Annotated in this window: 123 protein-coding genes, 5 pseudogenes and 1 other annotated feature (2 of these 129 running past the window's edge); of the genes and pseudogenes, 109 read left to right on the plus strand and 19 right to left on the minus strand. The window is 39.0% G+C overall.

Going from position 1 to position 115,343, the window contains the following annotated elements; translation table 11 throughout:
- Positions 1–496, minus strand: partial view of a glutamine--fructose-6-phosphate transaminase (isomerizing) gene (glmS, locus tag RBL01_RS05165; protein ID WP_072538612.1) — the beginning only. It extends 1,310 nt beyond the left edge of the window; the window shows 496 of its 1,806 coding nt (coding positions 1–496); it begins with the start codon at positions 494–496; its stop codon lies beyond the left edge, outside the window.
- Positions 497–904: 408 nt separating this feature from the next.
- On the opposite strand from glmS, the gene RBL01_RS05170 reads away from it, so the two are divergent.
- The 8 genes from RBL01_RS05170 (at position 905) to RBL01_RS05205 (ending at position 9,023) form a co-directional block, all read left to right on the plus strand.
- Positions 905–1,195 (plus strand): hypothetical protein, encoded by a 291-nt coding sequence (locus tag RBL01_RS05170; RefSeq protein ID WP_002297551.1) that lies wholly within the window; start codon positions 905–907, stop codon positions 1,193–1,195.
- A gap of 12 nt (positions 1,196–1,207) precedes the next feature.
- The gene (gene sppA, locus RBL01_RS05175; RefSeq protein ID WP_307781021.1) at positions 1,208–2,233 is read left to right on the plus strand and encodes a signal peptide peptidase SppA; all 1,026 of its coding nucleotides are present in this window, start codon (positions 1,208–1,210) and stop codon (positions 2,231–2,233) included.
- Between the two features lie 2 nt (positions 2,234–2,235).
- Complete coding sequence (locus RBL01_RS05180; protein WP_002292072.1) at positions 2,236–2,895, plus strand: RDD family protein; 660 nt, start codon at positions 2,236–2,238, stop codon at positions 2,893–2,895.
- Between the two features lie 153 nt (positions 2,896–3,048).
- Positions 3,049–3,981, plus strand: a complete 933-nt coding sequence (locus RBL01_RS05185; protein WP_002319581.1) for a hypothetical protein — start codon at positions 3,049–3,051, stop codon at positions 3,979–3,981.
- A 153-nt stretch (positions 3,982–4,134) separates the two neighbouring features.
- The gene (tig, locus tag RBL01_RS05190; RefSeq protein WP_002297547.1) at positions 4,135–5,424 is read left to right on the plus strand and encodes a trigger factor; all 1,290 of its coding nucleotides are present in this window, start codon (positions 4,135–4,137) and stop codon (positions 5,422–5,424) included.
- 215 nt (positions 5,425–5,639) lie between these two features.
- Positions 5,640–6,890, plus strand: a complete 1,251-nt coding sequence (gene clpX, locus RBL01_RS05195) for an ATP-dependent Clp protease ATP-binding subunit ClpX (RefSeq protein WP_002292068.1) — start codon at positions 5,640–5,642, stop codon at positions 6,888–6,890.
- A gap of 82 nt (positions 6,891–6,972) precedes the next feature.
- A complete protein-coding gene (yihA, locus tag RBL01_RS05200) occupies positions 6,973–7,560 on the plus strand; it encodes a ribosome biogenesis GTP-binding protein YihA/YsxC (RefSeq protein ID WP_002297545.1) in 588 nt (195 codons plus the stop codon).
- A 170-nt stretch (positions 7,561–7,730) separates the two neighbouring features.
- On the plus strand, positions 7,731–9,023 hold the full coding sequence (locus RBL01_RS05205; protein ID WP_000122610.1) for an ISL3-like element IS1251 family transposase: 1,293 nt from the start codon (positions 7,731–7,733) through the stop codon (positions 9,021–9,023).
- 120 nt (positions 9,024–9,143) lie between these two features.
- On the opposite strand, the gene RBL01_RS05210 is transcribed toward RBL01_RS05205, so the two are convergent.
- Positions 9,144–9,299: an SPJ_0845 family protein gene (locus RBL01_RS05210; protein WP_002288488.1), complete on the minus strand. Its 156-nt coding sequence runs from the start codon at positions 9,297–9,299 to the stop codon at positions 9,144–9,146.
- 136 nt (positions 9,300–9,435) lie between these two features.
- Between RBL01_RS05210 and RBL01_RS05215 the strand changes: the two genes are divergently transcribed.
- The 5 genes from RBL01_RS05215 (at position 9,436) to RBL01_RS05235 (ending at position 14,756) form a co-directional block, all read left to right on the plus strand.
- Entirely contained in the window at positions 9,436–10,764 is a 1,329-nt protein-coding gene (locus RBL01_RS05215; RefSeq protein ID WP_307781026.1) for a hypothetical protein, read from the plus strand.
- A gap of 10 nt (positions 10,765–10,774) precedes the next feature.
- Positions 10,775–10,984: a hypothetical protein gene (locus RBL01_RS05220; protein ID WP_058128396.1), complete on the plus strand. Its 210-nt coding sequence runs from the start codon at positions 10,775–10,777 to the stop codon at positions 10,982–10,984.
- 159 nt (positions 10,985–11,143) lie between these two features.
- A complete protein-coding gene (locus RBL01_RS05225) occupies positions 11,144–11,896 on the plus strand; it encodes a DeoR/GlpR family DNA-binding transcription regulator (RefSeq protein ID WP_002297539.1) in 753 nt (250 codons plus the stop codon).
- Positions 11,893–12,807: a 1-phosphofructokinase gene (gene pfkB, locus RBL01_RS05230; RefSeq protein WP_002297537.1), complete on the plus strand. Its 915-nt coding sequence runs from the start codon at positions 11,893–11,895 to the stop codon at positions 12,805–12,807. Before RBL01_RS05225 ends, pfkB begins: the two co-directional genes overlap by 4 nt.
- A 17-nt stretch (positions 12,808–12,824) precedes the next feature.
- A complete protein-coding gene (locus RBL01_RS05235; RefSeq protein ID WP_058128397.1) occupies positions 12,825–14,756 on the plus strand; it encodes a fructose-specific PTS transporter subunit EIIC in 1,932 nt (643 codons plus the stop codon).
- A 131-nt stretch (positions 14,757–14,887) separates the two neighbouring features.
- On the opposite strand, the gene RBL01_RS05240 is transcribed toward RBL01_RS05235, so the two are convergent.
- Complete coding sequence (locus tag RBL01_RS05240; RefSeq protein WP_002327836.1) at positions 14,888–16,447, minus strand: ClC family H(+)/Cl(-) exchange transporter; 1,560 nt, start codon at positions 16,445–16,447, stop codon at positions 14,888–14,890.
- 154 nt (positions 16,448–16,601) lie between these two features.
- On the opposite strand from RBL01_RS05240, the gene pcrA reads away from it, so the two are divergent.
- From pcrA to RBL01_RS05285, 9 genes are all read left to right on the plus strand, one after another.
- Positions 16,602–18,836: a DNA helicase PcrA gene (gene pcrA, locus RBL01_RS05245; protein WP_307781027.1), complete on the plus strand. Its 2,235-nt coding sequence runs from the start codon at positions 16,602–16,604 to the stop codon at positions 18,834–18,836.
- 16 nt (positions 18,837–18,852) lie between these two features.
- Positions 18,853–20,889 carry an NAD-dependent DNA ligase LigA gene (gene ligA / locus RBL01_RS05250; protein WP_307781028.1) on the plus strand — a complete coding sequence of 679 codons (2,037 nt, stop codon included), beginning with the start codon at positions 18,853–18,855 and terminating at the stop codon, positions 20,887–20,889.
- A 105-nt stretch (positions 20,890–20,994) separates the two neighbouring features.
- Positions 20,995–21,300, plus strand: coding sequence for an Asp-tRNA(Asn)/Glu-tRNA(Gln) amidotransferase subunit GatC (gene gatC / locus RBL01_RS05255; RefSeq protein WP_002288477.1), 306 nt, complete (start codon positions 20,995–20,997; stop codon positions 21,298–21,300).
- Positions 21,300–22,772, plus strand: a complete 1,473-nt coding sequence (gene gatA, locus RBL01_RS05260) for an Asp-tRNA(Asn)/Glu-tRNA(Gln) amidotransferase subunit GatA (protein WP_002377307.1) — start codon at positions 21,300–21,302, stop codon at positions 22,770–22,772. The genes gatC and gatA overlap by 1 nt, the downstream gene beginning before the upstream one ends.
- Entirely contained in the window at positions 22,769–24,199 is a 1,431-nt protein-coding gene (gene gatB, locus RBL01_RS05265) for an Asp-tRNA(Asn)/Glu-tRNA(Gln) amidotransferase subunit GatB (RefSeq protein WP_002297526.1), read from the plus strand. The genes gatA and gatB overlap by 4 nt, the downstream gene beginning before the upstream one ends.
- A gap of 9 nt (positions 24,200–24,208) precedes the next feature.
- The gene (locus RBL01_RS05270) at positions 24,209–25,264 is read left to right on the plus strand and encodes a diacylglycerol kinase (protein WP_002292050.1); all 1,056 of its coding nucleotides are present in this window, start codon (positions 24,209–24,211) and stop codon (positions 25,262–25,264) included.
- 110 nt (positions 25,265–25,374) lie between these two features.
- Positions 25,375–26,748, plus strand: coding sequence for a 23S rRNA (uracil(1939)-C(5))-methyltransferase RlmD (rlmD, locus tag RBL01_RS05275; protein ID WP_002327839.1), 1,374 nt, complete (start codon positions 25,375–25,377; stop codon positions 26,746–26,748).
- Between the two features lie 2 nt (positions 26,749–26,750).
- Positions 26,751–26,879: a 30S ribosomal protein S9 gene (locus RBL01_RS05280; protein ID WP_002295229.1), complete on the plus strand. Its 129-nt coding sequence runs from the start codon at positions 26,751–26,753 to the stop codon at positions 26,877–26,879.
- Between the two features lie 351 nt (positions 26,880–27,230).
- A complete protein-coding gene (locus tag RBL01_RS05285; RefSeq protein ID WP_307781029.1) occupies positions 27,231–27,416 on the plus strand; it encodes a hypothetical protein in 186 nt (61 codons plus the stop codon).
- Here the strand turns inward: RBL01_RS05285 and RBL01_RS05290 are convergent.
- Positions 27,366–29,150, minus strand: a complete 1,785-nt coding sequence (locus RBL01_RS05290) for an ABC transporter ATP-binding protein (protein WP_410779645.1) — start codon at positions 29,148–29,150, stop codon at positions 27,366–27,368. The two genes, RBL01_RS05285 and RBL01_RS05290, sit on opposite strands and share 51 nt — an antisense overlap.
- Before the next feature lie 14 nt (positions 29,151–29,164).
- Positions 29,165–30,886, minus strand: a pseudogene (locus RBL01_RS05295) (ABC transporter ATP-binding protein).
- A gap of 98 nt (positions 30,887–30,984) precedes the next feature.
- Here RBL01_RS05295 and RBL01_RS05300 point away from each other — a divergent pair.
- The 3 genes from RBL01_RS05300 (at position 30,985) to RBL01_RS05310 (ending at position 34,419) form a co-directional block, all read left to right on the plus strand.
- The gene (locus RBL01_RS05300; protein WP_307780824.1) at positions 30,985–31,746 is read left to right on the plus strand and encodes a MerR family transcriptional regulator; all 762 of its coding nucleotides are present in this window, start codon (positions 30,985–30,987) and stop codon (positions 31,744–31,746) included.
- Between the two features lie 124 nt (positions 31,747–31,870).
- Positions 31,871–32,102 (plus strand) — a binding site (T-box leader).
- 92 nt (positions 32,103–32,194) lie between these two features.
- A complete protein-coding gene (locus RBL01_RS05305) occupies positions 32,195–33,331 on the plus strand; it encodes a 5-methyltetrahydropteroyltriglutamate--homocysteine S-methyltransferase (RefSeq protein WP_058128776.1) in 1,137 nt (378 codons plus the stop codon).
- 77 nt (positions 33,332–33,408) lie between these two features.
- Positions 33,409–34,419: an alpha/beta hydrolase gene (locus RBL01_RS05310; RefSeq protein ID WP_307780823.1), complete on the plus strand. Its 1,011-nt coding sequence runs from the start codon at positions 33,409–33,411 to the stop codon at positions 34,417–34,419.
- Between the two features lie 66 nt (positions 34,420–34,485).
- Here RBL01_RS05310 and RBL01_RS05315 read toward each other — a convergent pair whose 3' ends face one another.
- Complete coding sequence (locus tag RBL01_RS05315; protein ID WP_058128778.1) at positions 34,486–35,520, minus strand: LacI family DNA-binding transcriptional regulator; 1,035 nt, start codon at positions 35,518–35,520, stop codon at positions 34,486–34,488.
- 113 nt (positions 35,521–35,633) lie between these two features.
- On the opposite strand from RBL01_RS05315, the gene RBL01_RS05320 reads away from it, so the two are divergent.
- The 10 genes from RBL01_RS05320 (at position 35,634) to pheA (ending at position 48,400) form a co-directional block, all read left to right on the plus strand.
- Positions 35,634–37,859, plus strand: coding sequence for an alpha-galactosidase (locus tag RBL01_RS05320; protein WP_058128779.1), 2,226 nt, complete (start codon positions 35,634–35,636; stop codon positions 37,857–37,859).
- A 17-nt stretch (positions 37,860–37,876) separates the two neighbouring features.
- The gene (locus tag RBL01_RS05325; RefSeq protein WP_002319102.1) at positions 37,877–39,760 is read left to right on the plus strand and encodes a glycoside hydrolase family 2; all 1,884 of its coding nucleotides are present in this window, start codon (positions 37,877–37,879) and stop codon (positions 39,758–39,760) included.
- Positions 39,741–40,715 carry a beta-galactosidase small subunit gene (locus RBL01_RS05330; RefSeq protein WP_058128780.1) on the plus strand — a complete coding sequence of 325 codons (975 nt, stop codon included), beginning with the start codon at positions 39,741–39,743 and terminating at the stop codon, positions 40,713–40,715. Before RBL01_RS05325 ends, RBL01_RS05330 begins: the two co-directional genes overlap by 20 nt.
- Positions 40,716–41,373: 658 nt before the next feature.
- Positions 41,374–42,396, plus strand: a complete 1,023-nt coding sequence (gene aroF / locus RBL01_RS05335; RefSeq protein WP_058128781.1) for a 3-deoxy-7-phosphoheptulonate synthase — start codon at positions 41,374–41,376, stop codon at positions 42,394–42,396.
- A 32-nt stretch (positions 42,397–42,428) separates the two neighbouring features.
- Entirely contained in the window at positions 42,429–43,493 is a 1,065-nt protein-coding gene (gene aroB / locus RBL01_RS05340; protein WP_002319104.1) for a 3-dehydroquinate synthase, read from the plus strand.
- Position 43,494: 1 nt separating this feature from the next.
- Positions 43,495–44,661: a chorismate synthase gene (gene aroC / locus RBL01_RS05345; protein WP_002319105.1), complete on the plus strand. Its 1,167-nt coding sequence runs from the start codon at positions 43,495–43,497 to the stop codon at positions 44,659–44,661.
- A gap of 16 nt (positions 44,662–44,677) precedes the next feature.
- Positions 44,678–45,769, plus strand: coding sequence for a prephenate dehydrogenase (locus RBL01_RS05350; RefSeq protein WP_073460663.1), 1,092 nt, complete (start codon positions 44,678–44,680; stop codon positions 45,767–45,769).
- A 12-nt stretch (positions 45,770–45,781) separates the two neighbouring features.
- Positions 45,782–47,077, plus strand: a complete 1,296-nt coding sequence (gene aroA, locus RBL01_RS05355) for a 3-phosphoshikimate 1-carboxyvinyltransferase (RefSeq protein WP_002319107.1) — start codon at positions 45,782–45,784, stop codon at positions 47,075–47,077.
- Positions 47,070–47,579: a shikimate kinase gene (locus RBL01_RS05360; protein WP_002329282.1), complete on the plus strand. Its 510-nt coding sequence runs from the start codon at positions 47,070–47,072 to the stop codon at positions 47,577–47,579. The genes aroA and RBL01_RS05360 overlap by 8 nt, the downstream gene beginning before the upstream one ends.
- On the plus strand, positions 47,576–48,400 hold the full coding sequence (gene pheA, locus RBL01_RS05365) for a prephenate dehydratase (protein ID WP_002319109.1): 825 nt from the start codon (positions 47,576–47,578) through the stop codon (positions 48,398–48,400). The genes RBL01_RS05360 and pheA overlap by 4 nt, the downstream gene beginning before the upstream one ends.
- A gap of 81 nt (positions 48,401–48,481) precedes the next feature.
- On the opposite strand, the gene RBL01_RS05370 is transcribed toward pheA, so the two are convergent.
- Complete coding sequence (locus tag RBL01_RS05370) at positions 48,482–49,906, minus strand: sensor histidine kinase (RefSeq protein WP_058128782.1); 1,425 nt, start codon at positions 49,904–49,906, stop codon at positions 48,482–48,484.
- Here RBL01_RS05370 and RBL01_RS05375 point away from each other — a divergent pair.
- The 34 genes and pseudogenes from RBL01_RS05375 to RBL01_RS05540 all read left to right on the plus strand — a co-directional run.
- Positions 49,866–50,672: pseudogene (locus RBL01_RS05375) on the plus strand (carbohydrate ABC transporter permease); the annotation flags it as partial. The gene RBL01_RS05370 and the pseudogene RBL01_RS05375 sit on opposite strands and share 41 nt — an antisense overlap.
- Positions 50,669–51,556 carry a carbohydrate ABC transporter permease gene (locus RBL01_RS05380; RefSeq protein WP_307780822.1) on the plus strand — a complete coding sequence of 296 codons (888 nt, stop codon included), beginning with the start codon at positions 50,669–50,671 and terminating at the stop codon, positions 51,554–51,556. The pseudogene RBL01_RS05375 and the gene RBL01_RS05380, both read left to right, overlap by 4 nt.
- 167 nt (positions 51,557–51,723) lie before the next feature.
- Positions 51,724–52,407, plus strand: coding sequence for a DUF1538 domain-containing protein (locus RBL01_RS05385; protein WP_307780821.1), 684 nt, complete (start codon positions 51,724–51,726; stop codon positions 52,405–52,407).
- A complete protein-coding gene (locus tag RBL01_RS05390; RefSeq protein ID WP_058128783.1) occupies positions 52,404–53,177 on the plus strand; it encodes a DUF1538 domain-containing protein in 774 nt (257 codons plus the stop codon). The genes RBL01_RS05385 and RBL01_RS05390 overlap by 4 nt, the downstream gene beginning before the upstream one ends.
- Positions 53,174–53,572 carry a P-II family nitrogen regulator gene (locus tag RBL01_RS05395; RefSeq protein WP_002292005.1) on the plus strand — a complete coding sequence of 133 codons (399 nt, stop codon included), beginning with the start codon at positions 53,174–53,176 and terminating at the stop codon, positions 53,570–53,572. Before RBL01_RS05390 ends, RBL01_RS05395 begins: the two co-directional genes overlap by 4 nt.
- Positions 53,573–53,756: 184 nt before the next feature.
- Positions 53,757–54,428: a hypothetical protein gene (locus RBL01_RS05400; RefSeq protein WP_002327855.1), complete on the plus strand. Its 672-nt coding sequence runs from the start codon at positions 53,757–53,759 to the stop codon at positions 54,426–54,428.
- Between the two features lie 61 nt (positions 54,429–54,489).
- Complete coding sequence (locus tag RBL01_RS05405; protein ID WP_002319123.1) at positions 54,490–54,927, plus strand: hypothetical protein; 438 nt, start codon at positions 54,490–54,492, stop codon at positions 54,925–54,927.
- An 11-nt stretch (positions 54,928–54,938) separates the two neighbouring features.
- On the plus strand, positions 54,939–55,607 hold the full coding sequence (locus tag RBL01_RS05410; protein ID WP_058128784.1) for a 2,3-bisphosphoglycerate-dependent phosphoglycerate mutase: 669 nt from the start codon (positions 54,939–54,941) through the stop codon (positions 55,605–55,607).
- Between the two features lie 62 nt (positions 55,608–55,669).
- A complete protein-coding gene (locus tag RBL01_RS05415; protein WP_002319125.1) occupies positions 55,670–56,293 on the plus strand; it encodes an HAD-IA family hydrolase in 624 nt (207 codons plus the stop codon).
- A gap of 55 nt (positions 56,294–56,348) precedes the next feature.
- Entirely contained in the window at positions 56,349–56,735 is a 387-nt protein-coding gene (locus tag RBL01_RS05420; RefSeq protein ID WP_058128785.1) for a DUF1149 family protein, read from the plus strand.
- A gap of 211 nt (positions 56,736–56,946) precedes the next feature.
- Entirely contained in the window at positions 56,947–58,338 is a 1,392-nt protein-coding gene (locus RBL01_RS05425) for an L-cystine transporter (RefSeq protein ID WP_058128786.1), read from the plus strand.
- Positions 58,339–58,607: 269 nt separating this feature from the next.
- On the plus strand, positions 58,608–58,976 hold the full coding sequence (locus tag RBL01_RS05430; RefSeq protein WP_002319126.1) for a VOC family protein: 369 nt from the start codon (positions 58,608–58,610) through the stop codon (positions 58,974–58,976).
- A gap of 176 nt (positions 58,977–59,152) precedes the next feature.
- Positions 59,153–60,094 (plus strand): rhodanese-related sulfurtransferase, encoded by a 942-nt coding sequence (locus RBL01_RS05435; protein WP_002327859.1) that lies wholly within the window; start codon positions 59,153–59,155, stop codon positions 60,092–60,094.
- A 68-nt stretch (positions 60,095–60,162) separates the two neighbouring features.
- Positions 60,163–60,894: a metallophosphoesterase gene (locus RBL01_RS05440; protein WP_307780820.1), complete on the plus strand. Its 732-nt coding sequence runs from the start codon at positions 60,163–60,165 to the stop codon at positions 60,892–60,894.
- Between the two features lie 143 nt (positions 60,895–61,037).
- Positions 61,038–63,218, plus strand: a complete 2,181-nt coding sequence (locus tag RBL01_RS05445) for a Tex family protein (protein WP_307780819.1) — start codon at positions 61,038–61,040, stop codon at positions 63,216–63,218.
- A 19-nt stretch (positions 63,219–63,237) separates the two neighbouring features.
- Complete coding sequence (locus RBL01_RS05450; RefSeq protein ID WP_002291983.1) at positions 63,238–63,708, plus strand: SprT family protein; 471 nt, start codon at positions 63,238–63,240, stop codon at positions 63,706–63,708.
- 27 nt (positions 63,709–63,735) lie between these two features.
- A complete protein-coding gene (locus tag RBL01_RS05455; protein ID WP_002319130.1) occupies positions 63,736–64,497 on the plus strand; it encodes a YdcF family protein in 762 nt (253 codons plus the stop codon).
- 130 nt (positions 64,498–64,627) lie between these two features.
- Positions 64,628–65,962 carry a UDP-N-acetylmuramate--L-alanine ligase gene (murC, locus tag RBL01_RS05460; protein WP_002319131.1) on the plus strand — a complete coding sequence of 445 codons (1,335 nt, stop codon included), beginning with the start codon at positions 64,628–64,630 and terminating at the stop codon, positions 65,960–65,962.
- A gap of 306 nt (positions 65,963–66,268) precedes the next feature.
- Complete coding sequence (locus tag RBL01_RS05465; RefSeq protein WP_002291977.1) at positions 66,269–66,754, plus strand: MaoC/PaaZ C-terminal domain-containing protein; 486 nt, start codon at positions 66,269–66,271, stop codon at positions 66,752–66,754.
- The gene (locus tag RBL01_RS05470; RefSeq protein ID WP_002319132.1) at positions 66,747–67,430 is read left to right on the plus strand and encodes a Bax inhibitor-1/YccA family protein; all 684 of its coding nucleotides are present in this window, start codon (positions 66,747–66,749) and stop codon (positions 67,428–67,430) included. The genes RBL01_RS05465 and RBL01_RS05470 overlap by 8 nt, the downstream gene beginning before the upstream one ends.
- 125 nt (positions 67,431–67,555) lie before the next feature.
- Positions 67,556–70,201 (plus strand): DNA polymerase I, encoded by a 2,646-nt coding sequence (polA, locus tag RBL01_RS05475; protein WP_058128788.1) that lies wholly within the window; start codon positions 67,556–67,558, stop codon positions 70,199–70,201.
- 44 nt (positions 70,202–70,245) lie between these two features.
- Entirely contained in the window at positions 70,246–71,082 is an 837-nt protein-coding gene (gene mutM, locus RBL01_RS05480; RefSeq protein WP_002325743.1) for a DNA-formamidopyrimidine glycosylase, read from the plus strand.
- Positions 71,046–71,675, plus strand: coding sequence for a dephospho-CoA kinase (coaE, locus tag RBL01_RS05485; protein WP_002319135.1), 630 nt, complete (start codon positions 71,046–71,048; stop codon positions 71,673–71,675). Before mutM ends, coaE begins: the two co-directional genes overlap by 37 nt.
- 49 nt (positions 71,676–71,724) lie before the next feature.
- Positions 71,725–72,057, plus strand: a complete 333-nt coding sequence (locus RBL01_RS05490; RefSeq protein WP_073460668.1) for a CsbD family protein — start codon at positions 71,725–71,727, stop codon at positions 72,055–72,057.
- 312 nt (positions 72,058–72,369) lie between these two features.
- Positions 72,370–72,885 (plus strand): transcriptional regulator NrdR, encoded by a 516-nt coding sequence (gene nrdR, locus RBL01_RS05495; RefSeq protein WP_002324940.1) that lies wholly within the window; start codon positions 72,370–72,372, stop codon positions 72,883–72,885.
- Between the two features lie 22 nt (positions 72,886–72,907).
- Positions 72,908–74,281, plus strand: coding sequence for a replication initiation and membrane attachment family protein (locus RBL01_RS05500; RefSeq protein WP_058128790.1), 1,374 nt, complete (start codon positions 72,908–72,910; stop codon positions 74,279–74,281).
- Positions 74,281–75,207 carry a primosomal protein DnaI gene (gene dnaI / locus RBL01_RS05505; RefSeq protein WP_002288331.1) on the plus strand — a complete coding sequence of 309 codons (927 nt, stop codon included), beginning with the start codon at positions 74,281–74,283 and terminating at the stop codon, positions 75,205–75,207. The genes RBL01_RS05500 and dnaI overlap by 1 nt, the downstream gene beginning before the upstream one ends.
- A 128-nt stretch (positions 75,208–75,335) precedes the next feature.
- On the plus strand, positions 75,336–75,776 hold the full coding sequence (locus RBL01_RS05510) for a hypothetical protein (protein WP_002319138.1): 441 nt from the start codon (positions 75,336–75,338) through the stop codon (positions 75,774–75,776).
- Between the two features lie 143 nt (positions 75,777–75,919).
- A complete protein-coding gene (locus tag RBL01_RS05515; protein ID WP_002319139.1) occupies positions 75,920–76,621 on the plus strand; it encodes a tRNA (adenine(22)-N(1))-methyltransferase in 702 nt (233 codons plus the stop codon).
- On the plus strand, positions 76,618–77,739 hold the full coding sequence (locus tag RBL01_RS05520; RefSeq protein WP_002288338.1) for a Nif3-like dinuclear metal center hexameric protein: 1,122 nt from the start codon (positions 76,618–76,620) through the stop codon (positions 77,737–77,739). The genes RBL01_RS05515 and RBL01_RS05520 overlap by 4 nt, the downstream gene beginning before the upstream one ends.
- 14 nt (positions 77,740–77,753) lie before the next feature.
- Positions 77,754–78,986 (plus strand): peptidase T, encoded by a 1,233-nt coding sequence (gene pepT, locus RBL01_RS05525; RefSeq protein ID WP_002288340.1) that lies wholly within the window; start codon positions 77,754–77,756, stop codon positions 78,984–78,986.
- A 131-nt stretch (positions 78,987–79,117) separates the two neighbouring features.
- A complete protein-coding gene (locus tag RBL01_RS05530) occupies positions 79,118–80,026 on the plus strand; it encodes a diacylglycerol/lipid kinase family protein (protein ID WP_002319141.1) in 909 nt (302 codons plus the stop codon).
- Positions 80,027–80,060: 34 nt separating this feature from the next.
- The gene (locus RBL01_RS05535; RefSeq protein ID WP_002288344.1) at positions 80,061–80,333 is read left to right on the plus strand and encodes a DUF1294 domain-containing protein; all 273 of its coding nucleotides are present in this window, start codon (positions 80,061–80,063) and stop codon (positions 80,331–80,333) included.
- Positions 80,334–80,343: 10 nt separating this feature from the next.
- A complete protein-coding gene (locus RBL01_RS05540) occupies positions 80,344–81,390 on the plus strand; it encodes a YbhN family protein (protein WP_002319142.1) in 1,047 nt (348 codons plus the stop codon).
- A gap of 262 nt (positions 81,391–81,652) precedes the next feature.
- Here the strand turns inward: RBL01_RS05540 and RBL01_RS05545 are convergent, their stop codons facing one another.
- Together RBL01_RS05545 and RBL01_RS05550 are read right to left on the minus strand one after the other, a co-directional pair.
- The gene (locus RBL01_RS05545) at positions 81,653–82,024 is read right to left on the minus strand and encodes an MFS transporter (RefSeq protein WP_353516258.1); all 372 of its coding nucleotides are present in this window, start codon (positions 82,022–82,024) and stop codon (positions 81,653–81,655) included.
- Positions 82,025–82,107: 83 nt separating this feature from the next.
- Positions 82,108–82,872, minus strand: coding sequence for an MFS transporter (locus RBL01_RS05550; RefSeq protein WP_244829769.1), 765 nt, complete (start codon positions 82,870–82,872; stop codon positions 82,108–82,110).
- 99 nt (positions 82,873–82,971) lie between these two features.
- On the opposite strand from RBL01_RS05550, the gene RBL01_RS05555 reads away from it, so the two are divergent.
- From RBL01_RS05555 to clpB, 4 genes are all read left to right on the plus strand, one after another.
- Positions 82,972–83,391 carry a MarR family winged helix-turn-helix transcriptional regulator gene (locus tag RBL01_RS05555; RefSeq protein WP_002319145.1) on the plus strand — a complete coding sequence of 140 codons (420 nt, stop codon included), beginning with the start codon at positions 82,972–82,974 and terminating at the stop codon, positions 83,389–83,391.
- 13 nt (positions 83,392–83,404) lie between these two features.
- Positions 83,405–83,977, plus strand: coding sequence for a YcdB/YcdC domain-containing protein (locus tag RBL01_RS05560; RefSeq protein ID WP_002325739.1), 573 nt, complete (start codon positions 83,405–83,407; stop codon positions 83,975–83,977).
- A gap of 15 nt (positions 83,978–83,992) precedes the next feature.
- Positions 83,993–84,208, plus strand: coding sequence for a hypothetical protein (locus RBL01_RS05565; protein ID WP_002319148.1), 216 nt, complete (start codon positions 83,993–83,995; stop codon positions 84,206–84,208).
- Between the two features lie 314 nt (positions 84,209–84,522).
- The gene (gene clpB, locus RBL01_RS05570) at positions 84,523–87,132 is read left to right on the plus strand and encodes an ATP-dependent chaperone ClpB (protein WP_002319149.1); all 2,610 of its coding nucleotides are present in this window, start codon (positions 84,523–84,525) and stop codon (positions 87,130–87,132) included.
- A gap of 106 nt (positions 87,133–87,238) precedes the next feature.
- Here the strand turns inward: clpB and RBL01_RS05575 are convergent.
- From RBL01_RS05575 to eis, 4 genes and pseudogenes are all read right to left on the minus strand, one after another.
- Positions 87,239–88,529: pseudogene (locus tag RBL01_RS05575) on the minus strand (ISL3 family transposase).
- A gap of 254 nt (positions 88,530–88,783) precedes the next feature.
- Positions 88,784–89,470, minus strand: a complete 687-nt coding sequence (locus RBL01_RS05580) for a hypothetical protein (protein ID WP_307780978.1) — start codon at positions 89,468–89,470, stop codon at positions 88,784–88,786.
- Positions 89,448–89,942 (minus strand): nucleoside 2-deoxyribosyltransferase, encoded by a 495-nt coding sequence (locus tag RBL01_RS05585; protein WP_038809436.1) that lies wholly within the window; start codon positions 89,940–89,942, stop codon positions 89,448–89,450. The genes RBL01_RS05580 and RBL01_RS05585 overlap by 23 nt, the downstream gene beginning before the upstream one ends.
- Positions 89,943–89,961: 19 nt before the next feature.
- The gene (gene eis / locus RBL01_RS05590) at positions 89,962–91,182 is read right to left on the minus strand and encodes an enhanced intracellular survival protein Eis (protein WP_002319152.1); all 1,221 of its coding nucleotides are present in this window, start codon (positions 91,180–91,182) and stop codon (positions 89,962–89,964) included.
- A 146-nt stretch (positions 91,183–91,328) separates the two neighbouring features.
- Here eis and lepA point away from each other — a divergent pair, with 146 nt between their 5' ends.
- On the plus strand, positions 91,329–93,164 hold the full coding sequence (lepA, locus tag RBL01_RS05595) for a translation elongation factor 4 (protein ID WP_010778082.1): 1,836 nt from the start codon (positions 91,329–91,331) through the stop codon (positions 93,162–93,164).
- Between the two features lie 92 nt (positions 93,165–93,256).
- Here lepA and RBL01_RS05600 read toward each other — a convergent pair whose 3' ends face one another.
- The 4 genes from RBL01_RS05600 to RBL01_RS05615 all read right to left on the minus strand — a co-directional run bounded on the left by RBL01_RS05600 (position 93,257) and on the right by RBL01_RS05615 (position 96,104).
- Positions 93,257–94,393 carry a site-specific integrase gene (locus RBL01_RS05600; protein WP_307780979.1) on the minus strand — a complete coding sequence of 379 codons (1,137 nt, stop codon included), beginning with the start codon at positions 94,391–94,393 and terminating at the stop codon, positions 93,257–93,259.
- Positions 94,394–94,557: 164 nt separating this feature from the next.
- The gene (locus RBL01_RS05605) at positions 94,558–95,175 is read right to left on the minus strand and encodes a DUF4352 domain-containing protein (RefSeq protein ID WP_002319155.1); all 618 of its coding nucleotides are present in this window, start codon (positions 95,173–95,175) and stop codon (positions 94,558–94,560) included.
- Between the two features lie 122 nt (positions 95,176–95,297).
- The gene (locus tag RBL01_RS05610) at positions 95,298–95,726 is read right to left on the minus strand and encodes an ImmA/IrrE family metallo-endopeptidase (RefSeq protein ID WP_064376066.1); all 429 of its coding nucleotides are present in this window, start codon (positions 95,724–95,726) and stop codon (positions 95,298–95,300) included.
- A 6-nt stretch (positions 95,727–95,732) separates the two neighbouring features.
- On the minus strand, positions 95,733–96,104 hold the full coding sequence (locus RBL01_RS05615; protein ID WP_002301565.1) for a helix-turn-helix transcriptional regulator: 372 nt from the start codon (positions 96,102–96,104) through the stop codon (positions 95,733–95,735).
- A gap of 154 nt (positions 96,105–96,258) precedes the next feature.
- Here RBL01_RS05615 and RBL01_RS05620 point away from each other — a divergent pair, with 154 nt between their 5' ends.
- From RBL01_RS05620 to RBL01_RS05720, 21 genes and pseudogenes are all read left to right on the plus strand, one after another.
- Complete coding sequence (locus RBL01_RS05620; RefSeq protein WP_072538599.1) at positions 96,259–96,492, plus strand: helix-turn-helix transcriptional regulator; 234 nt, start codon at positions 96,259–96,261, stop codon at positions 96,490–96,492.
- Between the two features lie 189 nt (positions 96,493–96,681).
- The gene (locus RBL01_RS05625) at positions 96,682–96,834 is read left to right on the plus strand and encodes a hypothetical protein (RefSeq protein WP_002301569.1); all 153 of its coding nucleotides are present in this window, start codon (positions 96,682–96,684) and stop codon (positions 96,832–96,834) included.
- Between the two features lie 63 nt (positions 96,835–96,897).
- Positions 96,898–97,443 carry a hypothetical protein gene (locus RBL01_RS05630; protein WP_002319161.1) on the plus strand — a complete coding sequence of 182 codons (546 nt, stop codon included), beginning with the start codon at positions 96,898–96,900 and terminating at the stop codon, positions 97,441–97,443.
- Positions 97,440–97,727 (plus strand): hypothetical protein, encoded by a 288-nt coding sequence (locus RBL01_RS05635; protein ID WP_016627808.1) that lies wholly within the window; start codon positions 97,440–97,442, stop codon positions 97,725–97,727. The genes RBL01_RS05630 and RBL01_RS05635 overlap by 4 nt, the downstream gene beginning before the upstream one ends.
- Positions 97,724–97,909, plus strand: coding sequence for a hypothetical protein (locus RBL01_RS05640; protein ID WP_307780980.1), 186 nt, complete (start codon positions 97,724–97,726; stop codon positions 97,907–97,909). The genes RBL01_RS05635 and RBL01_RS05640 overlap by 4 nt, the downstream gene beginning before the upstream one ends.
- A 136-nt stretch (positions 97,910–98,045) precedes the next feature.
- Positions 98,046–98,987 (plus strand): lambda-exonuclease family protein, encoded by a 942-nt coding sequence (locus RBL01_RS05645; RefSeq protein ID WP_307780981.1) that lies wholly within the window; start codon positions 98,046–98,048, stop codon positions 98,985–98,987.
- 1 nt (position 98,988) lies between these two features.
- Positions 98,989–99,879, plus strand: a complete 891-nt coding sequence (locus tag RBL01_RS05650; RefSeq protein WP_105459713.1) for a recombinase RecT — start codon at positions 98,989–98,991, stop codon at positions 99,877–99,879.
- Positions 99,880–99,927: 48 nt separating this feature from the next.
- Positions 99,928–100,818 (plus strand): DnaD domain protein, encoded by an 891-nt coding sequence (locus tag RBL01_RS05655; protein WP_010728699.1) that lies wholly within the window; start codon positions 99,928–99,930, stop codon positions 100,816–100,818.
- Positions 100,811–101,170, plus strand: a complete 360-nt coding sequence (locus RBL01_RS05660) for a DUF1064 domain-containing protein (protein WP_010829626.1) — start codon at positions 100,811–100,813, stop codon at positions 101,168–101,170. The genes RBL01_RS05655 and RBL01_RS05660 overlap by 8 nt, the downstream gene beginning before the upstream one ends.
- Before the next feature lie 14 nt (positions 101,171–101,184).
- Positions 101,185–101,346 (plus strand): antitoxin, encoded by a 162-nt coding sequence (locus tag RBL01_RS05665; RefSeq protein WP_307780982.1) that lies wholly within the window; start codon positions 101,185–101,187, stop codon positions 101,344–101,346.
- Between the two features lie 2 nt (positions 101,347–101,348).
- Positions 101,349–101,651: a hypothetical protein gene (locus tag RBL01_RS05670; protein WP_064376077.1), complete on the plus strand. Its 303-nt coding sequence runs from the start codon at positions 101,349–101,351 to the stop codon at positions 101,649–101,651.
- A pseudogene (locus RBL01_RS05675) lies at positions 101,648–101,956 on the plus strand (MazG-like family protein); the annotation flags it as partial. The gene RBL01_RS05670 and the pseudogene RBL01_RS05675, both read left to right, overlap by 4 nt.
- 30 nt (positions 101,957–101,986) lie before the next feature.
- On the plus strand, positions 101,987–102,394 hold the full coding sequence (locus RBL01_RS05680) for a hypothetical protein (protein ID WP_346772966.1): 408 nt from the start codon (positions 101,987–101,989) through the stop codon (positions 102,392–102,394).
- Positions 102,391–102,567, plus strand: a complete 177-nt coding sequence (locus RBL01_RS05685) for a hypothetical protein (protein ID WP_157846117.1) — start codon at positions 102,391–102,393, stop codon at positions 102,565–102,567. Before RBL01_RS05680 ends, RBL01_RS05685 begins: the two co-directional genes overlap by 4 nt.
- Positions 102,564–102,767: a toxin PIN gene (locus tag RBL01_RS05690; RefSeq protein WP_249459437.1), complete on the plus strand. Its 204-nt coding sequence runs from the start codon at positions 102,564–102,566 to the stop codon at positions 102,765–102,767. Before RBL01_RS05685 ends, RBL01_RS05690 begins: the two co-directional genes overlap by 4 nt.
- The gene (locus RBL01_RS05695; RefSeq protein WP_249459434.1) at positions 102,764–102,970 is read left to right on the plus strand and encodes a hypothetical protein; all 207 of its coding nucleotides are present in this window, start codon (positions 102,764–102,766) and stop codon (positions 102,968–102,970) included. Before RBL01_RS05690 ends, RBL01_RS05695 begins: the two co-directional genes overlap by 4 nt.
- A complete protein-coding gene (locus RBL01_RS05700; RefSeq protein ID WP_307780983.1) occupies positions 102,970–103,269 on the plus strand; it encodes a hypothetical protein in 300 nt (99 codons plus the stop codon). Before RBL01_RS05695 ends, RBL01_RS05700 begins: the two co-directional genes overlap by 1 nt.
- A gap of 21 nt (positions 103,270–103,290) precedes the next feature.
- Positions 103,291–103,518 (plus strand): helix-turn-helix transcriptional regulator, encoded by a 228-nt coding sequence (locus RBL01_RS05705; protein WP_002314901.1) that lies wholly within the window; start codon positions 103,291–103,293, stop codon positions 103,516–103,518.
- Between the two features lie 146 nt (positions 103,519–103,664).
- Positions 103,665–103,844: an XtrA/YqaO family protein gene (locus tag RBL01_RS05710; RefSeq protein ID WP_024636637.1), complete on the plus strand. Its 180-nt coding sequence runs from the start codon at positions 103,665–103,667 to the stop codon at positions 103,842–103,844.
- A gap of 102 nt (positions 103,845–103,946) precedes the next feature.
- Positions 103,947–104,534, plus strand: coding sequence for a positive control factor (locus tag RBL01_RS05715; protein ID WP_098189004.1), 588 nt, complete (start codon positions 103,947–103,949; stop codon positions 104,532–104,534).
- 262 nt (positions 104,535–104,796) lie between these two features.
- On the plus strand, positions 104,797–104,949 hold the full coding sequence (locus RBL01_RS05720; RefSeq protein WP_002296602.1) for a hypothetical protein: 153 nt from the start codon (positions 104,797–104,799) through the stop codon (positions 104,947–104,949).
- On the opposite strand, the gene RBL01_RS05725 is transcribed toward RBL01_RS05720, so the two are convergent.
- Positions 104,946–105,221: a hypothetical protein gene (locus RBL01_RS05725; protein WP_073357692.1), complete on the minus strand. Its 276-nt coding sequence runs from the start codon at positions 105,219–105,221 to the stop codon at positions 104,946–104,948. The two genes, RBL01_RS05720 and RBL01_RS05725, sit on opposite strands and share 4 nt — an antisense overlap.
- Positions 105,222–105,511: 290 nt before the next feature.
- Here RBL01_RS05725 and RBL01_RS05730 point away from each other — a divergent pair, with 290 nt between their 5' ends.
- Entirely contained in the window at positions 105,512–105,727 is a 216-nt protein-coding gene (locus tag RBL01_RS05730; RefSeq protein ID WP_307780984.1) for a hypothetical protein, read from the plus strand.
- A gap of 4 nt (positions 105,728–105,731) precedes the next feature.
- On the opposite strand, the gene RBL01_RS05735 is transcribed toward RBL01_RS05730, so the two are convergent.
- Positions 105,732–106,013 (minus strand): hypothetical protein, encoded by a 282-nt coding sequence (locus RBL01_RS05735; protein WP_010726212.1) that lies wholly within the window; start codon positions 106,011–106,013, stop codon positions 105,732–105,734.
- Positions 106,014–106,186: 173 nt separating this feature from the next.
- Between RBL01_RS05735 and RBL01_RS05740 the strand changes: the two genes are divergently transcribed.
- The 13 genes and pseudogenes from RBL01_RS05740 to RBL01_RS05800 all read left to right on the plus strand — a co-directional run.
- Positions 106,187–106,363: a hypothetical protein gene (locus RBL01_RS05740; protein WP_194177892.1), complete on the plus strand. Its 177-nt coding sequence runs from the start codon at positions 106,187–106,189 to the stop codon at positions 106,361–106,363.
- A 495-nt stretch (positions 106,364–106,858) separates the two neighbouring features.
- Positions 106,859–107,083: a hypothetical protein gene (locus RBL01_RS05745; protein ID WP_307780985.1), complete on the plus strand. Its 225-nt coding sequence runs from the start codon at positions 106,859–106,861 to the stop codon at positions 107,081–107,083.
- Positions 107,084–107,125: 42 nt separating this feature from the next.
- A complete protein-coding gene (gene terS, locus RBL01_RS05750) occupies positions 107,126–107,836 on the plus strand; it encodes a phage terminase small subunit (protein WP_002341821.1) in 711 nt (236 codons plus the stop codon).
- The gene (locus tag RBL01_RS05755; protein WP_307780986.1) at positions 107,802–109,127 is read left to right on the plus strand and encodes a PBSX family phage terminase large subunit; all 1,326 of its coding nucleotides are present in this window, start codon (positions 107,802–107,804) and stop codon (positions 109,125–109,127) included. Before terS ends, RBL01_RS05755 begins: the two co-directional genes overlap by 35 nt.
- Positions 109,121–110,662: pseudogene (locus tag RBL01_RS05760) on the plus strand (phage portal protein); the annotation flags it as partial. The gene RBL01_RS05755 and the pseudogene RBL01_RS05760, both read left to right, overlap by 7 nt.
- 269 nt (positions 110,663–110,931) lie before the next feature.
- The gene (locus RBL01_RS05765) at positions 110,932–112,068 is read left to right on the plus strand and encodes a phage minor capsid protein (RefSeq protein WP_307780988.1); all 1,137 of its coding nucleotides are present in this window, start codon (positions 110,932–110,934) and stop codon (positions 112,066–112,068) included.
- A gap of 110 nt (positions 112,069–112,178) precedes the next feature.
- Positions 112,179–112,754: a phage scaffolding protein gene (locus RBL01_RS05770; protein ID WP_251842839.1), complete on the plus strand. Its 576-nt coding sequence runs from the start codon at positions 112,179–112,181 to the stop codon at positions 112,752–112,754.
- A gap of 17 nt (positions 112,755–112,771) precedes the next feature.
- Entirely contained in the window at positions 112,772–113,644 is an 873-nt protein-coding gene (locus tag RBL01_RS05775) for a hypothetical protein (protein ID WP_058128593.1), read from the plus strand.
- 17 nt (positions 113,645–113,661) lie between these two features.
- Positions 113,662–113,907, plus strand: a complete 246-nt coding sequence (locus RBL01_RS05780; RefSeq protein ID WP_058128594.1) for an Ig domain-containing protein — start codon at positions 113,662–113,664, stop codon at positions 113,905–113,907.
- A 37-nt stretch (positions 113,908–113,944) separates the two neighbouring features.
- Positions 113,945–114,340, plus strand: coding sequence for a hypothetical protein (locus RBL01_RS05785; RefSeq protein WP_002300152.1), 396 nt, complete (start codon positions 113,945–113,947; stop codon positions 114,338–114,340).
- The gene (locus RBL01_RS05790) at positions 114,337–114,684 is read left to right on the plus strand and encodes a putative minor capsid protein (RefSeq protein ID WP_002300153.1); all 348 of its coding nucleotides are present in this window, start codon (positions 114,337–114,339) and stop codon (positions 114,682–114,684) included. The genes RBL01_RS05785 and RBL01_RS05790 overlap by 4 nt, the downstream gene beginning before the upstream one ends.
- Positions 114,684–115,019, plus strand: coding sequence for a minor capsid protein (locus tag RBL01_RS05795; protein WP_307780989.1), 336 nt, complete (start codon positions 114,684–114,686; stop codon positions 115,017–115,019). Before RBL01_RS05790 ends, RBL01_RS05795 begins: the two co-directional genes overlap by 1 nt.
- Positions 115,019–115,343, plus strand: partial view of a minor capsid protein gene (locus tag RBL01_RS05800; protein ID WP_125028458.1) — the 5' portion only. Its footprint extends 68 nt past the window's final position; 325 of the gene's 393 nt are visible here — the first part of the coding sequence; it begins with the start codon at positions 115,019–115,021; the stop codon falls past the right edge of the window. Before RBL01_RS05795 ends, RBL01_RS05800 begins: the two co-directional genes overlap by 1 nt.

Here is a 115,343-nt window from a genome sequence, read left to right on the forward strand (position 1 = left end):
CAGGTGCTGTACGATCAATCAAAGCGAAAGCGTAAGAACCTTTGATGACCCGCAAAGCTTTTAAAAACGCCTCTTGCGTTGTAGTATCTTTCGCAAAAGTTTCAATTAGATGAGCGATAATCTCAGTATCGGTCTCACCAATAAAGTGGTCATTTGCTAAATAAGCAATTTTAAGTTCTTCAAAGTTTTCGATTACGCCATTGTGAACGAGCACGAAGCGTCCACTTTGGGAAGTATGTGGATGGGCGTTTTCTTCAGAAGGTTGCCCGTGAGTTGCCCAACGTGTATGACCAATACCTATATTTCCTGTAGTATCAATATTTATTTTGTTTTTCAAATTTTGAATTCTGCCTTGTGCTTTGACCAGATAATCAGTTGTGCCATCTGAGACAAAGATACCAGCTGAATCATATCCACGGTATTCTAATTTTTCTAGCCCGCCAATCAATCCTGGTGTTACATTTTTTAATCCAATCATTCCAACAATTCCGCACATAAAAAACATCCTACTTTCTATAATAAATTCGTATGAATGCTTCCAGCTGCAGGAAAATCCTTTTGTTTTATCTTTGCAGATACTTTTTGTGGATCTTCTGTAGAGTGCAGTCCCTAGGGTCATCCGCCGAACCTTTCGATAAACCCTCTCCTCGTCATCTGTTTGCACAGACCAGGCGCTATCCTAAAAGGTATAACTATCCTCCTTTTTTATTTTTTTATCTGGAAACATTTAAAATCATACCCTTTTGCGAATGTTTTTGTCAACAAAAAAAGAATAAAAATAAATTGGTATATATCGAATTTCCTTTTGGGGGTGCGTTTTGTGTCAAAAAATAATCGGTTTTTATCTATCATCTTTTTCAGGAGTTCGGTACAATAGAAAGTAATAGGATGAAGGAGGAGAAAAATGGATTCAAAAATCGAAATCATGACACTTGGAATGTTAAAAAAACAATTGTCCGAATTTGAAGCATCAGCTGGTGTATCAGATGATACAAAAATATTTTTAGATACTGGTTGGGATAGCATCCAGGAAATCGCACCTGATGCCTTGGAAGTTGTCCAAGCGCGAGAGTTTACGGTAGAAGATGAATGGACAAAAGAATCATTTTCCGGGTATGCGCGTGAAGAAAAAGCAGAGCGGTTCGACGCTTCCGAGCAGTCAGAAACTGTGATCGTCATAAAAAACTTGTATTAGAAAGGAGAAAGAATGAATAAAAAACGTTGGGCAGCAGTTCTGATTGCTGCGGGATTATTTGTGGTTTCGTTAGTTTCGGCGAGTTTGACTAAGCCTCAGGAAAATAATCAAGTCGAAGGGTTGAACAGTTGGTTATACGGGGATGAAGAGTTAGTACCAAATGTGTTGGAAGAGGGAGACAGTACGCAAAAAATCGTAAAACTAACAGTAGATGGAACGATTACTGCGGGAGGATCTTCTGGTTTATTTGCTTCTGAAGGTTATAACCATGAAAATTTCATGGAACAACTGAAAGCTGTGGAAGAAGATCCAACAGTCAAAGGAATCTTTTTAGAAGTAAACTCTCCTGGCGGCGGTGTCTATGAAAGTGCGGAAATCGCTAAGAAATTAGATACGATCCGTAAAGAACATGATATCCCGATGTATGTCAGTATGAAAAACATGGCAGCTAGCGGTGGTTACTATATTTCTGCTCAAGCAGATAAAATCTTTGCAACCGAAGAAACAGTGACCGGTTCAATTGGTGTGATCATGTCAGGATTGAATTATTCAGGCCTTTTAGAAAAACTGGGTGTGGAAGACACAACAGTGAAAAGTGGCGCATTGAAAGATATGGGTTCAGGAACACGCCCAGAGACAAAAGAAGAGGAAGCAGTGCTTCAAGCGTATATTGACAGTGCGTATCAACGATTTGTAAGAATCGTTAGCGAGGGACGGAATAAATCTGAAGAAGCAGTCAAAAAAATAGCAGATGGAAGGATTTATGATGGTGTCCAAGCAAAAGAAGTAGGTTTAGTCGATGAATTGGGATTCCCTGAAGACGCCTTACAAGCTATGCGAAGGGAACAAAAGCTTGAAGATGCTGAATTAGTAGAATATTCCTCCGCATCATCTGGATTTGCCAGCACATGGTTAGGGAGCAAACTGGCAGAGTTCCAAGGATTGAAATCTTCTGAAACTAGTCAGATCTTATCAATACTTGAGAATCTCGGAACTGCAGAATCACCAAAAGCAATGTATTATTACGGAGGTGAGTAAGCATGACGGAACTTCCAAACGAAAATAAGGAACAAGGAAGAGAGAGGCAACAGCAGCCTGCTGTGGGACCTGATCCAAGCTTTTCCCAAAAGGTGCTGAGCTCTTTTGAAAGAGAACCGATGACGTCAGAAGAAATCAAAAAGAAACAACGGAAATGGAAAAAGTATACTGACACAAAAAATGAACCACCAAAAGCAAATGATTTTCCTCATTATTTCTATGCAGGTTTTTTGATCCGAATGTTTGCCTTCTTGATCGATCTTTTGTGTATCGGAGCTATTACACGTTTAACACTTGGTATTGCCAAAAATCTAGGTTGGCTGAATTTTTCAGATTCGTATTTGAGTCTCTATGGATTCACAGCATTACTCATTTATTTAGCGTATTTTGTTTTATTGACGAAACTCAATCATGGCCAAACGATTGGGAAAATGATCTTCGGTATTCGAGTCATTAGCTTTGATGAAGAAGAACTTAGCTGGTCAACTGTTTTAGTTAGAGAAGGTGCTTGCCGGTTCATTCTAAAGTTTCCTTTGCTGATGTTAGGGTATCTTCCAGCAATCTTTAATCAGAAAAAGCAGCATCTGGGTGATTTTTTCACTAATACAAGTGTCGTTACGATTAATCTGATCAAAGCATTCAACCAAGAAGTTAACAGCTGATGATCCATAAAAAACAGTAGTTTGAAGCATCTTCTAAAAGTCAGATCAAAAATCTAGCTTTTAGAGGATGCTTCGATTATTTTTAATTGTCATGCTTTTTTTGTTTTGCTACTATTGAACATGAGCTGAACATAAGCAAGAGGAGGACACTGCGTGAAGCCGATTGATTTTCCAGAAAAATATGAGAATTTAATGCGAGTGGCCCAACAAGCACTAGCAAACCAGCAATATCAGCAGGCAAAAGAACTATTTCAACGTGCTTACGAGTTGAAAGAAAGCTTTGAGGCTAATAGCCTGCTTGTTTTTTGTCTTTATGAGTTAGACGAGAAAAAAGAAGCGTTGAAACAAGCACTCTTACATGAAAAACAGTATCTTCAAAACGAGGAGTTTGCTGAATTTTATTTTGACTTGTTAATCAGCGCACAAGATTTTTTATATGCTAGAAAATTGATAGCAAGTACAGATTTTTATGAATCTTTTGAGCAGCGTATCATTGAAAAAATCCAATTTGCAGAAGAATTGTCCGGACAAATGGAGAGGCAAAAAGTCAAGGCACTCCATAAAAAATCGGAGGAACTTCCTTCATTGGAACCAGCACGTCAGCTGTCGTCTATCGAGGAGATCGAACAGCTTCCTTACCATGAGTTTATCCAAACAGCGAGTAAACTGATTGTATTACCAGAGGTCCATATTTTAGCGAGGGCAAAATTGCTGGAGACACTCAGGCAATTGAATGAATGCAACCCTGTTTTCTATTTGACGATTGAAGAAAAACTAGTCAAAGTCATACCCAAAGATTTGCCTAAGCCACAGCAACAGTCAAGTTATCGACAATTGTGTGTGTTTTCAGATCATTACGGGAATGAAGATGCGCTACTTAGTTCGGTGTTGAAAGAAGAATTTACGTTGCAATCTGCAATCGTTTATCCTGTCTATGATACATACATTGAAGACCCGAGGCGTTGGTTTCAACTGACTGTAGAGGCATATACAGGAAAAACGATGTATGATGGTACGGAAGATGAAAAACAAGATTTTTTTAAAAAACGAGAGAAAATTTTGCAGCAAATGATCTTCTTCCATTAGATTTTATCAGTGAAAAAGAAAAAAATGTTATGAAAAACAAGGATTCTACCCATTCAATATGTTTACAATTTGAAAGGGTTAGTGTACTATTTAAAGGTATGCATGAAACGTTTTTGATGTATAAAATGAATTTCTAAACTCGGAGGGAATTAAATGACTGCAACATTTGAAAAAAAAGGCACGAATGATGGTGTTTTAAAATTTACGATTGCGCAAGACGAAATCCAAAAAGGATTAACAACTGCGTTTAATAAAGTGAAAAAAAGCTTGAATGTACCTGGATTCCGTAAAGGGAAAGTTTCTCGTCAAGTATTCAACCGTATGTACGGTGAAGAAGCTTTATATGAAGATGCATTGAATGCTGTATTACCAGAAGCTTATGAAGCTGCTGTCAAAGAAGCTGGCATCGACCCTGTTTCTCAACCAAAAATCGATGTTGAAAGCATGGAAAAAGGTCAAGACTGGGTAATCACTGCTGAAGTAACAGTGAAACCAGAAGTAAAATTAGGACAATATAAAGATCTAGTTGTTGAAAAACAAGACCGTGAAGTAACAGATGCTGACGTGGATGCACGTATCAAACGTGAACAAGAAGCACAAGCTGAATTAGTTATCAAAGAAGATGCTGCAGCTGAAAATGGCGATACAGTAGTAATCGACTTCGAAGGCTTTGTAGATGGCGAAGCGTTTGATGGCGGAAAAGGCGAAAATTACTCACTTGAATTAGGTTCAGGTTCATTCATTCCAGGATTTGAAGATCAATTAGTTGGTCATAAATCAGGTGAAAGTCTAGATGTAAATGTAACTTTCCCAGAAGATTATCAAGCAGAAAATCTTGCTGGAAAAGAAGCAGTTTTCAAAGTGACAATTCATGAAGTAAAAGCAAAAGAAGTGCCTGAATTAGATGACGAATTCGCAAAAGATGTGGATGACGAAGTATCAACATTAGACGAATTGAAAGAAAAATATCGCAAAGAATTAGTAGAAACAAAAGAAAAAGCAGCGGACGATGCAAAAGATGAAGCAGCAATCCGTATGGCTGTTGAAAACGCAGAAATCGTTGAATTGCCACACGTGATGGTTCATGATGAAGTACATCGTTCAATGGACGAATTCTTGAACAACATGCAACGTCAAGGTATCTCTCCTGAAATGTACTATCAATTAACTGGTTCTACAGAAGAAGACTTGCATAAACAATTCGAAGGTGAAGCAGAAATGCGCACAAGAACAAATCTTGTGATCGAAGCAATTGCAGCTGCTGAAAATCTTCAAGCAACAGAAGAAGAAATCAATGCAGAAATCCAAGAATTATCAGAAACATACAACATGCCAGTCGAACAAATCAAACGCGTGTTGACAGAAGATATGCTGGAACATGATGTGACAATGAAAAAAGCAATCGAATTGATCACAGGTACAGCGACAGAAGCAAAAGAATAGAAATTAAGTAATAGAGGTCATGAAATAAGGGACTGTGACATGTTTGTTGTCACAGCCCCTTATTTTTTGTTAAGCGTGAAAATATACAAAGATATAGGTCAATCGATCCTTTGTTAAACACTTTTTCTTTTTACTAAACTATGTTATGATAGTAAAAGACTGTAAAGTCTCTGATAGTTTCTTGCATACTTTTTGCAAGTTAAGGGGTGAAGACCATGTATGACAATCCAAGTAGCAATGAGACCGTACGCTGTTCTTTTTGTGGGAAAACCCAAGAAGAAGTGAAAAAAATCGTAGCTGGTCCAGGGGTCTACATCTGTAATGAATGTATCGACCTATGTAAAGAAATCATTGATGAAGAATTTTATGAAGAAGCTGTACGCGAATTCACTGAAGTCCCTAAACCACTAGAAATTCTTGAAGTATTGAATAACTACGTGATTGGACAAGATCGCGCAAAACGCTCGTTAGCTGTTGCCGTATACAATCACTACAAACGTGTCAATCAGCAAGCACAAGAGAACACAGATGATGTTGAACTACAAAAAAGCAATATCTGCTTGATCGGACCTACAGGGTCTGGGAAAACGTTTTTAGCACAAACATTAGCAAAAACGTTGAATGTACCTTTTGCAATCGCAGATGCGACAAGTTTGACAGAGGCTGGTTATGTGGGTGAAGATGTAGAAAACATTTTGCTTAAATTGCTCCAGTCTGCTGATTACAATGTGGAACGTGCAGAAAAAGGGATCATCTATATTGATGAGATCGATAAAATCGCGCGTAAAAGCGAAAATGTATCCATCACTCGTGATGTTTCCGGCGAAGGTGTCCAACAAGCCTTGCTGAAGATTCTAGAAGGAACTGTTGCAAGTGTTCCGCCTCAGGGAGGACGTAAACATCCACATCAAGAATTTATCCAGATCGATACGACGAATATCTTGTTCATCGTAGGTGGGGCGTTTGATGGTATCGAAACAATCGTGAAGAACCGCATGGGCGAAAAAACGATTGGATTTGGTACGCAAAACCAAAAACTTTCTGAAGACGAAAGCGTCATGCAGCATATCATTCCTGAAGATTTGCTGAAATTCGGATTGATTCCTGAGTTTATCGGACGATTACCTGTTATGGCAGCTTTAGAGAAATTGACAACAGATGATCTGGTACGGATCTTGACTGAGCCAAAAAATGCGTTAGTCAAACAATATCAAAAACTTCTTTCTCTAGATGATACCGAACTTGAATTTGAACCTGAAGCATTGAGAGCTATTGCGAAAAAAGCAATCGAACGCAACACTGGTGCTCGAGGTCTTCGTTCTATCATCGAAGAAATCATGATGGATGTGATGTTTGATATCCCTTCAAATGAAAACATCGAAAAAGTGATTATCACCAAAGAAGCAGCTGAATTGTCTGGTGAGCCAACAGTGATCTATAAAGATTCAGAGAAAAAAGCGGGTTGATGAGAAGAGGCTGCCGTAAAAGTCATTTTGGCTTTTACGACAGCCGCTTGCTTTATTCATCACCTTTTTAAGGAGAGAGACCATGAAAGTCCATCAAGCTGAAATCATCATAAGTGCAGTGGCACCAAAACAATATCCAGAGACACAATTGCCGGAAATAGCTCTGGCAGGGCGATCAAATGTAGGGAAATCTTCTTTTATCAACACGTTGATTGATCGAAAGAATTTAGCACGTACTTCCGGTAAGCCTGGAAAGACCCAGACCTTGAATTTTTATTTGATCGAGAATGCGTTGCATTTTGTCGATGTTCCAGGATACGGGTATGCAAAAGTATCCAAAACTGAACGAGCAAAATGGGGAAAGATGATCGAGACATATTTAACGACCAGAGAACAACTACGTGCGGTCGTTTCTTTAGTAGATCTGCGCCATAAGCCTTCTCAAGAAGATATCCAGATGTATCAATTTTTGAAGTATTATGATATCCCTGTGATTGTTGTTGCTACTAAGGCAGATAAGATTCCTCGCGGTAAATGGAACAAGCACGAAAGCGAGATCAAAAAAGCATTGGATTTTGATCGTAATGACACATTTATTCTTTTTTCTTCCGTTACAAAACAAGGAAAAGAAGAAGCATGGGCAGCAATCGAACAAGCAATCGAATCATAAAAAGAATAAAAAAGACTTACCAGCCAAACTCTTCCATAAAAGTTGGCTCTATACTTTTTGATGTTGGTGGATGACACCAGCATCTTTTTTATTTTCCAAAACATATAGAAAAGACACCTTGAAATCCTTTAGAATTAATTTGGCGAACCAACCCAAAAGGAGGAATCAAGATGTCTTACACTCACCTTATCAAAGAAACATTAGATATTCTAGACTTATCAGTTACTTTTAACGAAAATTGTCTCACAAAAGAAAAATACAAAGGGCAAATCTGTCATATTTATCGTGGAAACTTGATTTATACAGCCCAAGAATGCATCCACTGTAAACACCAGATTGCTTCAGATATTGTGCGTTGGGGTACAACAACCGTCCGGTTGTTAATGAACGATGTTTCTGAATACCGTACCTACCTCGAATTGAAAAAGCAACGCTTCAAATGCAAAGCTTGTCAGCGGACCTTTGTCGCAGATACTTCTGTTGCGAAAAAACATTGTTTCATCAGTGAGAAAGTCCGCTGGTCTGTCGTGACTCGTCTGAAAAAAAATACCTCAATGACAGAGATCGCCGCTCAGAAAAATCTATCGGTCTCTTCTGTTTACCGTATTATGAAGCGATTTTATCGTCCGTTGAATCCTTTTCGGACACCGTTACCTAAGGTACTTTGTTTTGATGAATTCAAATCAGTTCGGGGTGTTTCAGGTGCTATGAGTTTCATCATGATGGATGGACAAACACAGCGCTTATTGGACATTGTCGAGAACCGACAACTGCCTTTTTTAAAACGTTATTTTAGTCATTTTTCACGAGAAATTCGTGAAGCGGTCGAATGGATCGTGATTGATATGTACGCTCCTTATGTATCGCTCGTTAAAAAGCTGTTTCCAAAAGCACAGCTGATTATTGACCGGTTTCACATCGTCCAACATATTGGTCGTACCTTTCGCAATCATCGAATCAAAGAAACGAACCAACTATTAAAAAGCAAAGAACAAAAACACTATCAATTAGGTAAGCAATTAAAAAGATACTGGAAACTTCTTCAAAAAGATGAACGCAAGCTTGATTATACTCGACGCCTTTGGCGACCTGGCTTCAAAGCTCATTTAACAGAGACCGATATTGTGGATCGCTTACTGAAAGGGAGCCCTGCTTTGCGTGTAGGCTATCAGTTATATCAAGACTTTCTTTACGCTGTAAAGGAACGAGACTACGTATCGTTTGAAGAACTACTTACCAATAATATCATGCTTCCCGAAGGCTATCAGACGACCTTGAGAACGTTCCAGAAATTTCTGCCACAAATCAAAAATGCTTTACAACAAAGTTATTCAAATGGCCCACTTGAATGTCTGAACAACCATATCAAAGTGTTAAAACGAAATGCATATGGCTTTCGTAGCTTTTATAATTTCAAATTGCGCATCATGATTCGTCATGGCAACGCATTGATTTTCAACTAAAAAAGATCAAGAGGAACTGATCCACTTGATCTCCAATTATTCTAAGATTTCTCTTTACCAACATCATTTGACAAAGAGCCTAAAAGTTTGGCTGGTAAGTCTTTTTTTGCAGAACTTATCTTACTTTTGTTTCTTGTCTTTTTTCTTTTCGTTTTGTGGCTGCGGTTTTAGAAACCGATCGATTTCTTCTTTTGGCGCAACTGTTTTTTCCGGATCGACAGCAAATGATTCGAAAAGTTTATCTAAATTGTCTGTACGTTCAAATTTCAATCCCATCGCGAGCACCTCTTTGTTCCTTTTTTACTTAGTTTACCATGTAATACCTAAAATTGGTTTCTAAGACAAAAATTTTTAGTTTTTCTTTATCATTTGTTATAATTGAATTATAAAAAGATTTGAAAGAGGTGAGAAAATGATTGGTGAAGATAAATTATTAATGACTATCCAGCTCACAGACTTAGATGATGAAGAAAAAAAACAGGAAATAAGCGATTGGGCTGTTTTGACACGTCTGTTGATCCAGCCAACATTTATCCGCTCTTTCACTCAACAAGCGGACCCGTATAATCTTAGGAAACTGCAAGAAAAAATAATGCTCGCATCGGTAAGAGACGAAAGCTGGTTAGTTGTAGGGAATGACGAGAACGAGTGTAGTTTTCGTTTGGAAGGCAATCAATTGTTGATAAAAAATGTATTGGCTATCTCTGTTTTCAAAGAAAACCAGTTTTTGATTCGAGATTTCCTTCAGAAAAAAATGATTGCCCATGGTGTGTTTGCTTATATGAGAGCGTATAGCGAGTTTATCTATCACAATACAAAACAGATTCCCCAGCGGCTGCTGTTTGAGACGATGGATGAAATCGAGCGTTTACCTAAAATGAAACAGAAAAATGGCGACGTAGTAGTGGATTGCAATCAATTTCCAGGCTACGATCTTTTTTATCAAGGCTTATGTTTTACCTCATGCTGGGAAATGTATTACAGTCACTATTACCATCAGATTATCCCAAAACCGATTTTTCTCGATACACAACAAGTAGAAAAAGTGAAAGAATTAGATAATGAAGTCATATATATCCAGCTTTATCGAGACCCATTCAATTGGCAAAAAACAAACAATCAGCTCTTCCAATCCTATTTTAGAGACCAGCTTGGGTTTGACCACCTTGCTTGGGATAACGGCGTGGGATTGTTGAAACCACCATTTGTTGAATACATTTATACTGATCATACGATTCAATCTGTCCAGTATCAAAATGCGCAGATGCAACCTGTTCCCAAAAAAAATGCCTCGTTCTTTGTAACGAAAAGTTATGATATTCAAGGAGGAAATTATAAAGAAAGACGTGTCCGCGGAACACTGAATGCTCAGGCGTATTTTCCTTGGGTTGACGAGAATCGCGCGCGCATGATGTGCTATAAGATCATCGATCCGACTGTTGCTTTGGACAATGGAATCGAAGCGTATTGTTATTACATCAGGGAATATCTAGAAGTAGAGGTAACAGATGAGAAATATCAAGATTATCTTTTATCATTAAGAATCTATGTTCCTTCTGAAGCACTGCCGGATCTTCCGTTAAAGGAAATCAAACACAGACTCTCTGATATTGCCTTCAAACGAATAAAGAAAAAACGGCGTAGTGTCCAATTTGATGTCAAGAAAGGCGAGAAGCATCTGCGTGTGCAGTTTTTAGATTATCGCGAATTAGAACAATTGATTACTTTACAAAAAATATGAGGTGAAGAAAATGGATAAACAACTTTATTATCGAATAATGGTTCCAGCATCATTATTATCCGTCTGTCTCTTTTTTGTTCCTAATTTTCCTATTCGATCAGTCATCGGTTTCTTGGTCATGTTTGGTGGGATGGGACTTTATTATTACCTTCTTCATAAGGGAAGAAAACCTGCTACTGTTTATATGAAAAAAACAAGAAGCGAAAATAACAAACGATAAAACAGTTTGATAATAGTCAAATAAAGTAGGAAACCAGTCAAAAAAAGACTGGTTTTTTATTTTTTTGACTGATTTATAATTTTTGTGAACGTTTTTGATTGATTTGTATTGCGAGTCTAAAAAAAATATGCTATTATTTGTATTGAGGTGATCGTGAAAATGCTTACAGAGGAACGCAGACAAAAAATCCTAGACTTGCTTGAACAGCAGAAAATCGTGAAATCACAAGACCTTGTAAACCTTTTGAATGCTTCAGAATCAACGATAAGACGTGATTTGCAAGAGTTGGAGAATGGTGGGTTTCTAGAAAGAGTCCATGGCGGCGCTAAGAAAGAGCAATTATTGAATTTTGAGCAGAATATGAGTGAAAAATCACTCAAAAACGTTCATGAAAAACAGCAGATTGCCAAATTGGCAGCTGAAACCATTAATGACGAAGATGTCATCTATTTAGACGCTGGCTCTACTACTTTAGAAATGATCCCTTTTTTACAAGGAAAACAAATCACAGTGGTGACAAATTCCGTTCAACATGCGGCAAATTTAGTTGATTTGGAGCTTGCTACGATCATTTTAGGTGGAACGATCAAGCTGTCAACCAATGCTGTTTTAGGATCTAATGCGATAGAACAACTAAAACATTTTCATTTCAATAAAGCGTTTATGGGAATGAACGGTGCGCATATCGAGCAAGGATTCACGACTCCGGATCCAGAAGAAGCAGCTGTTAAACGTTTAGCCATGAAAAATTCTGAAGAGACCTTTGTATTGATTGATCATACTAAATTCAGCCAGTTGTCTTTCACCTCTGTTGCACCTTTGGAAGCAGCCACGATCATAACCGAGCGTTGTCCATTAGAATTCATCAATGAATTCCGTGAAAAGACAACAATTAAGGAGGCAATACAATGATTTACACAGTAACACTTAATCCATCAATTGATTATATTGTACGCGTAGATGGGTTAAAACTAGGTGATTTGAACCGGATGAAAGAAGACTTCAAATTGCCTGGAGGAAAAGGGATCAATGTTTCCCGTATTTTGAAACGGATCGATTCTCAATCTACAGCACTAGGGTTTTTAGGAGGATTCACTGGCGAATTTATTTCGAAGTGGCTTGAAAAAGAACAAATCAACTCTTTGTTCACACACGTGCAAGAAGATACAAGAATCAATATCAAACTAAAATCAGATACTGAAACTGAAATTAACGGTTTAGGTCCAGCTATTTCAGACGAAGAAATCAATGAATTGAAGCAAGCGCTAGGGACAGTAGAACAAGGAGATATCGTCGTATTGTCAGGAAGCGCGCCAGCCAGCCTACGAAAAGGATTTTATCAAGAACTGATTGATATCATTCGAGAAAAAGGTGCAGATTTCGTAATCGATACAACAGGTGATGATCTAAAAAATGCACTTGTTAAGAAACCGTTGTTGATCAAACCAAACAATCACGAATTAGCTGAGCTTTACAATACAACCTTCCAATCTGTAGAAGAAATCATTCCGTATGGAAAAAAATTACTAGCTGAAGGGGCACAGAATGTGCTGATCTCAATGGCTGGAGACGGCGCTTTGCTCTTTACAGAACAAGGAACTTATAAAACGAATGTATTGGTTCGCCCGTTGAAAAATTCAGTAGGTGCAGGGGATTCAATGATCGCCGGTTTTATTGGTGCTTACAGTCGGACAAAAGATCCGATCGAAGCCTTTAAATGGGGAGTTGCTTGTGGAAGCGCAACGGCTTTTTCTGATGACTTGGCAGCTCGCGAACTGATTGATGAGTTATTGCCAGAAGTTGAAATCACAAAAATTGATTAGTTTCAAGGAGGATAATCATGAATATCAAGGATTTAATGGTCAAAGAAGCAATGATCATGGATTTGCAAGCGACTGATAAAAAAGGCGCGATCGATGAAATGGTCCAAAAAATGTTTGATGCCGGCCGGATTTCCGATATCGACACATATAAAGAAGGAATTCTAGCTCGTGAAGCACAAACCTCTACAGGTCTTGGTGACGGAATCGCCATGCCTCACGCGAAAAATAGTGCAGTCAAAGAAGCAACAGTTTTATTTGCAAAAAGCCAAAAAGGTGTAGATTATGAAGCATTAGACGGACAGCCAACTTATCTGTTTTTCATGATCGCAGCTCCAGAGGGCGCGAACGACACACACTTGCAAGCATTAGCAGCACTATCTCGATTGCTGATTGATGCAGATTTTGTAGCGAAATTAAAAGAAGCAAGTACACCAGAAGAAGTCCAAGACTTGTTCCAAACAGCTGAAGAGCAAAAAGAAGCAGAAGAAAAAGCAGAACAAGAAACACAAGCTGCAGAAGCTTCTGCTCATCCAGAAAGAAAATTCGTTGTTGCCGTTACAGCTTGCCCAACAGGAATCGCTCATACTTACATGGCAGAAGATGCTTTGAAGAAAAAAGCGAAAGAAATGGGAGTGGAGATCAAAGTAGAAACGAACGGTTCAGAAGGGATCAAAAACCGTTTGACTGCTGAAGACATCGCTCGTGCAGAAGGCGTGATCGTTGCAGCAGACAAAAAAGTAGAGATGAACCGTTTTGACGGAAAAGAATTGATCAATCGTCCAGTCAGTGATGGTATCCGTAAACCAGAAGAGTTGATCAATCTAGCCCTTAGTGGTACTGCACCAGTATTCCATGGTGACGGAAAAGAAAATAGTTCAGAAGAAGGAAACGCGGATGGTACTGTCGGACAAAGAATCTATAAAGATTTGATGAACGGCGTATCACACATGTTACCATTCGTTATTGGTGGAGGAATCGCTATTGCTCTTTCTTTCATGATTGACCAATTTATTGGCGTGCCGCATGACCAGTTATCGAATCTGGGGAACTACAATCAAGCTGCTAGCTGGTTCAACCAAATCGGACAAGCTGCATTTGGGTTCATGTTACCGGTATTAGCTGGATTTATTGCTTCAAGTATCGGCGACCGCCCTGGTTTGATTGTTGGATTTGCTGCTGGTGCATTAGCTAATACAGGTGGCGCAGGATTCTTAGGCGCACTGATTGGTGGATTCTTGGCTGGTTATGTCATCGTATTTTTACGTAAATTATTCAAGAACTTACCAAAATCATTGGATGGAATCAAAACGATCCTCTTTTATCCAGTGTTTGGCTTACTGATTACTGGTTTCTTGATGTTGCTGGTCAATATCCCTATGAAAGCAATCAATGATGCATTGAACGGTTTCTTGACAAGTATGAGTGGTTCGAATGCTGCTTTACTTGGTGCATTATTAGCTGGAATGATGGCGGCAGATTTAGGCGGTCCAATCAACAAAGCCGCTTATGTATTTGGTACAGCAACTTTAGCTACGACTGTTGCCACTGGCGGAAGTGTTGTGATGGCTTCTGTTATGGCTGGAGGAATGGTCCCTCCATTGGCGATTTTCGTTGCTACACGTTTGTTCAAAAATAAATTCAGCAAAACAGATCAAGATGCTGGTTTGACGAACATCGTGATGGGACTTTCGTTTGTCACGGAAGGATCGATTCCATTTGCAGCAGCTGACCCGATTCGTGCCATTCCAAGTTTTATTATTGGTTCTGCTTTAACTGGCGGATTAGTCGGTGGTTTCGGAATCAAATTACTGGCTCCTCATGGCGGAATTTTTGTTGTATTCTTACTGAGTCACCCAATCATGTATTTGGTGTTTATTGCTATCGGAGCAGTCGTCTCTGGTGTGATTTATGGTTTATTGAGAAAAGCTCCTGCAGTAGCAGAAGCATAGAAATAAAAAGAAGAGACTGGGGAAATCCAGCCTCTTCTTTTTTTGTAGAGTCAAAGTAGTATAGATGAGTAGTATAGATGAGTAGTATAGATGAATAGTTGTTGTGCCATAAAATAGTTCTTCTCGGTTCGTTAAAATGATTGCTTCAAATTTGTGATCGAAGATTTAGCCTCGATTTCTTGCTTGATTCTTGGTAAGTTTGCTTCATCAGTCAAGATTACCAAAATATCTCCTACATTCATGATCGTATCACCGTGAGTCAAGATTTCCTGATTTCCTCTGCGTATAGAGATTAGCAGCATATTTTTAGGCCAATTGAAGTCCCGCACCATTAATCCGTCTAAAGAACTCTCTGCCGTTACTGGAAAATCAAAAGTTGTCCTTGCACCTTTAAGAGCGGCGGTCTGATTATTTCCAAGTAAACGTTCCAACAATGATTCGTAGATCGGATTCCCTCCGAGAAGATCATTGACGATATAAGCAACGAGAGCAGCCAACCCTAAAGGCATCAGATGATTGAGAGAGCCAACCATTTCTGTCACTAAAATAATTGCTGTCAGCGGTGCTTTCCCAATTGCTGTGAAATAACCAGCCATGGCAATCACGACGAAATCCTTGATGTAGATTGGATCCATCCCGAAATCAACCATGATGTTTCCATAAAAGCTACCGATTAAAGCACCCAATGTCAATATCGGAAGGAAAATCCCTCCTGGAAGACCACCACCATAAGAAATCATGGAAAAAACGAATCGAAGAACAAACAAACCGATAATCATAATGATTGGCAATGAAGCATGTCCAAAAGCTAAAACGATTTGATTGCCTCCGCCTAGCGTACTAGGCCATAAATAACCAATCGGCAAAATCAGCAAGAAAGGAACGAATCCATGAAAATAAGCTGGTAAAGGCAATCGGTTGTAAAAATTTGGCAATGCCAGCAGGACCTTTTGATAAATAAAACCTAAGACGCCTAGAAGTACGCCTAATACCACCAAAGAACCATAATATTTCAACGGCAAAGAAGGAAGATCGCCTAGATATAAAACTGGTCTTAAGCCAAAAAAATAAAGAGAGACAAAGTTAGCCGTGATGGCCGCAGCAAAAGATGTCAGCCAAACAAGAGGAGAGAAGGAGTGATGGATTTCTTCTAAAACAAAGAGTAATCCTGCGATAGGAGCATTGAATGCTGCTGCAAGTCCGCTACTTGCTCCGCTAGAAATCAAAATCTTTTCTTCTGAAGATGGACTCCGAAACAATTGTCCAGCTCCTTGTCCGATAGCTGCACCAAGCTGTATAGAAGGGCCTTCTCGACCTAGAAAAAGTCCTGCGCCAACTGAAAGTACACCACCAATGAACTTTTTCCATAAAACAGAGAACCAGTTCATTGATAATTCCCCTCGAAGCTGTCCTTCTACTTGTGGAATCCCGCTTCCTTTGATATCCGGTTCATTTTTGACCAGATAACCCACAAAAAATGCTGCAAGGATGCAGCAAATGGCCATGCCAACTAAGTAAATCGGCTGTTCCCGACTTATTTCATAGATGCTTCGAACAAAATCGCCTAACTTTTCGATCGATAAACGAAACAGGCTAACCACGATTCCTGTTAGTAGTCCAACGAATATTCCTTTTAGAATAAAATATATCTGAGTTTTATCTAATTTCTTGATTTTTCCTTTTTTTTCCATTCAAACGCCTCGCTTTCTTTTAATTTAGCGCGAAATCAACGAATTGACAAGGAGAAATCCATAAAAAGAAACAAATGATTTTGAATTAGCTAGTTTAATGAAAGCCAAGAAAATGCTATAATTAACAAGATTGATAAAAGAAAGGATGTTGTTAATGTCATCCAAAGCTGAATTATTAAACGGGATGAACCCCCGTCAGAAAGAAGCTGTTCTTCACACTGACGGACCATTATTGCTGATGGCAGGTGCGGGAAGTGGAAAGACGAGAGTGTTGACGCATCGCATTGCCTATTTGATTGAGGAAAAAGAAGTCAATCCTTGGAACATCCTAGCGATTACTTTTACCAATAAAGCTGCAAAAGAAATGAAAGAACGTGTCAATGCGATTCTCGTATCCGGAGGCGAAGATGTCTGGGTATCGACTTTTCACTCAATGTGTGTGCGTATTTTAAGAAGAGATGTTGATTTTATCGGGTATAACCGGAACTTTACGATCATCGACTCTTCTGAACAGCTGACCTTGATGAAACGGATACTGAAAGAACTGAACATTGACCCGAAAAAATATGATCCTCGCAGCATATTAGGAACAATCTCCCAAGCAAAAAATAGCTTGCAGACCCCTCAGGATTTTGCAAAAATGCAAGGTAGTTATTACGAAGAGATTGCGGCAAAATGTTACGCTGCTTATCAAAAAGAGCTTCAATACAATCAATGTATGGACTTTGACGACCTGATCATGAATACGATTCGATTATTTGAAGAACATCCTGATTCACTCACATATTATCAAAACAAATTCCATTATATTCATGTAGATGAGTACCAAGATACAAATCACGCACAGTATACGCTAGTCAATTTATTGGCAGGTAGATTTAGGAACCTGTGCGTCGTGGGAGATGCAGATCAAAGTATTTACGGCTGGCGCGGTGCAGATATGCAGAACATCTTGGATTTTGAAAAAGATTATCCAGATGCTGCAGTAATTTTGCTAGAACAAAACTATCGCTCCACGAAAAACATCCTTAGCGCAGCAAACCAAGTCATTGAAAACAATAGCAATCGAAAACCAAAAAACTTGTGGACAGAAAACAAAGAAGGAAACAAGATCACTTACTACCGTGCAGATAATGAACGAGACGAAACCCGTTTTATCGTAGACCGGATGCAAGAAGAGATTCGAAGCAATCATCGGAATTACGGCGACTTTGCCATCTTGTACCGGACGAACGCACAATCTCGTGTAATGGAAGAAACTCTGTTGAAAGCAAATATTCCTTATAAAATGGTTGGAGGGCACAAGTTCTACGATCGTAAAGAAATCAAAGATATTTTAGCGTATTTGAATGTGCTGGCAAATCCTCAAGATTCAATCAGTTTTGAGCGTATCGTTAATTCGCCCAAACGAGGCATCGGACCAGGATCTATCGAAAAACTACGCAGTTTTGCTTCTCTTCATGAATGGCCACTGCTTGAAGCAGCGCAAAATGTGGATCTGGCAAATATCGGTGGAAAAGCAGGACAGCAATTAGGTGCATTTGGAGAGATGATCCAAGAAGTCACTCAGATGATCCCATACTTGACAGTGACAGAATTGACGAAAGAGGTTTTGGATCGTAGCGGATATCTAGAAGACTTAAAAATCCAAAATACATTAGAAGCACAAGCACGCATCGAAAACTTGGAGGAATTTTTAACGGTCACACAAGAATTTGACAAACAATTCGAACAGCAAAATGAAGAAGACGCTGATGCACCAGAAGAAAAACTAACGGTCTTCTTAAATGATCTGGCACTTGTTTCCGACATTGACAATTTAGAAGAAGATGCTTCCCAAGTGACATTGATGACTTTGCATGCAGCCAAAGGATTAGAATTCCCAGTTGTATTCCTGATTGGTCTAGAAGAGGGGGTTTTTCCTTTATCTCGAGCATTGATGGAAGAAAGCGAACTGGAAGAAGAACGCCGTCTCGCATATGTGGGGATCACGCGAGCAGAAGAAGCGTTGTATTTAACAAATGCTTTCTCCAGAACATTATATGGACGGACGCAATATAACCGACCTTCTCGTTTTGTAGAAGAAATCGATCAGGAGTTACTGGAAATCGAAGGCATGCGTCCTACGCCTAAAAAAACACCTGTATTCGCTAAAAAAACAGCATATAGCTATAAACAGCCAGAGACAGCGGTTGTTCCCTCTAAAAGTGCTACTGGAGGGGAAAATAACAGCTGGAAACCTGGAGATAAAGTCAAACACAAAAAATGGGGTCTAGGAACAGTCGTCCGAGTAAGCGGGACGTCGAAGGATCTAGAACTAGATGTGGCTTTCCCAAGTCAAGGAGTAAAACGTCTTTTGGCTGCCTTTGCGCCAATTGAAAAAGCTTAGTAGTGGAGGGTAAATGATGGAACATGAAATGACGATTGACGAAGCTGCTAAACGAGCAGAAGAACTTCGTACAAGACTGAACCAATGGTCTCGCGAATACTACGTAGAAGATAAACCAACAGTGGAAGACTATGTTTATGATAAAGAATACGCAGAATTAGTAGCAATCGAGGAACAATATCCTGATTTGATCACGTCTGATTCTCCCACTCAACGAGTAGGCGGAAAAGTATTAGAAGGGTTTGAAAAAGTCACTCATGATATTCCGCTTTACAGTTTGAACGACGTTTTCAGCAAAGAAGAGCTGATAGCTTTTGATCAACGTGTACAAAAAGCAGTGGGACGTGTAGTTGACTATTGCTGTGAACTAAAAATAGATGGACTTTCCGTTTCTTTGCGTTATGAAGATGGAAATTTCGTGAGAGGTGCGACTCGCGGGGATGGAACTGTAGGAGAAAACATCACTGAAAACCTAAAAACTGTCCGGTCGGTCCCAATCAAATTAAAAGAACCAATGAACATCGAAGTAAGAGGCGAATGTTTCATGCCAAAACGGTCATTTGTCCAATTGAACCAAGACAGAGAAGCAGAGGGAAAAGATATCTTTGCGAATCCTCGGAACGCCGCAGCTGGTTCTTTGCGTCAGTTAGATTCTAAAATCACAGCGAAAAGAAATCTGGACACTTTTTTATACACAGTAGCTGATTTCGGTCCTATGCAAGCAAAAACCCAGTATGATGCGCTAGAAGAGCTAGAAAAAATTGGATTCCACACGAATCGGGAAAAACGTCTATGTCATTCGATTGATGAAGTGTGGTCATACATTGAAGAATATCATGACAAACGTGTGGATTTGCCCTATGAAATCGATGGAATCGTCATCAAAGTGAACGAATTCTCGCTACAAGATCAACTTGGTTTTACTGTCAAAGCACCGAGATGGGCAGCAGCTTACAAGTTTCCGCCAGAAGAAGTTGAAACGCTAATCGAAAACATCGAATGGACAGTCGGTCGAACAGGGGTAGTAACGCCAACAGCTATCATGACACCAGTCCGAGTAGCAGGAACGACAGTAAGCCGTGCCAGCCTGCATAACGGTGATTATATTAAGTTGAAGGATATCCGCTTGAAAGATACAGTTCTGATTTATAAAGCGGGAGACATCATCCCAGAAGTTTCGCAAGTCGTGTTAGATAAACGACCTAAAGACAGCGAAGAATACCAATTGCCTACACATTGTCCAGTTTGTGGAAGTGAACTTGTCCATTTGGATGAAGAAGTAGCCTTACGGTGCATCAATCCTAAATGCCCTGCTCAAATGAAAGAAGGTTTGAACCACTTTGTTTCAAGAAATGCGATGAATATCGATGGGTTGGGGCCGCGCGTACTTGAACAGATGTATGATAAAAAACTAGTAGCAGATGTTGCTGATCTTTACAAATTGACAGAAGAAGAGTTATTGACGTTGGACAAAATAAAAGAAAAATCAGCAAATAATATTTTGACAGCAATCGACAACAGCAAAGATAATTCGGTCGAGCGGTTGATTTTCGGGTTAGGAATCCGACATGTCGGAGCGAAAGCAGCAAAAATTTTAGCAGAACATTTCGGTGATCTAGAAACATTGAGTAAAAGTGACTATGAGTCGATTATTGCGCTTGATACGATCGGTGATATCATTGCCGACAGTGTAGTCACTTATTTCAGTAACGAAGAAGTCCATGAATTGATGAATGAATTAAAACAAGCAGGCGTCAATTTCGAATACAAAGGGCTTCGAAATGCCCAATTGCAAGAAGTCGAGTCTCCTTTTAAAGAAAAAACAGTAGTCCTTACTGGTAAACTAACACGATTGACTCGTGAAGAAGCAAAAGAGACGATCGAAAATCTTGGCGGGAAAGTGACTGGTAGCGTATCGAAAAAAACGGATATCGTGGTAGCAGGAGAAGATGCTGGCAGCAAGCTGACCAAAGCACAAGAATTAGGAATCGAAGTTTGGACAGAAGATCAAATGGCAGATGCATTGGCTAAAAGTCGCTCAGTAGAAGAATGAAAAATGAGTTTTTTCAGACAAATTTCAATAAACAATTTCAGACACGGCACTCTTGTGTTAAAATAGAGAGCAAAGTTTTTAACTCGTTTAGAAAGAAGGGGTAGTATGGCGATTAGTGAAGAACAAGTGAAACACGTTGCCAAATTAGCAAAACTTGCGTTCGCAGATGAAGAACTTGCAAGTTTTACCGACCAATTAGGTAAAATCATCGATATGGTTGAAATGCTGGAAGAAGTAGATACGGAAGGTGTTCCATTTACGTCGAATGTGGTTGAAACAGTAAACGTGATGCGACAAGATCGGGCGCAAGCTGGATGGAACCGCGATGAATTATTGAAAAATGTGCCGGAAACAGAAGACGGCTTTATCAAAGTACCCGCAATCATCGATAATGGGGAGGCTGGCGCATAATGACAAAATTACACAATCGTTCTCTAGAGGAACTACATCATATGCTTGTATCAAAAGAAATCACTGTACAAGATTTGACAAAAGCAACATTTGAACGAATCAAAGAAACAGAGCCTGAGATCGAAGCATTCATCACATTGAATGAAGAAAAAGCATTGGAACAGGCAAAAGCTTTAGATGAAAAAGGGATTGATGAAAGCAACATCCTTGCTGGAATTCCGATTGGGATCAAGGATAATATCGTAACAAAAGATATCTTGACAACCGCTGCATCTAAGATTCTTTACAATTTTGAACCAATTTATGATGCAACGGTCATGGATAAAATCTATCAAGCAGATATGATCCCTGTTGGAAAACTAAACATGGATGAATTTGCTATGGGCGGAAGTACGGAAACTTCTTATTTCAAGAAAACAAAAAATGCTTGGGACCAAACAAAAGTACCTGGTGGCTCTTCCGGTGGTTCTGCAGCAGCAGTAGCAGCTGGACAAATCCCAGTTTCTTTAGGTAGTGATACGGGGGGAAGTATCCGCCAGCCAGCAGCTTTCAACGGCATTGTAGGAATGAAACCTACTTATGGCCGTGTCTCACGTTTTGGTTTGATTGCCTTTGCTTCATCTCTTGACCAAATCGGACCAATGACCCGTACGGTGAAAGATAACGCATTAGCATTGACAGCTATCAGTGGTTATGACGAAAAAGACGGTACTTCTTCAGGCGTTTCAGTTCCTAACTTTGCAGAGGGACTGACCGGTGACATCAAAGGAATGAAGATTGCTTTACCTAAAGAATACTTAGGCGAAGGTGTGGCCCCTGGCGTAAAAGAAGCTGTATTGAAAGCAGCAGAAACATTCCGTTCATTAGGTGCTGTTGTGGAAGAAGTCAGCTTACCTCATTCAAAATACGGTGTGGCTGTTTATTATATCATTGCCTCATCAGAAGCAAGTTCCAACTTGCAACGTTTCGATGGTATTCGCTATGGTTATCGCTCTGAAAACGTGAAATCATTGGATGATGTATATGTCAACTCACGTTCAGAAGGATTCGGTGAAGAAGTAAAACGCCGTATCATGTTAGGTACATTCTCATTAAGTGCGGGTTATTATGACGCTTACTTCAAAAAAGCAGGACAAGTCCGTACATTGATCAAACGAGATTTTGAAAAAGTCTTTGCAGATTATGACTTGATCATCGGACCATCTTCACCAACAGTGGCATTCGGAATCGGTGAGAACATCAACGATCCAATCACGATGTACATGAGTGACATCTTAACGATCCCTGTCAACTTGGCTGGACTTCCAGGTATGTCTGTACCGGCAGGATTGTCAGAAGGTTTACCAGTTGGATTGCAGATCATCGGTAATTATTTTGATGAAAAAACGATGTATCAAGCGGCATATGCGTTTGAACAAGCAACAGAATTCCACACACAACAACCAGCTATTTTAGGAGGGAAAGACGAATGAATTTTGAAACAGTCATTGGACTAGAAGTCCACGTCGAGTTGAAAACCAACTCAAAAATTTTCTCTCCAGCGCCAGCTCATTTTGGTGCAGAACCAAACAGCAATACAAACGTGATCGACTGGGGTTATCCAGGCGTGCTGCCAGTAATGAACAAAGCTGCGCTGGAATTCGGGATGAAAGCCGCTTTGGCATTAAACTGCGAAATCTCTAAAGATACTCATTTTGACCGGAAAAATTACTTTTACCCAGATAATCCGAAAGCATATCAAATTTCCCAATTTGATCAACCAATCGGTCATGACGGATGGATTGAAATCGAAGTAGAAGGCAAGAAGAAAAAAATCCGGATCGAACGAGTCCATTTAGAAGAAGATGCTGGGAAAAACATGCATGGTATCGGCGGTTATTCTTACGTTGATTTGAACCGACAAGGTACGCCTTTGATCGAAATCGTTTCTGAAGCTGATATGCGTTCACCAGAAGAAGCATACGCTTATCTAGAAGCATTGCGTTCAATCATCCAATTTACAGAAGTCAGCGATGTGAAAATGGAAGAAGGGTCTATGCGTTGTGATGCGAATATTTCTCTCCGCCCTTATGGACAAGAAGAATTCGGTACGAAAGCAGAATTGAAAAACTTGAACTCTTTATCTTTCGTGAAAAAAGGTTTAGCTTTTGAAGAAAAACGTCAAGCAAAAGTTCTTCTTTCAGGAGGAGAAATCCAACAAGAAACACGCCGTTTTGACGAAACAACGAATAAAACAGTTTTGATGCGTGTGAAAGAGGGTTCTAGTGATTATCGTTATTTCCCAGAGCCTGATATTCCGAAATTCGTGATCGATGACGAATGGATTCAAAAAGTAAAAGCTAGTTTACCTGAGATGCCAGCTTCTCGTCGCGAACGCTATATCCGTGAATTTGGTCTTCCGGAGTATGACGCAATGGTATTGACACTTACAAAAGAAATGTCTGATTTCTTTGAAGCTGTTTTGGAAAATGGTGCAGATGCCAAGCAAGCATCTAACTGGTTGATGGGTGAAGTTTCTGCTTACTTGAACAGTGAGAAACTGGAATTAGCTGAGACAAAATTGACACCTGAGAACTTAGCAGGAATGATTCGTTTGATCGCCGATGGAACGATCAGCTCAAAAATCGCCAAAAAAGTCTTCCGTGAATTGATCACAAATGGCGGAGAAGCGCAAGAAGTTGTTGAGAAAAATGGTTGGGTACAATTATCTGATCCTAGCAAACTTCTTCCAATCATTAATGAAATCTTGGATAACAATCAACAATCTGTCGATGATTTCAAAAATGGAAAAGATCGTGCGGTTGGCTTCCTAGTCGGTCAAATCATGAAAGCAACTAAAGGGCAAGCAAATCCTGGTGTCGTGAACAAGCTGCTTAAAGATGAATTAGCGAAACGCTAGAGGCTGAAAATGAAAAAAGCACGCGTAATTTATAACCCTACCTCGGGAAAAGAATTATTGAAAAAAAATTTGGCGGATATCCTGCAGGCATTAGAAGAAGCAGGATTTGAAGCCAGCGCCTATGCCACTACACCAGAACCTGATTCAGCCAAGAATGAAGCACGCAGAGTTGCAGAACTAGGTTTTGATCTAGTAGTGGCAGCTGGGGGCGACGGAACGATCAACGAAGTGGTCAATGGGATCGCTCCGCTTGAACACCGTCCTAAAATGGCCATTATCCCAGCCGGTACGACGAACGACTATGCTCGAGCATTAAAAATTCCTAGAGATAATATTAAAGCAGCAGCAGAAGTAATAAAAAAACACCAAACCGTAAAAATGGACATCGGTCTTTCTGATAGCAGTTACTTCATCAATATCGCTGCAGGCGGCTATTTGACAGAATTGACTTATGAAGTTCCATCAGAACTAAAGAGTATTTTTGGTTATCTTGCCTACCTTGCGAAAGGAGCAGAGATGCTACCTCGAGTAAAGCCAATCAAAATGCGCTTGAAGTATGATGAAGGGGAATATATCGGAAATGCTTCGATGTTTTTCCTAGGGCTGACGAACTCTGTTGGAGGATTCGAACAGATCGCGCCAGATGCCAAATTGGATGATGGCAAGTTTTCTTTGATCATTGTGAAGACAGCAAATATCTTTGAGATCTTGCATATTGCGGCACTCATGCTGAATGGCGGTCGACATGTCGATGATCCAAGAGTAATCTATACCAAAACAAGCAGTTTGTTCGTCGAAACAGAAGATGATATCAATCGACCAGTAATGATCAACTTAGATGGTGAATATGGCGGGGAAGCACCGATGCATTTCCAAAATCTTCATCAACACATTGAGTTCTTTGCCAATACCGATCAGATTCCTGATGAAGCAATCACAGGCACAGATGAAGAAGAATTAGAGGTTGTCAGCAAAGAATTCGTAAAAGAAGTCGAACGTTTAACGGATGAAGATATCGACGGTGACGGAAAAATAGCAGACGAAACACCTAATCAAAAGAATTAATCAAAAGCCGGTGCTGAACGTAGTAAGGTCAGTGCCGGTTTTAGTTGTGTAATTAGCTGATTTATAGTAGAGTTCAGTAGGATTGAAAAATAGGCTTAAAGGAGCAAAATATGACAGAACAGCAAATAGTAAAGAAAAACGAACGATATACAGTCGAAATCGTCGACTTGAGTTATGAAGGAATGGGGGTAGCAAAAATCGATGGTTATCCATTGTTTATCGAAAATGCACTTCCTGGAGAAGAAGTAGAAATACTAGTAGTGAAAGCAGGCAATAAGTTTGGGTATGGGAAAGTCGAAACATTTATTACACAATCTCCTGATCGCCAGCCTGTAGAAAACAATGCATTACTTCGCACAGGTATCGCACCTTTAGCTCATTTGAAGTATGAACAACAGCTTGTCTTCAAACAAAAACAAGTAGAGCATGTAATGGCGAAGATTGCTAAGATGCCAGAAGTTCCTGTACTTCCAACGGTCGGAATGGCAGAACCATTCGGCTACCGTAATAAAGCACAGATCCCTGTTCGCCGTATCGATGGACAGTTAGCCACCGGTTTTTACAAAAAGAATAGCCATGATCTAGTCCCTATCGAAGATTTTTATATCCAAGATCCTGTCATCGATCAAGCAATCAAAGTAGTCAGAGATATCTTGCAACGGTTCCAAGTACGAGGATATAATGAAGAAAAAAATGAAGGCCAGCTTCGTCACATCATTATCCGTCGTGGTCATTATTCCCATGAAATGATGGTCGTTTTAGTTACTCGTAAAGAAAAATTCTTTAAATCCAAGGAAATTGCTGAAGCCATTCATGAAGAATTGCCAGAAGTGGTTTCGGTCATCCAAAATATCAATGAAGAAAAAACAAATGTGATTTTAGGAGACAAAGAAAAAGTTTTATATGGCAGAGACTATATCGAAGATCAGCTATTAGGAAAAACCTATCGAATCTCAGCAAAGTCATTTTATCAAGTAAATACTCAACAAGCAGAGTATCTGTACCAAACAGCCATCGAGTTTGCTGAGTTAGATAAAAAAGACATTGTGATCGACGCTTATTCAGGAATAGGTACGATTGGCTTGTCTTTAGCAGACAGAGTGGATAAGGTGTATGGGATGGAAGTTATTCCAGAAGCAATTGAAGATGCACAGTTCAATGCTTTAAATAATAAAATCGAAAATGTTCATTATGAAGTCGGAAAAGCAGAGAAAGTCATGAAAAAATGGCAAGAAAAAGGGATCAAACCATCTGTGATCGTAGTTGACCCTCCACGAAAAGGATTAGATCATCATTTTATTGAATCAGCAATCGAAATGTCACCAGAACGAATCGTCTATATCTCGTGTAATCCGGCAACTTTTGCAAGAGATACTAAGTTATTTGCAGAAGCAGGTTATGCCGTGAAGAAAGTTCAGCCTGTAGATCTTTTCCCGCAAACCCATCATATCGAATTAGTCGCTTCATTCGTTAAAGGAGAATAAAAATGGACCAAAAAGAAAAAATGAAAGAATTGATCAAAAAGAAACAAGGTGGAGGCCGATCCAAACAAATGGAAACACCTAAGAATGATCGTAAAAACATGAGAAAAGGCCCTAAGATCTTTAATAAGTAATATGGTCAAAAAAGGATGGGGAACGATGATCTTGATGATCGTTCCCCATCCTTTCACTATTCTCCACGTTTTTTGGTAATTCAATCGGCTGTTCGTGAAAAAGTCGTTGAAAATGAGGGGTTAAAAAAGTCATGATGACAAAAGAAACAAGAAACGTAGCTGCATTTAGAAAAGCTTAGAAAAACTCATGAAAGCCATCAGAATTGCTCCTGCTGACTGGAAAGCTACATACGAGGCCATTCCAAAATATTTAGCTGATTGCATTCAGATATTTTAACATTTTTTGTGTTCAACCAGTAATGAGACAAAGAGGCTGGGATAGAAGCGTTTAACTCCAAGTAATAAGAAGGAATTCACGAAAATTGCTTTTTCAAATTTTTGTTAATTTCAGCTTATTTCCGAAGGAGTTGCTTCTGCTTCCGCCGTTTATACGTGTTTAGAGCGTGGGACAAAAGTGTTCTTTACTTTTGTCCCACGCTCTTTTGGCTATGCTACCTGAAATTGACTATTATAAAGACTGGCATAAAGCGTTGGTGATTGGAGTAGTTCAGAATGTGTTCCTTTTTCGACGATATCGCCATTCTTCATTACAAGGATCATGTCTGCATTTTCAATCGTTGACAAACGGTGTGCAATCACAAAACTTGTCCTATCTTTTGTCACAGCTTCCGTTGCTTGCTGAATCAATGCTTCTGTTCGTGTATCTACGCTAGAAGTTGCTTCATCTAAAATAACGACAGGAGGATTCGCTAGAATGACTCGAGCAATTGTCAATAATTGTTGCTGTCCTTGAGATAACGTGCCGTTTTCGCTAGAAATGATCGTATCATATCCGTCTGGCAGTGTTCGAATAAAGTGATCACATTGTGCGATTTCAGCCGCTTCGATAATTTGTTCTCTTGTGGCATCCATTTTCCCGTAGGCGATATTATCAGCTACCGTTCCTTCAAACAGCCAGGTATTTTGTAAAACCATCCCAAAAGAACGACGTAGTTCTCCACGTGAAAGCTTGGTAATATCAAGACCGTCGAATTCGATCTTTCCTTTATTCAGTTCATAAAAACGCATCAGCAGATTGACTAAAGTCGTTTTTCCTGCACCAGTTGGTCCAACGATCGCCACAGTTTGTTTTGGTTTTACTGAAAAATCAACTTGATTCATCAATATTTTATCCGATGTGTAACCAAATTGTACATTTTTGAAAACTATTTTTCCTTCCGGCTCTTCCAAAAGTTTTGCTTCTGGTAAGTCCGGAATTTCATCTGTTTCATCTAATATCTCAAAGATCCTTTCGATTGCTGCCATTGCGGATTGGATCGAGTTGATCACATAAGAAGCAGTGGAAATTGGTTCAGAGATCTGATTGATGTACTGAAGGTAAGCTTGTAAGAAGCCAATCGTCACACCGCCAGAAAGAACGAGTATAGCACCGAATACCGCACTTATGATGAAGGCGAGTTGATTGATGAAACGGATTGCCGGATAGATGGCAAAGTTCATAAATTGAGCACGTTTAAAAGCATTGTATTGTTTTTTGTTTACTTCATGTATGGAAGCTTCTGCATGAGCTTGCTGATTGAATGTTTTGACCACTAGATTACCAGCTAAGATTTCTTCCATCCGATTATTCAAGACACCTAGTTCATATTGGTTTTGTTCAGAAATCTGTTTGTTTTTATTCGCAATTTTAGTTGTAACAATTGAACTTCCAACGATCAGCAATAAGACAAGCAAAGTGAGCTTGCTTTCGATATAAAACAGCATTAGACCAGCAGCAGCTATTGTTACGACAGAAGTGAAAAATTGATTGATACCTGTCAATAACACTTGAGAAAGCTGATTGAGTCCGGTAGTCGTTCGACTGATGATGTCACCTACTTGATGATTGTCAAAAAACGACATCGGTAACGTTTTGAATTTTTTTGTGATTTCTTTTCGCACCCTCAATGTGATCTTTTCGCTTAATGCTGCCATTGTCCGTTCTTGGATAAATGAAGCAATACTGCTTAGGACTGAGCAGCCGATCAGCAATAAGACAGGGAACAGCAATGCTTGTTTGATATCACTGAAAGAAAGCTGTCCAATACCTGTTTTTCTTATTTGCGACAACAAATCATCAATCCCGATTCCCATGATCAGGGGCATGGCTACAACTAATAGGTTGCCCAACAAACTGCATAGAAACAATCCGTAAAAATATTTATGTTCAGGTTTGATCATTTTCCAAAAACGTATCAAAGCGCGTGTGTTCAACGTTTTTTTCTTTTCCATCGAATCCCTTCTTTCTATATTCCTTGTGATTTGGCAAATTCTTGATATGTTTGACAATTAGACAATAGTTCTTCATGAGTACCTTGTCCTACGATTTTTCCTTCATCTAAAACAATGATGTTATCTGCTTGTTGGATCGTACTGAGACGTTGAGCAACAATCACGAGAGTTTTCTCCGACATTTGTTTATGGAGTGCTGCCCTTAATGCTGCGTCTGTTTTATAATCTAAAGCGGAAAAACTATCATCGAATACATAGATTTCTGCTGGTTTGATCAATGCTCGAGCAATGCATATCCGCTGTTTCTGTCCGCCAGAATAATTAGAACCACCTTGAGCAACAAAGCTATCTAATCCATCCGGAAGAGTGTCCACTAGTTCTTCTAATTGGGCGATCTTGATCGCTTTAGCCAATTCTTCTGGTAAGGCATGTTCATTTCCCATCTGCAAGTTGCTTAAGATCGTACCGCTGAATAAGAAAGCTTTTTGAGGGACATAACTGATGTGTGAGCGGATCTGTTCCTGCGTCATTTGAGTAAGAGGGATACCACCAAGGGTCACTTTTCCTACCGTAGGATCACTTAGTCTCAAGAGAAGTTTTGCTAAACTACTTTTTCCAGATCCGGTCCCGCCAACGATCGCCGTTGTTTTTCCTTTAGGTATTGTAAAATCAATATCTTCTAGAACTGGATCAGAGATTTCAGTATATTTAAATGTGACATGTTCAAAAGCAGCTGCATTTGTCTGATCAAAGGTTGGTTCAGCCACTGTTTTGATCGTCTCTTCTTTAATTTCGATCTCTGCCTCGAGTATTTCTTCTATTCGTCGTAAAGAGGCGAATGATTTAGGGATAATGACCAGTACCATGGCTGCAATCATCAAATAAGCAAGTGTCAGCATAGAGTATTCCACTACCGCGGTCACGACCCCGATCTGTAACGTCCCGTCTGCCACAAGATTTCCGCCAAACCACAAAATAGAAGCATAAACGATTCCCATGAGCAAAAAAGCAATTGGAGTGACCCAAGCAAAGATTCGGTTCACTTTGATCATTTGACTAGCATAATCTGCAAAGGTCTGATTCGTTCGCTTTTCTTCATATGATTGATTATCAAAGGCACGGATCATATTGATCCCCGTAAAGAATTCTCTCAATGTGATGGTGATCCGATCCATTTTTGGTTGGATACTCAAAGATAAAGGCGTTCCTCGTTTCATCAGTCGATAAACGATCCATACGTAAAAAACAACAGAGAGTAATGTAACCTATGTAAGCAATAGAGAATAACGAAACATCATGAGGATGGTGAAAAAGCAAATAACTGGTGCTGGTAAAATCATTTGGCAAAACAAAACAATCATTTGCTGGACATTATCGACATCATTCGTCATTCTTGTCAAAAGAGATCCAGAACTGAAACGGCTGATATCCTTCATTGACAGTTGTTGGAATTTATGGAAATATTTCTCCCGTGTCTGGAATCCAAACCGAGCGGATGCCAACGCTGAAAAGTAACTAGAGGCAACTGCAGCGATCGTTCCTAGAAATGCTACAAGTAGCATTTCAACGCCGATTTTCTTGATAACAGAGGCTTCGCCACTTGCTATACCTGTGTCGATCAGTTTGGCTACTAATTTTGGTACACCTAATGTACCGGCGATTTGTAAACAGATCATCACAAAGGTAAGGAGAGCGAGTCCTTTGTTTTGCTGTAAGAATTTTTTTAAGATAGTCATATTATTCCTCCTTTTTCCTGATACTTTTCGATTCTATACCTTCAAGTAGCTTGAAGGTCAATAGAAAAAAGAATAAACTAGAAAAGAGGTGAGAAAAAATGAAAAAAATGTACACGATCGGCCAAGTATCGGAACTGTTCGATTTGCCAAAATCAACGATTCGCTATTGGGATGAACAGGGCCTGATCCGGTCAAGCAGACAGAAAGAGAATGATTACCGCTTGTTTGATATCGACGATATTTTTATGCTTTATGATATTGTTTTTTATAGAAAATTAGATATACCGATCAAGCAGATGAAGAATTTATATGGTAAAACGCTGACGGAGTTATATGAGACACTTGATGAAACAGAAAAAAGAATCCATAAAGAACTATTGATAATGAAACAAAAACAGAAAGAGATAAGGGCGCGAAAAAAACAGTTGAAATTGATGATCGATACAGACGAGGAAGAATCTCCTATAGAAGAGATCCCTTTTGACTGTATGATCTCAACGGAATTTGAGGATATTGTGGAAATAAAACAATTTCTACCGAACTATTCGAGTTTTGGAATGATGAGTATGCCAGCTTCCAGTTCGCAAACGATGTACGGCTTTTTTATCGACCCCAGTGAGATACATTTATTTTCCCAAGATGTGATTTGGAAGAAAAAAGATACGACTGTTTATCGCCGGTTTTTATTGAAATCTGAGATGAACCATGCGGAACGTAATAATATCTTAGAAGTCAGAGAAACAATGCATGAAAAAGGGTGGGAAACAGGAGAAGTGATCGGACAATATCTATTGACAAATACGGACGAAAACAATATCAGAATTGAATATTATCATGCATGGATGGAAATGAAAAAATAGGAAAGAAATATTTAGGATAAGTGGATTGAATGGATGAAAATGAAATGAGAGAGAAACTGCTTGATTTTTTTTATTAAAAAAAGATTGACAAAATGAAACGAAAGTGGGATATTAATTAGCAAATAATGAAGCGTTGAAGAGAAGAGTTGCTGATCGGAAATAAGTACAGAGACCTTGGTAGGTGAGAGCAAGGATTGTTTGGTCAGTGAAGATGAGCTCTGAGTTTTTTGGATTGTTCACGCAATCTAAACGGTAAAGCGACCGATAACTCGCCGGGTATACAATCTGTACCGATGAGGCATTATTTGTGAGAATAATGTAAATAAGGGTGGTAACACGAAGTATTCGTCCCTTTTGTCGTTCAACGGCAAAAGAGGCGGGTACTTTTTTCTTTTTTTGAAAAGCTTCATACGCTTTGTTAAAACATGATTATTGGAGGAGATTTTTTATGACAATTCGAACAACATCACCATTTCGCTATGACATCGTCGGGAGCTTTTTACGTCCTGAAAAGCTGAAAGAAGCAAGGACTCGTTTTACCGATGAGGAAATCACACAAGAAGAACTTCGAAAAGTAGAAGATGAAACAATCATCGAATTGATAAAAAAACAAGAAGGAGCTGGTTTGAAAGCTGTTACTGATGGAGAGTTCCGTCGCAGCTGGTGGCACTTGGACTTCTTTTATGGGTTGAATGGCGTGGAATTTTATGTGCCTGAACATGGCTATTTCTTTCATGGAGAAGAGACACGTCCTGGTACAGTGATTGTGACGGGGAAAATTTCTGGTACGAATCACCCTTTCGTCGAACATTTTAAATTCACTCAGGCTCATACAAGTCAAGGCATCGAAGTGAAACAGACAATTCCTGCTCCAGCTCAAATTTTAGTGGAACTACTTCGTCCGAATATATTACCCTATGTTCGAAAAGTCTATGAAGACAATCAAACATTGATCAAAGATATCATCGCAGCTTATCGTCAAGTGATCGACGACTTATATGAAGCAGGTGCGCGGACGATCCAGCTAGATGATTGTACATGGGGAGTATTAGTTGCACCACTTCCTAAAGGGTTTGCGATGGATGAGGGAAAAGATGAAAAAGAAGTTCGTCGGGAACTAGCAAATCTTTATTTAACGATCAACAATGCAGTCTTAGCTGACCAGCCAGATGATTTAACACTCAATACACATGTCTGTCGCGGGAACTATCATTCTACTTGGGCAGCATCGGGGGGCTATGACGACGTAGCAGATTCATTATTTACTCAAGAAAATGTCCGTGCCTATTATTTAGAATACGATAGTGAACGTGCTGGAAGTTTTGCACCTTTAGCGAAAGTTTCCGAAGATAAATTAGTCGTATTAGGCTTGATCACAACGAAAAGTGGTGAACTGGAAGAGCGCCAGCAAGTGATTGACCGGATCTACGAAGCGACACGATATCTGCCTTTGGATCGTTTGTGTTTAAGTCCTCAATGCGGATTTGCTTCAACAGAAGAAGGAAATATTTTGTCTGAAGAAGAACAATGGGAAAAGATTGCTTTTGTCAAAAGCATTGCAGAAGAAGTTTGGGGGAACAATTAAATCATGCAGGAGAGCTTGCTAGGAAAGAACACTATGGTATAATCAGAATGCTTAATATTAATTACTGAGAGAGACTTATGAAAAAGAAAATTCTTAAATTTATCGGATGGTTCTTCGGAATCATTCTTGGGATCGCGTTTGCACTCTTTCTTGCCTTCCAGCTTTCCCCCAGACCCGGAGCATTCTTGATCAACCATATGTTTTCAAATACTGTTCAAATCACCGATCAGAAAACGTTCAATCAAGCAGAAAAAAACGTGGCGAAAAAAACAGATTTGACGTACGAGTCCAACTATAAAGAGAATACGTATGATATCTACTATACAAAAAACAGCAAGGGACCTGTTCCTGTTCTGTTTTGGGTACATGGTGGAGGGTTCGTCGGCGGAGATAAATCAGGTGTCAAGGAATTTGCGACAAAATTAGTATCAGACGCCAACATCGCAGTGGTGGCGATGAATTATGAATTAGCGCCTGATTCAGAATACCCTAATCAAGTTCTTCAAGTGAATGAGCTGGTCAAAGATTTATTAGCTGAAGGCGACGACAAACTGCTAGACATGGAACAACTATTTTTTGGCGGAGATAGTGCAGGTGCACAAATCGCTTTGCAATATGCAGCTCTACAAACAAATGAAGCGTATGCCAAACAAATGAAAATCAAACAGGTACTTCCAAAAGATAGTTTGAAAGGAATCATTTCTTATTGCGGACCCGTTGATTTGAAACTAACAGCACAGCAACATTCGGATGATCGATTTATGAAGTTCTTCGTCAAAACCGTTGCATGGTCGTTGATTGGAACAAAAGATTGGAAAACGAGCGAGCAACTGAAAGAAGCTAGTGTGTCTGACCATGTTTCTAAGGAATTTCCGCCAACGTATATAACTGACGGAAATGCATACTCATTCCAAGAGCAAGGTCAAGCATTAGAAAATCGGTTGACAGAATTAAAGGTACCCGTGCAATCCTTGTTTTATACAGATACAAAAAAAGAGATTACCCATGAATACCAATTTGATTACACGCTAAAAGAATCGCAAAATTGTTACCAGCAGACATTGGATTTTGTGAATAAGTATAAGTAAGAGGTTGTGAAAAAGCCGTTTAGTTTTGAGTATGAAGAAACGAAGCGGCTTTTCACAACCTCTCTTTTAATACCTTTTTGTTCTTGGGATAAAACTTTCCCGAACAATCAATCGTGCAGGATAAGTCAAAATGATTGGTTCGTCCCGTATTCCGTCAATTCGCTCCAATGCCATTCGAACAGCTGCTTGCCCAATTGATTTCGCATTGATTTGAACACTGGTCAAGCCAGGGGAGAGGTTTGCGATTGTCTCGATATTATCAAAGCTTGCTACAACAATCTCTTCTCCAATTTGGATATTTTTTTGTTTCAATGCGCGATAGACACCGATTGCCATTGGATCGCTCCCGACAAGAATGGCAGTAGGAAGAGGAGATTCATTTTCTAATAGATCAGTCGCAAGTACCTCACCTTGTTTTTCTGTCCAGCCACCTAGACGATAAGAAATATACTTTTCCAAGTGATGATCTGCCATAAAATGTTGATAGGCACGCATCCTTTTTTCATTTGTAGAAATCTGTTTCCCACCAAATTCATCCATATCGACTTTATATCCCCCGATATAGGCTATTCTTTTATGGCCATTTTCTAAGAACAATTCCAGTACGGTTTTAGTCATCCGTTCAAGATCTGCATAGACCATATCGACCTCTTGCTGGATGTCAGGGTTATCCACGACGACTATTTGCATGTTTTGTTTTAACAAGGCGGTAATCGATTCTTTCGTAACGGTCCCAACAACGATCACCGCACCTAACTGATCTAGATCTTCCCATTGTTTAGGATTATCAGATAGATTATAGATTCGATTCATCCCTAAATGCAGACGTCGAGCTTCTTCTTCCATCCCTACTCGCAAATGTTTGTAATAGATATCCTGTTCTTCGCTCGCCTTGCTGATCGTAGAGATCACACCAATCGAAGGCATTCTCTTTTTGATATATTTTCGAGTACTGATATCATAATCCAACGCAGCTGCTGCCTCTACTATTCGTTGCCGAGTAGCCTGAGCCACATGGATCGTCTGATCGTTATTCAACACGCGGGAAACTGTAGCAGGAGAGACATTTGCCTTTCGTGCGACATCTCTAATTCCAACCATTTTTACACACTCCTCAAAAAAACAAAAAAATTCTATTGACAAAATTGTTTAGTAAACAGTATACAGGAATTATAAAAAAAGTAAACGGTTTCCTTTTTGGCGGGAGTGAAATGATGGATATTACGCATAGAAAAACAGAAAAAAATTTCATCTTATTTGATGAAAAGAGCCGAGTCTTCCATTTACGAAATACATTTCTTTCTTATCTGATAAAGATAGAAGAGAGCAATGTATTGGCGCATATTTATTTTGGCAAACCAGTCAAGCAGTACAAAGACAATAAAAATTATCCCCGAAGAGATCGTGGATTTTCAGGAAATATTCCCTTAAATCCTGACCGGTCTCTGTCGAAAGATACACTACCACAAGAATACTCTTCTCATGGCAGCATGGACTTTCGAACGCCCGCATCGATCATTCAGCGCAAGAATGGGTCAGACTTACTGGATCTGAGATATGACAGTCATTATATTACAGATGGGAAGCCAGACATCGAAGACTTGCCTCAAACTTATGTGCTAGACAAGTCAGAGGCACAAACGTTGGTGATTTCACTTAAGGATAGAGAAACAGCGATTTATTTCGATTTGTTCTATACCATATTTAGTGATAGAGCAGTGATCACACGATCTGTAAAGATAAGAAATGAAACCAGAGAAACAATCAAACTAGAAAAAGCAGCTAGTTTCCAGCTAGATTTTGCCCATACTAGGCGATTTGATGAAGTCATTGCTTTGCCAGGAGCACAGGTCAATGAAAGACAGATCTCACGGCAATCTCTTTTATCTGGAACAAAAGTATTTGAAAGCAGTCGAGGAACGAGCAGTCACCATATGAATAACTTTATTGCTTTAGTTCATCATCATACGACAGAAAATACTGGAGAAGCGATTGGACTTCAATTTGTTTATTCGGGCAACCATTCTTTCGAACTTGAAAAAGATCAGATTAATCAATTGAGAGTTGTCGGTGGGATCAACAGCCATCGTTTTTCGTGGGAATTGAATGCAAATCAGTCTTTTCAAACACCTGAAATGATTCTTTCTTACTCAAGTCAGGGATTGAACAAAATGAGTCAGATCCACCATGAGTTGCTACGTGAAAGAATCGCAAGAGGTCGTCATCAATTTGCTGAACGGCCGATTCTTGTCAATAACTGGGAAGCTACTTACTTTGACTTCAATAGTGAAAAAATCAAGGCGATCATTGATGAAGCAAAGGAGCTAGGCATCGAAATGTTCGTATTAGATGATGGCTGGTTTGGAAAAAGAGATGCGGACAATTCTTCATTAGGAGACTGGTTCGAGTATGAAGGCAAGTTGACAAATGGATTACGTGAAATAGCAGATTATGCTCATAGCAAAGGATTGAAATTTGGTTTATGGTTTGAACCAGAAATGATCTCCATTGATTCTGAACTGTATCGAACACATCCTGATTTTCTTATGCAGGAGCCAGGTAGAATGCCTTCTGCTTCCAGATCACAACATGTACTGGATTTTACAAGGTTAGATGTTCGGCAGACGATTGAGAAACAAATGAGAAAGATTTTAGACACGATTCCTCTTGACTACATCAAATGGGATATGAACCGTTCGCTTTCAGATGTCTATTCGATTACCCTTGACCCACAGAGACAAGGAGAAGTAGCGCATCGTTACATGCTTGGGCTTTATGAACTACTCGAACATTTGACAGCTGATTATCCGGAAATCTTATGGGAAGGCTGTTCTGGTGGAGGTGGGCGGTTTGATGCTGGTTTTATTTATTATATGCCGCAGTCCTGGACAAGTGATAACACGGATGCAGTGGAGCGTATGAAAATCCAATATGGAACAAGTCTTGCTTATCCGATTTCGTCCATCACGGCTCATGTATCAGCTGTACCAAATCATCAGACTGGCAGATCTACTTCGTTGAAAACAAGAGGAGAAACAGCTATGAGCGCTGTTTTTGGTTATGAACTGGATTTGACAAAGCTGTCTCCTGAAGAAAAAAAGCAAGTCAAAGACCAAATTATATCCTATCAAACGATTCGTCCGGTGATCCAGTACGGCCATTATTATCGTTTGGCGAGTCCTTTTGAAGAAAATATTGCCGCATGGATGTTTGTGTCTCCTAAACAAGATGAAGCTATTGTGTTTTTAGGGAGGATACTAGCTTCAGCTCAACCAGCGTTCCATGAAGTATATCTGATGGGGTTAGATGATGAGGCACTTTATCAGGAACAGACCTCGAAGCGGATATTTTCGGGGGCCGAATTGATGGCAGTCGGACTTTACTTCCCTGATTTTCAAGGTGATTTTCAAACAGAGCTGCTTCATTTCAAAAAGTTATGAGAGAGAAGGAAAAAAGTATGAAAGCAAATATAAAATGGTTAGATGATCCACAAGTTTTTAGAGTGAACCAATCGAATGCGCATAGCGATCATGTTTGCTATGCAACAAGGGAAGAAGTAGAAACCACATCCTCCCTTAAACAGTCTTTAAATGGAACATGGCGTTTTTGTTATTCACCAAATCCTTCGGTACGTCCAAAAACATTTTATAAAAATGATTTTGATGCCTGTTCTTTTGATGAAATCACTGTTCCTAGTCATATTGAATTAGCAAATTATGACAAGATCCATTACATCAATACGATGTATCCGTGGGAGGGACATATATTTCGCCGTCCCCCTTTCACGACAAGCCCTGAGAAAGAGACGGAAGGGATATTTTCAACTGCTAAAGACAATCCGGTGGGGTCGTATTTGACGACTTTTCGATTAGAAGAAAGTCTAAAGGGAAAACAAATCTCGATTCATTTTGCTGGTGTAGAACAAGCAATGTTCCTTTGGTTGAATGGCCATTTTATCGGGTATGCCGAAGATTCGTTCACTCCGTCTGAATTTGATTTAACACCTTATTTGGAAGAAGAAAATATTCTAGCTGTGGAGGTTTACAAAAGAAGTACAGCTGCATTCTTGGAAGATCAGGACTTTTTCCGATTTTTTGGAATCTTCAGAGATGTCTACTTAGTTGCTCGAGGACAAAACCATTTAGAAGATCTTTGGATCAAACCTCGCTTAGATGACAAATGTCAAAATGGCAAACTTGAAGTAGATTTGTCTTTTGAACAAGTAGCCAAAAACAGTCAGCTGAATGTAGCGATACTAGATCCTGAGGGGAAGGAAATCTATCAACAGCAATATCCGTTAAAAGAGCAAATGACGATTCGGATCGATGGATTTGAAAACGTGGCACTGTGGGGGCATTTTCAGCCCAATTTATATAAGCTTGAATTGGAGACGATAGACGAAGAAAAAAGAGTAACGGAATATATTGACTATTCCTTCGGTTTTCGTAAAATCGAAATCAAAGATAAAATCATCTATTTCAATGGAAAACGAATGATCATCAACGGAGTAAATCGACATGAATGGCATCCGAAAAAAGGACGCGCCATCACTATAGAAGATATGGAAAAAGATTTGGCTATCATAAAAAATGCAAAGATCAACGGCGTACGGACATCTCATTACCCCAACCAGATCACTTGGTATTATTTATGCGACCAAGCAGGCATCCATGTGATGGCGGAAACGAACCTCGAATCCCATGGCTCATGGCAAAAAATGGGTGCATTTGAGCCTTCTTACAACGTGCCAGGTGCAGTACCTCAGTGGCAAACTGCTGTTCTTGATCGGGCAAAAACGAATTTCGAAACATTAAAAAACCATCCAAGCATTCTTTTTTGGTCTCTTGGAAATGAATCCTATGCGGAAGAAAACATTCGACAAATGAACGATTACTTCAAAAAAGTAGACCCCGATCGACTCGTCCATTATGAAGGGAATTTTCCAAATCCAGCATTCGAAGATTCGATTTCAGATGTAAAAAGCTGCATGTATGCGCCACCAGAAGAGATTATTGACTACCTTGAAAATAAAGCGGAAAAACCGTTCATCTTATGTGAATACATGCATGACATGGGGAATTCGTTAGGTGGAATGGATTCTTACATGACGTTGCTTGATCGTTATGAAATGTACCAAGGAGGCTATATATGGGATTTTAAAGATCAGGCGATCCAAGTGACTGATCCAATCACTGGTCGAGAAGTGATGCGCTATGGCGGTGACTTTGACGATAAACCAAGTGACTATGAATTCTCAGGGAATGGAATCGTTTTTGCAGATGGACAAGAAAAACCCGCCATGCAGGAGGTAAGATATTATTATGAAAAATACACTAAATAAAAGTCATATGGAGACGGAAAAAGTTGCAATCGTCTTCGGCGACTGTACATTAGGTGTCAAATCGGGGAATAAGCATTATATTTTTTCTTACACAAGAGGCGGACTGGAGTCGCTGAATAAAAACGGAAAAGAATGGCTATACCGGGAAACACTTCCAGTTTTTTGGCGGGCAACGACTGATAATGACAGAGGTAGTGGATTTGGATTTAAATCTGGTATGTGGTTAGGAGCCGGATTGTATCCAAAAGTCAAAGAAATAGAAGTACTGGTGGACGATAAAAAGATCGATTTGCCGATTGCTCCAGTAAATAATCAATATTCAAGTAATGAATACGCTGGAACGGTTGAAATCATTTTTACACTGGAAATCAACACAGTACCAAAAACACAAGTGACAATTTCCTACCAAATCGCTGGAGAGGGTAAAATGCTTGTTAAGATGCATTATGTTGGACAAAAAGGGTTGCCGGAATTACCAGCATTGGGTATAAGGTTCATTATGCCAACAAAAGCAAAATTCTTTGAGTATGAAGGTTTATCAGGGGAAACATATCCGGATCGGCTGGCTGGTGGTATCGAAGGTATTTATAAAGTGGAAGGACTCCCTATCCCTCCATACCTTGTTCCCCAAGAATGCGGTATGCATATGGAAACGAAATGGCTAGAACTGACAAGAAATCAAACATTGGATAATACGGACAAAGATCAAGAAGACTTTTCGTTGCGATTTGAACAGCAGGATACGCCATTTGCTTTTTCCGCTTTACCATTCAAAGCAGAAGAACTGGAACAGGCGACACATATAGAAGAACTACCGCCAGAAAGACGAACGGTTCTTACGATTTTTGCAAAAGTAAGAGGAGTGGGGGGTATCAATAGCTGGGGAGCGGATGTTGAGTCACCTTATCGCATCAGCGGCGAAGAGGACCATGAAATCAGCTTTATTATCCAGTAGCGATCTTTAGATGATTATTTGAAAAACAGAGTTTACAAGACAAAGCTGCTTTATTCTATACGTCATGAACAAGAGAGCAAAAAATTTCTCAAAGTCTTTTGTTCATGACTGTTTTCTTCAATAAAACCAATTGTTATTTTTCTGAAAAACAAAGTTAACTATCAGAAAATTAAAAAAAGTTTCACAAAAATGATTGACAGTCGATTTTTTTATGTCTATACTAGGTACAATTCTTACATCAGTTTGGAGCGATTTTTTATGAAATCTAGAAAACTTACAAAACTGAATACGTATTACTTTAGCTATTTTAGATAGGTTTGTATTCATGACTTCGTGGGTACAAACAAACCAAGTTTGTATCTATGATGGCTAAAGATTTTTAAACACGACTTACAGCCACGTAGAGAAATTCATCTATAGTGGCTATTTTATATTTTTGCAGCGCTTTTTAAGGCTCGTTGAAGATGTTCACTGTAGAGGTAATTTCCTACAGGGACATCTTTTTTTGTTGATTAATCGGGTCATAAGTAGGAAAGAAGGAGCGAAAATGAGAACAACAGGACACGGTCGTTTAGTAGGGATTTATGTAAAACCACCTTGAAAAAGTAGAGAAAATCAGCCAAGATAGATAAGTAAACAAAAGAAAGCGGGAAAAACAATGATAGTAATTATGAAAAAAGAAGCAACGGAAGAACAAGTAAAAAAAGTCGTCGATCATATCGAAAAAGAAGGATTCAAAGTCTCGATCGATCAAGGAACAGAACGAGTAGTGATTGGACTAAAAGGTGATACGCGAAGTTTACAAGAAGGAGCATTTACACGCTACGAAGGAGTAGAAAATGCTGTGCGTATTTTAAACACATACAAATTGACTTCTCGAGAATTCCATCCTGGCAATACAGTCGTGGATGTAGACGGAGTAAAAATCGGTGACGGTAGTTTCGTGACGATGGCTGGTCCTTGTTCTATCGAAGGATTAGACCAAATCAGAGAATGTGCGCGAATGGCCAAAGCCGGGGGCGCAAAAATCCTGCGAGGTGGTGCCTTCAAACCACGTACTTCTCCATATGCTTTCCAAGGTTTAGAAGAAGAAGGATTGAAATACATCCGTCAAGCGGCTGATGAATTTGGAATGAAAGCGATTACTGAAGTGATGGATGAAGGGCATATCGACATGGTGGCTGAGTACAGCGATATCCTACAGATTGGCGCACGTAATATGCAAAATTTCAAACTGCTATCTGCTGTCGGTAAAACAGGTAAACCTGTTGGATTGAAACGTGGGATTTCTGGTACGATCAATGAATGGCTTAATGCTGCAGAATACATTGCAGTCGAAGACAAATCTCCTGTCATTTTTATCGAACGTGGGATTCGGACTTACGAGACAGCTACACGTAATACGTTTGATTTAAGTGCTGTTCCATTGATGAAAAAATTAACTCATTTCCCTGTGATCGTTGATCCAAGTCATGGTACAGGTATTTGGGATCTTGTACCACCAATGGCCCGTGCGGGTGTGGCAAGCGGAGCAGATGGCATGATCGTAGAGATCCATCCTGATCCTGCAAATGCTTGGTCAGACGGTCCCCAATCGTTGAATGAAAAGACTTACTCACGCATGATGAAAGAAGTGACGATCATGAAAGAAGCAATGGAAAAGATTCAAACACTCGATTAATGCCAGCTTTTTAAAAGAAAGAAGTGAAACGAATGCTTACTGTACATGTTGATAACCAGAAATACAATATTCATATTGAAGAAGGTGCACTAGAACAGGCTGGATCATGGCTTCAAACGATTTGGAAGCCTCAAAAAGTAGCTGTGATCACTGATACCAACGTTGCTCCACTGTATGCGGAAAAAATCATGTTCCAATTGAGACAAGCTGATTTTGAACCAGTCCTTTCAATCGTACCGGAGGGTGAGACCAGTAAATCTTTGGAACAAGCAGCTGAGTTATACGATTTTTTGGCAGATAATGATTTTACCCGCAGCGATGGAATACTTGCACTTGGTGGAGGAATGGTGGGTGATCTAGCCGCATTCGTGGCCTCGACGTTCATGCGTGGGATCCATTTCGTTCAACTTCCGACTACGTTACTTGCACAAGTAGATTCTAGTATCGGCGGGAAGACAGCAGTTAATACAAACAAAGCGAAGAACCTTGTCGGAACATTTAGCCAGCCAGATGGCGTATTGATTGATCCTGAGGTTCTAAAGACTTTGCCGGTACGTCGTTTACGAGAAGGGATCGCTGAAATCATCAAATCAGCAGCTATAGCAGATGCAATGCTTTGGCAACAGCTGAATGAGCTGAAAGACGAAAAAGATCTTCTAGAGCATGCTGTTCCAATCATCACTGCTACGTTGAAAATCAAGCGAAAAGTAGTGGAAGAAGATGTCTTTGATCAAGGAAATCGACTTATTTTAAATTTTGGTCATACAATTGGCCATGCAATTGAAAATACAGCAGGATATGGGGTAGTCAGTCACGGAGAAGGAGTAGCTATTGGAATGGTAGCCATCACTTCTCATGCAGAAAAAATCGGCTTGTCTCCAACTGGATCGACAGCTGCATTAGAAAGGATACTCCAAAAATTCCACCTGCCGATTACTTACGATCTAAGTCATTCAGAGGAATTATTTCACGCGATAACCCATGATAAGAAAGCAAGAGGAAGCCAATTGAATATCATCTTACTAGAAAAGATTGGGCAAGCAAAAATCGTACCTGTTCCCACAGAGACATTCAAAGATTACTTAGGAGGACTGTAAGATGCGTTATATGACTGCGGGAGAATCCCATGGACCAGAATTAACAGCGATTATTGAAGGACTACCAGCAGGGTTACCTCTATCAGAAGAAGAAATCAATCACGAACTCGCTCGCAGACAAACTGGTTACGGCAGAGGAGGAAGGATGAAGATCGAAAAAGACCGTGTTCGTATCACGTCTGGCATCCGTCACGGCAAAACAATTGGTTCACCTGTCACTTTAGTAATAGAAAATAAAGATTGGAAAAATTGGACAACTGTCATGTCTGTAGCAGAAGTACCTGAAAAAGACCAATCACTGCGGCGAGTTGCACGTCCGCGTCCAGGACACGCGGATTTGGTAGGCGGTATGAAATACCATCATCGAGATCTTCGGAATGTGCTTGAACGGTCCTCTGCAAGAGAGACGACCATGCGTGTAGCAATCGGCGCAATTGCCAAGAAAATTCTGGAAGAACTTGACATCATCGTAGCCGGACACGTGATTTGTCTTGGTGGAATCCAAGCAGAAATACCTGGAAATATCTCCATTCAAGAAATCAAAGAAATTTCTGAAGCATCAGAAGTACGGGTTGTTGATTCAGCAGTCGAGCAAAGAATAAAAGAACTGATCGATCAGACAAAGAAAAATGGAGACACGATCGGAGGAATTGTAGAAGTGCTCGTTGGAGGCGTTCCAGCTGGATTAGGAAGCTATGTACAATGGGACACGAAGCTAGATGCCAAAATCGCGCAAGCTGTGGTTAGTATCAATGCCTTTAAAGGAGTAGAATTTGGCGTCGGATTCACTGCTGGATCATTACCAGGATCAGAAGTGATGGATGAGATCTTATGGGAAAAAGAACGAGGCTACTTCCGACGTACTAATAATCTAGGCGGCTTCGAAGGCGGGATGACCAATGGCGAACCACTTATTATCCGCGGGGTCATGAAACCCATCCCTACATTGTACAAGCCACTTCAAAGTGTTGATATCGATACAAAAGAACCTTACAAAGCAAGTGTAGAACGTTCGGATAGTACAGCAGTTCCTGCAGCTAGTGTCGTTGCGGAAAATGTTGTAGCCACTGTTGTAGCGACAGAGCTATTGTCAAAATTCCCAAGTGATTCGCTTGTTGAGTTGAAAGCTGCAGTGAAGGAGTACCGTGACTACTTGAAACATTACTAAAAAGGGGGCAAATAAGATGGCACAACATGTTTTTATCGTGGGGCTTGGACTGATTGGTGCTTCTATGGCACTTTGTATTCGTCAGACCAATCCAGAACTGATAGTAGTTGGTTGGGATAGTCAGTCAAAAACCCGTGAGCAAGCAGTAGAACAGCAGATCGTTGATTACGTTGCAAATGATTTTGAAACAGGTGCAGAACAAGCATACGTTATCTTATTAGCCGTTCCCGTCCGTACAACCTTAGCTTATCTTGATGTCCTTGAAAGAATCAACTTGTCTGATCACGTCATCATTACGGATGTCAGCAGTACGAAGCAGCAAGTCGTGACATCCGCTGAGCAGAAAAATCTTCGGTTTGTTGGTGGACATCCAATGGCTGGTTCTCATAAATCAGGTATACAGGCAGCAGATGCTAAACTATTTGAAAATGCCTATTACATCTTTACACCTTTGGAAAAGACGAAAAAAGATGTTGAAAAACTGCAAGAACTATTTTGCGGAACCAAAGCAAAATATGTGACTCTTACAGCAGGAGAACATGACCGTATAACAGGAATGCTAAGTCATTTTCCACATATTCTGGCAGCTGGTTTAGTCAATCAGGCAGAACAATTCAATCAAGAATATCCGCGAGCCAAACAACTGGCAGCAGGAGGCTTTCGAGATATCACTAGGATTGCTTCCTCGGATCCTGTCATGTGGACAGATATTTTGTTGAGCAATAAGCAGATATTATTGGAACGATTGGCAGATTGGCAGCAAGAAATGACACAAATAGCAGAATGGATCATGACTGAGAACCAATCGGAAATCTTTTCTTTTTTCAATCGAGCAAAAGAAAGTCGAGACCAGTTGCCTGTCCATAAGCAAGGCGCGATTCCTGCTTTTTTTGATTTATTTATCGATGTGCCAGATGAGCCTGGCGTTATTGCAGAAGTAACTGGACTGATTGGAAAAGCGGGAGTTTCTTTGATCAATTTGAAGATCCAAGAGACGCGAGAAGATATTTTAGGGATACTGCAAATCAGTTTCAAAAATCAACAGGATTTGTTACAAGCAAAAAGAACCATTATATCTAATACCAGTTATCATTGCTGGATCAAATAGGAGGCTGGATAAATGCGATTATTACAACAAATACATGGATTAAGAGGGACTGTTAGGATACCAGCAGATAAATCGATTTCTCATCGCAGCATCATGTTTGGAGCAATTGCTGAGGGAACGACGACTATACAAAATTTTTTGCGCGCAGAAGATTGTCTGAGTACTTTACATGCCTTCCAACAATTAGGCGTCGAGATCGAAGAAGAGGAAGAGGTGATCAAGATTCATGGTCGCGGTAGCCACTCCTTTGTCCAACCAACTGCACCCATCGACATGGGAAACTCCGGTACGACGAGTCGTTTATTGATGGGTATTTTGGCTGGACAGCCTTTTACAACGACTCTGGTCGGTGATGCTTCGTTGTCTAAACGTCCAATGGGGCGAGTGATGGAGCCTTTACGCGAGATGGGTGCTGACTTGCAAGGAAATGAAAATGATCAGTATCTACCAATCACTGTGACAGGAACCCGCTCTTTATCAACTATCCGATACAATATGCCTGTAGCTAGTGCACAGGTCAAATCTGCTTTGCTGTTTGCGGCACTACAAGCAGAAGGCACATCCGTAATCGTGGAGAAAGAACGTTCCCGTAACCATACGGAAGAAATGATTCGTCAATTTGGTGGAAGGATCACAGTGGAAGATAAAACAATCATGGTGACAGGACCGCAAAAATTAACCGGTCAGCAGATAACTGTTCCAGGTGATATTTCATCAGCTGCATTCTTTCTAGCAGCAGGACTTCTTGTTCCGGAAAGCCAGCTGTTGTTAAAAAATGTCGGGGTCAATCCAACAAGGACCGGTATCTTAGATGTGCTAGAGGAGATGGGCGCAGCGATTACCCAGACGAATCACAATGAACATAACCAATCAGCTGATTTAAGTGTCAAGACGAGTCATTTGAAGAAAGCGACGATTGGTGGAGAAATCATTCCGCGTCTGATTGATGAACTGCCCATTCTAGCTTTAGTAGCTACTCAAGCAGAAGGAGTCACGATCATCGAAGACGCAGAAGAATTAAAAGTAAAAGAAACCAACAGAATTGATGCGGTGGCAGAAGAATTGCAAAAAATGGGGGCAAAGATAAAAGCAACAGCAGACGGTTTGATCATCCATGGACCAACACCTCTGCATGGCGCAAAAGTTTCCAGCAGAGGCGATCATCGAATCGGGATGATGCTGCAAGTAGCTGCTCTGATAGCTGATGGACCTTGCGAACTAGAAGGAGCTGAAGCCGTTTCAATCTCTTATCCGGCATTTTTCGACGATTTAGCAGAACTTGTGTCAGGAGGAGAAGCTCATGGCTAGCATTTTGCTGATTGGTTTCATGGGCGCTGGAAAAACAACGATCGGTAAAGGGTTAGCTCAACGTTTACAAAAAGAGTATGTAGATTTAGATACAAAGATTGAGGAACATATCCAATTATCGATTGCCGAATATTTTCACTATTACGGTGAAAACAGCTTTCGAAAAGTGGAGTCAAAGGTTTTAAGAAAGCTGTCAAATGAAGATAAAATTATAGCGACTGGTGGAGGAATCGTCCAATGTGCTGCCAATCGGCAATTTTTACAAACGCAGCCAATTGTTCTTTACTTAGAGGCAGAAGCAGACTGTCTAATCGATCGTATCCAACAAGATAAAACGTCTATTCGACCGTTAGCTCTTGGAAAAACAAGAGAAGAAATAAAAGCCTTATTGGCACAACGACTTTCCTGGTATGAAGAGAGCGCGACACATCGAATCAATACGACCAATCAAACACCAGAAAAGATCATCGATACCATTATAGAAAGGATCAAAAGCATATGAATGTCAGCTATCTAGGGCCAGAAAGTTCGTTCACTTATCAGGCGGCTTGCCAGCTATTTCCTACAGAACAATTGACTGCGTATGCTTCGATCCCTGCTTGTTTGCGCGCGTTGTTTCGCAAACAGGTCGATCTGGCTGTCGTTCCTGTAGAGAATTCATTGGAAGGATCTGTTCATCACACAATCGATCTTCTTTCCAAACATCCAGAAGTCGAAGTTAAAAGTGAAATCGTTCTTCCTATCAAGCAGCAGCTTTTAGGCAATGTAGCAACAAAGATTACAAAAATCCTTTCTCATCCCCAAGCACTAGCACAATCACAACAGTTTTTAGAAACGCATTATCCTAATGTTCCTTTAGTAGCAACAGAATCAACAACTGCTGCAGCAATGTATGTAGCAGAACATCCGAAAGAAGACGCAGCAGCGATTGCTTCATTAGAAACAGCACAGCATGTTGGATTGGAGATCTTAGCTGAGAATATCCAAGATAATGAGTTGAACCAGACACGTTTTTGGATCGTCGGTGACCGAAAGATGACCAGCCAGCAGTCAGCTCCAGTAAAAATGAGTGTCATCTTGACCCTACCTGCTAATCGGCCAGGGATGCTTCATAAAATGCTGGCAGCTTTTGGCTGGCGGGAGATCAACTTAAGTAAGATTGAATCCCGACCATTGAAAACTAGCTTGGGAGAATATTTTTTCGTAATCGATTTGTTATTGGACCGCCCAATGGCATTAGTAGAGAATGCGCTCCAAGAAATCAAGATGCTCGGAGGAAAAAGTCAAATATTAGGCTGTTATCCAGTATTGACAGTAGAATAGACGCGTAGATGAAAGTCAAGAATACTGATTGATTGATTTAACTTAAAAATAAAAAAATCAGCGCTTGGCTATTCTTTATTTTTAATATTCTGATTGGTTTTTAAGAAGAAGCGGGAGACAAATCGTTACAGTCGTTCCTGTCCCAATCACTGATTGGATCGTTAAGCCATATGCATCTCCATACATTAGGCGTATCCGCTCATCTACATGGCTGATGCCGATTCCTGAAAAATGATCATTTTTTTGTTTGGTATTTTCAGTATCGAAGCCATCGCCGTTATCAATCACTTCGAATAAAAGAAGCTGATTTTTTGTTTTGCCGTACACCGTGATGAATCCTTGCGTTTTATTGTGAAAAGCATGAAGATAGGTGTTTTCGATAATTGGTTGAAGGATCATATTCGGCATAGATAATGTCTGTAGTTCATCAGGAATCATTATTTTAGCCGAGATTCTTTCGCCATATCGCATACTCAAAAGATCGATGTAACTTTGTACGCTTTTGATTTCTTCCTTGACTGGAATCACTTCTTCTTTTTTCCCAATCGTACTTCTTAGTAAAGTAATGAAACTGTCGATTCCTTGAACTGCTTCATCTGTTTTTTGCTGCCAAATCAAAAATTTCAAGCTAGTCAGCGTATTATAAATAAAATGGGGCTGGATCTGTGCTTGCATAGTCTGGATTTCAAGCGAACGTTTCTTCTTTTCGTCTTGGATCGTCTGTTCATAATGATGCTGCGCATTACTTAGCAATTGATTGATCGTATTCCCTAGCATTTGGACTTCATGGCTTCCTTGCACAGGAACAGTAGCTTTTAAGCCATCTTCCTCTAGCCATTTTAGCGAATCAATCAAGCGGTAGATCGATTTTGTGTGTCGATCCAAATACATAAATACCAATGAGCCAGCAAAAACAAGTGTCACGATATTATACAAAATAATGGGGAAAATCACGCCCATTTGGTTAGACAAAGAATGAAGATCGACTTGGCTGAGTAATGTACAATGCTGGCGGTACAGAGGAAGACGGGTCAACTGCTGTCCATTTGAAATGACTGTTTCACCTACTGTTAGTTTTTTGAAAATCATTGATCGGCTCCCAATTGTATTTTCTTCATTTGATGCGATGATCGTCTGTTCTTCGTTCATGAAGGAGATCTTCGATATCTCGGGATTTACTACAGATTGAAAAAGATTCGCTAGTTGCTGGGATGAGATCGATAAAACAGCATATCCGTAAATATGATTCAATGTGTTTTTCAGTTTTTTGACAAAAAAGACGCTGGGTGCTTTCTTATCTCGAAGAGTCAATCCGTATTGTGCAAAAAGCATTTGTGTATCCGCAGCACGTTCATTCACTCTCTGGGCAATCGCAGATTGAAAAAAAGAATCGGCAGATACGGCAGTGAGCATGTCATTTCCGACAAAAGTTCTTCCATTTTCTCCAAAGATCAATATATCGTAATCGATCATGGTTTTTATTCCGATGGTTTTGGCTTTGATCACGTCTTTTCAAAGTGGTCCCCCTGTCAATATGACATTTAACGGATTAGGTAATTATCAGCGGATGCTGACAGATGCTACTTTTAAAAAAGCTTTTTTCAATACGTTCCTGTATTTACTAGTTCAAGTACCAATCATGCTGTTTCTAGCGCTTTTTATTTGCAACCTTTTAAATGATAAAAAGCTGAAATATAAAGGGTTGTTTCGAACAGCTATTTTTCTTCCGTGTATCACTTCGATGGTCAGTTATTCTCTGATCATGAAAAGTCTATTTTCTCAATCTGGCCTTGTAAACAACTTGTTGTTGGGCATTGGTATGATTGATACACCGATTGGCTGGCTGACTCATCCAATTTGGGCGAAAGTTCTGATCATTCTTTCGATCACTTGGCGTTGGACTGGATACAATATGATTTTTTTCCTTTCAGGCATGCAAAATATTGATTCGGAGATTTATGAAGCAGCATCTATTGATGGTGCTTCTAAATGGCAGCAATTTATCAAAGTGACGATCCCGAATTTAAAACCGATTATTTTGTTTACTTCCATTACTTCGACGATCGGGACATTGCGGCTTTTTGATGAAGTACAAAATATTACTGGCGGGGGTCCAGCAAATGCAACGACCACCCTGTCTCAATACATCTATAATTTGAGTTATAAATTCACGCCTAATCTTGGATATGCGGCAGCAGTTTCCTTTGTTATTGTTGCCTTTATTGTGATATTGTCGATAATCCAAACGAAAGTAGGAGGAGAGAGTCGATGAAAAGCATGGTAGAAAAAGAAACGATTGCACACCCCAACGTCAAAAAACAAGCCTTAGGACTTCGTTCGGCAATTGGGTCAGCATTAAAGTATACAGCATTAAGCATCCTATCATTTATTTCCATTTTACCTTTTGTCTGGATGATTCTGGGAATGACGAATACACCCGTGGATATCACATCGGGAAAAATAAAGATTGGCAGTAACTTGATCATCAATTTTCAAAATTTGTTTTCCAATGAACTGAATTTTACTCGTTCCCTTTGGAATTCAGCAATGATCGCTCTAGTGACCACTGTGTTTGCATTGCTGATTTCGTCAATGGCAGGATATGGATTTGAGATTTATCAAAGCAAGCGAAAAGACTTGATTTTCAATATTCTACTGCTATCGATGATGGTTCCTTTTGCGGCATTGATGATTCCTTTGTATCGAATGTTTTCACAATTGAACGGAACGATTTTGGGAATCAATAGTTTCTTAGTTGTAATCTTACCATCTATCAGCACTGCTTTTTTGATCTTCTTCTTCCGACAAAATGTTAAATCCTTTCCAAAAGATCTAGTAGAAGCAGCTCGATTAGACGGTCTAAAAGAACTAAGTATTTTTTTTAGAGTATATATGCCGACGGCTAAAAATACCTATGCAGCGGCAGCAATCATCACATTCATGAGCAGCTGGAACAATTATTTATGGCCCTTAGTGGCTTTGCAGTCTCCTGATAAACGGACGTTCCCGCTTGTTTTATCTGCTATGGGTGCTTCCTATACACCAGACTATGGAATGATCATGGCTGGATTAGTCATTGCTACTTTACCAACTGCCATCGTATTTTTTGTTTTGCAAAAGCAATTCGTTCAAGGAATGATCGGCTCTGTAAAATAAAAAACAACAGTAAGTGCATCCCTACAAAGTCATCTTTTCCAAGTAAAAAGATACTTTTGGGACGTGTGTTATTTTATGGTGAGAAAAATTAAATGATAACGTTTTAAGTTTATACTCGAAAACTCTTTCATTTTAGGGTAAACTTAAAGAGTAAAGGAGGAGGATACATGCTAAAAAATTTTAAAGAAGTGATTGCTGCCATATTGCCGATGACCGTCCTGATTGTCATTTTAACGTTTGTTTTTGCGCCGTTAGAAGGAGAAGACCTCGCTTCATTCTTGGTAGGTGCGGCTATCATGATGATCGGAATGACGCTCTTTTTGTTTGGGGCAGACTATTCCATGATGGAAGTCGGAGATCTAGTAGGGAAATATATGATCAAAAAGAAAAGTTTGGCTGTTTTGGTCAGTTTGGGGTTTGCTATGGGGATCGTGATCACGATTGCCGAACCTTCCGTGCAAGTTTTGGGACAACAAGTATATGATATATCTGACGGAGAGATTGGCAGAGTGTTGCTGATTGGGATCGTCAGCGTCGGCACTGGAGTATTTCTAGCCTTTGCGCTGCTTCGGGTCGTATTCAAGCTATCCTATTATCAATTGATGGCTATAGGCTACATAGGCGTTTTGATCGCCTCGTTTTTCACTAGTTCCGAATTCATGCCGATTGCTTTTGATTCGGGGGGAGTGACTACTGGTCCAGTAACTGTTCCATTTATCTTGGCCCTTGCCGGAGGGATGACTAGTATGATCAAACAAAAGAAAAATGAAAATGACAGCTTTGGAATGGTTGGTATTGCTTCATTAGGGCCAATTCTTGCCGTAATGATTTTGGGGGTGATCTTCCAATGAGTTTCTGGCAGCAAGTGATAGATGGTATCGAGATCGTTACTATGGAAGTTATTTTAGCAGTGGCACCTATCGTGATTCTATTTGTTTTGATGAATATCATTAGTTTTCGTATGCGCAAGAAGCGTTTCTTTGACATTATGAAAGGCTTCTTGATAACGACTATTGGGTTGATTCTTTTCCTGCACGGAGTCAATATGGCTTACGTTCCGGTAGGACAGCATTTAGGTAGTACGATCGCTGGATTGCCCTATAATTATATATTGGTTCCCCTTGGCTTTTTGATGGGGTTCCTAGTAGGGTTTGCTGAGCCGGCGATTCATGTAATGGTAAAACAGGTTGAAGAATTGAGTGAAGGGAGGATCCGGTCGAAAATCATGCTGATGGTGATTTCGATTGGGATTGGCGCAGCAGTAGGATTGTCTATGTGGCGTTTGCTCGTCGGATTCTCTCTTTATTATTTCTTGATCCCAGGATATGGGCTAGCATTTATTTTAGGACGAAAAGTGGACAAGATCTTTTTAGCAATGGCTTTTGACAACGGTGGAGTAGCAACGGGTCCGATGTGTTCGACATTTATTTTATCAATGAGCGTGGCGATCGCTGCACAAATTGAGGGAAGAGATCCGACCATTGATGGGTTTGGTGTGGTTGCAATGATTGCATTGACACCAATATTATCCACTTTAGTACTAGGATATATTTATAAACGAAAAGATGAAAAAGACAGAATCGAAAAAGAAAGATTGCGAAAATTGGGGGAAAGCAAATGAAAGATCTTGTAGCATTGAATCTTCACATGATTGTGACGATCGTGGACGGAGGAACAGGTGAAGATGTCATCGACTTTTCAAAAGAAGCAGGTGCAGCTGGCGGAACAATCTTGCATGGTCGTGGTTCTGGTGTACATGATTCAGGGAAATTTTTAGGTTTGGACATCTCGCCAGAAAAAGATGTTGTTTTGACATTAGTACCAGATAGTTTGACGAATCAAGTGATGGATGCGATTGGTCAAGGCATCAACATCGATGTTCCAGGTAACGGGATTTGTTTTAGTATTGATGTAGATAAAGTAATTGGTATCACTAAGATTCATCAGTATCGGGAAATTATCGGGATGCAGGAACTTTTGGATGAAACTAACGATAGAGAAAATCCTGAATCATAGACAAGCATTTGAAGAAGAAATAAACCTAAACAAGAAGGCGGATGAACGTTATTTCCGCTTTTTTGTTTATGTTTTTTTCGTGAATACTTATGAAATAGTAAATTTTTATGAAATTCTTCTCTAAGCATCAGACTTTCTTTTCAAAATATGCTATTTTAAAAATGATGAAAAAAGGGGGAGAAAAATGAATTTTTTAGTTGTTTTAAAAGATACTCTGATTGAGCGGTCAACATTTCTATATGTTCAATTGCAGGAAAATAAAACATTGCTGCATTTTTCACCAGAGTTCCATCTAGAGGGACTAACATTAGGAGAAATTTATCAAGCAGAAGGGCTATCGGCTGTTTTGCACTTTTTTGAGGCAGAATTGGAATTACCGGTAAAAGATTATATCGAGCTTTCTCTTGAATCTTGGGATCGAGCAGTCGTTGAGCTATTCCCAGAAGGTTTGATGATCGATACGAACGATGAGAAGATTCATTTGACTGCAGCAGAACTACAGAAACAAATGCGTTATCAAATAGATGATGAAAATTCTTTTTCTATTTTTAGACGTCAGCAAAAGATTCTAAAAAGCTTTTTAAAAGTAATCAGTAAAAAACGGAATTTGATCAAAACGACTCAACTGTTGAAAAAATATCCAAATCTGCTTCATACGTCCATTCAATTCCCTCAATTGATTACGATGATCCATCGTTTTATACGTATGCAACAGCTACCATCTAAGAAGCTGTTTTTGCCATTGACGGACACATTCCGTGTAGTCAACAGAGAAGATAAAAAGAAAGTGATTGTGATCGACTTTACCAGAAATCGGAATGTCCTTCATCAAGTCGCAATGGAAAAGGCCAATTAAGGCTTTTTCTTTTTTGATTTTTTTGTCATAATGAATGATAGATGATGGAGGAGATAACAGGATGCAAACATGGTTAGAAAGACTGATACGGTTTCAGCAGAACTATCAAAAACTTATGCAGGGAAGATATGCAAAATTTGATCAATTGAATCGTGTTCTATTGATTATCGCACTTTTTTTTAGTTTACTAAGTCGGTGGTTGCCATATAGGATCGGGCAATTGTTGTTCATCGTCTTTTTCGGATGGATGCTATTTCGTTTTCTATCAAAAAAAATCTATCCTAGACTAAATGAAAATCAACGTTATTTGGAATATTTTGATAAAGTCAAAGAAAAATATCATCAGATGAGAAACAAAAAGCAAGCTAAAACGGAACGAAAAAGCTATACTTTTTTTGAGTGCCCGAATTGTCATCAAAAGCAGCGTGCGCCTAGAGGAAAAGGACGAATACGCGTGACATGCAAAACATGTGGCATAAAATTCGAAACGAATGTTTAAGGGAGAAAAAAATGAAATTAGTATTATTGCGTCATGGCGAAAGCGAAGCAAATTTTGAAAATTACTGGACAGGGTGGCTAGATGTCGCCTTAACAGAAAAAGGAAAAGAACAAGCAGCAGTAGCCGGTCAAAAAATGTATGAAGCCGGTCTTCAATTCGATGCGGTTTACACCTCTGTTTTAAAACGCGCGATTCTTACCGGTCAAGCCGCACTAGAAGAAATGGGGCAGTTGTGGCTTCCTATAGTAAAAACATGGCGTCTGAATGAACGGCACTATGGGGATCTTGTTGGTAAAAACAAGGATCAGATGAAAGAAATATACGGAAAAGATCAAGTAAAGAAATGGCGCAGAGGATATACAGAAGTTCCGCCGTTAACCGCAGAAAACCGATTTGACCGCAGATATGATCATTTGGATCCACATTTGATTCCGTACGGAGAAAGTCTAGAAATGACAGTGAATCGGATCATTCCTTTGTGGCAAGATCAACTGGCACCAAAACTGAAAGATCGGAAAGGTTTACTAGTTGTGGGTCATGGGAATAGCATCCGAGCACTGACAAAATATTTAGAAAATATTCCTGAGGATCAAATGGATACAATTGATATCCCGAACGCACAACCAATCCAATATACATTAGCAGACGATTTGACGATTCTAGAGAAAACAATACTTTAATCAACGTATTTATCTATAGTGAAAGATAGAAAAAAGAAGCAAAGGAATGGAACAAAAAGAACATGAAAAATTATATATGGGACTTTGATGGTACATTGTTTGATACGTATCCCGCAATGGTAGATGGTGCATGGCAAGCACTAAAAGATTTTGGTATCAGTATGGATAAAAAAGAAATCTACTTCAAAATGAAAAAATATTCCACCAGTTATTTGATCAATGAATCAAATTTGGACGCCAATGAATTTAATGAATGGTTTCATCGGTATGAGAAAAAAAGCAAGGAAGCTTCCCGTCCATTTCCAGAAACGAAACAAGTACTTGAAAGTCTAAAAATCAATGGAGGACGTCACTTCATCTTGACCCACCGTTTGACAGAATCGACATGGGAACTGCTGAAAGAGTATCAATTAGCCCATCTGATTGAGGAAGTAGTAGGGATTGATCAGGATTTTCCTCGTAAACCGAATCCAGCATCGTTAAATTATTTGATCGATACTTTTCATTTAGAAAGAACAGACACGATGATGATCGGCGATCGCCGTTTAGATATCGAAGCGGGGAAAAACGCAGGAGTCGTTACTTGTCTTTACGATATTGATCATTTTCTGGGGGAGATTCCTGCAGATCATGTGGTAGGAAATTTGAATGAAATCCTATCCTTGCAGAGTAACGTAAAAAAATAGTATCCCCTTACAAAGGAGATATGTTATAATTTTTATAAAGGAGTGATAAAATTATATGGAAATCAGAAGACAAAAAGAAGTAGTAGAAGCTTTTCATTATGATATGAGATTACCGAGCCAAGAAGTAGAAACAGATTTGAAAGTGGGCTTCTCGCCTTTGAAAGAAACGATCGAAAACTATCCGAAAGAACATAGCATCGTAGGAGCACGCTTAGAGTTCCGTTTAGTGTTTGATACATATGTTTTATCTGGAAGTGTGAGTCAGATCAATCATATCCTCAATCGGAAAATTGAAGGACAAAATGATGTCACACAAGAAGAGGTGGACGAGCTAGTAGCACCGTTATTTGATATCGTACGCCGGATGTCTTATGAGGTGACAGAGATCGCCTTGGATCAGCCTGGGGTAAAATTGAATTTTCAATCAGAAAAACAAGAATAGACAGTAAAAACATGTCTGCGATAGTTTTAATCTATCGCAGGTATGTTTTTTTATTACTAATTGTAAGCAAAAAGAATGTCATTTCGATAAAAATCGTCTAAAATGTAAAAGTCACTGAAAAAATTTTTTCAGGAGGATGGTTGAAGAATCATTCTCGGGAACCTTTACTTCCTTCGATGGACTTGTCATTAATAATATGAGGAGGAGAAAAATGACAACACTCATCACAGTTTTAGTGGTTCTAGTTTTTGCGGCATTATTATATGTGTTCTATCGTATGCAAAAGCGCCATACAAAATTTTCAACACGCGTCTTTACAGCATTAGGAGTTGGTATCGTCTTTGGCGGTCTGCTTCAATTGATCTTTGGTGTAGAAGACAAAGTCGTTACTCAATCAATGGAATGGATCGGGATCGTAGGACAAGGGTATGTATCATTCTTGCAAATGCTAGTTATGCCTCTAGTGTTCATTTCGATCATTGGTGCATTCACAAAAATGAAAGTTTCTAAAAAGCTGGGGAAAATTAGTGCAACTGTACTGACTTCTTTACTTGGTACAACAGCTATTGCAGCATTGATCGGAATCGGTTCAACGATGCTGTTCGGTCTTCAAGGAGCTAAATTCACACAAGGAGCAGCAGAAACAGCACGGATCTCTGAATTGGCGACACGTCAGGAAACGGTTGAAAACTTATCGATTCCGCAGCAGATTTTATCCTTTATCCCTAAAAACGTATTTGCTGATTTAGCAGGTAGCCGTGCAACTAGTACGATTGGAGTCGTTATTTTTGCAGCCTTTGTCGGTATCGCTTATCTAGGTGTGAAAAGAAAAGCGCCAAAAGAAGCAGCATTCTTTTCAGATTTAGTCGACAGTCTGTATAAAATCATTATGCGGATCGTGACGCTTGTTCTGCGTTTGACACCATATGGGGTATTTGCTTTGATGACAAACGTTTTGGCAACAAGTGATTTTGCAGCTATCGTCAATTTAGGTAAATTTGTCGTTGCATCTTACGTAGCCTTGCTTGCTGTTTTGATTGTCCACTCACTGATTTTGATTGGTGCAAAAGTTAATCCAATCAACTATTTCAAAAAAGCCTTTCCGGTATTGAGCTTTGCGTTTACTTCACGTTCAAGTGCTGGAGCTTTGCCATTGAACATCGAGACTCAGACAAAAGCTTTAGGAGTAGATGATGCAACAGCTAATTTCTCAGCAAGTTTTGGTTTGTCTATTGGACAAAACGGCTGTGCTGGCGTTTATCCAGCTATGTTGGCAACGATCGTCGCACCAGCAGCTGGAGTGAATGTCTTTAGTTTGGAATTTATTTTGATGCTTGTGGCAATTGTAACAATCAGTTCTTTTGGTGTAGCTGGAGTCGGTGGGGGCGCAACATTTGCTTCACTGATCGTTTTAGGGGCAATGAACTTGCCAGTAGCAATCGTTGGGTTAGTTATCTCTGTTGAACCATTAATCGATATGGCACGCACAGCAGTAAACGTCAGCGGTAGCATGGTAGCTGGTATCGTGACAAGTGCACGCATCAAAGATTTAGATCGCGATGTCATCAATGATGATTCTAAAGTGATCGATGTGAATGCATAGTTAAAAACATACTAAGATTAGAGGGGAACATCATTGATAAATGATGTTCTCCTCTCTTAGTATGTTTTTTTATTCATTCCATATAAGTACAAAATATTTATTCCGAAAAGTGAAAGCGTGAATAATAAAAACAACCAACTTATTTATTATTAAAGAAAAGCGTATTTAAGTAGGATGATTCTGTTGAGGGCTTTCGTAGATTTCCCCATTTTCCTATGGTAAACTGACAAAGTGGGGAATGTTAGAACAGATCGTTTAGGAGGAAACAGATGTTTACGAATGAAATAAAAATCATGCTTTATGTGGACGATGTAGAAAAAAATGTAGCGTTTTGGAGAGCAATTGGCTTTGCGGAAAAAGATCGTCAAGAAATGGATGGGACGCTTGTAATTGAAGTAGGAGTTGAGGACAGTCAAACCTCATTCGTGTTATATGATCGAGCGTTTGTTGAGTCCCATTCACCTGGCACAGCTACTAGTGCCCCATCTTTGATGTTTTACAGCAAAGATATCTTTGGACTATATAAAAAAATGCAGACGCAATCAGTCACATTAGGTGATATGGTACAGCTTGGAGAAGAATATGTCTTCAACTTTGCTGATCCTGATGGCAATTACTTTGCGGTTACAGGTAAATAATAGAAACAAAGACTTTGTTTTTCTGTGCGAAACAGAAAAGCAAAGTCTTTTTAATTCAAATAATAATATTATGTAAACAAAAAACGCATGCGTAATTATACACAAGCAAATAAATCGTCAAATGCGAACGCCTTCTTTATACTGTTTAGGAACGAAAAGAAGGAAGGAAGAAATACATGGATTATCAAGTACTGCTTTATTACAATTATACAAAAATAGAAGAACCAGAGGAATTTGCCAAAAATCATTTAGCCTTTTGCAAATCTTTAGATCTTAAAGGTCGTATTCTAGTAGCTGAAGAAGGAATAAATGGTACTGTGTCTGGAACCGTTGAAAACACGACTGCCTATATGGAAGCAATGAAAGCTGATCCTCGATTTGCTGATACGATGTTCAAGATCGATCCAAGCGAAGGACATGCCTTTAAGAAGATGTTTGTAAGATACCGTCCAGAGCTTGTAAGTTTAAAGCTAGAAGAGGACATTGATCCAAACCAAGTGACAGGTGCTTATCTTTCACCGCAAGAATTTAAAGAAGCTATTTTAGACGAACAGACAGTGGTGATTGATGCACGGAATGATTATGAATATGACTTGGGGCATTTTCGAGGGGCTGTACGCCCAGATATACGCAGTTTTCGAGAGCTTCCAGACTGGATTCGCGAGCACAAAGAAGAATTTATGGAAAAACGGGTAGTGACCTACTGTACTGGTGGTATTCGTTGCGAGAAGTTTTCTGGTTGGCTTGTCCGTGAAGGATTCAAAGATGTCGGACAGCTGCATGGCGGTATTGCTACTTATGGTAAGGATCCTGAAGTTAAAGGGGAATTATGGGACGGCAAGATGTATGTGTTTGACGAACGGATCGCTGTCGATATCAACCAAGTAGATAAACAAATCGTCGGTCGCGACTGGTTTGACGGAACACCATGTGAACGATATATCAATTGTAGCAATCCTGAGTGCAATCGTCAGATTCTTGCTTCTATTGAAAATGAAGAAAAACATTTAGGAGCATGTAGCGTAGAGTGTGCGAAACATCCACGCAACCGCTATGTTCAAGACCATGGAATCTCTCCAGAAGAAGCAGAACTGCGATTTGCAGCTTTAAATAAATAGAAAACAATAGTTTTGATTGTCGACCATTTCCGATATGCGCTATACTATCGTTGAGGATGGTGATCCACATGAAATCATTGATTTATGCTATTGGCGATGTCCATGGTAAATATGATCTTTTTGAAAAACTTATTCACTATTATGATCCGACGATCCATCAGCTTGTTTTATTAGGAGATCTCAATGATCGAGGACCTCGTACAAAGGAATGTTTTCTATTAGGAAAGCAATTAGTCGAAGAAACAGGAGCCATTTATCTCCGGGGCAACCATGAAGAATATTTTTTGCAATTTCTGCAAGCGCCGGAGGACTGGTATGCGCCTTATATCAGAAATGGTGGAAAAGAAACATTTGAAAGCCTACTTCACCCAGGTGCGTCGGAGGAATACTCCCCGACTGAAATCTCAATGATGATCCAATCAAGATACCCAGAACTGATTGAATTTTTAGTCCAGCGCCCCTTGTATTATGAATGGGAAAATTATCTGTTTGTCCATGCTGGAGTGGATTTGACAAAGAAAGACTGGCGTAAGACAAGTCCAAGAGACTTTATTTGGATACGGGAACCCTTTCATGAAGGGAAAAACAATACAGGTAAGACAATTGTATTTGGACATACGATTACACCAATGCTCCATGGAGATATGCAGACAACAGACCTCTGGATTCAGGATCATAAAATCGGAATGGACGGTGGAGCTGTATTCGGAGGGTCATTGCATGGGGTTATTTTTGACAAGGAAAGTATCCTTCAAGACATTGAATATCAGAACAACGAAGGATCTTGGCAAGGAATCTGACGAATGGAAAGAATGAAGGAGCTGCGACTTTGTTGCGGCTCTTTTTATTTGTATAGAGAATATTGTTTCTTTCAACAGTTTAACCCATGATAAAAAGTATGATAGAATAAAGAAGCAATTTTTAGCAGAAAAGAGGCATTTTAATGACGGAAAATTTGAACCAGACAATCATTCAGCTTGTACAAAAAGAGCTTTCAGACTATCGTCCCAAGCAATTGACGACTGTACTTAATTTGTTAAATGAAGGAAACACCGTTCCTTTTATTGCGCGTTATCGAAAAGAAATGACGGGAAGTCTTGATGAAGTCCAGATTCGTGAAATCGAAGAGCGGTATGCCTATCTTGAAAACTTAGAAAAACGAAAAAACGAAGTGATTCGGCTGATCGATGAACAAGGGAAACTGACCCCTGAGTTAGAAACAGAAATCACGCAATCCGTAAAAATGCAACAAGTGGAAGATTTATATCGTCCATACAAACAGAAACGACGGACAAAAGCAACGATTGCTAAAGAAAAAGGACTTGAACCACTCGCGCTGTGGCTGATGCAGCTTACAGATGGAGAGGTGCAATCGGAAGCAGAAAAATATATCGATAAAGAAAAAGAAGTCTCTTCTGCTGAAGAAGCGTTGCAAGGTGCGCATGAGATCATTGCTGAACAAGTCAGCGATAATGCAAAATTTCGGACTTGGATTCGGTCTTATACGTATAACAAAGGCATGTATGTCAGCCAAGTCAAGGATGAGCAAGCAGATGAAAAAGGCGTATACGAAATGTATTATGACTTTGCAGAACCTGTCCATAAAATGGTTTCTCATCGGATATTGGCCACTAATCGAGGAGAAAAAGAAGAGGTTCTCAAAGTATTCCTTCAAGTAGACGAAGCAGCAATTTTAGCTTACTTGGATCGCCAATTAGTGAAAAACCCTGCCTCTCCTTCTTCTTCCTTTGTAAGAGAAGCCTATCAAGATAGTTATAAACGTTTTATACAGCCGGCAATCGAGCGAGAACTGCGTAATGAATTGACTGAAAAAGCGGATGAGCAAGCCATCGCTATTTTTGGAGAAAATCTTCGCAATCTTTTGTTGCAACCGCCGCTAAAAGGTAAAGTCGTACTGGGATTTGATCCTGCCTATCGTACTGGATGTAAACTAGCAGTCGTAGATGCGACAGGAAAAGTTTTGGCAATCGAAGTCATTTATCCGCATAAACCTGCAGCACAAGCGAAAAGGGAAGCTGCTGGTCCAGCTTTTATCCAATTAATCAATCAATATCAAGTAGATATGGTAGCTATCGGGAATGGAACAGCCAGTCGGGAATCAGAACTTTTTGTGGCTGAGCAATTGAAATCAGCCGACCATAAAGCCTATTACGCCATTGTTAATGAAGCTGGCGCTTCTGTTTACTCCGCTAGCGAAATTGCACGAAAAGAATTCCCGCATCTACAAGTAGAAGAAAGAAGTGCTGTTTCTATTGCCCGTCGTCTGCAAGATCCTTTAGCTGAATTAGTCAAGATCGATCCTAAAGCTGTCGGTGTAGGACAGTACCAACATGATGTTTCGCAAAAACGTTTGGCTGAACAATTGGATTTTGTCGTGGAAACAGCGGTCAACCAAGTAGGCGTGGATGTGAACACGGCTAGTCCACAGCTCTTGCAGCACATATCAGGATTGAATAAAACGACTGCCCAAAACATTGTCAATTATCGTGAAGAAAATGGAGAATTTACTGCACGAACTCAGCTGAAAAAAGTGCCACGTTTAGGACCAAAAGCATATGAACAAGCAATCGGCTTCTTGCGAGTTCCTGGTGGGAAAAACATTTTGGACAACACCGGTATCCATCCCGAAAGTTATTCTATTGCGAAAGACATATTAATGACCGTCCATCTTTCAGAAAAAGAGCTTGGGACAGAAGAAGCAGTAGAAAAATTGACACGGTTATCCGCGGAGAAACTGGCTGAAAGTTTATCAGTCGGAGAAGAAACGTTAGCCGATATTTTAGCTGGGCTGACACAACCTGGACGAGATATGCGTGATGAGATGCCAGCGCCCCTATTGCGTACAGATGTGTTGAGTATGGAAGATTTGAAACCAGGGATGGAATTGACTGGAACGGTCCGTAACGTCATCGACTTCGGCGCATTTGTCGATATCGGTGTGAAACAAGACGGACTTGTCCATATTTCAAAACTCAGCAAAAAATTTGTCAAGCATCCTACAGACGTCGTGTCAGTCGGAGATATCGTGACGGTTTGGATAGAACAAGTTGATACGAAAAAAGGCAGAATCAGTTTGACGATGCTTTCCCCTTATGAAGAGTAACAATGAGGAGTAACAAAAATTGACACAAGAAGAACTGCAGCAGTTAGTAGAAGAGATATCATTAAAAAGCTTCCAGCGTCCTTTCAAGCACCAAGCTATGTTCAATCCACGCTTGCGTACAACTGGCGGGCGCTATCATTTAAACGATCATCATTTAGATTTTAATGTAAAGCTGTTTGAAGAGTCAGACAAAGAAACGATTACAGGAATCATCAAACATGAACTTTGCCATTATCATCTTCATCTCACTGGAAGAGGATATCGTCATAAAGATATGGATTTCAAGTATCTTTTGAAAAAAACAGGCGGGTTGCGCTATGCGCCAGCCTTGACGAAGAAACAGATAAAGATCGAATATTATCAATGCCAAGATTGTTCTGCCACAATCTGCCGCAAAAGAAGAATCGATGTACACAAATATCGTTGTGGAAGATGTCATGGGGAAATCAAATGGATTGAGACAAAGAGAGAAAGCCTCAATGAAGTATAAAAAATCAGATGAAAGGATGAAGCGTTTTTGGAAAAAAACGAGCAGAGAAATCTAAAAGACTGGAATCAGTTATTAGCCTTTTTAGCCGCACCTGATGAGAAAGATTTTGAGAAATTGTCGGCACCTACACTTATTTTAGCTGGAAACGGTCTTCCTATCTTAGCTGATAAAGCAGCACAAATGTATGTAAATGGTCAAGTAGAACGTTTGTTTTTGGTCGGCGGTGTGGGTCATGCGACTAGGATCCTTTATGAGAATTTTGAAAAGCAAGGATTTCATTTTGAAGAAGGCATGAGTGAAAGTGAAATCTGTCGTCAGTATCTAAAAGAAGTCTATGATTTGCCCGATAAGGCTTTCCTGATAGAATCGAAGTCTACAAATTCTGGAGAGAACGCCACTTTTTCACTGGAGATTCTTCATTCCTTAGATGCTGTACCAGAAAAAGTCCTATTGATGAATGATCCGACACTGCAACGCAGGACTCGAGCAACTTTTGAGAAAGTATGGCAAAATGAACAAACTGTTTTCGTAAATGCTGTGCCATTTGTGCCGGAAATCCTTCACTTTTCTGAGGAGATCATCTTTACAGTAAAAGAACTGAACCACCAATGGCCGAAGGAATATTTCTATGCACTGGTGTTAGGAGAAATGGAGCGACTCCACGACGATGAGAATGGCTATGGTCCGAAAGGAAAAGATTTTATTCCTCATATTGATATATCAGAAGAAGTTTGGTCTTCTTATACAAGAATCAAACAGTCAATAAAAACGGATTTTTCCCGTACATGACCTTTTTAGCAGACGAATCCTCCTTTCTAAATAAATTTGGTTGAAATTTTCAATCGTTTATAAGATAATGAGGAGCGTGTTGAATGTAATAGCTAAAAGAATGGACGCTAGATAAGAGAAGAGGATTCAAATGGAAAATCAAAATAAATTGTATCATTTCGTTGGTATCAAAGGTTCAGGAATGAGCTCCTTGGCTCTTGTTTTACATGAACAAGGTTTAAATGTCCAAGGATCGGACATTGAAAAATATTTCTTTACACAAAGAGATTTAGAAAAAGCAAATATCACGATTCTGCCATTTAACGCAGAGAATGTAAAACCAGGTATGACGATTATTGCAGGAAATGCATTTCCTGATTCACATGAAGAAATCCAGCGAGCAAAAGAATTAGGTTTGGAAGTGATTCGCTATCACGACTTTATTGGTCATTTTATCCAAAACTATACGAGTATCGCTGTAACAGGTTCTCACGGAAAAACAAGTACGACTGGTCTGCTCTCTCATGTATTGAGTGGTGTCCGTCCAACAAGTTATCTAATTGGAGACGGAACAGGGCATGGTGATCCGCAAGCGGAATTCTTTTCATTTGAAGCCTGTGAATATCGCCGTCATTTCCTTGCCTATTCACCAGACTATGCGATCATGACAAACATCGATTTTGATCATCCGGATTATTATACAAGTATCGACGATGTATTTACAGCTTTCCAAACAATGGCTGGACAAGTGAAAAAAGCTATTTTTGCGTACGGTGATGACGCTTATTTACGCAAATTAGAAGCAGATGTGCCGATTTATTATTATGGTGTCACAGAAAATGATGATATCCAAGCACGAAACATCGAACGTACAACATCCGGTTCTGCTTTTGATGTCTATCATGGGGATGAATTTGTTGGACATTTCACTGTACCAGCATTCGGCAAACACAATATTTTAAATGCTTTAGGTGTTATTGCAGTCGCGTATTTCGAAAAACTGGATCTGAAGGAAGTTGCGGAAGAAATGCTGACTTTCCCAGGAGTAAAACGTCGATTCAGTGAAAAAATCGTAGCAGACATGACTGTAGTCGATGATTATGCGCATCACCCTGCAGAAATCAAAGCAACGATCGATGGCGCACGCCAAAAATATCCAGATAAAGAAATAATTGCAGTTTTCCAACCCCATACGTTTACGCGTACGATTGCATTGATGGATGAATTTGCAGAAGCACTTGATTTAGCTGATAAAGTTTACTTATGCGATATTTTTGGTTCGGCTCGGGAAGAACAAGGAAACGTTAAGATTGAAGACCTTGGAGCGAAAATCAAAAAAGGTGGAGAAGTCATCAAAGAAAATAATGTATCTCCATTATTAGATTATCATGATGCAGTAGTAATCTTCATGGGTGCTGGAGATGTTCAAAAATTTGAACAAGCGTATGAAAAACTTTTAAGCAGCACGACGAAAAATGTACTGTAATACAATTACTGCAGTGTCCTTATAAAAATAGAAAGAGGGAGAGTGGCAAAATTCTTGTCATGCTCCCTTTTTTACAACTTTTGATAAACGGCGTTCAAAAGCTTGCATCTGCGGTAATAAGCCCAGCCAAATCAAAAACATGAGAAGCTGTTTTTTCTTGACTGTTCTTATTACTTGATGCAGGACAGCTTTTTCACGACCTCTTTAAACTATAGGAATCTGTTAAATCAAAGGAGCAGAACTTGCCTTTTGCGCTGCTTTTGGTACAATAATGTATGATTAAAAATAAACTGGAGGGTTTCTATCTTGAACATAGGTAAGCCGAGAAAACTAGGAAAAACAATAAATGAAATCGAGGAAGGCGACTCGTTATCCTTAACAGAATCTATTGAAGATAACCAGCTTTTGCTGTATTTGGGATTGACGAATGATGCAAATCCTTTGTATATCCAACATGACTTTGCACAAAAAACAGAATATCATCAGCCAATCGTTCCATCAGTGATGCTGATGGGGATCATCACAAGTGCAATTTCAAAGCATCTTCCTGGACCAGGATCACATGTTGTCAATTTTTCTGTCAATTTTATTGAACCGGTTTTCCATTATGAAACACTGACTTTTCAGTTTGAGGTCATAAAAGTAGATAAGATGAAGGATGTGGTGACGATTTCTGTAGAAGCGGAAAACACGAACGAAGATCGTGTGTTGGATGCTGTTGTTATGGTCCAACCGCCACAAGTTCCTGAATTGGAAATAGCAATCGAAAGTGAAGGTGAATTAAATGAATAATCCAAGTACATCAATGTCAGGTATCAATCGTTTTTATGCAAAAGTTTATGGCTTTTTAGGTATGGGACTTGCCCTTAGCGCAGTCACTTCTTACTTGGCTCTTTGGGTATTTCCTTTGCAACTAGCAACTTTTATCAATAACTTTCCATTAGGCTTTATGGGTCTGTGGATCGTTGAACTGATTTTAGTAATGGTTCTAGGCGTAAAAGCACAAAAGAATCCGAGCTTAGCAATCGGTGGATTTATTGCCTACTCTCTTTTGAATGGCGTAACATTAGCGGTTACTCTTGCATACTACGATATTGGAACAGTAACGCAAGCTTTCTTGACAGCTACTTTGATGTTCATGGGGATGTCTGTTGTCGGAGTAACAACAAAAAGAGATCTTAGCGGGGTTGGAAGAGCAGGACAGGCAGCTTTAATCGGAGTGATCATTGCACTAGTCTTGAACATCTTCATTTTGAGAAGTAGCGCAGTTGAGCTGTTCATCTCCCTACTGTTAGTCGTCATCTTTGCAGGGATCACAGCTTATGATAACCAAAGCATCCGTAATATCTATGTCCAGACAAACGGAACAGCACATAGTGGAATTGCTGTATTCATGGCATTGAAGCTGTATTTGGACTTTATCAACTTGTTCTTGGCGTTTCTGAGAATCTTTGGACGGAACAACTAAAAAAGAAAAAAATTCATCAGTTGGGGCTATACCGAATTATTTGGTATGGTCCCGCTTTTTCTTTTCGCATTCCGCAGGATTCTTTGTTAGAATGAATAAGAACTTTACAGTAAGGAGTTAAGAAGATGACAAAAAATAAATTATTACTCGTTGATGGGAACAGTGTGGCTTTTCGCGCATTCTTTGCGCTTCACAATTCTCTTGAACGTTTCAAAAATAGAAACGGTCTTCATACAAATGCAATCTATGCATTCAATACGATGTTTGAAAATGTTATGCAAAAAGAGCAACCGACTCATGTTCTGGTTGCGTTCGATGCAGGAAAAACGACTTTTCGGACAGAAATGTATGCGGAGTACAAAGGTGGAAGATCCAAAACACCTGGCGAATTCAAAGAACAAATGCCATATATACGTGATTTGTTGACAGGACTAGGGGTACAGTATTACGAATTGCCCAATTATGAAGCAGATGATATTATCGGTACTTTGGCAGAAAAAGTAGACAAAGATCAATTTGATGTCGTCGTGCTTTCAGGTGATCGGGATTTGACTCAATTAGCTAGTAAAGAAGTAAAAGTGGATATCACTGTAAAAGGTGTCAGCGATATCGAAAGCTATACACCAGAACATGTAGCGGAAAAATATGATGGGTTGACGCCAAAACAGATTATTGACATGAAGGGACTAGCCGGAGATGCCTCTGACAATATCCCCGGTGTGACTAAAATCGGTGAAAAAACAGCTATCAAGCTATTGAAACAATATGGCTCAGTCGAAGGAATTTATGAACATATCGATGAAATGAAGCAAAGCAAAATGAAAGAAAATCTGATAAATGACAAAGAGCAGGCTTTCTTATCGAAAAAATTGGCGACCATCAATACTTCAGCGCCTGTGGATGTCTCTATCGACTCATTGAAGTATGAAGGGAAAAATCTCGATAAACTCGTTCCGTTTTATAAAGAAATGGATTTCAATCAGTTCCTTTCTAAATTGAATATCGTAGAAGAAGAAGTAAAAATGGATGATATTTTGTTTGAAGTCATTCATGAATTCAAAGAGGAAATGTTTACTACGGATATGGCGTTGTACGTGGAAATGATGGGCGACAATTATCATACAGAGGAAATCGTCGGAGTAGCGTGGGGGACAGAAAAGAAAATTTATGTCACGAACGATCTATCTGTATTCGAAAACCGAGCGTTCCATTCTTGGATCACTGATCCGACTCGGCTGAAAAAAGTATATGATGCGAAACGAACTTATGTTGCTTTAAACCGCTATACTGGAAAAACGAAAGGAATCGATTTTGATGTCTTGCTAGGTGCATACCTTCTCGATACGAATGAAAAAAGCACAGATATCGAAGGAATAGCCGCTCATTACGGATACAACGATATCCAATCAGATGAAGCTGTATACGGCAAAGGGGCGAAAAAAGGTTTACCAGAAGAAGAGGAACTCTTTTTTGCTCATTTAGCGCGAAAAGTAGCTGCAATCAATGCGTTGACACCAAAATTGAGCCAAGAACTGGCAGATAAAAACCAAGAAGATCTTTTCCGGAAAATGGAACTGCCATTGTCTATCATTTTGGCAGAGATGGAAATAAGCGGGATCAAAGTAGATGCGACTCGCTTACAAGAAATGAAGGGCGAGTTCTCTGCTCGCTTAAGAGAGATCGAACAAAAAATCTACGAAGAAGCCGGCGAAGAATTCAATTTGAATTCACCAAAGCAATTAGGAGTGATCTTATTTGAAAAAATGGGATTACCCGTTATCAAAAAAACAAAAACTGGATATTCCACAGCTGTAGATGTACTGGAACAGCTTCGTGAACAAGCACCAATCGTAGTGGATATCCTCACCTATCGTCAAATTGCAAAAATTCAATCTACCTATGTCGAGGGACTGCTGAAAGTGATCCAATCAGATGGGAAAGTGCATACCCGTTATGTCCAGACATTGACCCAAACAGGACGATTAAGCTCTGTTGATCCTAATTTGCAGAACATCCCGATTCGATTAGATGAAGGGAGAAAGATACGTCAGGCATTTGTTCCTAGAGAAAAAGACTGGCTGATTTATTCTTCTGACTATTCACAAATCGAGTTACGCGTACTTGCGCATATCTCAAATGATGAACATTTGAAAGCTGCCTTCCTAGAAGGTCAAGATATCCATGCCAGCACAGCGATGCGTGTATTTGGAATCGAAAAGGCAGAGGATGTCACACCAAATATGCGTAGGCAGGCAAAAGCAGTGAATTTTGGTATCGTGTATGGCATCTCTGATTACGGACTTTCACAAAATCTAGGAATCAGCCGAAAAGCAGCACAGCAATACATCGATACGTACTTTGAAAAATACCCAGGTGTCAAAGAATATATGGAAAGAATCGTACGCGAAGCAAAAAACCAAGGCTACGTCGAAACGCTGTATCACCGCCGTCGATATCTGCCAGACATCAATTCAAGAAATTACAATATCCGTTCTTTTGCGGAACGAACAGCTATCAATACACCAATCCAAGGAAGTGCTGCTGATATTTTGAAAATCGCGATGATCGAATTGGATAAACGATTAAAAGAAGCAGGTCTTCAAGCTACGATGCTGTTACAAGTTCACGATGAACTTGTCTTCGAGGTACCGGAAAAAGAACTTGAATCATTAGATAAATTGGTGAAGGAAGTTATGGAACAAGCTGTTTCTCTTCATGTACCACTGATCACTGACAGCAGTTGGGGAAAAACGTGGTACGAAGCAAAATAAACATTGTTTAAGACAGAGCAATATAATGAAGGTGAAAAGAAAAAATGCCAGAATTACCAGAAGTAGAAACCGTTCGTAAAGGATTGGAACGGTTAGTAGTAGGAAAAACGATTCAAAAAGTTCAGGTCTTGTGGCCCAAGATCATCGAGCAACCAGAGACACCCATCTTTGAGGCTTCTCTTGTTGGCGAAACCATCCAATCCATTGGACGTAGAGGGAAGTTTTTAATTTTTCATCTCGATCATTATGAACTGATCTCACACTTGCGAATGGAAGGAAAATATCAATTTACGAAAGAAAATACACCAATCGATAAACATACGCATGTACTTTTCTTTTTTGAGGATGGAAGCCAACTTCGCTACAACGATGTACGAAAATTTGGTCGTATGACAATCGTCGAAAAAGGAGCAAGTGCAACTTACCGAGGAATCATGAAATTGGGACCTGAGCCTTTGCCAGATAGCTTCTTATTAGCAGATTTTGCAAATGGACTGAAAAAGTCCCACAAAGCAATCAAGCCATTGCTGCTAGACCAACGTCTAGTGACTGGTCTAGGTAATATTTATGTAGATGAAGCATTATGGGAAGCGAAGATCCATCCAGAACAACCGGCGAACACACTGCGCCCCAAAGAGGTAGAACAATTACGTCTATCGGTCATTGATGTTTTGGATCGTGCAATAGAAGCTGGAGGTACCACGATTCGCAGTTATTTGAATGCATTAGGAGAATCAGGCGGATTTCAAGTAGCACTGCATGTCTATCAGCAAACTGGCAAACCATGTATACGTTGTGGGACGCCGATCGTGAAAACAAAAGTGGCACAAAGGGGGACGCACTATTGTCCGAATTGTCAAAGGCTAAAAATCGCAAAGTAGGATTTGTTTTAGGTTTGACGGGTGGAATAGCTACCGGTAAAAGTACGGCAGCCAAAGTCTTTCAGTCTCATGGATTTCCTTTGATCGATGGCGATGTGATTGCCAGAGAAACTGTTGAGCCTGGAACGCTTGCTCTGAGGAAAATTGTATCAGTGTTTGGCCAAGAGGTATTGCAGTCTGATGGGCAGCTAGATCGAGGGAAACTTGGGATGATTGTTTTTCCATCAAAGGAAAAACGGCAAAAACTTGATCAGCTATTAGATCCGTTTATCCGAAAAGCGATAAAAGATCAAATCGCCTCTCTAAGTTCCAATCATCCTTTAGTAATTGTAGATATCCCATTGCTCTACGAAGGTCATTATGACCACTATATGGATGCAGTAGCTGTCGTTTATACTACGCCAGAAACTCAGCTTCAGCGTTTGATGAAACGTAATCAACTGACGCTAAAACAAGCGCAGCAGAGAATTAGTAGTCAGCTTCCAATCGAAGAAAAAAAGCAGCGTGCGGATATTTTGTTCGACAACAATGGAACAAAAGAAAAACTTGTGGGACAAATCGAAAATTGGCTTTTTGCTAATCGCTTTCTTTGAGTATCTGTGTCAATTTTGCTATCCTGAGTATAGAAAGTGAGGGATAGCGATGGGATCATTAAAAAATCAAAAGGATAAAGTCGTAGGTAACGCAAAAGAAAAAATCGGCGAGATACTCAATAAAGAAAATCTAATCGATGAAGGTCGTACGCAATCAGAAACAGCAGAAGAAAAAGAAAAGCAGTACCAAGCAAGAATCGATGAAATAGAAGACCAGCAGGCAGAAGAAGAAGCGAAGCGGCATGATTTGACTCAAGAACGAAAAAATCCGACACCTGATCGTAGTAAAACACCGCTCCCAGAAAGTGACCACATTCCCGATGAGCAAAAAATCGAGGAACAGCGAATGAAACACTATACAGGAATCGAAGAGAAGTTATAAAATAGTAAAAAATCGAGATGTGACTTGAAGCAGATGAGAAGGTGTTCATCTGCTTCAAGTTTTTTGTGCTAGATGACTAAATCAGCTTTTGTGTAAGTTATTTCTCAGTAATCAAGGTGATCAGTATTGGAAAATTGAAATTTGGTAAGGACAGGGAACACAATTACGCATGAAAGTAGAAAAAATTGTTCTTATATCCGTGTTTTTTTGGTAGGACAGTCGCGTTTGTGATTTGTTTCGTGTTATAATACAACTAGTTGTAAAGAAAGACACACCCTTTATATAAAAATGCGATGCAAGAGGTGAGACAAAATGAGATGTCCCAGATGTCAACATAATAATTCACGAGTAATCGACAGCCGTCAAGCAGATGATGGACGTGCGATCCGTCGCCGTCGCGAATGTGAGAATTGTTCGTTCCGATTCACTACATTTGAACGAATTGAAGCTGCTCCGTTATTAGTAATCAAGAAAAACGGGGAACGCGAAGAGTTCAATCGCGATAAAATTTTAAGAGGACTCATCCGTTCAGCAGAAAAAAGACCTGTAGCTATGGAACAAATGGAACAAATCGTCAACCATGTCGAAAACCGCGTACGCAGTCTCGGAGAAAACGAAGTATCGACGAATCTAATTGGTGAATATGTGATGGAAGATTTAGTTGATTTAGACGAAATCGCTTATATTCGTTTTGCAAGTGTTTATCGCCAGTTCAAAGATATGTCTGTTTTCTTAAAAGAATTGCAAGATATCGTGGATAAAGCAAAAGAAAATAATAAAGAGAACAATAAAGAAAACAATAAAGAAAACAATAAAGAAAACAATTAAGAAACAAAAAGGAGGCATTTCCTTGGAAAATGCTTGGAAAGAGCTTCAACCAAAAAATATTTACCAAGGAAGAAAAGCGGCTCCGCTGAGAGAAGACAGCAAGAACGCCTTGCTGTATCTTTATCAGCCACTAATCGGCGGAGAAGCCTTGAGTATCTATTTCACCCTGTTATCAGAAATCTCTCAAGAATCTGGCAAAGGTCCTGAAGGGATGCATGCAGATCTGCTTAGTAGTCTAGGCTGTGGTATCCCGCAATTTTATGATGCAAGAAAAAAGCTAGAAGGAATCGGCTTACTGGATGTTTATTTTAAAGAAGATAGTGATCTGGGACCTCGTTTTATTTATGAGCTGTTAGAACCACTCATTCCTAAAGCATTTTTCAAAGACTCTGTTCTGGCTTTTCTTCTTCTGGAAAAAGTTGGTGAACGACGATTCCAGAAGCTTACCAAATTGTTTGAACCTAAAAGGCATACAGCAGAGGGATATCAAAAAATCACAGAAAAATTTTTAGATGTTTATCGCTTCAATGAAGCAGTGTACGCTGCTAATCAAGAAAACATCGAATCACTGAATAAATCTTTTGAAGAATCTGAATCGGTAGCATTACTTGAAGCAGATTCGACATTCGATTGGCAGTTTTTGAATGATTGGCTGGCAAAAAAACATATTGCAAGTCTTGATGATCCAATCATCAAACAAGTCGACATGTATCATCAGCTTTACGGTTTCGATGAATTGACACTTGGCGAACTGATCAGTCAATCTTATGACTTTAGTGAACAAAAAGTATCTGAAAAAGAACTGCAAAAAGCCATTTTGGCAATGCAGAGACGTCCGGTGAAGCAAACAAAAGAAACAGTTGCGGTTTCTGAAAACAGTAATGAACCCTCGTCAAACGAACATTTGACAAACGCAGCGCTTCAGCTGATAAAAGAAGCACAGAGCATTCCACCGATGAAATATCTGGAAGCAATCAAGTCAGAAAAAGGCGGATATGTTTCTAAACAAGAAAACTGGTTACTGCAAGATCTTGTTTCTCAATCAGGTCTTTCCAGTAGCGTGATCAATGTTTTGCTTAATTATGTACTAGTTATCAAGAATAATGCTAGCTTAAATGCCAGTTATGTAAATACAGTGGCAAATGAATGGGCACAAAAGAAAATCGCCACAGCAGAAGAAGCGATCCAGCACATTCGGCAAATAAGTAATCAAGCAAAACAATCAAAACAAAAGAAGCAAACAAATTATCAAACTGGCAAGCGAAATGTTCGACGGGAAAAGCTTCCTGATTGGGTCAACCAGCCAAAAGATGAAAAACAGATCAGCAGCGAGAAAAAAGCAGAGATTGACCGCCGTTTTAAAGAATACCTGGCAAAAAAGGAGGGTGACATCTAATGGAAGACGTAGGCAAAGAATTGAAGAGGATCATCAGCAAACGCAATTATCAAGAAAAGTATGCTGAAATGATCGCTGAAGTCTTAAATGATGCGGATGTTCAAGCTTTTCTAAGCGCACACCAAGAAGAATTGACACAAGCGGATATTGAAAAAAGTTACGCTAAATTGTATGAATTCGTGCAAGAAAAGCGTAAATATCAAAAAAACGATCCAACGATGATCGCTCCCGGCTATGAGCCGAAGCTGACGTTGAATTTTCATTATGTGGATGTCACTTATGTACCAACGGAAGCATTGTTAGCACGGCAAAGACAAGAAGAAATCAGAAGCCGAGTAAAAGCAATGGATATGCCAAAAGATATTCAATCGGCTTCTTTTGAAAACTTTGAACGTACAGATGGACGAGGATATGCGAGCTTAGAAGCCCTAGATTTTGTAGAGAAATATACTGCTGATCCAAAAGGGTATCATAAAGGACTGTATCTAGTAGGAAGTTTTGGTATTGGAAAAACATATTTATTAGGAGCAACAGCGAGAGAATTAGCGATTGCTGGATTCACCACGACGCTAGTCCATTTTCCGACATTTGCCGTTGAGATGAAACAGGCAATCGGAAAAGATCAAGTGGCAGAAAAGTTAGATGCAGTGAAACGTTCACCTATTTTGATGATCGATGATATTGGTGCAGATGCGATGAGTAGTTGGATACGAGACGAAGTATTCGGTGTTATCCTTCAATATCGGATGCAAGAACAGTTACCAACCTTCTTCTCATCGAATTTTACAATGGATGAATTGGAACAGCATTTGTCCGTCACTCAACGTGGAGATGAAGAGCCGCTAAAAGCGAAACGGATAATGGAACGCATACGTTATTTGACAAAAGAAATCGAAATGACTGGTCGCAACCGACGCAATGGTTGAACAATTGACAAGTCCAACTGACATTTGACCTAGTAGTAAAAGCAGGTCAGCGAATCATTATATGGACAGAAATGACCGGAGACAATCACCGCAACAAGTAATGCAGAAACTTAAACGGAGGATTTTTTATGAGGGCTATTTTTTCTAGTATATCTGTAGTTGGTCTATTTTTTCTTTTAGCAGGCTGCGGTAGCGCAGATAGCAACACAGGTTCTGTTGATTCGATTGATGCGGGTCAAACAGTAAAAACAAGCAGTACGAAAACGGAGGGACAAAGCATATTTGTCGGAACGATTGAAAGTATCACTCAAGTAGAAGCAGAAGAAGAAACGCTTCAGTTGAAACTCGTCGATGTCATGGCCAAAGAAGATCCAGCGAATATGGGAACGTCATTCAGCAATGACGGAGTGATCTTAAATGCTACTGCTGAAAAAATAAGCGTGGACATAAATGAATTAAAAATCGGTGACAAAGTCCAATTTACATTAGTTGAGATGCCGATCATGACGATGTCTATCCCACCGCAAGTTCCTGGAGATTCGATTATTGATGTTTTATTGAACAAATAACCAACAACATTTTTTCAAAAATAAGAAAATGTTGTTTTATAGAACGAAAAGGTATATTTTTTAAGGAGATATGGGAATTTTTTTATTCCTAGTCTCCTTATTTTATTTGGAAAATGCTATAATTATCTAGAAGGAGTGAAGCTATGAACCATTTAGATTTATCTCAGCGCTTAGCCGCAGTGGGTGACTTTGTCCCTGAATCCGCTCGTTTAGCAGACATTGGATCAGATCACGCTTACTTACCCGTTGCATTGATATTAAGAGGAAAAATCGAATATGCAGTTGCTGGCGAAGTCGTTCAAGGTCCTTATGAATCAGCACGTAAGCAAGTCAAAAAAGATGGATTAGAAGACCGTATCACCGTACGCCTTGCAAATGGTCTAGATGCTATCCAGCCACAAGATGGTATTACAGCTGTCACGATTGCGGGTATGGGAGGTTCACTGATCCGAGATATCCTAGAAGCTGGCAAGTTGAATCAACGCTTAAGCGGACAAGAACGTTTGATCCTTCAGCCAAACATCGGAGAGCGTACATTACGATCTTGGCTGCAAGAAAATCAGTATAAAATCCAATCAGAAAAAATACTTGAAGAAAATAAAAAAATATATGAAATCATTGTAGCCGAAAAAGAACAAAAACCAGTTACTTACAATGAAATGGAGCTGATGTTCGGGCCATTTCTGCTTGAAGAGAAAAGTGAGATCTTCAAATCAAAATGGTCAAGAGAGCTTCAACAAAGAAAAGCTATCCGTGAACAGCTCAAACAAGCAGCTAATCAAGAGGCACGTCAAAAACAAATCGAGCAGGAAATCGAAATGATTGAGGAGGTTTTAAAGACATGACAATCAGCGGACGCACCTTCATCCAAAAGTTTGAAAGCTATTGTCCTCAGTGGCTAGCTGAAGAAGGAGACCCAGTCGGACTGCATATCGGAACATTGGATAAGCCAATCCAACGAGTAATGATGACATTAGACGTTCGTCCAGAAGTGGTCGAAGAAGCAATCAAGAAAAAAATCGATTTGCTGATTGCTAAACATCCTCCAATCTTTCGTCCTGTAAAACGGCTGGTTACTGATCAGCCACAAGAAAAAATGTATGCAGATTTGTTGAAACATGATATTGCCGTCTATGCAGCACACACGAACATGGATATTATTTGGGATGGACTGAATGACTGGTTTTGTGAACTTCTCGGTATTGAAGTGGAGAGTTATTTAGTAAAGACTCATGAGATTCATTATAAAAAACTGGCCGTTTATGTACCTGTGGATCATGCACAGAAAATGCGTGAAGTATTAGCTGCAGCTGGTGCTGGTACACAAGGTGATTATACCGGTACAAGTTTTACCTCGATTGGACACGGTCGATTTACTCCGGAAGCTGGTGCACAACCAGCGATTGGGAAAGTAGGGAAGACAGAACAAGTTCAAGAGGCAAAAGTTGAGGTTATTTTGCCGGAAACTATCGAAAAACAAGTGATTCAAGCCATGCGGTCAGCTCATCCTTATGAGGAACCTGCTTATGATCTTTTCGCTATAGATGAACCAGTCGAAATGTTTGGGTTAGGACGAGTAGGTGAATTGCCGCAAGAAATTTCTATAGAGGCATTTGTAGAACAAGTAAAAGAAGCGTTCCAACTAGATGGACTTAGAATAGTCCAGCCAAAAAATGCAAAATCCTCTGTGAAGCGCATTGCGATTTGCGGTGGAAGCGGTGAAAAATTTTATCCGCAAGCAATCGCCCAAAGAGCAGATGTCTATATCACGGGAGATATCTATTATCATACGGCTCATGATATGCAAAGCGCTGGGTTGATCGCAATTGATCCCGGTCATTATATTGAATCGTTATGCAAGCAACGATTTATCGAGAAATTTGAATCTTGGAAACAAGAAGAAAATTGGGATATTAACTTTTTCGTTTCTGAAACAAATACAAACCCATTTCAATTTAATTAAAAGGAGAGAATACTATGTACGAAAATCTTTTGCCACGTTTTTTACGATATGTCAAAACAGAAACACGCTCCGATGCAACAAGCAAAACGACTCCATCGACTCAGACACAAGTTGCTTTTGCGCAAGAATTGAAAAAAGAATTAGAAGAGTTAGGCTTAGCTGATGTTTTCTATAATGAAGATAACGGATTCGTTATGGGAACATTACCAAGCAATGTTGATCATGAAGTGCGTTCCATTGGATTTATTTCCCACATGGATACAGCAGATTTTAATGCAGTAGGAGTCAATCCACAAATCATTGAAAACTATGATGGCGAGTCTACGATCGTACTAGATGCGGAAGAACGCTATACATTGAATACAAAAGATTTTCCAAATTTGAAAAATTATGAAGGCCACACATTGATCACAACAGATGGCAGTACATTACTGGGAGCAGATGACAAATCAGGGATTGCGGAAATCATGACTGCAATGGAGATCTTGATCAATAATCCTTCTATCCCTCACGGTACCATCAAAGTGGCTTTTGGTCCTGATGAAGAAATCGGTGTCGGAGCTGATAAATTCGATGTTGAGCAATTCGATGTAGATTTTGCTTATACAGTCGATGGTGGTCCTTTAGGTGAGTTGCAGTATGAAACGTTTAGTGCTGCTCAAGCAAATATTACGATCCAAGGGAAAAATGTACATCCAGGGACGGCAAAAGATACAATGATCAATGCTCTACAGTTAGCAATCGATTTTCATAATCAGCTTCCAGCCGATGAAGTTCCAGAAAAAACGGAAGGATACGAAGGTTTCTTCCATTTGATGGCATTGGATGGGAATCCTGAAGAAGCTTCTATGAGTTATATCATTCGCGATCATGATCGTGAAAAATTCGAAGCACGCAAAGCACAAATCACACATATCCAAGAAGAGTTGAATCAGCGATTTGATCAAGAACGAATCAAAGTAGATATGTATGATCAATATTACAACATGAAAGAAATCATTGAAAAAGATATGAGCATCGTGGAATTAGCGAAACAAGCAATGATCGAGCTTGGTATCTCTCCAGTGATCGAACCAGTTCGTGGAGGAACAGATGGTTCAAAAATCTCTTACATGGGTATTCCGACGCCAAATCTATTTGCCGGAGGAGAAAATATGCACGGACGATTCGAATTTGTTTCTTTACAAGTAATGGAAAAAGCAACAGACGTGATTGTAAAAATTGCAGAATTGAACACAAAGAGTTAAAATCGAAAAAGAACAGCTTATGACAAGGCGTTCGTCCCAATGATGGAATGTCATCTGTCTAAGGCTAAAGGGCAGGACAATGGAATTGGTTGTCCCGCCCTCTTTTTTGAAGAGTAAATAGGAGGTAAAGAATGGAAAAGCTGCTAGTTTTTTATAACAAACGTTCAGGGAAAGATGAGGGTGAGAAATTAGCACGCTGGTTTCAAGATTATGTAAAAGAAAAGCAGCCAGAATTATATGTAGAACTAGCTGAAACTGGCCCATCGATTGATGATGCGGAATTAGTCAAGAAAGCAGAAGCCATAGAAGCTGATACTTTAGTAATTATAGGTGGAGACGGCACGATTCATCATATCGTCCAAGCGTTCCAAAAAAAATTATCTCAATACCATGTCGGATTACTTCCAGGTGGAACTGTCAACAACCTTGCACGTGTTCTTGAGATTCCCCTCAAAAAAGAAGAAGCTGCTGACGTGATCCTGGAAGGCAATGTACGGAAAATAGACTATGGTCAAGTCAATGATGAAGTCATTATCTCTACACTGACAATCGGAATCTTAGCAGATACAGCAGTTTGGATCAGTCAAGAAGAAAAACAGCGTTATGGCTCGTGGATTTTTATCAAGAAGTTTTTTAAGTCATTGCTGAAGAAGAAAAAGTATCATTTGGATTTAGAAACAGACGAGGAGCATTGGAAAGGAAAATCCCAACTGTTGACAGTCACGATGTCTAACTCCGTGGGCGGTTTTACAAATTTTGACGACTCAGCGACCCCGGATGATGGAAAATTCCATGTAACGATCGTACCTTCCTTAGATATTTTCCGATTTATTTTTTATTTGCCTAGAATCATGAGAGGCAAATTCTATACGATCCCCGGCATTACTTATTTCACAGCCAAACGCATGAAAATCCAAGCGCAGGAAAAATCTGTGGGCACTCGAACGGATGGAGACACGACAGATGATCTTCCAGTTGAATTATCTGTTGTATCAAAAGGATTAACAGTTTATTCACCAAAGAAAGAAGAAAAAGCTTAGAAATAGTAGTTAACAGAAAGTTGGAAGAAGAGTAATGGATGTATTGTTACACAATCCTTTGTGGTTTTACCTTTTCATTGTGAATTTTTACTTATTTTGTCTGATGGGGTATGATAAACATCAGGCTAGAACTAGCGGCTGGCGTGTTCCTGAGAATAATTTGATATTTGTCAGCCTGTTAGGCGGTGGTTTGGGAGGATTGATCTCTCGAAAAGTTTTCCATCATAAAACGCGGAAAAAGAAGTTTACTATAGGATTCGCTGCAGGTGTACTTGTTGATTTGATTCTCATTTATTTTTTCCATTAAGGAGCAGGAGATGTCGTCTAAAGGAACGAAAACTAAAATCATTCTGAATCTGCTTTTGCTGATTGTGATTTTTGCAATTATTTATTATTTAATCAATCAATCATTTGCAGATATCTTTGCCGAATTGCTGTCTACCAGTGTTGTTGTTTTGGCAGCCGCTGTTATATTAGGGACAGTTTACCAAATCGCTGAAGGGCGCTCAATCAAAGAAATTGCTGAACCTTTCGCGCCGAATTTTACAACGAAAGATGGGTTCTTGACCTCTAGCTATATTGCGTTTTACCGAATCGTTTCATTTGGTACAGGAACGCTGATCTCGGAGATTTATTTTTATAACAAAAAAGGAATGAAGCTATCCCAGGGAGCAGGGGTGACAGCACTCCATATGATTATGTACAAACTGGCAGTGATCACTTATGCATTAGCTGGCTTGGTCATCCAATTCTCTCTTTTTTATTCTAATGGTCCGTCAATGATCTGGTTTATCATCGCTGGTATCCTTTTGACGATCGTGATTGTTGCCTTATTATTGGCGATGTCCGTCAGCTTGAATGTCCAAATATTTTTTGTCAGCTTATCGAATAAGTTATTTAAGAGTGAGCGTTTGCGAAAATGGGTGGATACATGCAATCAGCAGATCTACTCTTTAAGGGAAACGGTCCAAACCATTATCCAAGACAGGACTGCGCTATTGCGGATTTATCTATGGAATATGTTAAAACTTGTATTTTGGTATGTACTTCCCTATTTGATTCTGATTGAAAACCATCCTAAAATAGATTTTCTACTGACCATTTCGTTTATCAGCTTTGCAGTAGTGCTTTCAGGGGTTATTCCTACGCCTGCTGGTATTGGTTCCTTTGAATTTGTCTATTTGTTATTATTCAGACCAGTTGTTGGAACAGTTGACGCAGTTTCTTCGCTTTTACTGTATCGTTTCAGTTCCTTTATCTTGCCATTTCTCTATGGATTTGTGTATGTGATTGCTGAACGGCGAAGAGTGATCAAAGAAGAAATAATAGAAGTAAAAAAAGAGAATAAAGAAAATCAAGGGTAGGTCTTTTATAAGATCTACCCTTTTTTAATAAAAGAAAAACATTAGGAAGCTATGTCACTTGAACATGTAAAACATTTTTTCTTGAAGCAACTCTACCAATGCATTTATTCTTGACTGTCTTTTTTTAAAAGAACCATTAAGGTGCTTAATAGAACAACAAATAAAGCAGAAAAAAATACTCCCTGATAACCATCAATTGAAAAAGTACTTTTACCAAACAATTGGAATACGATACCAAAAAAAGTGATCATGAAGCTTTGACCTAGATTTCTGCAAAGGGTGATGAAACCAGATACCGTACTGATTTTTTTTCTGTAGCTAAAGCTTGTGCAGACAAGACACTTGTAGTAACCGTTGTGCCAGTACCAAATCCTGAAAAAGAGGCTAAGATAAGGAAAACGAAATAAGGAGTCATTTGCGGTAGAAATCCTAAAATAAGAAAAACTAAACCATTCACCCCCATACAAAAGGTTAATAAACGTTTCGTTCCAAAATGTTTTCCTAATGGCACAGCAATCATCGATCCAGTAATAAAAAAGATAGAGGAAGGTAAAAGCGCTAAACCACCAGGGCTAGGTGATAAAGAAAGTTGCGTCTGCATCCATAACGGAAGATATACCTGAAACCCCATCATTGCTCCATTCATGAGAAAAGTAACGAGGTTGAACAAAAGAAAGTCAGATGATCTCAATGTTTCGACAGGTAAGACTGGTTCCTTTACTTTATTTTCATAGAAAGCAAAATGAAAGAAACAAGGATGCCAAAAAGGAAGACGCCACCACCAAGTATAAAATGATCTGGTATTATCTGGATACCAACTAGTAAAAGAAATAAAACTGTAATCAGAAAGAGATATTGTCCCAGTTCTTGATAAGAAAAAGAGACAGACGGACGTTTTTCTTCATCATAGAATAAAAGTAAGATCAAAATCGTTATTAAGCCAACAGGAATGTTTATAAAAAACACCCAGTGCCAACTAAAGTTTTCGACCAATAGCCCACCTAAAAGAGGAGCAGCTAACGAAGCAATCCCCCATGCTGAATTATTCAATCCCATTATTCTTCCACGAGATTCATAATCAAATAAATTACCAATCAGAGAGAAAGTAATGGGCACGATTCCTCCCGCACCTATTCCTTGAACCATCCTAAAAAATACCAGAATAAAAAATGATTGGGAAATACCGCAAAGAAAAGTACCTGTCATAAACAAGAGCAATCCAATTATAAAAATCGGTTTCTTTCCATACTGATCCGCCAGACGGCTGAATACAGGTGTTGACAATGCACTGGAAAATAAGTAACTAGAAAACAGTAAGGCAATCGGAATTTCACGACCAAAACTATTAGCAATAGCATTAGCAGCTGTGATGACGATCGTGGTTTCGAATGCAGTCATAAATGTAGCAAGATAGATTGCTATTAATATCCATCTTTTTTTGTTTGACTCATCTTTTTTCCTCCTAAAAATCTTTTTGAGCATCCTACAAATTGACAAGTTCAATTATTTGTTTTAGAATATGCTTGCGCACGCAATTATATGCCTTGCGAGAATAGTTTGTCAACTAAAAGGAGGAGAAGAATGGAAAACAAAGGCGAAAGCAATTTGAAGTGGTTAGCCAAATTGACCCGAACTTATCAAAAAGAATTAGACCAAGCACTAGCTCCGCTCAAATTAAATTCAACGAATTATTACTTTATTGTGAAAATCCATGATTATCACCAATTGAAACAAGAAGAATTAATCAAATTGACCGGATTGGATGGAAGCAATGTCACCAGAACAATACAGAAGTTGACGAAGATGGGGTTAGTGACAAAAGAAAAAAGTACACAAGATCGCAGAAGTTTTCTTTTAGAATTAACAAAAAAAGGACAAGAACTTCACGCTCAAGTAGTAGAATCTGTAGAAAATGCTCAGAAGAAATTTCTATCAAAATTGACAGCTGATGAGCAAGGAACATTTGAGTATCTGTTAGGAAAATTGGCACAAGAAGAATAGAAGGGCGATCCTCATGAAAAACACATCAAACGTACTAAAGGGACTAGAAGAAATTCCCACTAATTATGAATTAGTCAATGAATTAATAGAACAAAGAAACAAAAAGAAAGTCATCATCATCCGTTATCAAAACCAAGGAATCTATCTTTATAATGGACCAAGAATCATTGAAGTCATGGAAGATAATCATTTAGTCAGTTTTAAGAATCTGTCCGAAACACCCGAAGGAAAATTGTTATCAATCGAACAGGCCAAATCTTTAGCTGAAAAGATATTTCATAAGCTCGTTCCAACTTATGCGAAAGGGTTGACATTTATGCGCATAGAACAGCAAAAACGTAGCTTTATGGACGAAAACAGCGTTGAACAAACATTTCCTGTTCAATGGATCAAATTTGCTCATCGAAATGGAAGCTACAACTGGGTCACACTAGGAGCCAAAGGAAAGCTCATTGAGATGGAAATCGACTCAAGATGGGATTATTTTCACGGACGCCGACAAACGGAAATGTGGGACAATGACGATTGGGTATTAGCTCGAGAAGGAAAAGGGCCTCAGCTTCCAAGTCCGAATGCATTAGCCTAACAAGGAGGGACAGAAATGAACACGAACGAACTATATGATGAATTTGATCTTGAACTTTTAGGAAATCTCAGAAATCGGCTGCAGAGACTAGAAGACACAGACTATATGACTGCCTACTATAAAGGATATAGTGCGAGTGGGATGACACTTGACGAAATAAAAGAAGAAATAGACGAATTGTCTCACGCAATTCGAGAATTAGAAGATCGTATGGAAGAAACACAGTGGTAAAAAAATAGTTATGAAAAGCAAATATTTAACATAAATAATCAATGAAAAAAGATCCAAACAGCTGAAATGTTATTATTTTATTGAAAAAGAACGCTTGCCAAATAGATATAATGGATAAGATAATTTTACGTTTGTTTGGCCCTTTTTTTATATACATACAATCAATTTTGTTTTTTTAAGATTTATATAAGACGAGAAAAAAAGTCAAAAAAATATGTGTATATTTTGACCAAAATTGACTAAAGCGATATAATAGTTTTTGTAAAGATCAAAGAAATAAGTGATCTTACCTTTAATTAGGAGGGTATACCTGTATGAATATTGAGAAAATGACTACGACGCTTCAAGAAGCGATTGCTGAAGCTCAACAGATTGCGGTCACTCGAAAACACCAAGATATCGACATTGCCCATGTATGGAAAATCTTTTTACAACCTAATCATTTTGGTCGAAATTTCTATACGGATGCCGGACTGGATGTCGAATCTTTTGAACATGAAATTGATCGTCTACTGGATGAGTATCCAGTTGTTTCTGGTGGAAACGTCCAATATGGACAAAACCTCAGCCAGAATTTCTTTCGATTATTGAATGAAGCAGACCAAATACGTGAAAGCTTCGGCGACGAGTTTCTTTCAACGGAAGTCGTTATTTTAGCGTTGATGAAATTAAAAAATTATCCGTTAACTGTTTATTTGAATAAAAACGGATTATCTGAAAAAGAATTACGTAAAAACATCGAAGAGATGAGAGGAGGAGAAAGAGTGACCTCACCAAACCAAGAAGAACAATACAAAGCATTAGAAAAATACGGCGTCGATTTAGTAAAGCAAGTCAAAAGCGGAAAAATGGATCCAATCATCGGTCGTGATGAAGAAATCCGTGATGTCATCCGTATTCTTTCACGAAAAACAAAAAATAATCCTGTTCTGATAGGAGAACCCGGTGTAGGGAAAACGGCAATCGTTGAAGGGCTTGCTCAACGTATCGTACGCAAAGATGTGCCTGAAAATTTAAAAGATAAAACGATTTTTTCATTAGATATGGGTGCATTGATCGCTGGAGCAAAATTCCGTGGTGAATTTGAAGAAAGACTAAAAGCAGTCTTGAAAGAAGTCAAAAAAAGTGATGGACGTATCCTCTTGTTCATCGATGAAATCCACAATATCGTAGGGGCAGGAAAAACAGAAGGAAGTATGGATGCCGGAAATCTGTTGAAACCAATGCTTGCTCGCGGTGAATTACATTTGATCGGTGCCACAACTTTAGATGAGTACCGTCAATATATGGAAAAAGACAAAGCGTTGGAACGTCGCTTTCAAAAGGTATTAGTCAAAGAACCAACAGTGGAAGATACGATCAGTATTCTGCGTGGATTAAAAGAACGTTTTGAGATCCACCATGGTGTTAACATCCATGACAACGCATTAGTAGCAGCAGCTACTTTATCTGACCGTTATATTACTGATCGGTTCTTACCGGACAAAGCAATCGATTTGATCGATGAAGCCAGTGCAACGATTCGGGTAGAAATGAACTCTATGCCAACGGAATTAGATCAAGTTACTAGACGTTTGATGCAGTTGGAAATCGAAGAAGCTGCACTGAAAAAAGAATCAGATGATGCAAGTAAAAAACGCTTGAAAAATTTGCAAGAAGAATTAGCTGAACTTCGTGAAGAAGCAAATGCGATGAAGATGCAGTGGGAAACAGAAAAAGAAGAAGTCAATTCTGTTTCAGCAAAACGTGCTGAAATCGATAAAGCAAAACACGAATTAGAAGATGCAGAAAATAACTATGATTTAGAACGCGCTGCTGTATTGCGTCATGGTACGATACCTCAATTAGAAAAAGAATTGAAGGAATTAGAAGCTAAAGCAAAAGACAGCGAGATTAAGATGGTTCAAGAGTCCGTTACCGAAAATGAGATTGCTCAAGTCGTTGGCAGATTAACGGGTATCCCCGTAACGAAACTTGTAGAAGGTGAACGAGAAAAACTGATTAAATTGAATGAAACACTTCATAAACGAGTGATTGGTCAAGATGAAGCAGTTGATGCGGTCAGTGACGCGGTGATTCGTTCACGTGCTGGATTGCAAGACCCAAATCGTCCTCTAGGTTCTTTCCTTTTCCTAGGACCAACTGGTGTCGGAAAAACCGAATTAGCGAAAGCGTTAGCTGAGAACTTGTTTGACTCAGAAGATCATATGGTACGGATCGATATGAGTGAATATATGGAAAAACATGCTGTGTCTCGTCTAGTCGGAGCTCCTCCAGGCTATGTAGGTTACGAAGAAGGTGGTCAATTAACGGAAGCTGTCAGACGAAATCCTTATACAATCGTCTTGTTGGATGAAATCGAAAAAGCGCATCCCGATGTCTTCAATATCTTGTTACAAGTCCTAGATGACGGACGCTTGACTGATTCAAAAGGGCGAGTAGTAGATTTCAAAAATACGGTTCTGATCATGACCAGCAATATCGGTTCACAGTTACTGCTGGAAGGCGTGACTGCTGATGGAACGATTCCAGAAGCAGTGGCTGAACAAGTCAACACGCTATTACGTGGAAACTTCAAACCAGAATTCTTGAACCGAATCGACGACACGATTTTATTTACACCATTGAGCCTAGACAACGTGAAAGGTATCGTTGACAAAATGGTGGCACAATTGGCGCAACGTCTGGAACATCAAGAAATCCTGTTGACGATCAGTGATGAAGCCAAAACGTGGATCGCTGAAAATGCTTATGAACCAGCATATGGTGCAAGACCACTGAAACGATTTATCACTAAGGAAGTAGAAACACCACTAGCTAAAGAAATCGTTGCAGGGCATGTTATGCCTAAATCAAAAGTAACGATTACTTTACTTGATGGACAACTTCATTTCAAAACAGAAGAACTAGAAGAAATCGTCTAATCTTCAAATTGAGACTATGAAAGAAAGGCTCTTTGTCAAATGATGTTGGTAAAGAGAAATCTTAGAATAATTGGAGATCAAGTGGATCAGTTCCTCTTGATCTTTTTTAGTTGAAAATCAATGCGTTGCCATGACGAATCATGATGCGCAATTTGAAATTATAAAAGCTACGAAAGCCATATGCATTTCGTTTTAACACTTTGATATGGTTGTTCAGACATTCAAGTGGGCCATTTGAATAACTTTGTTGTAAAGCATTTTTGATTTGTGGCAGAAATTTCTGGAACGTTCTCAAGGTCGTCTGATAGCCTTCGGGAAGCATGATATTATTGGTAAGTAGTTCTTCAAACGATACGTAGTCTCGTTCCTTTACAGCGTAAAGAAAGTCTTGATATAACTGATAGCCTACACGCAAAGCAGGGCTCCCTTTCAGTAAGCGATCCACAATATCGGTCTCTGTTAAATGAGCTTTGAAGCCAGGTCGCCAAAGGCGTCGAGTATAATCAAGCTTGCGTTCATCTTTTTGAAGAAGTTTCCAGTATCTTTTTAATTGCTTACCTAATTGATAGTGTTTTTGTTCTTTGCTTTTTAATAGTTGGTTCGTTTCTTTGATTCGATGATTGCGAAAGGTACGACCAATATGTTGGACGATGTGAAACCGGTCAATAATCAGCTGTGCTTTTGGAAACAGCTTTTTAACGAGCGATACATAAGGAGCGTACATATCAATCACGATCCATTCGACCGCTTCACGAATTTCTCGTGAAAAATGACTAAAATAACGTTTTAAAAAGGCAGTTGTCGGTTCTCGACAATGTCCAATAAGCGCTGTGTTTGTCCATCCATCATGATGAAACTCATAGCACCTGAAACACCCCGAACTGATTTGAATTCATCAAAACAAAGTACCTTAGGTAACGGTGTCCGAAAAGGATTCAACGGACGATAAAATCGCTTCATAATACGGTAAACAGAAGAGACCGATAGATTTTTCTGAGCGGCGATCTCTGTCATTGAGGTATTTTTTTCAGACGAGTCACGACAGACCAGCGGACTTTCTCACTGATGAAACAATGTTTTTTCGCAACAGAAGTATCTGCGACAAAGGTCCGCTGACAAGCTTTGCATTTGAAGCGTTGCTTTTTCAATTCGAGGTAGGTACGGTATTCAGAAACATCGTTCATTAACAACCGGACGGTTGTTGTACCCCAACGCACAATATCTGAAGCAATCTGGTGTTTACAGTGGATGCATTCTTGGGCTGTATAAATCAAGTTTCCACGATAAATATGACAGATTTGCCCTTTGTATTTTTCTTTTGTGAGACAATTTTCGTTAAAAGTAACTGATAAGTCTAGAATATCTAATGTTTCTTTGATAAGGTGAGTGTAAGACATCTTGATTCCTCCTTTTGGGTTGGTTCGCCAAATTAATTCTAAAGGATTTCAAGGTGTCTTTTCTATATGTTTTGGAAAATAAAAAAGATGCTGGTGTCATCCACCAACATCAAAAAGTATAGAGCCGAAAGAAAAAGGGGGTGTGACATAACTAGTGTCACACCCCCTTTTTCCGAATAAATTCCAGAAGTAGCTTCTTCGAAAAATAAGTCGAAATTCCTTGAAGCTGCCCGCTTCTGCCACAATCTCTTTTATTAAATATTTTTTACTTTTTCTAATTTATAACTTTCAAAATAACGCTCATCTTTATTACTTTGAGACCAAGCAAACAATCCCATCAAGGCAGCACCTATCGTATTTGTCAGCAAGTCGCCCATCGTATCCATCAATGCTGCTCGTCCGACAAACAGTGTGCCGTCAGAAGCAGCAAAGCGTTGAAGATTCATGCCTAAGAATTGGTCACATAAGAATTCCCAGAACTCCCAAAACACGCCGCAAAGTCCAGCAAACGCAAAGCCGAATAAGAGGAACAACCAAGGACTGGTTTTTGATATCTCAGCATCTTTCATCAAGTAACCAATCAATCCATAGCCAAGAGCTGTCAGGACCATTGGACTCACAGCGTGTAAAATTTTGTCCCAAAAAGAGATGATACTGATCAAATGCATCCCTGTGCCTAAAAAGACAGAGATGAACAAGAAAAACCAGTAAAACAAAACGATTGCTGCTGGTATTTTAAGTTTGAAAACTTTCAAAATGACTTGTGGCATGAAAATCAATGCAATCCCTAATAAAGATTCCACGATAAATGTGATTCCTTGAGAAGTCGAATATTTTTGTGTGATAAATTCATAAAAATTATAGCAGACAACGAATATGCCAAAAGCAAGTAAAGCTATTTGCACCTTTTTGATTTCTTTAATCACTGAATGTCCCTCCATCTAAAAATCTTTTTACTTCTGAAAGCAACTCAGTTTCTGAAGAAACCACTTTTCCGTTCAATTTGATCAGACCTATTGTATATAAGTTCAGGTAGTGAAATTGATTTTCAGCTGTTTCTTGTAGTGCAGCGATTTTTTTCGGGTGGGTTCCGCCTTGCTGTCGAGTATCAGTATATAAGCCGATCACTGGGATGCCTTTCGCATAAGCCACACCGATTTCCGATGCTACCCCGGCATCGATCGTCAGCCCATCTAGTAAAGCAATCATTAAATCACTAGCCAACACTTTTTCTGTGTCAGCAAGAGCAATCATTCGACTGTCTGCATAAGCAGTTTTGTCATTGATTGCTTCATTTTCTTGAGGAAGATAGAGCGAAAGCTCAGAAGAAAGCTCTCTGATTTCTTTAACTAACTGTTGGTTGTATAACAAATCACTTTTAGCAAACATTGGTGCGGCAAAATAAAGTTTCATCTAAACATCATCCTTCTTATCAAAAATAATCGCTAAAGTAAGCTTCCATGTTTGGAATGATACGCTCTAGTGACTTCAGTGTTTCTTCATCTGTTTCTAACCGTTCGATTCTTGCCAAATAAGAAGCACGTCGATAATTCATCATCAAGCAAGTCAATGTTTGGATATTCAATCGAACAGGGTTTCCTATAGGTTCATTCAAGACACGGACTTTTCCCTGTTCATCCCATGTTAAAGCAAAGACGCCATTATTCCAAGGAGCGACAGGATCTTCAATGATGAAATGAAAAGCATCAGTTGTTCCAACAAACGGAAACCGTTGAAGGAATTCTTTTACATCAACGATCCGAGCCATAAAATATGGTTCGATCTGCTCTTTGATCTGACTATCTTCAATCAAAAATGCTAAAGGCTCATTTTTATAAATATCTCCATGTACCCAGTAGATCATGGAAAAATGTGCGGAAATAAAGTTCCATAAGCCATTTCGAGCTTCTTGATCAAGATAGAACATTTCTTTTACGTGAAATATTTCTTCAGCTACCCAGTAGAATAGAACACCTCTTGGTTCATGGTTGCTATCGTAGTAGACAGCGGCTGTGCGCTCATCTTCATTTTCGAAACGCCAATACTCTTCCCAATGAAAATCACTGCGGAATAAAGCACCATGGTTTTGTTGGGCAAATTTGTCATAAACGGAAAATACGTCTGGATTATCAACTGGTAATCGCTCAACCATACCACTTACTGGGATTTGTTTAGGTAGCTGTGTATCTCTGATTTTAAAGGAAAGTTTATCAGACATGATTTCCCATCCTTTACGCCGATAGTAGGGGATACTGTAAGGATACAAATAAGAGATCCATTGCTTATTCTTGCGCATATTATCCAATGCAACGATAATTAGATCTTGCATCAATCCATGGTTAGCATATTCTGGATAAGTTCCAACTCCAGTCACACCACCCATTTTATAACGTGCACCGTGAATATTGACTTCACAAGGATAGATAGCGATTTGAGAGATCAGTTTATTTTCGTGGAACCATCCGAACACTTTCGATACTTCCAAAATCGGTTTTTTGGAACGGATAAAAGCTCGTTTATTCTCAAACCCGCTTTCCTCGATATCTGCTTCAGTCACTTGGAACACATAGGAAAGCAATTCATTGAATTGATCGATATGTTCTTGAGTGACCGGTTTTAATTCAAGATTTTCTCTAAAATCTTTTTGATCCATTTTTTCATCTCCATTTATTAGCTTGATAACAGTATAGCAAAATTCTACAAAAAAAACTTCTATAGCTGACTAATTAAAAACTCTTTAAATTACTGCTTTTCGTTGGTATAATGGAAAGTGCTGATTATATGAAAAGAGGAGACGCTATGGATATAAAGAAAATGAAAGAACGCCAAGAGCAGATTCGTAATTTTTCGATCATCGCTCATATCGACCATGGGAAATCTACATTGGCCGATCGTATTTTAGAAATGACGCACACTGTGACGTCTCGCGAAATGCAAGATCAGCTGTTAGACTCGATGGATTTGGAACGTGAACGTGGAATCACGATTAAATTAAATGCTGTAGAACTCAATTACACAGCGAAAAATGGAGAAACATATATCTTTCACTTGATTGACACCCCAGGGCACGTCGACTTCACCTATGAAGTCTCTCGAAGCCTTGCTGCCTGTGAGGGTGCCGTTTTAGTGGTCGATGCAGCACAAGGAATCGAAGCCCAAACATTGGCCAATGTTTATTTAGCCTTAGACAATGATTTGGAGATCCTGCCAGTCATCAATAAAATCGACCTACCCGCAGCAGATCCCGAACGTGTCCGTCAAGAAATCGAAGACGTAATCGGAATTGATGCTAGTGAAGCTGTATTAGCTAGTGCCAAATCAGGGATTGGGATTGAAGATATTCTCGAGCAGATCGTGGAATATGTTCCTGCACCAAGTGGAGACTTAGATGCACCGCTAAAAGCTTTGATCTTTGACTCTATTTATGATAGTTACCGCGGTGTTGTTCTAAATGTCCGAATCACGGACGGTATGGTCAAACCCGGAGACAAAATCAAACTGATGAGTAATGGAAAAACATTTGATGTTACAGAGGTCGGGGTCTTCTCGCCAAAAGCAGTTGCTAGAGACTTTTTGATGGTCGGTGATGTCGGTTATATCACAGCAAGTATCAAAACTGTCCAAGATACACGAGTAGGGGATACAGTAACGTTAGCAGACAATCCTGCCGCTGAAGCTTTACCAGGTTACCGAAAAATGAATCCGATGGTTTATTGTGGTCTTTATCCAATTGATACTTCTCGTTACAACGATTTGCGGGAAGCTTTAGAAAAACTGCAATTGAATGATGCTGCTTTACAATTCGAACCAGAAACCTCTCAAGCATTAGGTTTTGGGTTCCGCTGTGGATTCCTCGGACTTCTTCATATGGATGTCGTCCAAGAACGCTTGGAACGGGAATTCGATCTAGAATTGATCACGACTGCACCATCCGTTATTTACCATGTTAATAAAACGGATGGTACGACTGCTACAGTAGATAACCCGGCAGATTTTCCTGAACCTGTAACGATCCAGGATGTAGAAGAACCATTCGTCAAAGCACAGATCATGGTCCCAAATGATTTTGTCGGTGCAGTAATGGAACTTTCTCAACGAAAACGGGGAGAATTCATTACGATGGATTATTTAGATGATTACCGAGTAAATGTCGTCTATAATATTCCGCTTTCTGAAATTGTCTTTGACTTTTTCGACAAATTGAAATCAAGCACGAAAGGCTATGCCTCATTGGATTATGAAATGTCTGGTTATCAAAAAAGCAAGTTAGTGAAGATGGATATCTTGCTGAATGGAGAAAAAGTCGATGCATTAAGCTTTATCGTTCACCGAGACTTTGCCTATGAACGTGGAAAAGCAATCGTTGAAAAACTGAAAAAACTAATCCCACGCCAACAATTTGAGGTGCCAATCCAAGCAGCTATTGGACAAAAAATCGTTGCCCGTTCAGACATCAAAGCCTTGCGTAAAAACGTCTTGGCTAAATGTTATGGTGGAGATGTTTCTCGTAAACGTAAACTCTTAGAGAAACAAAAAGAAGGGAAGAAGCGGATGAAACAAATCGGCTCAGTCGAAGTTCCGCAAGAAGCCTTCATGGCCGTTCTGAAAATGGATGAGGACGAACCGAAGAAATAGCAAGGTTTGTTTGAAAACAGTGTAAAAAATAACCCATGTTTACATGGATTTGCCACCGGTTTGCCACCGGTGGTTTTTTTCGGTGGCAAAACTTACGAATTCTTTCTCAGATTCTCCATGATATCGACCGTTTCATTTCTCATCTTATCTGTCACATGCGAGTAAGTATCCATCGTAATTGAAATTCTGCTGTGGCCCAATCGTTCAGAGATTTCTTTCATTTTTGCGCCATTTTCGAGAAGAAGTGTAGCATGAGTATGTCTGAGAGAATGGAAGTTAAAAGAGAGGGAGAGTGCATTCGATATCCTTCTTGTGTTCCATTTCACCACACTTGGCGTAACTAGCTCACCGTCTTCCTTCGTACATACTGCATTTGAATCAATGTAGAGCTTTCCATACTTCATTCGATTTTCTAATTGTTGTTTCTTATGTTTTTTCAGAATTGTTAGCAAGGTTTGTCCAATAAAAATCGTTCGATTGGAACTGCTTGTCTTTGGTGTACCATATACCCATGCGCCACCATTCTTTACCATTTGTTTCTCTACAGTAATTGTTCCATTTGAAAAATCGACATTATCCCACGTCAGACCACAAACTTCGCCAACGCGCATTCCCGTATAAAATCCAATATTCAAAGGAATATAGAAAGGATGGCCTTCAGGAGTGATTTCTAGCATATGATCAAAGTCCTCAAGAGAAATGATTTTTAGATCTTTTTTAGTCGTTGGTCGTTCTTCGTATTTTGGTATCTTTACATACAGCATAGGATTTTGCTTGATTAACCCCCAAGGATAAACCGCCATATTCAGGGCATTCTTAAGGACAGAGTGAGTAATAGTCATTGTTTTCTTCGAGTAACCCTTTTTAAATTCATCATTGATGAAATTTTGCAAAAGAGCAGGGGAGAGATCCGTAAGTTTTTTCTTTCCTAAATAACCATCTATATGATTTTTGATGGTAAATCGGTAGTTTTCATAGGTATTGTATTTTAGATTTAGTTTAACGTATTCCTCCATCCAAAAATCAAGGTATTGTTTTACTCGAGTATCCGTACCTAAAAAGTATTGTCCTGTTTCGTCAATATCTGATAAAACTTTTCGTAAAGCAGCTTCGGCCTCTGGTCGGGTGTCTCCACCAACTTTCTCCACTTTTTTTCTTGAGCCATCATCATTGATATCTTCAAAATAATAATACCAACGTTTTCCACGTTTTCTCACACCGCCACGCATAAAATCAGTCCTTTCATATTGCTATGTCATTAGTACGATAGTTAAATTCTTTTGGTACATATAGAAAGGGAATAGATGTAAAATCCGTATTTTCAATAGAAGTATACGAACTTATGTTCTTTTACGTTTAAAAAGAAAAGCCCGAAGGCTGTTCTTTTGATCTATTAGTTTAAAGAAATATCAACTGTTTCATCATTCCAAATAGATGTAGCATATTGAAGCTTTAACTTGGCATTTGTATCAGCTTGGCCAACCAAATCACCAGTAACTGAAGCACCATCATCCAAATCGCCACTATTTAATTGGTTAATATTATCTAATGTAGTGATTTCATCCATATCAGTGGCATTACCATCTGCATTTAGCTTGAAGTCATAAGGGTTATAGGACTGCTTTTTACCAGAATTATTAGTAATTGTAATGTTTGCGATAACATATTGTTTTCCATCATCAGGAGTATCGAACTCACTACCGCTACTGTATTGCACATTATTAACTTTAATTTCATAGCCCTCATAGCTCACAGTATCTCCAACAGCAAAGTCCTGATTCAAAGGATCACTAGAACTCTGTGTATCTTTCTCAGCAGAATCGTTGCTACTTACTTTTTCTGTTTTAGCAGAAGTAGTTTCTTTTTTATCATCGCCACCGCCTAGCGCACCACCAACGATGAACACAACGATTACCACTAGAATCCAAAACCAAACTCTCTTATAGAATGGTTTTTTCTCTTTCATAACATATGTTTTACCATCTTCTCCTGTAACCTTTTTCTTTGCCATTATTTCTCCTCCAAAAAAATATTATTACTCCCACTTAAGGCAGGCAGTGATAGTCGCCTCCAAATCAAAGAACTATACCGTTCACGCTTTCCCCACAAAGCAAAAGCACAATTCATGATTAACTAAATTAAGAATCTATAAGCCGAAACTGGAAGACCATATAAACGAGATAAATCTTCAATTTTTCTCGGATACATTTGTGTGTCTTCTTTATATAAGTCGGCTATAAGATTAGCAGCAAAGCAATTAGCTTCACTTTCAGACTTGCTTCTAGAATTTCTTGTAGAGACGTAATAACTTGATAATCCTTTGTGGAAAATGGCATGACCAAGCTCATGGGCGCAAATATAAAATCTTTCCTCAGAATCCTTTAATTCGTCATTCAAAAGAATGACAGCACGACCTAAAATCTCTTGGAATTGACCTTTAGGATCATCAATAAAAGGAACATATTCAATTTGAATATCCATTTTTTCACAAATATAAAATGGATTAGCGGATTGATACTTCCGCTTTAGGTTCTCAACTAAATTGATAACATCCAATTCCATACCCAATCACTTCTCTTTGTCCTTGTCTTCTTTTTTGAATTTCCAAAACATGCCTGCTAAAACATCTCTGACTCTTTGAAGCTGTTCGGGTGTTAACGTTTCGCCTCCATAAGCCATGTTAGCATTTGATTCAAGTAGTTTATCAAGTTCAATTATATCTTCTTTAGTCGCCCATTCTGGAGTTTTATGATTACTTAATAGATAGTCAGTACTAACGTTAAATAGATGAGCTAATTTAGTTAGTGCTTCTGAATTAGGTTCTGCACGACCTACTTCCCAACTTCCTATAGTTTGTTGGGACACGCTCATTTTTTTTGCTAGTTCTGCTTGGGTCCAGCCATGTTGCTTTCTTAACTCTTTGATTCGATCTTTTAACACAGCAAGTCCTCCTTTTAATAAAATTATATACTACAAAGCGTAGTCGGTACAACGAAATTCAGTTAATACAAAAAAAAGTAGTAATAATAGTTGACTTACTAAATTTTGTAGTATATTATAACTACATAAGGTAGTAAAAGAGAGGTGGAAATGTATGGAAAACAAAATGGGACAAATAAGATCTAGAAAAGGGATCTCTCAATCTCAACTAGCGTCTTTATTAAAAGTATCCCAAAAAACAATCAGTTCTTGGGAGGTAGGACGTACCTTGCCTAAGCCTTCCCAGATGCAACATCTAGAAGATATTTTTCATGTTCCTAAAGAAAAAATTTTTTTTATGGCTTTTAACTACAAAAATGAGTTAAAAACAAGGGAGACTTCCAAATGAAATTTTTAATAATAGCAATATGGATATTTGGAATACTTTGTATTCAGTCAATGCGTAAATTAGCACCTAGGAATAGTTGGTACCCTTTCTACGCATTGCTAGTTTTATTAATAATTACTAGTTATCTATTATCCGTCTAATATCGTACAAAAGTGTTTCTTTCATGTACAAGCTAAGGAGATGATTTTAATGACACGACAAGAAAAAATAAACATCGTACTTGATGCTAGACCTAGACTAGTCCACATAATCAAATGTGCAAATGATGATCAACTCGATCGTCTAGTTGAAGAAGTTCAAAAAGAGCTTGAACGTGAACTAGATGAAGCAGCTTTCGTTTGATTCTTTAGATTAATAGTATAAAAAAATTGCTCGTATTGATATACGGGCGAATAAGAATATGAGGTGTTTAAACTGTTAAAAAAGTCAAGTGTTATTCGAGAATCGTTAGTCGAAGTAATTAATAAGAGTGGTGAGACCAAAAAGGAAATAGCAAGACAAATCAACGTCTCTCAACAGTCATTAAGCGATTGGACAACATTGCTTAATACGAAGCCCGTGACGTTGGAAAATGCTCAGGCGTTAACGGATCATTTTAGAGATTCTGATTTTACGCTTCAAGTGATCCATGAATTTTTCGGTTTATTCAAATCAATTGATGGAGACGTTTATAGAAGAGATCCATCTTCACTTGATAAGTTGCAAATGATTGAATCAGATGAGCGGAAACAGAAGAAGCAAGAAGTAGAAAAAATTCTTCTTAAACAAGTAAATTACTTAACTGTTGATGATCGTCAACAAATCATTGCATATGCTTATGAATTTTTAGACGAGATTATGGTGGAAGTGACATTAATAAGTGCGTTGTGCGAAATACTTGGAATCGATATTCGCAAGCTTAGTGAGGAACGGCTATCGTACTGGGTGGTACAAGGATATATGAAAGGATGATGGAAATGGAAACATTGGAAAATATTTTTCCAAAAAAAGTTGTCTTGAAGCGCAACAGTAAGAGAAACGTCGAAAAACTAACTTACTCAGTTACTGAAGCGGCATTAGCTATAACAACAAATCCACAAAACGTAAAAGCTTTGATCGATATGGGGTACTTGGGTTGCTTAAAGATTGGAGAGATACGGATACCCAAAGCTGAAGTTAACCGTTTTTTAAACAATTATATGAACCGAGATTTGGCTAGTGAAATTGCTAAATATAGAGAGGAGAGAAAGAAATGAAAACTGTATTTAAAATGACTGTCAAGAGCGCTTTGCTTATGAGTCTAGTAGCAATCCTACTGGCAAGTATTAATCCAGCATATGCACTTATTTATTGGGGAACCTTAGTAGCGATTACTGCTGTAAGAGAAAGTTTCAAAATGCCAACACAAAAAAGACCGACCAGCGACGGCAATCGCTAATCGGCAACATATCAAAATAACTTAACTGTATTTTAGCACGAAAGGAAGGCTAAAACAATGAATGATTTTGGACAAGCATTAGATCAGTATTTAACTACTCCTGAATGGGGCACGCCACATAAAGAGGAGGAAGACGATGAGTAAATCTACCTTAGAAATGAGCCGTCAAGAATGGCTTGAAGACCGTCAAAAAGGTATTGGCGGCTCTGATGTTGGAACGATTTTAGGATTGAACAAATGGAAATCACCTTATCAATTATGGCTTGAAAAAACAGGGCAAGTCGTACTTGAAGAAATAGCAAGCGAGCCAGCTTATTGGGGCAATATCTTAGAAGAAGTAGTTGCTAAAGAGTTTCAAGAACGTACAGGTAAAAAGGTTCGCAGAAGAAACCAAGTCTTTGAACATCCGCTGCATCCGTTTCTAAGAGCGAACATTGATCGTGATGTTGTTGGAGAAAATGCCATTCTGGAATGCAAAACAGCCAATCAATTTCTCGGTAAAGAGTGGGAAGGTGAAGAAGTACCACTCAGTTATCTCTGCCAAGTTCAACATTACATGAACGTTCTAAACAAAGACTATTGTTACATCGCTGTCTTAATCGGTGGTCAAAAATTTATCTGGAAGCGGATTGAACGAGATCAAGAGTTGATCGATAAAATCACTGAACAATTAGTAGAGTTTTGGGAAACGAATGTTCTTGGAGGCATCGAGCCAGTTATTGACGGTAGTCAAGCGACAGCTGATTTCTTGAAAGAAAAGTATGCAGATGTTGAAGACGTTCAAACGGCGTTGCCAATTCGTTTTGATGAACTAGTTGAACAGAAAAACGAACTCAAACGGACTAAGAAAGAAATTGAATCAGCTATTCGACAGGTGGACAACGAGATCATCAGTGAATTAGGTAAACGTGAAGCTAGTATCGGGATCACTCAAAAAAACATCATCAGTTGGAAACTTGTCCGTACGAGACGTATGAACTCGAAGAAACTAGCAGAGAAATATCCAGATATCGCAAATGATGAAGAGATTTATAACGTTACTGAATCAAGAAGGCTAACCGAAAAGGAGATCAAATAATATGGCAACAAATGAATCGTTAAAAAACCAATTGGCAGAAAAGCCACAGAAACAAGTTGCACCAGGACAGTTAGGGCTTAAAGCTCTAATGAATACACCAACAATGAGAAAGAAATTTGAAGAAGTACTTCATGACAATGCTAATGCTTTTATGTCGAATGTTATGACTCTTGTATCTAATGACAGTTATCTTGCAGATAGTGAACCGATGTCTATCATGAGTGGTGCGTTAACTGCTGCAACATTAAATCTTGGGCTAGATAAGAATTTAGGTTATGCATATTTAGTTCCATTCAATAGTAAAAACAAGCAAACAGGAAAATGGGAAAAGAAAGCTCAATTTATGCTTGGCTATAAAGGATATATCCAATTAGCCCAACGATCAGGTAAATACAAAGCATTAAATGTGATTGAAGTTTACGAAGGAGAACTAAAAAGCTGGAACCGACTGACAGAAGAGTTCGAGTTTGATCCAAATGGTAGAACATCTGATGAAGTCATTGGATATGTTGGCTATTTTGAATTACTGAATGGATTCAAGAAAACTGTCTATTGGACCAAACAAGAAATTGAAGCTCATCGAATTGCTAACAATAAAGATCGAGATAAGACAAAGTTAAGTGGTGTGTGGGCATCTGATTACAATGCAATGGCACGAAAAACTGTTTTGAGAAATCTTCTTTCTAAATGGGGAATCTTATCCATTGAAATGCAAGAAGCTACCACATCGGATGAGAGAGTCCAAAGAGTTCAAGAAGATGGCAGCATTATTGCTGAAACAGAAGTTGAGGAAGATATTCCTGAAAGAAAAGAAGCAGAGGCTATTTCTGAAGAAAACGAAGATGTACAAACTGGATTATTTGATGCATCTAATCCGCCGTTAAACAAATAATGAGGGAGTTTTCTCCCTCAAATTACTAGAACGAAAGGAGGGACTCAATTGGATTACATCGGACAGCTTAATGCTTTTGACAATTGGCTTGAATATAACGAGCTTGGCGCTGGTCCCCAACTGCTTTGGTATAAGCTAATGGCTATAGCAAACAAAAGTGGATGGCAGAGCGAATTATCGATTGCCAATACAAGGCTACAAGCAATGACTAAAACGTCTGAAAAAACATTGATTAACAATCGTAATCAATTGATCCAAAACGGACTCCTTCAATATAAAAAGAGAGGTCGTACAAAAGCTGGAGTTTATATTCTTTCTGATCTAACTGGAAATTTTACAGTAAAAACTACAGTAGATAATACGGTAGAAAACTCCGCTACTGGAAATATTCCGGTAGATAGTAAAGTAAATCCGAAAGTAAATAGGGAAGTAAATCCTTCAGTAGATTCTACAGTAAATCCTTCAGCTTATATAAACAATACAAAACAAAACAAGACAAATAAAGAAGATGATATAGGTGTGTATGAGTTCATCCAAAAAAACTGGGGGAAAGCACCTACTGGACTTTTGCAAGGAGCATTAGGACCGATGATTAAAACTTGGGGAGCAGATATGATTCTCTTTGCTTTTAAATTAGCTTTCGAAAACAACGTTGAGATGCCAGGATTGAAAAAATATGTTGAAGCGATATTAAATTCATGGAGTAATCAAGGAATTAAGACAATGGAATCAGCGGAAAAAGCCCAAGAAGCTTTTAAAAACAAGAAAAAACAAAACTATCTTCCTAAACGTCAAAACAATGTACGGCGTGAAAAGTTGCCTGATTGGGTCAACAAACCTCAAGAAGAAAAGACGCTAGATCCTGATAAAAAAGCAGAATTAGAAGCCCGCTTTGCTGCTTATCAGGCTAAGAAGGAGGCGCTTCTTGAGAATGAATAAATATCGTAATCGAAAAACTATCCATCGAGGTATCAAGTTCGATTCTATCGCAGAAGCAGAGTACTACGATCTAGCCTTATGGCAAGCTGAAGCGAACGGCTGGAAAGTAAAACTTCAGGAACGATTTGAGCTGATGCCGAAATTTGAACTAGACGGAAAGAAGTATCGCAAGATCGAGTATATTCCCGACTTTACATTTTATAAAAACGGCAAGCTTGTCAAAGTCATAGATGTTAAAGGGATGCAGACAAAAGACTTTAAGATCAAGGCAAAATTGTTTTGTCATAAATATCAAGTGCCATTGATTTTAGCTAAAAAATATCGGAATACGTTCAAGGAAGAACGGTTTTAACGAGGTGGTCCATCATGACAACAGAAGAAGTGATTCAAATGCGTATTCGAAGCATTCAACGTGAAATTGACGAACTGGAGCGGACAAAGGCAGTAATGGTCAATGAAACGGCGAGGAAGGCAATCGATTTGCACATAGAGAATTTAAGAAGGAAAATTCGTAGATTGGAGGAATGATCGTGGATAAGAAAGCAGCAATGAAACGAATTGCTGAATTAACCAAGTCAGAATCTTGGCAAGAAGACAAAGAAATAGTTGCAGAAGTCCAAAGGATCGGCAAATCAATGTGGGCTGAAAAGTCCAAACGGAAAACGCCGAGAAAAATTGCAATCTGGCATGGTGATCGAATTCTAGTAACAGGTACTGCTGAACAGTTATCTGAAATTACAGGTCTGAGCAAAAACATTATTTGGGATAGAGCTAGGAGTTTATGGATTGATTCAAAAGGACGACAGTTTAGGTATATGGAGGAGAAAAAATGAACGAACTAATCACAAAAGTAGAGAAGTGGGCAAAAGATAAGGGATTAGATCAAGCTGATTCCAGCAAGCAAATGTTAAAAACGATCGAAGAGATTGGGGAAGTTTCCGCTTCTCTAGCTAGAAAAGATGAATATGGTTTAAGAGACGGAATTGGAGACGTAGTAGTAACCTTGATTATTTTAGCTATGCAAAATGATATGGATTTGTACGAGTGTCTGAACCAAGCATACAACGAAATCAAAGGACGCACAGGAAAAATGGTAGATGGTGTATTCGTGAAGTCGAGTGATTTAAAACAACTAGACGAACCGAAGAAGCTAATTGTTAAGCCAATTGTGGCAGGTTGGATCGAAAAATCTACGGACCCTTTTACAAAAGCTGAAAAAATAGCGTATTTAATCAAATCCAAAGATGGTGATTCATATTATTTCTGTGATTGGTTTGTACGAGATGGCATATTGACGCAAGAACAAGGAGAAGAATTATTCGCTTGGGCAACGAGACAATCATATGAAACACTATTGAGCCTATACAACGGCTACGAGGTCGAGAAAGAGCCAGTATGGGTAATAAAGAATGCCGTTGGAAACTATCTTACTATATGTTCTTTATGGGGAAAAGATGGAGTAAATTATAGTTTTGAATGCAATCCATCTCATCGATTGCTTTTCACTGATAAATCAATAGCAGATGCGGCCGCATTGTTGGTGAATGGAACAGTGGAAGAGGTGGTAGAAGGATGAGTGAATTGGTAATAATCATTTTAGTATCTACGTTAACATCTATTGTTATTTCTTTTTTCATGATGAAATTTTATAGAAGAATGATCAATAAATGGATGGATAAATTTTTTGAAGAGGAAGAAAAGTTGATTAAAAAATATTTATTAATAAAAAGTCAAGGTGACTCAGAATGAACAACAGACACCGCAGAGTAGCAAAACTAAGAAAACAAGAATTGAATGTGTTAAAGGTAAAGTTTGAAAAAGAATACGGAGTTTCTGCAGAAGAAACATATAAAGTGGAAAGTCAGTGTGTTGCTGATGCAAGTGATGCTATTCGTAAGTTTGGAATTTCGATATTAAGCGATGATCGTAAATGGGAGGAAACAGAATGAAGATTTATGTAGTAAAGTTTGGAAATCGATTTTACAGAAGTGATGAACGTTCTATAGGGGCTAACACATTATACATTGTAGACATACTCCAAAGTGCGAGATGGTTTGATAGCCTCGAAGAAGCTAACCAAGTTTCACGACGACTTGGTGGATTAACGCAAGTATATGAACTGGTCACTATCGATCATGAGGAGGTAGAGTAATGAAACTAAAAGACGGATTTTACGCTAGTAGTCATGGTATCGGCGGTTTGATGCTAGATATGCCGACAAAGAATCCTAAAAAACGTAAGAAACCAAAATTCAAAGTCGGTGACATGGTTCGCTGCGAAGCAGAGGAGTTCATCTATCCGTTTCGTGGATATGTAGAGCATCTCTATAATCACTCAGCGATCATTCGTATTGAAAACACGATGGAATGTGATAAGTGGTTAGCGAAAAGCAAAGAGAATTTAGCTGTAGCGAGATTGGTGGATATGGAGATTATAAAAACAGAATTATAAGTTATATAAGGAGAAATCAATATGAATGACAAATTTATCAATAAAAATGACTTAGACTCATTGTTAGTTGGATATGTGCCTAAACGCTATCTGACTCAAAAAGAAGCAGTTCATTACACGGGGACATCTGCAGGAACGATCAATGAGTGGGTAAAAAAAGGATTGAAAGTAATCATATTCGGTGAAAACAGCCGTCCAAAATATGACATCAAAGATATCGATGAGTTTATTGCTAAATATAAAGTATGAAGAATTATTGAAGTAGCTAATAGAGAATTCCTTATCAGCATAATATTGTTAATAAACATAAACAGCAAGCCATTATTAGCTCGCTGCTCGTGACAAATATGATTTGCCCCTGCCAAGGTAAGTCTATTATATCACAGGAGGCAGCTATGGAGTTAAAGGTAATTGGATTAAGCGACATTGAAAAAATGCAAGGAGAACATTGTTTAATCATTATTTCAAACGGTCAAATGAAAAGTGTCGAGCTTCCTTCGTTTGGAACAATAGTTATAGAATCCCATTGCAATAAAGTCAAGCAAGTTAAAGAAGAAGTGAAACAATTATTTTAAATATCGTCCTACCAGAAAACTGGCGGACACAAGTTGACAAGAACTTTCTTGTTGATTTGTGTCCGCTTTTTTGTTTGCGAAATTATTGAGGAGGCTATCTATATGAATGATTTAATTCAGGAATACAAGAATGACTTGAAAATGTTGAAAAAGCAACATCAAAAAATCTTAAATAAACGATATCGCACACCTGTCAAAGAACATGGGAGAGTGATACATAAATTAATTGATGATCGTTCTCCTCAAGATATAGCAGATCAAAAAGTAATAGCACAAGCTATCTCTACTACAGAGTACGCTTTATTCTGGTTAGAAACAGGCAGAGAGAAGCCTTTCGATGATGAGCAAGCCAAGAAGATACCAAAGCATAGAAGAGCCGTTAAACTGGCAGATATAGACGTTATGAGCTATCAAGTTTATTTACAGGAAGTAGAAAAGCCAGCAGAAGAGACGATTTCTCCGAAGAAAAAAGAGATGTTGCTCCAAGTGACGGAGATAGAATCTTTGCTTTCTAATAAAGAACTGACATTATTTCATTTAATTAATAAAGATTTATGTACTTATGGAGAAGCAGCAGAACAAATGAATCTAGCTGTGGGTACTGTTAAATCTATGTCACAGCGAATTAAAAATAAGATCGACAATTATTTTGAATATGGTCATCAAATCAATCTATTTGAAATTTGCTAAAACTTGTAAACCATTCCCACCTATAAGTGAAGACAATTAATAGATTAGACACTCACAAGTTTATTCATTCTTTTATTCTGAATAATTGTTCTTCAAAAATAAAATGTAGGGGAGGAAATCTCCCTCATCGTTTTAAATTAAGCTTCGATAGACAGCAACGGAAATATTAAGAATAAGGATGTGAATTTCAACTCCTTCTAAATTGTTCTTATTATCTATCATCCGTTGCTGTCTATTAATTTATGTATTGGAGGGAAGAAAAATGAAATTATCAGTAGAAGGCACTCCAGAAGAAATACAAGAATTGCTCCAAGCTATTGGTAGTAGCAAGGAGCAAAAGGTAAGTGTTTCTAATTCAGATATTGACGGTATTTGCAATTGTTTAAACAGAGAAAAAATATCTAATCCTTACTAAGAGAAAATATGTTCGTTAATGAATTTCCAATTTTCCTCTGTAGCTCTACCTTGATAATTTTTTTGCAGTTCACAGATGAATAAGGAATCGTTATTATCAAGTACTGTATTTAATTTTTCACACATTTGATTTGGATTCAAATTAGTTTTAACTAACCAAAAAGATTTTTGTAGCTTTATATATGCCCCAAATTCTTTTATTATTTCAAATACTTTATCATACTTTTTCCCTGGGTTATTAAGATCATAACTAATCATGTAGGGTTTATACATGTTGTCTTGCACATCCTTGTTTTATATTTCAGCGGACCACTCGCTGATAAATAAAATTATACGCTTAGTATTTATTTTCACAATATTGATTTATCGTAATAACTTTTGAGTAAATAGAACAAAAAACCTGCACTAGTTTCCGCTAGTACAGGCAGTGACTATATCGGTTGATAATCTAGCATATATTAAAAATAATTGCAAGAAAAGAAATTTATAGTGGTTTATACCAAATTATCAAAGCAATGTTATTTTGTTGCTGTCTATTAATTTATGTATTGGAGGAAAAACGAATGGATAAAGAAATCAAAGTAACTGTCAAATTAGATTTGACTGAACTAAAAGAACTGCTCAACAAGGCTAGTGACCAAGTCGAACAGTTACAAGAAACTTTAGATGAAATTGCTAATTTTAAAATCCAAGTTTCAAATAGAGAAGCAGATGAAACTGCTCCTCAAGACAGCGATGGGAATCTTTACGATTTCACTTCTCAGCCTAGGACGAACTAAAAACTTAAAAAATATTATTGTTAATATACTCCCATTGTTTGTCTGTAAGCCAACCTTGATTGTGATTAACGATTTCGGTAACAAAAAATTTATCACCCTTATCTAAGTATGGTTTGAGCTTATCTAACATTTGATTGGGAGTTAGGTTAGATCTTAGTAAATACGATGATTTCCAATAGTTACACCACACACCATTTGAAATTTCTTCTTTAATTACTCGAATAACATCGTCGTATTTTTGACCAGGATTATTTAAATCGTAAGTTAACATATATGCTTTACTCATAAAAATTCTCCTTTCAGTTTTATTTCAGCGGACCACTCGCTGATAATTAAAATTATACGCTTAGTATCTATTTTCACAATAAAAATTTGTCACTGTGGCGGAAAGGGTAGACGCTTAAAAATAAGGTCAATACGTCGAGGGATAGCCTTAACGTTTTATGATTTGACCATGCAATGTTCGATTCATTGCCAGTGACATTAAATGCCTATGACGGTTACGACTACCGAAAAAAGATCGTTAAGAAGCTATACGGTGCTACGTACGGCAATGTAGTAAGTGTGCTATCTGTACACCACCAAGCTTCGGTCACTGTGGCGGAAGTAGAAGACGCAGCGGTAAATGGCGAGTAGCCTCGTGAGAGCCTAGTAAGTTCTCGTGTGTGGTGCGATTCCACTCCAGTGACTTTGGGTTTGCGGTACAAGATCCCGAAAGTAAAACCGCTAGCAACCAAGGGATGTGGCAGTGGTGAGGTGCAGGAAGTATCAGACTTGTCTGTGTGTAGGTTGCTTTAATTTGAATGAACCCCGCACACCTCTTAACAATGTGTCCCAAGCGGGGACGTTATACATAAGGAAAAAACAAATCATTGTTTGTAGGACTAGCGAGCTTTAGTGGCGTTGGTCCGATTTTTATTAGATCACTCATCGAGTGGTCTTTTTATTTTGCACAAAGGAGGTAACAGCAATGTATAGACCACAATACTTAGAACAGAAGCATGAAGTAATCACTGTGCAAAATGGTAACGGTGAGATAGTACGAAAGTATAGAAGACCAATAAAGAGCGATACATATAAACGAAAGGAAAACAATGAAGTTATTTCTTTTCACAGAAGGAGAAAGGCCAAATGAGAAACTACTGGTATATATCGCTAACTAATGAATATCCTCGAACCATTGATGATTGTTCAGTGCGTGTTGTGCGTTCTGTACAAATCAAAGGGAAGTACTCTATTGTCGAAATGCTAAGAGAAGCTACACCAAATGAGATCGATAAATGCAAACTTCTTTATTGCGGTCATGGTTTCTATTCAGATAAACACATACAGGAAAATCTTTCAAAGTATGTGTAGATTACAAAACAAATGTTGCAAACAAGCGAGGTGGTGTCACATGTGAAGAAATACGAACTAGCTAAAGATGATTATGAAAAAGGGTTGAAGTATAGAGAAATAGCGGAAAAGTATGGTGTATCCATCAGCACAGTAAAGTCATGGAAATCCCGTTACTGGTCTCGAGAAAAGGTTGCAACCAAGAACGCAACTATTCCGAACAACAAAGGAGCGCCAGAGGACAACAAAAACGCTGTTACCCATGGCCTTTTTGCCAATTGGTTACCTTCTGAAACATTAGAAATTATGAATGAGGTTGCAACCTCTAAACCTGAGGATATATTATGGAATAATATCATGATCCAGTACACGGCTATTATCCGAGCACAGAAAATCATGTATGTTGATTATGAGGGTAGTTTGTCCAAAGAAGTTTCTAAGTGGTCCTCGAGTGATTCTGGAAGTTCAGAAGAATATGCTATTCAATATGCTTGGGACAAGCAAGCTAATTTCATGAATGCACAATCAAGGGCTATGAGCACGCTATCTAGCTTAATTAGACAATTTGTCTCTATAGCTGATGAACATGATGAACGTAGAAAGAAACTAGAATACATGGATGTACAAGTCAATTTAGCAAAAGCACAATTGAAGCAGTTAGATGATGGTTATGATTCGTCAGAAGAACAAACTGTAATTATTGATGACATTCCGTTAGTTGAAAGCGAGGCTGGTTCAAATGGCATTAATGGCCAAGAAACAAACTCAAATTAAGACTACGGACTTGATTAACCCACATTTTTATAAGATGTGGCACACACAATGTCCGTATGTTTTGATGAAGGGCGGACGTGGATCGTTTAAATCATCTGTTATTAGTTTGAAACTTGCTACTGAAATGAAGAAACACACGCAAGCAAAACATAAGGTTAACGTTGTTTGCATGATGAGTCAGCACAAGTATTTACGTGATGCGGTTTATCTGCAAATCAAATGGGCGTTAAGTATGTTGGGAGTTTCTAACGAGTATAGGTATCGCATGGCTCCTTTAACGATCATTCATAAGCGTACAGGGTCAGCGTTTTACTTTTATGGCGTTGACGATCCATTGAAACTTAAATCTAATGCGATAGGCGATATTATCTCATTGTGGTATGAAGAAGCTGCTAACTTTCAAAGCAGTGAAGTATTTGACCAAACAAATGCTACGTTTATTCGCCAACGCTCTAAGTATGTGGACCAAGTAAAAGTTTATTATTCGTGGAACCCGCCAAAAAATCCATACGATTGGGTCAATGAATGGGTAGAGAAATGTAAAGAGCTGGATGATCATTTAGTAGACCATTCAACTTACTTAGATGATGAATTAGGTTTTACCGATCCGCAACAACTTAAACTAATAGAAACTTACCGCAAGAATGATGAAGACTATTACAAGTGGCTCTATTTAGGTGAAGTAATTGGTCTTGGTACTCTCATATATAATATGACTCATTTTAACTCTTTGGACGAACTACCAGAGGATGACTATATTACTCAAATTTGTTTTTCCATTGATAGTGGGCATCAAATATCAGCTACAACGTGTGGTTGCTACGCCATCACTAGAAAGAACAATGTGATTCTGTTGGACACGTACTACTATTCACCAGATGGGAAGATAAATAAAAAAGCGCCCGATGAATTGGCAAAAGATCTACATGATTTTATTGAAAAGTGTCAGACGGAATACAACAAGTTCGCTTATAAAATCACGATTGATTCCGCGGAAGGCGCGTTAAAGAATCAATATTATAAAGACTTTGGGGTAGCTTTCCACCCCGTTGCTAAAGCAAAGAAGGTTGACATGATTGACTATGTACAAAACTTACTCGCTCAGGGTAGGTTTTTTTATTTGGATACAGAAGCCAACAAAATATTTATTAAAGAGCACAGAGATTATCGATGGGATGAAGATACGTTGCATTCCGATGACCCAAAAGTTATCAAAATAGATGACCATACATGTGACCAGTTCCAATATTTTGTAAAAGATAATCTAAATGATTTAGGACTGAAATGGTAGGTGAAATCATGGGAGTAATTCAAACGATCAAAAATATGTTCAAGAGAGGAGTTGATAGTGTGAATATGAGCGCTAACGGAAAAGATATAGCGAAGATCACTGATCACCCAAAAATTGGGATTGATTCGCTAGAGTACGCTCGAATAGCGGAGAACTTCAAATATTATGCTAATTTATTTCCGGATGTCAACTATAAGAGTTCATTTGGCGACAATAAAAAACGAGAATTTAAATCATTGAACGTGACTAAGACTGCTGCGAGACGATTGGCTAGTATCATTTTCAATGAAAAATGTAAAGTTACGCTGAACGATCCCACTGATAAAAAGGATGTTTCTAAAGAGATTAAAGAAGCATCTGAATTTTTGGAACAAACATTATACGACAACAATTTCTATAATTTGTTCGAGTTAAATCTTGAAAAAGGAATTGCGGCCGGTGGGTTTGCAATGCGACCTTACGTTGACGGTGACAAGATCAAAATTTCATGGATCCGTGCAGATCAATTTTATCCGTTACGCTCTAACACAAATGAAGTAAGTGAATGCGCAATTGCAACAAAGACCATTCAAACAGAAGGTGACGTGAATTACTACTATACGTTGCTAGAATTCCATGAATGGCAGGATGACAAGTACGTAATAACAAATGAGCTTTATAAATCTGATAACGATAATATTGTTGGTAAACAAATTTCATTAGCGGTTCTTTACCCTGATTTGGCTGAAACTGTCACATTAGAAGGATTAAAGAGACCGCTTTTTGCTTACTTCAGAACGCCTGGAGCTAACAATAAATCGTTAGAGAGCCCATTAGGTGCCGGCATTGTGGATAACTCAAAAGAGATTTTAGATATGATTAACACAACACACGATCAGTTTGCTTGGGAAATTCAGTTAGGGCAGCGGCGTGTTGTTGTGCCAGCGGAATTCCTTAAAACAGATGAATCCCATCCGCCAATGTTTGATAGTGATCAGAACGTATTCGCTGGTGTATACGGCGCTGAGAATATCGGGGTCAAAGATATTACAACACCTATTCGAACAGTTCAATATAAGGACGCTATCAGTCATCTAATTAAAGAGTTCGAGGTGCAGGTTGGTTTGTCAGTGGGTTCGATGAACTATGCGGATGACGGCATTAAAACGGCCACTGAGATTGTTTCTAACAATTCCATGACTTATCAGACACGTTCAAGCTATTTGACTATGGTTGAAAAAGTTATCAATGAGCTTATTCATTCTATTTTTGAACTTGCAGGATACGGAGAAATGTTTGAAAGCGAGAAACCGCTATTCTCTATTGAATATGATAGTTATTTAGTAACAGTTAGTTTTGAAGATGGTCTATTTGTCGATCGAGATAAACAATTGGAGAATGATTTGAAAGTTTTTGTCGCAGGCGCGATGCCTAAAGATCAATTTTTGAAGCGAAACTACAATCTATCAGATGAAGAAGTTAAAAAATGGTTAGGCGAACAGGATGATACGCCCGAAAGAGACAAGACAGTTCCTTCGGGAGAAGATGATAGCTTTAAGACTACTGGAACACTACTTGGCGCTAAAGATGAAAACACCATACAAAAAGTATCGATGAATGGTGCACAAGTCACAGCGCTTATAAATATTGTTCAGCAAGTAGCGTCTAAGCAATTGCCTAGAGATTCGGCTATATCTCTTATTACAGCATCATTTCCATTTGACGAAGAGAAAGCCAATGAAATTCTCGGTGATGAGAGTTTCGAAATTGAACCGCCCAAAGAGCAGAAGAAAAGCAATAATAATTTGAATGAAGGCGATTAGTCATGATCACACCGGATAAAATGCAGCGTGATGCGGATTCAATCACTAATATTTATTCAGAACTTGAAGATCGTATCTTTAACATAATCATCAAAGCGTTAAAACAATCTCGCTTTGAGAATGTTGAAAAAGAAGACGTTCTACTATGGCAAGCTAAGCAGCTATCTAAAATGGGCGTGCTTAACGAAAATGTTATCGATCTTTTGGCTAGTTACACAGGAGAAACACAAGAAGCAATCGAACAATTAATCAAAGGTAACGGAGTAAAAGTCGTTAATGAAATAGACCGTGAGCTTGAGCGAATGGTGCATAAAAGTATCCCTGTGTCTGACGACGTAAACAAAATTCTAGACTCTTTGGTTCGTCAAACTTTCCAAGACTTAAATAATAATGTCAATCAAACGCTGATCACTACTAATTTCAATGAGAATGCAGTCATGAGAGCTTATCAAGCAATTCTTAAACAATCTACCCTAGAATCCATGACGGGGCTTAAAACGCACGAGAAAGCCGTTAGAGATAACGTCTACAAAATGGTAGATATGGGGATCAAATCAGGTTTCGTTGATAAAGCCGGACGTGAATGGTCGATGGAAGCTTACTCGAGAACAGTGATTCAATCTACCTCACACAGAACGTTTAATGATCTTCGTTTGAAACGAATGGAGGACTTCGACTGTGTCACTGCATTAATGAGTAGTCATCCAGCAGCTCGCGAAGCCTGTGCGCCAATCCAAGGCGGATGGGTATTAACTGTGCCGAAAAATGAAGCGCCAGAAGAATTCAAGCATTTACCATCTATTTACGATCACGGATACGGCGAGCCAAGCGGAACACAAGGAATTAACTGTACACATATTCTTTATCCTGGCCGTCCTGATGTGAACACAAACAATCAGCCGCGATATGATGCTAACGAAGCGCAAGAAAATGCTGAAATACAACAAAAACAGCGTAAGCTTGAGCGTGATATTCGCTATCAGAAGAAACGTATGAATGCGGCGTTAGAATTGGAAGATCCCGAAACTGTACAAATGTGTAAGCAAGTGATTTCTAACAAGCAGAAACAATTAAGAGAACTTATTAATGACAATGAGTTCTTGGTCCGTGATTACAGTAGAGAACAAGTACAAAGTTAATAATTTTAAGCTTAGCAATCGCTAGTCTTTTTATTTTGCCCCGAATACGGCGTTAAACTGTTCAATCCATCGAGGGCGTAGCCTCGTTAAACAACGAAAGGATGAATAAAATGAAACGAGAAGAATTAAAAGAATTAGGTTTAACAGACGAACAGATTGGATCAGTAATGGCTTTGCACGGCGTAACTGTAAACGAACTGAACAGCAAGGTGTCTACCGCGGAACAACAGGCCACTCAATATCAAGAACAGTTAGAGAAAAACCAAAATGAGCTGAATGATTTCAAAGCAAATGCTAAAGGAAATGAAGATCTTACTAAGCAGTTAGAGGATTTACAGTCTAAGTTCGATGAAACGAAGACGAGTTCTGAACAACAAATTGCTGATCTTAAAAAATCATCAGCGATTGACTTAGCTCTAACACAAGCAGGGGCTAAAAACATTAAGGCTGCTAAAGCCTTGCTAGACAGCGAATCATTGGAACTGACAGACGAGGGATTAAAAGGATTAGATGAACAACTGGCCGCACTCAAAGAGAGCGACGGTTATTTATTTGGCCAATCTGAACAGGTTCCACCTAATCCCGATGGTAAGAAGGCTACCTTTTCTGGGAATGCTAGTTCTGCGCAAAACATTGAAGAAGATGCTTTTGCTAAAGCATTAGGGATTATGCCAAACAAAAATTAAATTGGAGGGAACAAAACATGGCAATTAATTACATCACAAAAGACAATGGAATTTTCGATCAAAAAATCACTCAAGGATTGTTAACGACGATCTTAGGTATTCCACAAGTTGAATTTGTGAACGGTGGTAAATCATTTACATTAACTACTATTTCAACTTCTGGTTTAAAAAACCACACACGCAACAAAGGATTTAACAGCGGAACTTACGGAAATGACAAAAAAGTTTATACAATGGGTCAAGACCGTGACGTTGAGTTTTACATCGATAAACAAGATGTTGATGAAACAAATCAAGATTTGGCAGTAGCTAATATCTCGAATGTATTTATTACAGAACACGTGCAGCCTGAAATCGATGCTTACCGTTTTTCTACTTTAGCTGCAGGAGCAGGCAAGACTAAGGAAGAAACAATTACTGAGAAAAATGCTTATTCTGCAATTAAAGCTGCTATTTTACCAGCACGTAAATTTGGCCCACAAAACCTAGTAGCGTTTGTATCAACAACAGTAATGGATGCATTAGAACGATCTACTGAGTTCACTCGCAACATTACCAATCAAAACGTTGGGCAGACTGCTTTAGAATCCCGTGTTACTTCTCTTGACGGCGTGTTGCTAGTCGAAGTTTGGGACGATACTCGTTTTAAAACGAAATACAATTTTTCAGATGGATACGTTGCTACCTCTGATGCAAAAGACATCAATATCTTAGTTGTCGCTAAACAAGCAGTTATCCCCGTGGTTAAAGAAAACACCGTCTTCTTGTTTGCGCCAGGCGAACATTCTCAAGGCGACGGGTACTTGTACCAAAACCGTCTGTACCACGATTGCTTTATTAAAGAAAAACAAAAAGAAGGTGTATCTGTCTCTTTGGCCCCAAAGGGATAGACCCATCCGGCGTAACTTTGAATAAAACAACAGCTACGCTAACGGTGGGAGCAACAGAAACATTGTCTGCTGCTGTATCACCAGAAACGGCAACTGATAAATCAGTCAAATTTACCTCTAGCGATGAAACAATTGCAACAGTAACGCCAGTGCAAGGAAAGGTTACTGCTATTAAAGTAGGAGCTACGACGGTCACAGCGACAACCGTAAATGGTAAAACTGCTACGTGTAAAGTCACGGTAACCGCAGCAAGCGAAGGATAGCTACTAAACTATCCTTTTTAATTGAAAGGAGGCAGTTATGAGCTATCTTACGCACGATGAATATTTAAAATCAGGATTCAACAAAGTATCAGTTTCGGAGTTTGATGACTTAGAAAAATGTGCTGCACGTCAGCTTAATCGAGTGACAGGCGATTTTTACATGAGACATTCTTTAGCTGATGACACGTTCAAATATCGAGTGGATAAGTTCAAAATCGCAATGGCTGTCCAAATTGAATATTTGAAGTCAGTTGGAGTTACTTCGTTATCAGACTTACTAAATGCTTCCCCTTCAAGTGTCAGCGTTGGTCGTATGCGTATTGAATCTGGAAGCACGAATGCAGCAACGGTCGGTAGAACGATGGTCGCTACAGAGGCGTATAACGAATTGATTTATACAGGACTTCTTTACAAAGGAGTTGACTATCGATGATTCCTTTAATGCCAAAAGAACTTTGTAACCAGTCAATTACTTTGAGGCTGCTAGATGGTCATGACAAATGGCAAAAACCTGTCTTTTCTGAACCAATCACGATTAATCATATGATTTTCCAACCTCAAACAGTGTACAGCGGTAGTAATAATAATCGGCAAGTGGTAGCCAACGCTATCGCTTTTTTGTTTGCTGGAGTATCTGATCCGATGCCAGTGATTAATAAAAATCATGTTGGGTCAAAGATTGACTTTGAAGGTGAGACTTACACTATCACGACGATCGTAGATAACCGTAATCCATACAGTAACGAAGTCTACTCGTATGAGTTGGAGGTGCTGTAATGCTCCATGTTAAGGTTGAAAAAAATGGCGTCGATCGTAAGTTGTCCGTGATGAATATCAATTCAGCAATGTATTATATGACATCTCAAATGCACATGGATATGAATCTATATGTGCCTAAACGCCAAGGAAATTTAAGGGACAAATCTTTCGTTAACAAAAACCGAATAACTTATGCTGCTCCTTATGCACGAGCTCAATTTAGAGGGTTTGTTAACGGCAGCAGAGTCAGAAACTATACGACTCCAGGTACCAGCCGTCGTTGGGATCTTAGAGCAAAAGCGAATCACATGGACGCTTGGCGTAAGGCATTTATCAAAGGAGGGGACTTGTAATGGATTTATGGGAAAGATTATCCGATTCAATAGATTCTATTCAAGGTCTTCCAATGCCATGCTCGATGGGGTTCCTTAATGGGGAAGACACGCTTTGTGTTTATTCGATGCCAGGTAGTCGGACAGTAGAAGAATACTTTGACGGTACGAAAGAGCGTGAAATACTCTATGAGGTCGGATTTAACACGAAAGACCAAGAAAAAGCCAACAAAACATTATGGCTTATATCAAATCATTTAGACGAACTCTCAACTCTGAAGTCAGAAGATGAGAGCTTCGTCTTTTTAGGTATCGAAATAAGTGAGACTCCTTTCGTAAGCGAAC

Source organism: Enterococcus sp. SB12 (genome assembly GCF_030910025.2).
Lineage (GTDB): Bacteria > Bacillota > Bacilli > Lactobacillales > Enterococcaceae > Enterococcus_B > Enterococcus_B faecium.

What these genes read in the sequence shown, in the direction of transcription:
- RBL01_RS05220 (WP_058128396.1), top strand. Translation starts at nt 10,775, where the DNA reads ATGGATAAACAACTTTATTATCGAATAATGGTTCCAGCATCATTATTA.
- RBL01_RS05765 (WP_307780988.1), top strand. Translation starts at nt 110,932, where the DNA reads ATGATCACACCGGATAAAATGCAGCGTGATGCGGATTCAATCACTAAT.
- aroC (WP_002319105.1), top strand. Translation starts at nt 43,495, where the DNA reads ATGCGTTATATGACTGCGGGAGAATCCCATGGACCAGAATTAACAGCG.
- gatB (WP_002297526.1), top strand. Translation starts at nt 22,769, where the DNA reads ATGAATTTTGAAACAGTCATTGGACTAGAAGTCCACGTCGAGTTGAAA.
- RBL01_RS05700 (WP_307780983.1), top strand. Translation starts at nt 102,970, where the DNA reads ATGAAACTAAAAGACGGATTTTACGCTAGTAGTCATGGTATCGGCGGT.
- RBL01_RS05235 (WP_058128397.1), top strand. Translation starts at nt 12,825, where the DNA reads ATGAATATCAAGGATTTAATGGTCAAAGAAGCAATGATCATGGATTTG.
- RBL01_RS05400 (WP_002327855.1), top strand. Translation starts at nt 53,757, where the DNA reads ATGAATTTTTTAGTTGTTTTAAAAGATACTCTGATTGAGCGGTCAACA.
- RBL01_RS05550 (WP_244829769.1), bottom strand. Translation starts at nt 82,872, where the DNA reads ATGCTCAAAAAGATTTTTAGGAGGAAAAAAGATGAGTCAAACAAAAAA.
- RBL01_RS05660 (WP_010829626.1), top strand. Translation starts at nt 100,811, where the DNA reads ATGAATAAATATCGTAATCGAAAAACTATCCATCGAGGTATCAAGTTC.
- RBL01_RS05415 (WP_002319125.1), top strand. Translation starts at nt 55,670, where the DNA reads ATGAAAAATTATATATGGGACTTTGATGGTACATTGTTTGATACGTAT.
- pcrA (WP_307781027.1), top strand. Translation starts at nt 16,602, where the DNA reads ATGTCATCCAAAGCTGAATTATTAAACGGGATGAACCCCCGTCAGAAA.
- RBL01_RS05490 (WP_073460668.1), top strand. Translation starts at nt 71,725, where the DNA reads ATGGGATCATTAAAAAATCAAAAGGATAAAGTCGTAGGTAACGCAAAA.
- aroB (WP_002319104.1), top strand. Translation starts at nt 42,429, where the DNA reads ATGCTTACTGTACATGTTGATAACCAGAAATACAATATTCATATTGAA.
- RBL01_RS05705 (WP_002314901.1), top strand. Translation starts at nt 103,291, where the DNA reads ATGAATGACAAATTTATCAATAAAAATGACTTAGACTCATTGTTAGTT.
- RBL01_RS05430 (WP_002319126.1), top strand. Translation starts at nt 58,608, where the DNA reads ATGTTTACGAATGAAATAAAAATCATGCTTTATGTGGACGATGTAGAA.
- RBL01_RS05405 (WP_002319123.1), top strand. Translation starts at nt 54,490, where the DNA reads ATGCAAACATGGTTAGAAAGACTGATACGGTTTCAGCAGAACTATCAA.
- pepT (WP_002288340.1), top strand. Translation starts at nt 77,754, where the DNA reads ATGTACGAAAATCTTTTGCCACGTTTTTTACGATATGTCAAAACAGAA.
- RBL01_RS05445 (WP_307780819.1), top strand. Translation starts at nt 61,038, where the DNA reads ATGACGGAAAATTTGAACCAGACAATCATTCAGCTTGTACAAAAAGAG.
- RBL01_RS05305 (WP_058128776.1), top strand. Translation starts at nt 32,195, where the DNA reads ATGACAATTCGAACAACATCACCATTTCGCTATGACATCGTCGGGAGC.
- RBL01_RS05270 (WP_002292050.1), top strand. Translation starts at nt 24,209, where the DNA reads ATGAAAAAAGCACGCGTAATTTATAACCCTACCTCGGGAAAAGAATTA.
- pheA (WP_002319109.1), top strand. Translation starts at nt 47,576, where the DNA reads ATGAATGTCAGCTATCTAGGGCCAGAAAGTTCGTTCACTTATCAGGCG.
- RBL01_RS05545 (WP_353516258.1), bottom strand. Translation starts at nt 82,024, where the DNA reads ATGATGGGGTTTCAGGTATATCTTCCGTTATGGATGCAGACGCAACTT.
- RBL01_RS05690 (WP_249459437.1), top strand. Translation starts at nt 102,564, where the DNA reads ATGAACAACAGACACCGCAGAGTAGCAAAACTAAGAAAACAAGAATTG.
- RBL01_RS05315 (WP_058128778.1), bottom strand. Translation starts at nt 35,520, where the DNA reads ATGGTTGGAATTAGAGATGTCGCACGAAAGGCAAATGTCTCTCCTGCT.
- RBL01_RS05325 (WP_002319102.1), top strand. Translation starts at nt 37,877, where the DNA reads ATGAAAGCAAATATAAAATGGTTAGATGATCCACAAGTTTTTAGAGTG.
- RBL01_RS05730 (WP_307780984.1), top strand. Translation starts at nt 105,512, where the DNA reads ATGGATAAAGAAATCAAAGTAACTGTCAAATTAGATTTGACTGAACTA.
- RBL01_RS05775 (WP_058128593.1), top strand. Translation starts at nt 112,772, where the DNA reads ATGGCAATTAATTACATCACAAAAGACAATGGAATTTTCGATCAAAAA.
- RBL01_RS05710 (WP_024636637.1), top strand. Translation starts at nt 103,665, where the DNA reads ATGGAGTTAAAGGTAATTGGATTAAGCGACATTGAAAAAATGCAAGGA.
- RBL01_RS05360 (WP_002329282.1), top strand. Translation starts at nt 47,070, where the DNA reads ATGGCTAGCATTTTGCTGATTGGTTTCATGGGCGCTGGAAAAACAACG.
- RBL01_RS05215 (WP_307781026.1), top strand. Translation starts at nt 9,436, where the DNA reads ATGATTGGTGAAGATAAATTATTAATGACTATCCAGCTCACAGACTTA.
- RBL01_RS05330 (WP_058128780.1), top strand. Translation starts at nt 39,741, where the DNA reads ATGAAAAATACACTAAATAAAAGTCATATGGAGACGGAAAAAGTTGCA.
- RBL01_RS05240 (WP_002327836.1), bottom strand. Translation starts at nt 16,447, where the DNA reads ATGGAAAAAAAAGGAAAAATCAAGAAATTAGATAAAACTCAGATATAT.
- RBL01_RS05560 (WP_002325739.1), top strand. Translation starts at nt 83,405, where the DNA reads ATGAAAAACACATCAAACGTACTAAAGGGACTAGAAGAAATTCCCACT.
- aroA (WP_002319107.1), top strand. Translation starts at nt 45,782, where the DNA reads ATGCGATTATTACAACAAATACATGGATTAAGAGGGACTGTTAGGATA.
- RBL01_RS05395 (WP_002292005.1), top strand. Translation starts at nt 53,174, where the DNA reads ATGAAAGATCTTGTAGCATTGAATCTTCACATGATTGTGACGATCGTG.
- RBL01_RS05510 (WP_002319138.1), top strand. Translation starts at nt 75,336, where the DNA reads ATGAGGGCTATTTTTTCTAGTATATCTGTAGTTGGTCTATTTTTTCTT.
- RBL01_RS05695 (WP_249459434.1), top strand. Translation starts at nt 102,764, where the DNA reads ATGAAGATTTATGTAGTAAAGTTTGGAAATCGATTTTACAGAAGTGAT.
- sppA (WP_307781021.1), top strand. Translation starts at nt 1,208, where the DNA reads ATGAATAAAAAACGTTGGGCAGCAGTTCTGATTGCTGCGGGATTATTT.
- RBL01_RS05600 (WP_307780979.1), bottom strand. Translation starts at nt 94,393, where the DNA reads ATGCGTGGCGGTGTGAGAAAACGTGGAAAACGTTGGTATTATTATTTT.
- ligA (WP_307781028.1), top strand. Translation starts at nt 18,853, where the DNA reads ATGGAACATGAAATGACGATTGACGAAGCTGCTAAACGAGCAGAAGAA.
- RBL01_RS05745 (WP_307780985.1), top strand. Translation starts at nt 106,859, where the DNA reads ATGAGAAACTACTGGTATATATCGCTAACTAATGAATATCCTCGAACC.
- RBL01_RS05410 (WP_058128784.1), top strand. Translation starts at nt 54,939, where the DNA reads ATGAAATTAGTATTATTGCGTCATGGCGAAAGCGAAGCAAATTTTGAA.
- RBL01_RS05795 (WP_307780989.1), top strand. Translation starts at nt 114,684, where the DNA reads ATGCTCCATGTTAAGGTTGAAAAAAATGGCGTCGATCGTAAGTTGTCC.
- RBL01_RS05290 (WP_410779645.1), bottom strand. Translation starts at nt 29,150, where the DNA reads ATGGAAAAGAAAAAAACGTTGAACACACGCGCTTTGATACGTTTTTGG.
- RBL01_RS05555 (WP_002319145.1), top strand. Translation starts at nt 82,972, where the DNA reads ATGGAAAACAAAGGCGAAAGCAATTTGAAGTGGTTAGCCAAATTGACC.
- gatA (WP_002377307.1), top strand. Translation starts at nt 21,300, where the DNA reads ATGACAAAATTACACAATCGTTCTCTAGAGGAACTACATCATATGCTT.
- RBL01_RS05170 (WP_002297551.1), top strand. Translation starts at nt 905, where the DNA reads ATGGATTCAAAAATCGAAATCATGACACTTGGAATGTTAAAAAAACAA.
- mutM (WP_002325743.1), top strand. Translation starts at nt 70,246, where the DNA reads ATGCCAGAATTACCAGAAGTAGAAACCGTTCGTAAAGGATTGGAACGG.
- RBL01_RS05580 (WP_307780978.1), bottom strand. Translation starts at nt 89,470, where the DNA reads ATGGAGGGACATTCAGTGATTAAAGAAATCAAAAAGGTGCAAATAGCT.
- RBL01_RS05225 (WP_002297539.1), top strand. Translation starts at nt 11,144, where the DNA reads ATGCTTACAGAGGAACGCAGACAAAAAATCCTAGACTTGCTTGAACAG.
- clpX (WP_002292068.1), top strand. Translation starts at nt 5,640, where the DNA reads ATGTATGACAATCCAAGTAGCAATGAGACCGTACGCTGTTCTTTTTGT.
- RBL01_RS05540 (WP_002319142.1), top strand. Translation starts at nt 80,344, where the DNA reads ATGTCGTCTAAAGGAACGAAAACTAAAATCATTCTGAATCTGCTTTTG.
- aroF (WP_058128781.1), top strand. Translation starts at nt 41,374, where the DNA reads ATGATAGTAATTATGAAAAAAGAAGCAACGGAAGAACAAGTAAAAAAA.
- RBL01_RS05650 (WP_105459713.1), top strand. Translation starts at nt 98,989, where the DNA reads ATGGCAACAAATGAATCGTTAAAAAACCAATTGGCAGAAAAGCCACAG.
- RBL01_RS05440 (WP_307780820.1), top strand. Translation starts at nt 60,163, where the DNA reads ATGAAATCATTGATTTATGCTATTGGCGATGTCCATGGTAAATATGAT.
- RBL01_RS05425 (WP_058128786.1), top strand. Translation starts at nt 56,947, where the DNA reads ATGACAACACTCATCACAGTTTTAGTGGTTCTAGTTTTTGCGGCATTA.
- nrdR (WP_002324940.1), top strand. Translation starts at nt 72,370, where the DNA reads ATGAGATGTCCCAGATGTCAACATAATAATTCACGAGTAATCGACAGC.
- yihA (WP_002297545.1), top strand. Translation starts at nt 6,973, where the DNA reads ATGAAAGTCCATCAAGCTGAAATCATCATAAGTGCAGTGGCACCAAAA.
- RBL01_RS05640 (WP_307780980.1), top strand. Translation starts at nt 97,724, where the DNA reads ATGAAAACTGTATTTAAAATGACTGTCAAGAGCGCTTTGCTTATGAGT.
- RBL01_RS05320 (WP_058128779.1), top strand. Translation starts at nt 35,634, where the DNA reads ATGGATATTACGCATAGAAAAACAGAAAAAAATTTCATCTTATTTGAT.
- RBL01_RS05755 (WP_307780986.1), top strand. Translation starts at nt 107,802, where the DNA reads ATGGCATTAATGGCCAAGAAACAAACTCAAATTAAGACTACGGACTTG.
- RBL01_RS05785 (WP_002300152.1), top strand. Translation starts at nt 113,945, where the DNA reads ATGAGCTATCTTACGCACGATGAATATTTAAAATCAGGATTCAACAAA.
- RBL01_RS05620 (WP_072538599.1), top strand. Translation starts at nt 96,259, where the DNA reads ATGGAAAACAAAATGGGACAAATAAGATCTAGAAAAGGGATCTCTCAA.
- RBL01_RS05520 (WP_002288338.1), top strand. Translation starts at nt 76,618, where the DNA reads ATGACAATCAGCGGACGCACCTTCATCCAAAAGTTTGAAAGCTATTGT.
- RBL01_RS05310 (WP_307780823.1), top strand. Translation starts at nt 33,409, where the DNA reads ATGAAAAAGAAAATTCTTAAATTTATCGGATGGTTCTTCGGAATCATT.
- murC (WP_002319131.1), top strand. Translation starts at nt 64,628, where the DNA reads ATGGAAAATCAAAATAAATTGTATCATTTCGTTGGTATCAAAGGTTCA.
- RBL01_RS05420 (WP_058128785.1), top strand. Translation starts at nt 56,349, where the DNA reads ATGGAAATCAGAAGACAAAAAGAAGTAGTAGAAGCTTTTCATTATGAT.
- tig (WP_002297547.1), top strand. Translation starts at nt 4,135, where the DNA reads ATGACTGCAACATTTGAAAAAAAAGGCACGAATGATGGTGTTTTAAAA.
- RBL01_RS05470 (WP_002319132.1), top strand. Translation starts at nt 66,747, where the DNA reads ATGAATAATCCAAGTACATCAATGTCAGGTATCAATCGTTTTTATGCA.
- RBL01_RS05605 (WP_002319155.1), bottom strand. Translation starts at nt 95,175, where the DNA reads ATGGCAAAGAAAAAGGTTACAGGAGAAGATGGTAAAACATATGTTATG.
- RBL01_RS05515 (WP_002319139.1), top strand. Translation starts at nt 75,920, where the DNA reads ATGAACCATTTAGATTTATCTCAGCGCTTAGCCGCAGTGGGTGACTTT.
- RBL01_RS05350 (WP_073460663.1), top strand. Translation starts at nt 44,678, where the DNA reads ATGGCACAACATGTTTTTATCGTGGGGCTTGGACTGATTGGTGCTTCT.
- lepA (WP_010778082.1), top strand. Translation starts at nt 91,329, where the DNA reads ATGGATATAAAGAAAATGAAAGAACGCCAAGAGCAGATTCGTAATTTT.
- RBL01_RS05635 (WP_016627808.1), top strand. Translation starts at nt 97,440, where the DNA reads ATGATGGAAATGGAAACATTGGAAAATATTTTTCCAAAAAAAGTTGTC.
- RBL01_RS05720 (WP_002296602.1), top strand. Translation starts at nt 104,797, where the DNA reads ATGAAATTATCAGTAGAAGGCACTCCAGAAGAAATACAAGAATTGCTC.
- RBL01_RS05435 (WP_002327859.1), top strand. Translation starts at nt 59,153, where the DNA reads ATGGATTATCAAGTACTGCTTTATTACAATTATACAAAAATAGAAGAA.
- RBL01_RS05665 (WP_307780982.1), top strand. Translation starts at nt 101,185, where the DNA reads ATGACAACAGAAGAAGTGATTCAAATGCGTATTCGAAGCATTCAACGT.
- RBL01_RS05530 (WP_002319141.1), top strand. Translation starts at nt 79,118, where the DNA reads ATGGAAAAGCTGCTAGTTTTTTATAACAAACGTTCAGGGAAAGATGAG.
- RBL01_RS05685 (WP_157846117.1), top strand. Translation starts at nt 102,391, where the DNA reads ATGAGTGAATTGGTAATAATCATTTTAGTATCTACGTTAACATCTATT.
- RBL01_RS05625 (WP_002301569.1), top strand. Translation starts at nt 96,682, where the DNA reads ATGACACGACAAGAAAAAATAAACATCGTACTTGATGCTAGACCTAGA.
- rlmD (WP_002327839.1), top strand. Translation starts at nt 25,375, where the DNA reads ATGACAGAACAGCAAATAGTAAAGAAAAACGAACGATATACAGTCGAA.
- RBL01_RS05735 (WP_010726212.1), bottom strand. Translation starts at nt 106,013, where the DNA reads ATGAGTAAAGCATATATGTTAACTTACGATTTAAATAATCCTGGTCAA.
- polA (WP_058128788.1), top strand. Translation starts at nt 67,556, where the DNA reads ATGACAAAAAATAAATTATTACTCGTTGATGGGAACAGTGTGGCTTTT.
- pfkB (WP_002297537.1), top strand. Translation starts at nt 11,893, where the DNA reads ATGATTTACACAGTAACACTTAATCCATCAATTGATTATATTGTACGC.
- RBL01_RS05565 (WP_002319148.1), top strand. Translation starts at nt 83,993, where the DNA reads ATGAACACGAACGAACTATATGATGAATTTGATCTTGAACTTTTAGGA.
- RBL01_RS05770 (WP_251842839.1), top strand. Translation starts at nt 112,179, where the DNA reads ATGAAACGAGAAGAATTAAAAGAATTAGGTTTAACAGACGAACAGATT.
- RBL01_RS05380 (WP_307780822.1), top strand. Translation starts at nt 50,669, where the DNA reads ATGAAAAGCATGGTAGAAAAAGAAACGATTGCACACCCCAACGTCAAA.
- RBL01_RS05790 (WP_002300153.1), top strand. Translation starts at nt 114,337, where the DNA reads ATGATTCCTTTAATGCCAAAAGAACTTTGTAACCAGTCAATTACTTTG.
- gatC (WP_002288477.1), top strand. Translation starts at nt 20,995, where the DNA reads ATGGCGATTAGTGAAGAACAAGTGAAACACGTTGCCAAATTAGCAAAA.
- RBL01_RS05645 (WP_307780981.1), top strand. Translation starts at nt 98,046, where the DNA reads ATGAGTAAATCTACCTTAGAAATGAGCCGTCAAGAATGGCTTGAAGAC.
- RBL01_RS05300 (WP_307780824.1), top strand. Translation starts at nt 30,985, where the DNA reads ATGAAAAAAATGTACACGATCGGCCAAGTATCGGAACTGTTCGATTTG.
- RBL01_RS05725 (WP_073357692.1), bottom strand. Translation starts at nt 105,221, where the DNA reads ATGTATAAACCCTACATGATTAGTTATGATCTTAATAACCCAGGGAAA.
- RBL01_RS05535 (WP_002288344.1), top strand. Translation starts at nt 80,061, where the DNA reads ATGGATGTATTGTTACACAATCCTTTGTGGTTTTACCTTTTCATTGTG.
- RBL01_RS05205 (WP_000122610.1), top strand. Translation starts at nt 7,731, where the DNA reads ATGTCTTACACTCACCTTATCAAAGAAACATTAGATATTCTAGACTTA.
- RBL01_RS05280 (WP_002295229.1), top strand. Translation starts at nt 26,751, where the DNA reads ATGGACCAAAAAGAAAAAATGAAAGAATTGATCAAAAAGAAACAAGGT.
- eis (WP_002319152.1), bottom strand. Translation starts at nt 91,182, where the DNA reads ATGGATCAAAAAGATTTTAGAGAAAATCTTGAATTAAAACCGGTCACT.
- dnaI (WP_002288331.1), top strand. Translation starts at nt 74,281, where the DNA reads ATGGAAGACGTAGGCAAAGAATTGAAGAGGATCATCAGCAAACGCAAT.
- RBL01_RS05715 (WP_098189004.1), top strand. Translation starts at nt 103,947, where the DNA reads ATGAATGATTTAATTCAGGAATACAAGAATGACTTGAAAATGTTGAAA.
- RBL01_RS05385 (WP_307780821.1), top strand. Translation starts at nt 51,724, where the DNA reads ATGCTAAAAAATTTTAAAGAAGTGATTGCTGCCATATTGCCGATGACC.
- RBL01_RS05740 (WP_194177892.1), top strand. Translation starts at nt 106,187, where the DNA reads ATGTTCGATTCATTGCCAGTGACATTAAATGCCTATGACGGTTACGAC.
- RBL01_RS05585 (WP_038809436.1), bottom strand. Translation starts at nt 89,942, where the DNA reads ATGAAACTTTATTTTGCCGCACCAATGTTTGCTAAAAGTGATTTGTTA.
- RBL01_RS05390 (WP_058128783.1), top strand. Translation starts at nt 52,404, where the DNA reads ATGAGTTTCTGGCAGCAAGTGATAGATGGTATCGAGATCGTTACTATG.
- clpB (WP_002319149.1), top strand. Translation starts at nt 84,523, where the DNA reads ATGAATATTGAGAAAATGACTACGACGCTTCAAGAAGCGATTGCTGAA.
- RBL01_RS05180 (WP_002292072.1), top strand. Translation starts at nt 2,236, where the DNA reads ATGACGGAACTTCCAAACGAAAATAAGGAACAAGGAAGAGAGAGGCAA.
- RBL01_RS05610 (WP_064376066.1), bottom strand. Translation starts at nt 95,726, where the DNA reads ATGGAATTGGATGTTATCAATTTAGTTGAGAACCTAAAGCGGAAGTAT.
- RBL01_RS05210 (WP_002288488.1), bottom strand. Translation starts at nt 9,299, where the DNA reads ATGGGATTGAAATTTGAACGTACAGACAATTTAGATAAACTTTTCGAA.